The 84,334-nt window shown below is 70.8% G+C and carries 84 protein-coding genes (1 of these 84 running past the window's edge); 65 read left to right on the forward strand and 19 right to left on the reverse strand.

The annotated features are described in order from the left end of the window. The 4 genes from secD to AC07FN_RS14525 form a co-directional block, all read left to right on the forward strand. On the forward strand, nucleotides 1-85 hold the 3' end of the coding sequence (gene secD, locus AC07FN_RS14510; protein WP_478396057.1) for a protein translocase subunit SecD. The gene continues 1,475 nt to the left of window position 1, outside the view; 85 of the gene's 1,560 nt are visible here — the last part of the coding sequence; the start codon falls outside the window, past its left edge; the stop codon is at nucleotides 83-85. Then, on the forward strand, nucleotides 82-1,245 hold the full coding sequence (secF, locus tag AC07FN_RS14515) for a protein translocase subunit SecF (RefSeq protein ID WP_478396058.1): 1,164 nt from the start codon (nucleotides 82-84) through the stop codon (nucleotides 1,243-1,245). Before secD ends, secF begins: the two co-directional genes overlap by 4 nt. A 5-nt stretch (nucleotides 1,246-1,250) precedes the next feature. Continuing rightward, nucleotides 1,251-1,808 (forward strand): adenine phosphoribosyltransferase, encoded by a 558-nt coding sequence (locus AC07FN_RS14520; RefSeq protein WP_478396059.1) that lies wholly within the window; start codon nucleotides 1,251-1,253, stop codon nucleotides 1,806-1,808. Nucleotides 1,809-2,030: 222 nt separating this feature from the next. Next, the gene (locus tag AC07FN_RS14525; RefSeq protein WP_452617456.1) at nucleotides 2,031-4,346 is read left to right on the forward strand and encodes a RelA/SpoT family protein; all 2,316 of its coding nucleotides are present in this window, start codon (nucleotides 2,031-2,033) and stop codon (nucleotides 4,344-4,346) included. A gap of 136 nt (nucleotides 4,347-4,482) precedes the next feature. Here AC07FN_RS14525 and AC07FN_RS14530 read toward each other — a convergent pair whose 3' ends face one another. Further along, complete coding sequence (locus AC07FN_RS14530; protein ID WP_478396060.1) at nucleotides 4,483-5,319, reverse strand: peptidylprolyl isomerase; 837 nt, start codon at nucleotides 5,317-5,319, stop codon at nucleotides 4,483-4,485. 184 nt (nucleotides 5,320-5,503) lie between these two features. Here AC07FN_RS14530 and AC07FN_RS14535 point away from each other — a divergent pair, with 184 nt between their 5' ends. The 4 genes from AC07FN_RS14535 (at nucleotide 5,504) to AC07FN_RS14550 (ending at nucleotide 8,501) form a co-directional block, all read left to right on the forward strand. Beyond that, nucleotides 5,504-6,187 carry an MBL fold metallo-hydrolase gene (locus AC07FN_RS14535; protein ID WP_358578562.1) on the forward strand — a complete coding sequence of 228 codons (684 nt, stop codon included), beginning with the start codon at nucleotides 5,504-5,506 and terminating at the stop codon, nucleotides 6,185-6,187. Nucleotides 6,188-6,207: 20 nt separating this feature from the next. Continuing rightward, entirely contained in the window at nucleotides 6,208-7,476 is a 1,269-nt protein-coding gene (gene hisS / locus AC07FN_RS14540) for a histidine--tRNA ligase (RefSeq protein ID WP_478396061.1), read from the forward strand. Then, on the forward strand, nucleotides 7,473-8,108 hold the full coding sequence (locus AC07FN_RS14545; RefSeq protein WP_478396062.1) for a hypothetical protein: 636 nt from the start codon (nucleotides 7,473-7,475) through the stop codon (nucleotides 8,106-8,108). The genes hisS and AC07FN_RS14545 overlap by 4 nt, the downstream gene beginning before the upstream one ends. Nucleotides 8,109-8,327: 219 nt before the next feature. After that, nucleotides 8,328-8,501 carry a hypothetical protein gene (locus AC07FN_RS14550; protein ID WP_478396063.1) on the forward strand — a complete coding sequence of 58 codons (174 nt, stop codon included), beginning with the start codon at nucleotides 8,328-8,330 and terminating at the stop codon, nucleotides 8,499-8,501. Between the two features lie 33 nt (nucleotides 8,502-8,534). Here AC07FN_RS14550 and AC07FN_RS14555 read toward each other — a convergent pair whose 3' ends face one another. Next, entirely contained in the window at nucleotides 8,535-9,761 is a 1,227-nt protein-coding gene (locus tag AC07FN_RS14555; RefSeq protein ID WP_478396064.1) for a YibE/F family protein, read from the reverse strand. A gap of 371 nt (nucleotides 9,762-10,132) precedes the next feature. Between AC07FN_RS14555 and AC07FN_RS14560 the strand changes: the two genes are divergently transcribed. Next, complete coding sequence (locus AC07FN_RS14560; RefSeq protein WP_478396065.1) at nucleotides 10,133-11,209, forward strand: Rv2578c family radical SAM protein; 1,077 nt, start codon at nucleotides 10,133-10,135, stop codon at nucleotides 11,207-11,209. A 225-nt stretch (nucleotides 11,210-11,434) separates the two neighbouring features. Here AC07FN_RS14560 and AC07FN_RS14565 read toward each other — a convergent pair whose 3' ends face one another. Beyond that, nucleotides 11,435-12,478, reverse strand: a complete 1,044-nt coding sequence (locus AC07FN_RS14565) for a hypothetical protein (RefSeq protein WP_132483583.1) — start codon at nucleotides 12,476-12,478, stop codon at nucleotides 11,435-11,437. Between the two features lie 519 nt (nucleotides 12,479-12,997). On the opposite strand from AC07FN_RS14565, the gene aspS reads away from it, so the two are divergent. From aspS to AC07FN_RS14640, 15 genes are all read left to right on the forward strand, one after another. After that, nucleotides 12,998-14,818 (forward strand): aspartate--tRNA ligase, encoded by a 1,821-nt coding sequence (gene aspS, locus AC07FN_RS14570; RefSeq protein ID WP_478396066.1) that lies wholly within the window; start codon nucleotides 12,998-13,000, stop codon nucleotides 14,816-14,818. 21 nt (nucleotides 14,819-14,839) lie between these two features. Further along, nucleotides 14,840-15,781, forward strand: a complete 942-nt coding sequence (locus AC07FN_RS14575) for a DUF389 domain-containing protein (RefSeq protein WP_478396067.1) — start codon at nucleotides 14,840-14,842, stop codon at nucleotides 15,779-15,781. 207 nt (nucleotides 15,782-15,988) lie between these two features. After that, the gene (locus tag AC07FN_RS14580; protein ID WP_478396068.1) at nucleotides 15,989-17,200 is read left to right on the forward strand and encodes a hypothetical protein; all 1,212 of its coding nucleotides are present in this window, start codon (nucleotides 15,989-15,991) and stop codon (nucleotides 17,198-17,200) included. Between the two features lie 90 nt (nucleotides 17,201-17,290). Then, nucleotides 17,291-18,013, forward strand: coding sequence for a GNAT family N-acetyltransferase (locus AC07FN_RS14585; RefSeq protein ID WP_478396069.1), 723 nt, complete (start codon nucleotides 17,291-17,293; stop codon nucleotides 18,011-18,013). A 339-nt stretch (nucleotides 18,014-18,352) separates the two neighbouring features. After that, entirely contained in the window at nucleotides 18,353-18,727 is a 375-nt protein-coding gene (locus AC07FN_RS14590; protein ID WP_478396070.1) for a hypothetical protein, read from the forward strand. 91 nt (nucleotides 18,728-18,818) lie between these two features. Then, the gene (locus AC07FN_RS14595; protein WP_478396071.1) at nucleotides 18,819-19,370 is read left to right on the forward strand and encodes a carbonic anhydrase; all 552 of its coding nucleotides are present in this window, start codon (nucleotides 18,819-18,821) and stop codon (nucleotides 19,368-19,370) included. A 273-nt stretch (nucleotides 19,371-19,643) separates the two neighbouring features. Beyond that, nucleotides 19,644-21,158, forward strand: coding sequence for a SulP family inorganic anion transporter (locus AC07FN_RS14600; RefSeq protein ID WP_478396072.1), 1,515 nt, complete (start codon nucleotides 19,644-19,646; stop codon nucleotides 21,156-21,158). Nucleotides 21,159-21,423: 265 nt separating this feature from the next. Then, a complete protein-coding gene (locus tag AC07FN_RS14605) occupies nucleotides 21,424-22,779 on the forward strand; it encodes a replication-associated recombination protein A (RefSeq protein WP_452617469.1) in 1,356 nt (451 codons plus the stop codon). 172 nt (nucleotides 22,780-22,951) lie between these two features. Further along, a complete protein-coding gene (locus AC07FN_RS14610) occupies nucleotides 22,952-23,917 on the forward strand; it encodes a 2-hydroxyacid dehydrogenase (RefSeq protein ID WP_478396073.1) in 966 nt (321 codons plus the stop codon). A gap of 229 nt (nucleotides 23,918-24,146) precedes the next feature. After that, nucleotides 24,147-24,554 (forward strand): DUF948 domain-containing protein, encoded by a 408-nt coding sequence (locus AC07FN_RS14615; RefSeq protein ID WP_010311092.1) that lies wholly within the window; start codon nucleotides 24,147-24,149, stop codon nucleotides 24,552-24,554. Beyond that, nucleotides 24,551-24,865: a hypothetical protein gene (locus AC07FN_RS14620; RefSeq protein WP_132493841.1), complete on the forward strand. Its 315-nt coding sequence runs from the start codon at nucleotides 24,551-24,553 to the stop codon at nucleotides 24,863-24,865. Before AC07FN_RS14615 ends, AC07FN_RS14620 begins: the two co-directional genes overlap by 4 nt. 75 nt (nucleotides 24,866-24,940) lie before the next feature. After that, nucleotides 24,941-27,613, forward strand: coding sequence for an alanine--tRNA ligase (alaS, locus tag AC07FN_RS14625; protein WP_478396074.1), 2,673 nt, complete (start codon nucleotides 24,941-24,943; stop codon nucleotides 27,611-27,613). After that, the gene (gene ruvX, locus AC07FN_RS14630; RefSeq protein ID WP_132493843.1) at nucleotides 27,610-28,080 is read left to right on the forward strand and encodes a Holliday junction resolvase RuvX; all 471 of its coding nucleotides are present in this window, start codon (nucleotides 27,610-27,612) and stop codon (nucleotides 28,078-28,080) included. The genes alaS and ruvX overlap by 4 nt, the downstream gene beginning before the upstream one ends. Next, a complete protein-coding gene (mltG, locus tag AC07FN_RS14635) occupies nucleotides 28,077-29,279 on the forward strand; it encodes an endolytic transglycosylase MltG (protein ID WP_452617473.1) in 1,203 nt (400 codons plus the stop codon). Before ruvX ends, mltG begins: the two co-directional genes overlap by 4 nt. Beyond that, a complete protein-coding gene (locus tag AC07FN_RS14640) occupies nucleotides 29,266-30,120 on the forward strand; it encodes a shikimate dehydrogenase (RefSeq protein ID WP_452617474.1) in 855 nt (284 codons plus the stop codon). The genes mltG and AC07FN_RS14640 overlap by 14 nt, the downstream gene beginning before the upstream one ends. A gap of 350 nt (nucleotides 30,121-30,470) precedes the next feature. On the opposite strand, the gene AC07FN_RS14645 is transcribed toward AC07FN_RS14640, so the two are convergent. From AC07FN_RS14645 to AC07FN_RS14655, 3 genes are read right to left on the reverse strand one after another with little or no spacing between them, the layout of a single operon-like run. Then, nucleotides 30,471-30,740, reverse strand: coding sequence for an HPr family phosphocarrier protein (locus AC07FN_RS14645; protein WP_358578598.1), 270 nt, complete (start codon nucleotides 30,738-30,740; stop codon nucleotides 30,471-30,473). Between the two features lie 42 nt (nucleotides 30,741-30,782). Beyond that, nucleotides 30,783-32,045 (reverse strand): PTS transporter subunit EIIC, encoded by a 1,263-nt coding sequence (locus AC07FN_RS14650; protein WP_478396075.1) that lies wholly within the window; start codon nucleotides 32,043-32,045, stop codon nucleotides 30,783-30,785. Next, complete coding sequence (locus AC07FN_RS14655; protein WP_478396076.1) at nucleotides 32,042-32,914, reverse strand: GntR family transcriptional regulator; 873 nt, start codon at nucleotides 32,912-32,914, stop codon at nucleotides 32,042-32,044. Before AC07FN_RS14655 ends, AC07FN_RS14650 begins: the two co-directional genes overlap by 4 nt. Before the next feature lie 271 nt (nucleotides 32,915-33,185). Between AC07FN_RS14655 and AC07FN_RS14660 the strand changes: the two genes are divergently transcribed. The 8 genes from AC07FN_RS14660 (at nucleotide 33,186) to AC07FN_RS14695 (ending at nucleotide 39,942) form a co-directional block, all read left to right on the forward strand. Then, entirely contained in the window at nucleotides 33,186-33,422 is a 237-nt protein-coding gene (locus tag AC07FN_RS14660) for a PTS sugar transporter subunit IIB (protein ID WP_478396077.1), read from the forward strand. Continuing rightward, nucleotides 33,419-33,874: a PTS sugar transporter subunit IIA gene (locus AC07FN_RS14665; protein WP_478396078.1), complete on the forward strand. Its 456-nt coding sequence runs from the start codon at nucleotides 33,419-33,421 to the stop codon at nucleotides 33,872-33,874. Before AC07FN_RS14660 ends, AC07FN_RS14665 begins: the two co-directional genes overlap by 4 nt. Before the next feature lie 159 nt (nucleotides 33,875-34,033). After that, complete coding sequence (locus tag AC07FN_RS14670; protein WP_478396079.1) at nucleotides 34,034-34,645, forward strand: prepilin peptidase; 612 nt, start codon at nucleotides 34,034-34,036, stop codon at nucleotides 34,643-34,645. A gap of 167 nt (nucleotides 34,646-34,812) precedes the next feature. Next, nucleotides 34,813-36,018, forward strand: a complete 1,206-nt coding sequence (aroC, locus tag AC07FN_RS14675) for a chorismate synthase (RefSeq protein ID WP_452617479.1) — start codon at nucleotides 34,813-34,815, stop codon at nucleotides 36,016-36,018. Continuing rightward, complete coding sequence (locus AC07FN_RS14680; RefSeq protein ID WP_478396080.1) at nucleotides 36,018-36,542, forward strand: shikimate kinase; 525 nt, start codon at nucleotides 36,018-36,020, stop codon at nucleotides 36,540-36,542. The genes aroC and AC07FN_RS14680 overlap by 1 nt, the downstream gene beginning before the upstream one ends. Before the next feature lie 244 nt (nucleotides 36,543-36,786). Next, entirely contained in the window at nucleotides 36,787-37,896 is a 1,110-nt protein-coding gene (gene aroB / locus AC07FN_RS14685) for a 3-dehydroquinate synthase (protein ID WP_478396136.1), read from the forward strand. Continuing rightward, complete coding sequence (gene aroQ / locus AC07FN_RS14690) at nucleotides 37,893-38,327, forward strand: type II 3-dehydroquinate dehydratase (RefSeq protein ID WP_452617482.1); 435 nt, start codon at nucleotides 37,893-37,895, stop codon at nucleotides 38,325-38,327. The genes aroB and aroQ overlap by 4 nt, the downstream gene beginning before the upstream one ends. A 337-nt stretch (nucleotides 38,328-38,664) precedes the next feature. Further along, nucleotides 38,665-39,942: a glycoside hydrolase family protein gene (locus AC07FN_RS14695; protein ID WP_478396137.1), complete on the forward strand. Its 1,278-nt coding sequence runs from the start codon at nucleotides 38,665-38,667 to the stop codon at nucleotides 39,940-39,942. Here AC07FN_RS14695 and AC07FN_RS14700 read toward each other — a convergent pair whose 3' ends face one another. The 3 genes from AC07FN_RS14700 to AC07FN_RS14710 form a co-directional block, all read right to left on the reverse strand. Then, nucleotides 39,943-40,740, reverse strand: coding sequence for a putative hydro-lyase (locus tag AC07FN_RS14700; RefSeq protein ID WP_478396081.1), 798 nt, complete (start codon nucleotides 40,738-40,740; stop codon nucleotides 39,943-39,945). A gap of 11 nt (nucleotides 40,741-40,751) precedes the next feature. Beyond that, the gene (locus AC07FN_RS14705; protein WP_478396082.1) at nucleotides 40,752-42,104 is read right to left on the reverse strand and encodes an MFS transporter; all 1,353 of its coding nucleotides are present in this window, start codon (nucleotides 42,102-42,104) and stop codon (nucleotides 40,752-40,754) included. 186 nt (nucleotides 42,105-42,290) lie between these two features. After that, nucleotides 42,291-42,932, reverse strand: a complete 642-nt coding sequence (locus AC07FN_RS14710; RefSeq protein WP_452617485.1) for a GntR family transcriptional regulator — start codon at nucleotides 42,930-42,932, stop codon at nucleotides 42,291-42,293. A gap of 162 nt (nucleotides 42,933-43,094) precedes the next feature. Between AC07FN_RS14710 and AC07FN_RS14715 the strand changes: the two genes are divergently transcribed. Together AC07FN_RS14715 and AC07FN_RS14720 are read left to right on the forward strand one after the other, a co-directional pair. Then, entirely contained in the window at nucleotides 43,095-45,188 is a 2,094-nt protein-coding gene (locus tag AC07FN_RS14715) for a hydantoinase/oxoprolinase family protein (protein WP_478396083.1), read from the forward strand. Beyond that, the gene (locus AC07FN_RS14720) at nucleotides 45,185-46,906 is read left to right on the forward strand and encodes a hydantoinase B/oxoprolinase family protein (RefSeq protein WP_478396084.1); all 1,722 of its coding nucleotides are present in this window, start codon (nucleotides 45,185-45,187) and stop codon (nucleotides 46,904-46,906) included. The genes AC07FN_RS14715 and AC07FN_RS14720 overlap by 4 nt, the downstream gene beginning before the upstream one ends. Before the next feature lie 47 nt (nucleotides 46,907-46,953). On the opposite strand, the gene AC07FN_RS14725 is transcribed toward AC07FN_RS14720, so the two are convergent. The 4 genes from AC07FN_RS14725 to AC07FN_RS14740 form a co-directional block, all read right to left on the reverse strand. Next, nucleotides 46,954-47,604, reverse strand: a complete 651-nt coding sequence (locus tag AC07FN_RS14725) for a DUF4232 domain-containing protein (protein WP_478396085.1) — start codon at nucleotides 47,602-47,604, stop codon at nucleotides 46,954-46,956. A gap of 81 nt (nucleotides 47,605-47,685) precedes the next feature. Continuing rightward, the gene (locus AC07FN_RS14730; RefSeq protein ID WP_478396086.1) at nucleotides 47,686-48,246 is read right to left on the reverse strand and encodes a TetR/AcrR family transcriptional regulator; all 561 of its coding nucleotides are present in this window, start codon (nucleotides 48,244-48,246) and stop codon (nucleotides 47,686-47,688) included. 257 nt (nucleotides 48,247-48,503) lie between these two features. Next, nucleotides 48,504-49,844 carry an amidase gene (locus AC07FN_RS14735; RefSeq protein ID WP_478396087.1) on the reverse strand — a complete coding sequence of 447 codons (1,341 nt, stop codon included), beginning with the start codon at nucleotides 49,842-49,844 and terminating at the stop codon, nucleotides 48,504-48,506. Continuing rightward, nucleotides 49,831-50,031, reverse strand: coding sequence for a hypothetical protein (locus AC07FN_RS14740; protein ID WP_478396088.1), 201 nt, complete (start codon nucleotides 50,029-50,031; stop codon nucleotides 49,831-49,833). Before AC07FN_RS14740 ends, AC07FN_RS14735 begins: the two co-directional genes overlap by 14 nt. Nucleotides 50,032-50,157: 126 nt before the next feature. Between AC07FN_RS14740 and AC07FN_RS14745 the strand changes: the two genes are divergently transcribed. After that, on the forward strand, nucleotides 50,158-51,048 hold the full coding sequence (locus tag AC07FN_RS14745; protein WP_478396089.1) for an MBL fold metallo-hydrolase: 891 nt from the start codon (nucleotides 50,158-50,160) through the stop codon (nucleotides 51,046-51,048). 230 nt (nucleotides 51,049-51,278) lie between these two features. Here the strand turns inward: AC07FN_RS14745 and AC07FN_RS14750 are convergent, their stop codons facing one another. Beyond that, nucleotides 51,279-52,247 (reverse strand): GlxA family transcriptional regulator, encoded by a 969-nt coding sequence (locus tag AC07FN_RS14750; RefSeq protein WP_478396090.1) that lies wholly within the window; start codon nucleotides 52,245-52,247, stop codon nucleotides 51,279-51,281. Nucleotides 52,248-52,318: 71 nt separating this feature from the next. Here AC07FN_RS14750 and AC07FN_RS14755 point away from each other — a divergent pair, with 71 nt between their 5' ends. After that, complete coding sequence (locus AC07FN_RS14755) at nucleotides 52,319-53,614, forward strand: MFS transporter (protein ID WP_478396091.1); 1,296 nt, start codon at nucleotides 52,319-52,321, stop codon at nucleotides 53,612-53,614. On the opposite strand, the gene AC07FN_RS14760 is transcribed toward AC07FN_RS14755, so the two are convergent. Beyond that, nucleotides 53,589-54,761, reverse strand: coding sequence for a glycoside hydrolase family 64 protein (locus tag AC07FN_RS14760; RefSeq protein ID WP_478396092.1), 1,173 nt, complete (start codon nucleotides 54,759-54,761; stop codon nucleotides 53,589-53,591). The two genes, AC07FN_RS14755 and AC07FN_RS14760, sit on opposite strands and share 26 nt — an antisense overlap. A 269-nt stretch (nucleotides 54,762-55,030) precedes the next feature. Next, nucleotides 55,031-55,906, reverse strand: coding sequence for a class A beta-lactamase (gene bla / locus AC07FN_RS14765; RefSeq protein ID WP_478396093.1), 876 nt, complete (start codon nucleotides 55,904-55,906; stop codon nucleotides 55,031-55,033). Nucleotides 55,907-56,254: 348 nt separating this feature from the next. On the opposite strand from bla, the gene AC07FN_RS14770 reads away from it, so the two are divergent. Then, a complete protein-coding gene (locus AC07FN_RS14770) occupies nucleotides 56,255-56,917 on the forward strand; it encodes a spermidine synthase (RefSeq protein ID WP_478396094.1) in 663 nt (220 codons plus the stop codon). Between the two features lie 29 nt (nucleotides 56,918-56,946). Here the strand turns inward: AC07FN_RS14770 and AC07FN_RS14775 are convergent, their stop codons facing one another. Continuing rightward, nucleotides 56,947-57,468, reverse strand: a complete 522-nt coding sequence (locus AC07FN_RS14775; RefSeq protein ID WP_478396095.1) for a methylated-DNA--[protein]-cysteine S-methyltransferase — start codon at nucleotides 57,466-57,468, stop codon at nucleotides 56,947-56,949. 115 nt (nucleotides 57,469-57,583) lie between these two features. Between AC07FN_RS14775 and AC07FN_RS14780 the strand changes: the two genes are divergently transcribed. The 3 genes from AC07FN_RS14780 (at nucleotide 57,584) to nusB (ending at nucleotide 59,837) form a co-directional block, all read left to right on the forward strand. Then, a complete protein-coding gene (locus AC07FN_RS14780; protein WP_478396096.1) occupies nucleotides 57,584-58,693 on the forward strand; it encodes a M24 family metallopeptidase in 1,110 nt (369 codons plus the stop codon). A gap of 82 nt (nucleotides 58,694-58,775) precedes the next feature. Beyond that, nucleotides 58,776-59,342, forward strand: coding sequence for an elongation factor P (gene efp / locus AC07FN_RS14785; RefSeq protein ID WP_093275318.1), 567 nt, complete (start codon nucleotides 58,776-58,778; stop codon nucleotides 59,340-59,342). 51 nt (nucleotides 59,343-59,393) lie between these two features. Continuing rightward, nucleotides 59,394-59,837, forward strand: a complete 444-nt coding sequence (nusB, locus tag AC07FN_RS14790) for a transcription antitermination factor NusB (protein ID WP_478396097.1) — start codon at nucleotides 59,394-59,396, stop codon at nucleotides 59,835-59,837. A gap of 275 nt (nucleotides 59,838-60,112) precedes the next feature. On the opposite strand, the gene bldD is transcribed toward nusB, so the two are convergent. After that, complete coding sequence (gene bldD, locus AC07FN_RS14795; protein WP_010311046.1) at nucleotides 60,113-60,601, reverse strand: transcriptional regulator BldD; 489 nt, start codon at nucleotides 60,599-60,601, stop codon at nucleotides 60,113-60,115. 288 nt (nucleotides 60,602-60,889) lie between these two features. On the opposite strand from bldD, the gene pyrR reads away from it, so the two are divergent. The 20 genes from pyrR to AC07FN_RS14895 all read left to right on the forward strand — a co-directional run bounded on the left by pyrR (nucleotide 60,890) and on the right by AC07FN_RS14895 (nucleotide 79,829). Then, nucleotides 60,890-61,495, forward strand: coding sequence for a bifunctional pyr operon transcriptional regulator/uracil phosphoribosyltransferase PyrR (pyrR, locus tag AC07FN_RS14800; protein ID WP_478396098.1), 606 nt, complete (start codon nucleotides 60,890-60,892; stop codon nucleotides 61,493-61,495). After that, a complete protein-coding gene (locus tag AC07FN_RS14805) occupies nucleotides 61,495-62,427 on the forward strand; it encodes an aspartate carbamoyltransferase catalytic subunit (protein WP_478396138.1) in 933 nt (310 codons plus the stop codon). Before pyrR ends, AC07FN_RS14805 begins: the two co-directional genes overlap by 1 nt. A 301-nt stretch (nucleotides 62,428-62,728) precedes the next feature. Further along, complete coding sequence (locus AC07FN_RS14810) at nucleotides 62,729-64,027, forward strand: dihydroorotase (RefSeq protein ID WP_478396099.1); 1,299 nt, start codon at nucleotides 62,729-62,731, stop codon at nucleotides 64,025-64,027. After that, entirely contained in the window at nucleotides 64,027-64,569 is a 543-nt protein-coding gene (locus AC07FN_RS14815) for a PH-like domain-containing protein (protein WP_452619123.1), read from the forward strand. Before AC07FN_RS14810 ends, AC07FN_RS14815 begins: the two co-directional genes overlap by 1 nt. Next, the gene (carA, locus tag AC07FN_RS14820; RefSeq protein WP_478396100.1) at nucleotides 64,566-65,687 is read left to right on the forward strand and encodes a glutamine-hydrolyzing carbamoyl-phosphate synthase small subunit; all 1,122 of its coding nucleotides are present in this window, start codon (nucleotides 64,566-64,568) and stop codon (nucleotides 65,685-65,687) included. The genes AC07FN_RS14815 and carA overlap by 4 nt, the downstream gene beginning before the upstream one ends. Next, a complete protein-coding gene (carB, locus tag AC07FN_RS14825; protein WP_478396101.1) occupies nucleotides 65,687-69,007 on the forward strand; it encodes a carbamoyl-phosphate synthase large subunit in 3,321 nt (1,106 codons plus the stop codon). The genes carA and carB overlap by 1 nt, the downstream gene beginning before the upstream one ends. Then, nucleotides 69,004-69,852 (forward strand): orotidine-5'-phosphate decarboxylase, encoded by an 849-nt coding sequence (gene pyrF, locus AC07FN_RS14830; RefSeq protein ID WP_478396102.1) that lies wholly within the window; start codon nucleotides 69,004-69,006, stop codon nucleotides 69,850-69,852. Before carB ends, pyrF begins: the two co-directional genes overlap by 4 nt. A 197-nt stretch (nucleotides 69,853-70,049) precedes the next feature. Next, complete coding sequence (locus AC07FN_RS14835; protein ID WP_478396103.1) at nucleotides 70,050-70,529, forward strand: hypothetical protein; 480 nt, start codon at nucleotides 70,050-70,052, stop codon at nucleotides 70,527-70,529. A gap of 95 nt (nucleotides 70,530-70,624) precedes the next feature. Beyond that, nucleotides 70,625-71,137, forward strand: a complete 513-nt coding sequence (locus AC07FN_RS14840) for a YbaB/EbfC family nucleoid-associated protein (protein WP_478396104.1) — start codon at nucleotides 70,625-70,627, stop codon at nucleotides 71,135-71,137. Nucleotides 71,138-71,148: 11 nt separating this feature from the next. Next, complete coding sequence (locus tag AC07FN_RS14845; RefSeq protein WP_478396105.1) at nucleotides 71,149-71,472, forward strand: hypothetical protein; 324 nt, start codon at nucleotides 71,149-71,151, stop codon at nucleotides 71,470-71,472. After that, complete coding sequence (locus AC07FN_RS14850; RefSeq protein ID WP_478396106.1) at nucleotides 71,469-72,740, forward strand: WXG100 family type VII secretion target; 1,272 nt, start codon at nucleotides 71,469-71,471, stop codon at nucleotides 72,738-72,740. Before AC07FN_RS14845 ends, AC07FN_RS14850 begins: the two co-directional genes overlap by 4 nt. 65 nt (nucleotides 72,741-72,805) lie before the next feature. Continuing rightward, a complete protein-coding gene (locus AC07FN_RS14855; protein WP_478396107.1) occupies nucleotides 72,806-73,462 on the forward strand; it encodes a hypothetical protein in 657 nt (218 codons plus the stop codon). A gap of 9 nt (nucleotides 73,463-73,471) precedes the next feature. Next, complete coding sequence (locus tag AC07FN_RS14860; protein WP_478396108.1) at nucleotides 73,472-74,161, forward strand: hypothetical protein; 690 nt, start codon at nucleotides 73,472-73,474, stop codon at nucleotides 74,159-74,161. 357 nt (nucleotides 74,162-74,518) lie between these two features. Then, on the forward strand, nucleotides 74,519-74,842 hold the full coding sequence (locus tag AC07FN_RS14865; protein WP_235884119.1) for a hypothetical protein: 324 nt from the start codon (nucleotides 74,519-74,521) through the stop codon (nucleotides 74,840-74,842). Further along, entirely contained in the window at nucleotides 74,839-76,005 is a 1,167-nt protein-coding gene (locus AC07FN_RS14870) for a WXG100 family type VII secretion target (RefSeq protein ID WP_478396109.1), read from the forward strand. The genes AC07FN_RS14865 and AC07FN_RS14870 overlap by 4 nt, the downstream gene beginning before the upstream one ends. After that, nucleotides 76,002-76,730, forward strand: coding sequence for a hypothetical protein (locus tag AC07FN_RS14875; RefSeq protein ID WP_478396110.1), 729 nt, complete (start codon nucleotides 76,002-76,004; stop codon nucleotides 76,728-76,730). Before AC07FN_RS14870 ends, AC07FN_RS14875 begins: the two co-directional genes overlap by 4 nt. A gap of 12 nt (nucleotides 76,731-76,742) precedes the next feature. Then, on the forward strand, nucleotides 76,743-77,444 hold the full coding sequence (locus AC07FN_RS14880; protein ID WP_478396111.1) for a hypothetical protein: 702 nt from the start codon (nucleotides 76,743-76,745) through the stop codon (nucleotides 77,442-77,444). 165 nt (nucleotides 77,445-77,609) lie between these two features. Further along, nucleotides 77,610-78,725 (forward strand): serine/threonine-protein kinase, encoded by a 1,116-nt coding sequence (locus AC07FN_RS14885; RefSeq protein WP_478396112.1) that lies wholly within the window; start codon nucleotides 77,610-77,612, stop codon nucleotides 78,723-78,725. Continuing rightward, nucleotides 78,722-79,180 (forward strand): hypothetical protein, encoded by a 459-nt coding sequence (locus tag AC07FN_RS14890; RefSeq protein ID WP_478396113.1) that lies wholly within the window; start codon nucleotides 78,722-78,724, stop codon nucleotides 79,178-79,180. The genes AC07FN_RS14885 and AC07FN_RS14890 overlap by 4 nt, the downstream gene beginning before the upstream one ends. 118 nt (nucleotides 79,181-79,298) lie before the next feature. Next, entirely contained in the window at nucleotides 79,299-79,829 is a 531-nt protein-coding gene (locus AC07FN_RS14895) for a DUF3558 domain-containing protein (protein ID WP_478396114.1), read from the forward strand. A gap of 40 nt (nucleotides 79,830-79,869) precedes the next feature. Here AC07FN_RS14895 and AC07FN_RS14900 read toward each other — a convergent pair whose 3' ends face one another. Continuing rightward, nucleotides 79,870-80,022 (reverse strand): hypothetical protein, encoded by a 153-nt coding sequence (locus tag AC07FN_RS14900; protein ID WP_478396115.1) that lies wholly within the window; start codon nucleotides 80,020-80,022, stop codon nucleotides 79,870-79,872. Nucleotides 80,023-80,330: 308 nt separating this feature from the next. Here AC07FN_RS14900 and mihF point away from each other — a divergent pair, with 308 nt between their 5' ends. The 5 genes from mihF to metK all read left to right on the forward strand — a co-directional run bounded on the left by mihF (nucleotide 80,331) and on the right by metK (nucleotide 84,169). Continuing rightward, nucleotides 80,331-80,648: an integration host factor, actinobacterial type gene (gene mihF, locus AC07FN_RS14905; protein ID WP_029535742.1), complete on the forward strand. Its 318-nt coding sequence runs from the start codon at nucleotides 80,331-80,333 to the stop codon at nucleotides 80,646-80,648. Then, entirely contained in the window at nucleotides 80,645-81,247 is a 603-nt protein-coding gene (gene gmk, locus AC07FN_RS14910) for a guanylate kinase (protein ID WP_478396116.1), read from the forward strand. Before mihF ends, gmk begins: the two co-directional genes overlap by 4 nt. Nucleotides 81,248-81,350: 103 nt before the next feature. Then, the gene (rpoZ, locus tag AC07FN_RS14915) at nucleotides 81,351-81,644 is read left to right on the forward strand and encodes a DNA-directed RNA polymerase subunit omega (RefSeq protein WP_010310991.1); all 294 of its coding nucleotides are present in this window, start codon (nucleotides 81,351-81,353) and stop codon (nucleotides 81,642-81,644) included. Then, nucleotides 81,641-82,891 carry a bifunctional phosphopantothenoylcysteine decarboxylase/phosphopantothenate--cysteine ligase CoaBC gene (gene coaBC / locus AC07FN_RS14920; RefSeq protein WP_478396117.1) on the forward strand — a complete coding sequence of 417 codons (1,251 nt, stop codon included), beginning with the start codon at nucleotides 81,641-81,643 and terminating at the stop codon, nucleotides 82,889-82,891. Before rpoZ ends, coaBC begins: the two co-directional genes overlap by 4 nt. A gap of 96 nt (nucleotides 82,892-82,987) precedes the next feature. Further along, on the forward strand, nucleotides 82,988-84,169 hold the full coding sequence (metK, locus tag AC07FN_RS14925) for a methionine adenosyltransferase (RefSeq protein ID WP_478396139.1): 1,182 nt from the start codon (nucleotides 82,988-82,990) through the stop codon (nucleotides 84,167-84,169). The last annotated feature ends 165 nt before the right edge of the window (nucleotides 84,170-84,334 follow it).

Genomic DNA, 84,334 nt, shown 5'->3' on the forward strand with positions numbered 1-84,334 from the left:
CTCCGGCCTGGGGGCGGTGCAACGACTCGGTGACCAGAACCGGGCCGCCCGCAAGGCCGCCGCGACCACCGCCAAGGAGGCGTGAAGGTGACGACTCCAGGAACCGAAGGCGCACGGCGCGAAAGCGTCTTTCAGCGCCTCTACACCGGTACCGGGGCCTTCGACATCATCGGCAAGCGCGCCCGGTGGTACATCTCGCTGGGCCTGCTCGTGCTCGTGTGCCTCGGCGCCATCGGGTTCAAGGGCTTCAACCTCGGCATCGACTTCGAGGGCGGCACCAAGCTCCAGCTGCCCGCCGTCGGCGCCCAGGGCCCGATCCAGACCGACCAGGTGCAGAACGCGTTCCAGGACGCGTTGGGTCACCCGGCCGAGACGGTGCAGATCGTCGGGGCCGGGGCCAACACGAGCATCCAGATCCGCTCCTCTGCGCTGACCCCGGACCAGGTGGCGGCCGTCAAGCAGTCGCTGTTCACCCAGGTGCAGCCGCTGGACGCGCAGGGCAACCCGAGCCAGCAGGTGATCAGCGACAGCGCGGTCAGCGGCACCTGGGGCGGCGAGATCACCCAGCAGGCGCTGATCGCACTGGGCGTGTTCCTGGTGCTGGTCACGATCTTCCTGGCGTTCTACTTCGAGAAGTGGATGGCGGTGGCGGCGCTGATCGCGCTGTTCCACGACGTCCTGGTGACCGCGGGCATCTACTCGCTGGTCGGCTTCGAGGTCACGCCGAGCACCGTCATCGGCCTGCTGACCATCCTCGGGTTCTCGCTGTACGACACGGTGGTGGTCTTCGACAAGGTCAAGGAGAACACCCGCGGCCTGCTCGGGCTGACCCGTCGCACCTACGGCGAGGCGGCGAACCTGGCGGTCAACCAGACCCTGATGCGCTCGATCAACACCTCGGTGATCGCGCTGCTGCCGGTGATCGGGCTGCTCGTGGTGGGCGCCGGGCTGCTCGGCGTCGGCGTGCTGCAGGACCTGGCGCTGGTGCAGATGGTCGGCATGATCGCCGGCGTCGTGTCGTCGATCTTCCTGGCCACGCCGCTGCTGGTGGACTTCAAGATGCGCGACCCGAAGTACCGCGAGCACGCGGCGAAGGTGCGGCAGCGCCGTGAGCGCGCCGCCGCCAAGGCAGCGGGCGAGGACGTCCCGGCCGAGCCGAAGCACGCGGTCGCGGCGGGCACGGGCCCGCGTGGTGGGCGTCCCGGCACCAAGGCCGGCCGCCCGTCCGGGAAACGGCGGCGTTGACCGCGATGGACGAGACGGCCATTTCCGTGCAGGTGACCGATGCGACCGATCATGCGCTCCGGCAGGCGGTCGAGCTGATCCGCGAGGTGCCGGACTTCCCCGAGCCGGGAGTCCTGTTCCGCGACATCAGCCCGCTGCTCGCCGACGGCTCCGGGCTCAACGCCGTGGTGTCGGCGCTGGGCCGGGACATCGAGTTCGACGTGGTGGCCGGCGTGGAGGCGCGTGGCTTCCTGGTCGGCGCGGCGGTCGCGCAGGAGTTCGGCACGGGCGTGATCGGGCTCCGCAAGCCCGGCAAGCTGCCGGTGGTGGCGGACCGGGTCGACTACACGCTGGAGTACGGCCACGCCACGCTCGAACTCCCGGCGGACACGCTTCGTGCCGGTCAGCGGGTGCTGATCGTGGACGACGTCTTGGCCACCGGCGGGACCCTGGGCGCGGCTTGCCGCCTGGTCCGGCAGGCCGGTGCGGAGGTCGCGGCGGCGGCCGTCGTGCTCGAACTCACAGCCCTCGAAGGCCGCGACAAGATCATGGGCGAATCCGTCCGGGCCCTGCTGCAGGCCTGATCCGACGAGGTGAGCGCCGCCCGCGACCCGGTCACCGGGACGCGGGCGGCGCTCTCGTCGCTGATCGGTGCGGCTGAAGTTCTCTCGTCCTTCACCTGCGCCAGGTGACCGCTGGGCGTATCACACCCATACCTGGGAAGGTCCGTCGCTCGGATGGCGTTATTCTCAGTGTCCGGGTCCCCCGGACCTGGGACGAGAGCAATACGAGCCCGGGAGCGTGCGGTGAGCCAACACGTCGAATCTCCTGCATCGGCAGCCGACCCGGCTGCCGAGCCGCGGGCGGCCTCTGCGACGCGTCGCGTCCGCGCCCGGCTGGCCAGGAGGATCACGGCGCAGCGGGCCGCCGCGGTCAAGCAGGTGCTGGAGCCGCTGGCGACGGTGCACCGGGAGCTGCACCCCCAGGCCGACCTCGCGCTGCTGCAGCGCGCCTACGACGTCGCCGAGGAGAAGCACCGCAGTCAGCGGCGCAAGTCCGGCGACCCGTACATCACGCATCCGCTGGCGGTCGCGACGATCCTCGCCGAGCTCGGCATGGACACCACCACCCTGGTCGCCGGCCTGCTGCACGACACCGTCGAGGACACCGACTACTCGTTGGAGAAGCTCGGCGCCGAGTTCGGCGACGAGGTGGCGCACCTGGTCGACGGGGTCACCAAGCTGGACAAGGTCAAGCTGGGCGCCGCCGCCGAGGCCGAGACCATCCGCAAGATGATCATCGCGATGGCCCGCGACCCGCGGGTGCTGGTGATCAAGCTCGCCGACCGGCTGCACAACATGCGCACCATGCGCTTCCTGCCGCCGGAGAAGCAGGCCCGCAAGGCGCGGGAGACCCTTGAGGTCCTGGCGCCGCTGGCGCACCGGCTGGGCATGGCCACCATCAAGTGGGAGCTGGAGGACCTGGCGTTCGCCATCCTGCAGCCCAAGAAGTACGACGAGATCGTGCGCCTGGTGGCCAACCGCGCGCCGTCCCGCGACACCTACCTGCGCACCGTCATCGACGAGCTGTCGCACCAGCTCGACACCGCCCGGCTGGCCGCGAAGGTGCAGGGCCGCCCCAAGCACTACTACTCCATCCACCAGAAGATGATCGTGCGGGGCCGCGACTTCGACGACATCCACGACCTGGTGGGCGTGCGGATCCTGGTCGACGAGGTCCGCGACTGCTACGCGGCGATGGGCGTGGTGCACGCGCTGTGGCAGCCGATGCCCGGCCGCTTCAAGGACTACATCGCGCAGCCCCGGTTCGGGGTCTACCAGTCGCTGCACACCACGGTGATCGGCCCGGAGGGCAAGCCGCTGGAGGTGCAGATCCGCACCCACGAGATGCACCGCACGGCCGAGTACGGCATCGCGGCGCACTGGCGGTACAAGGAGACCAAGGGGCGCAACGGCGCCGCGCAGTCGGCCGTCGAGGTCGACGAGATGGCGTGGATGCGGCAGCTGCTCGACTGGCAGCGGGAGGCCGCGGACCCCGGCGAGTTCCTGGAGTCGCTGCGCTACGACCTGGCGACCAGGGAGATCTTCGTCTTCACGCCGAAGGGCGACGTGATCACGCTGCCGTCGGGCTCGACCCCGGTGGACTTCGCCTACGCGGTGCACACCGAGGTGGGCCACCGCTGCATCGGCGCCCGCGTCAACGGCCGGCTGGTGGCGCTGGAGCGCAAGCTGGAGAACGGCGAGGTCGTCGAGATCTTCACCTCCAAGGCGGAGGGATCCGGCCCGAGCCGCGACTGGCTGTCGTTTGTGGCCTCGCCGCGGGCCAAGGCGAAGATCAAGCAGTGGTTCGCCAAGGAGCGCCGCGAGGAGGCGATCGAGTCCGGCAAGGAGCTGATCGCCAAGGAGATCCGGCGGCTGGGCCTGCCGTTGCAGCGTTTCGTGTCGGCGGAAACGCTCGGCGCGGTGGCCCGCGAACTGCACTACGTGGACGTCACCGGCCTGTACGCGGCGGTGGGGGAGAAGCAGCTCTCGGCGCAGCACCTGGTGCAGCGCCTCGTGGCGTTCATCGGCGGCCCGGAGCAGGCGGCCGACGAGATCGCGGAGCGGTCGACGCCGTCGACGTTGCGCGGCAAGCGCCGCAGCAGCGGCGACTCCGGCGTCGTGGTCAAGGACGCCGGGGACGTGTGGGCGAAGCTGGCGCGCTGCTGCACGCCGGTCCCGGGCGACGAGATCCTCGGCTTCGTGACCCGCGGCGGGTGGGTCAGCGTGCACCGCACGGACTGCACCAACGCCGACGACCTGCGCCGCACGCCCGAACGGCTGGTCGAGGTGCACTGGGCGCCGTCGGCGTCGTCGGTGTTCCTGGTCGCGATCCAGGTGGAGGCCCTGGACCGGCACCGGCTGCTCTCCGACGTGACGAAGGTGCTGGCGGACGAGCGGGTGAACATCCTGTCGGCGTCGGTGACCACGTCGAAGGACCGGGTGGCGGTGAGCCGCTTCTCCTTCGAGATGGGCGACCCGAAGCACCTGGGCCACGTCCTCAAGGCGGTCCGCAACATCGAGGGCGTCTACGACGTCTACCGCGTGACCTCCGCGGCCTGACGGCGTTTCCGCTGCTCAGGGCCCGTGAGTACGTTTGGTCGCAAAGCGCTCGCGGACGCTGGCCCGGCCGGACGGCCGCCATTTGCGCAGCAAAAAGGAGCGCCACCCGAAGGCGGCGCCCCTTCTCGCGTTCGCGTCAGGCCTGGACGTCGACCGACTCGAACTTGACCTCCTGCTTCGGGTGGCCGCCGCCCGGCGACGGCTCGAACGCGCCGTCGTGGCCCGCGCGGGCGATGCCGTCGATGACCTTCAGGCCATCCTCCGAGATCGTGCCGAACACGGTGTAGTCCGGCGACAGCGGAGCCTCGCCGAAGACCATGAAGAACTGGCTCCCGTTGGTGTTCGGGCCCGCGTTGGCCATCGCGAGGTAGCCGCGCCCGTACTGCAACTCCGGGAACGTCTCGTCGTCGAAGCTGTAGCCCGGGCCGCCGGAACCCTTGCCGGTCGGGTCACCGCACTGCAGCATCTGCAGGCCCTCGGTGCCGATCCGGTGGCACGCGGTCCCGTTGTAGTAGCCCTGCTTGGACAGGCTGATGAAGCTGTTCACGGTGCACGGCGCCAGCGCGCGGTCGAGCGTCAGCGGGATCGCGCCCTGGCTGGTGTTGATGGTGGCCTGCACGGTGCCCTTGGAGGACACCTCGCCGTTGGCCGGCGGCTGCACGGGCTTGCTCGGCCCCTTGCTGTCCGGCCGGTACTGGCAGGACACCGGATCCGCCAGCGGCGTCGGCCGGGCCGGCGGCGGCGCGAGCTCGGCGGGGATCTGGACCTCCGGCTGCGCCTGCGGCGGCTGCTGCTGGGCGGTGTCGTCGCCGGTGCGGGTGAAGTAGAAGACGCCCACCACGACCGCGATGACCACGACGATCGTCGCGCCGATGGTGATCATCCGGCGTCGCTTGGCCTGCTCCGCCCGGCGCTGCAGTTGGCGTTCGAGCTTCCGCTTGGCCGCCTGGCGACGTTGCTCGTTGCTGGGCACCTGCTCCCTCCCCGGATTCGGTGAACCTGATGTTGTTCCGGGGAGTTTATGGGGTCGGTCGCGGACCGTTCCTGAGAGCCTGCGCATCGTGCCTGCCGCGCGCGAAGGCGCACGTGGGCGGGACGATAACCTTGGGGGACCGACCCGCCCCATCGGGTGTCGCCGCAACGAAAGGTCGCGCTTCGTGCTTGTCCTCGGGTTCCCGGTAGGACCGCTGCAGGCGAACTGCTACGTGCTCGCGCGCGGGGAAGGCGAGCCCTGCGTCGTCGTGGATCCCGGCCAGGACGCCGTGGCGCCGCTGGACGAACAGCTGCGCAAGCACCGCCTCGCGCCTGCCGCCGTGCTGCTCACCCACGGGCACTTCGACCACGTCTTCTCCGCCGGCGAGGTCTGCGCCGCGCACGACGTGCCCGCCTACGTCCACCCGGCCGACCGGTTCATGCTCGCCGACCCGGGCGCCGCGCTCGGCCCGGCTGGGCGGCAGCTCTTCGGCGACGGCCCGGTGATGGACGCGCCCGCCGACGTCCGAGACCTCGCCGACGGTGACGTGCTGGAGCTCGCCGGGCTGCGCTTCGACGTCACGCACACCCCGGGCCATACCGGCGGATCGGTGCTGTTCGGCGTCGGGACCGACGAGGGTGGGCGGCTGCTGCTGTCCGGCGACACCCTCTTCGCCGGCGCCATCGGGCGCACCGATCTGCCCGGCGGCGACCACGGCCGGATGCTCGAGTCGCTGAGCACCAAGGTGCTGCCGCTGGACGACGAGATCGTCGTGCTGCCGGGCCACGGACCGACCACCACCATCGGGCGCGAGCGCGCGGGCAACCCGTTCCTGCAGGGCCTGCCGGCTTCCGACGCCATTTCCTGACGAGGACTGAACCACCACTCATGAGCACGTTCACCGCACCCAAGGGCATCCCCGAGTACTACCCGCCGGAGTCGGCGGGCTTCCTGGCGGTCCGCGACACCCTGTCCGACGCCGCGCGCCGCGCCGGCTACGGCTACATCGAGCTGCCGGTGTTCGAGGACACCACCCTGTTCGCCCGCGGCGTCGGGGAGTCCACCGACGTCGTCAGCAAGGAGATGTACACCTTCGCCGACCGCGGCGGCCGGTCCGTGACGTTGCGCCCGGAGGGCACGGCGGGCGTGATGCGCTCGGTCATCGAGCACGGCTTGGACCGCGGCCAGCTGCCGGTGAAGCTCTACTACAGCGGCGCGTTCTTCCGCTACGAGCGGCCGCAGGCCGGGCGGTACCGGCAACTGCAGCAGGTCGGCGTGGAGGCGATCGGGGTCGACGACCCGGCGCTGGACGCCGAGGTCATCGCGATCGCCGACGAGGGCTACCGGCGGCTGGGGCTCAGCGGGCACCGCATCGAGATCACCTCGCTGGGCGACAACACCTGCCGCCCCGCCTACCGGGCGAAGCTGCAGGAGTTCCTGCGCGGGCTGCCGCTGGACGAGGAGACCCGGCGCCGCGCCGAGCTCAACCCGCTGCGGGTTCTCGACGACAAGCGGCCGGAGGTGCGGGAACTCGTCGCCGACGCCCCCTTGATGGTCGACCACCTCTCGGCGGAGTCGGAGGAGCACTACGAGCAGGTCAAGGCGCACCTGCTCGACCTCGGCGTGGCGTTCGTGGAGAACCCCCGCCTGGTGCGCGGCCTCGACTACTACACCAAGACCACCTTCGAGTTCGTCCACGATGGACTCGGCGCGCAGTCCGGCATCGGCGGCGGCGGCCGCTACGACGGCCTGATGGCCGAACTCGGCGGCCAGGAGTACTCCGGCGTCGGCTTCGGGCTCGGCGTCGACCGGACCCTGCTGGCCTGCCAGGCAGAGGGGCTGCAGGTCGGCGACCAGGCGCGCTGCGACGTGTACTGCGTGCCGATGGGCGAGACCGCCAAGCGCCGCTTGGTGGCGGCCGCGGGCGGGCTGCGAGCGGCCGGGGTCCGCGTCGACGTGGCCTACGGAGGCAAGGGCCTCAAGGGCGCGATGAAGGCCGCCGACCGCTCGGGCGCCCGGTTCGCGCTGGTCCTCGGGGAGCGGGACCTCGAAGCCGGCACCGCGCAGCTGAAGGAGCTGGCCAGCGGCGAACAGCGCGCGGTGTCGCTGGAATCGCTGGAGGCCGAGGTCCGGGACGCGGTCGCGGAGCCGAGATGACCGAAGCAGAGGCGGTTCCGCTGGATCTGCTGGACCGCAAGACGGTCCGGGCGCGGGCTCGCAACGTCGCGATCGCCGCGCTGATCGTCGCCGCCGCGATGGGCGGCATCGTGAGCCTGTTCGCGGGGCCCACGGGCTTCGCGATCACCGCGGCGATCGTGGGAATCTCCTTGCTGCTGCTGGCTTTCGCGGAGTCCCGCAAGACCATCGAGCTGCGCAGCGGCGAGCTGGTGGCCCGCGCGATGGGCACCCGCGTGGTCGACGTGAAGAACGCGGATCGGTTCGACCTGTTCGTCACCGACCTGCGCGGCGCCCGGACGGTCAACCTGCTGGTCGGCGGCCCGCCCAAGGGCAAGGCGATCAGCGTGTCGCTGGCGCTCTACGCGGGCACCGGCGGCCGGGAGCTCGGGATCTACGCGCTGCGCAGGCTGGCGGACACGCTGGCCGGCTCGGCCGACACCCGGGCCCTGGTGCTGTCGCAGCTGATCGTGGCCCAGCTGCGAGCGGAGGCGCGTGGCGACGCGGCCCCGGACCGCCCGCTGTACCGGCTGGCATCGGTCGCGCCGGTGGGCAGGATGGCGCAGCGGCTGCATCCCGACGCGGTCGCGAGGTTCGTCGCCGCACTGGGCTAGGAGCGCGGCTCACCGACTGCTCAGGTCCGCAATTTCACTGAGGTTTTCCAACCTCGCTTTGCGTGGCGGTGCGGGTGGCGGGCTCTCAGAGGCTCCCTGGTCTGTGGGTGCCCCTCCTGATGTATGTCCAATACACGGCGGAGGGGCCGTCCTCGCCGAGGGAACCCCGGAGGGGTGGGCATCGTGAACCCGCGGCGGTGCCAGTGTCGTAGGTGGGCTATGCGCCTGCGGCGCCCCATCGACGTGCAGCTTTGCGGCCCGCGGCTGCGGGCCGACCAGGATGAAAAACGCTCACTCGAAACGCGGACCACCGGAGTGCCGGGGCCCGACACACCGGAGCCTGTGGACAACTTCCGCAATTTCAATGGAAATCGGACCTTCGATTTCCATTGAAATTGCGGACCACCGAGGCTGAGGGCGGACGGTTCAGCGGCCGGGTCTGAGGTGCGGTGGCCGTCGGCGCACCGTCGGGGTTTCCGCGCTGGTGGCGGCCGCTCGCCCCACGCGGTCCGCGACCGAGCTCCCGCTGCGGCCCGAGCTCTTCGCGGGCTCCCGGACCGCCACCGCGGCGGCGATCGCCGTGGTGATCGGCACCGCGGCGACCAGACCGATGCTGCCGACCAGCGTGCGCACGACCTCCTGCGCCACCGCCTGCGAACTCACCACCTCGCCGAAGGTCCGGCCGGAGAGCGTGTACGCCAGCAGCAGCGGCAGGGCCGCGCCCGCATAGGCCAGGACCAGCGTGTTCACCGCCGACGACACGTGGTCGCGGCCAATCCGCTGGCCCGCCTTGTAGAGCTGCCGCCAGGACAACGAGGGGTTGGCCTTGCGCAGCTCCCACACCGCGCTGGTCTGGGTGACGGTCACGTCGTCGAGCACGCCGAGCGCGCCGATCACGATCCCGGCCAGCAGCAGGCCGCGCGCATCGATCGGCGTGCCGAGCACTCCCATCAGGCTCGACGTGTCCTCGTCCAGCCCGGTCAGGCTGGTGGCCGCCGAGAAGACCACGCTGAGCAGGCCGATCAGGGCGAGGCTCAGCAGGGTGCCGAGCACCGCGGTCGAGGTCCGCGCGGAGAAGCCGTGCGTCAGGTAGAGCACCACGAACATGATCAGCCCGGCCCCGACGACCGCCACCAGCAGCGGGTCCTCGCCGGCGAGGATGGCGGGCAGCACGAAGCCGATCAGCACGACGAAGCTCAGTCCGAGCGCGACCAGCGCGGCGACGCCCTGCCAGCGGCCGAGCACGATCACCGCGGCGGCGAACACGAGGGCCAGGACCAGCAGCGGCGTGCCGCGCTGGAAGTCGACGACCTGGTAGGACGTCGGGTCGTCGGGGTTGGCCCCGGCGTAGCTGAGCACCACGTGGTCGCCGACGGCGAATCGCGGCGTGCCGGGGTCCGTCGGCACCGTCTGCTCGATCGTCCGGTCGGCGCGCGGCCCGTCCTGCATCTGGACCCCGAGCACCACGCAGCCGCTCTCGTCGGGCGAGCCCTGGGTGCACGAGCCCGCGGCGGCGGAGACGATGACGGCGTTGACCGGGTACTGGCCGAAGCCGAGGTCGGCGCCGGTGCGCTGCTGGTGGTCGAACGGGTAGAGCAGCAGGAAACCGACGACGGCGGCCAGCGCGAACGGCGCCAGCGCGATCGCGAGCACCCGCTTGACCTGTCTGGACGCCGGTTCGGCGGGGCCGTGGCCGTGCCCATGGCCGTGACCGTGCCCGGTCGCGGGGCCGTCGTCCCGTCGAGGGTCTGGGTCTGCGCGGCGAGCGCCCGGCGGCCGGTCCGCGGCCGGTCGGGCGGGCGGTTGGGCCTGGTCGGCGGCGCGACGGTGGCGAGCACGATGGCCGCCTCCGGGCTCGGGAGGCTCTCCGGTGGGGCGGCGGTCGGTCACCGGGCAATTATGCGGACCGCCTGCCGCGGCCCGAAGTGGGGCGTTTGGCCGGGCTCGCGCACCCGCGCCACTCGATCGGCGGACATGCGGAAACGGCGCTCGACATGGTGTCGAAAATATGTTCGAATTGAATCATGCGATGGGAACAGCAACGGGTCAAGCCGCCGGTCGGGGGTGCGCCGGAGCTCCCGCTCGCGCTGCCGGAGCCGCCGCCGCGGTCCGGCGGGCGCGCGGGGCTGCGGTTGCCGGATCCGGTGCCGATCGAGGCGGGCACCGAGGAGGCGTACGCGATCGAGATCCACGCGAAATCGATCATCAACCGGGTGCCGGGGGAGTCCCAGGTGCCGTTCCGGTGGACCGTGAACCCGTACCGGGGATGCGGTCACGCGTGCCGGTACTGCTTCGCGAGGCGCACTCACACGTACTTGGACCTGGACGCGGGGCACGACTTCGACAGCAAGATCGTCGTGAAGGTCAACGCCGGGACCTTGCTGCGCAAGGAGTTGGCCGGCCCTCGCTGGGCGGGCGAGCCGATCGCGATGGGCACCAACACCGACCCGTACCAGCGCGCCGAGGGGCGCTACCGGCTGATGCGGGAGATCATCGCCGAGCTGCGCGACCGGGCCAACCCGTTCTCGATCCTCACCAAGGGGACGCTGATCCTGCGGGACGTGGACCTGATCGTGCAGGCCGCAGAGGTGGCTCCGGTGTCGGTGGCGGTCTCGGTGGGCTCGGTCGACGAGCGGCTCTGGCGGGCCGTCGAGCCGGGCGCCCCGTCGCCGCAGCGGCGGCTGGACGTGGTGCGCCGGTTCGCCGACGCGGGGATCGGCTGCTCGGTGCTGATGGCGCCGATCCTGCCGGGGCTCAGCGACGCGCCGGAGCAGATCGACGCGACGGTGCGGGCCCTGGCCGAGGCGGGTGCCGCGAACGTGACGCCGTTGCTGCTGCACCTGCGGCCGGGGGCGCGCGAGTGGTTCCGGGCCTGGCTGCAGCGCGAGCATCCGAAGTTGGTGCCGAGCTACGCGCGGCTCTACCGGGAGGGTTCGTACCTGCCGCAGTGCTACCAGCGCGACGTCCTCGCTCTGGTGGCCGATGCGAAGCGCCGCCACGGCATCGGCTCGTCGCGGCAGCCGGCGTTCCGCGACGTCGGGGCCGGTGCCGCCCGGTCCGCCGCCGAGGAGGAGGGGGTGCGCCAGCTCAGCCTGTTGTGAGCCCGGTCGGCGACGATCGGGAGTGGTTCCGGGAAATGCACATCATTTTCGATTGGGATAGGACAATGTTAAGGAAAACGATTTCTGGCAAGTCCGGAAACTTCGCCGTTCCTTTCGGGGTTGTAAAAGCGCCGATGATGTCGATAATTCGGTCGCGCCTCGGTACGCCGCCGATTCATGGTTACCTACCGTGCTTGAAGGCGATCGGCGTGTCCCTGGATCGGGTCAACGTGTCGTGGTGCGCGAAGAGGTGCTGGAGCCCAGCTGCTCCTCGGGCTGCCATCGAACGCCGAAGACGCCCATGCCGAAGTCCAGCGCCACCGCGTGCGTGCGGCCGAACCGGTCGACGGTCAGCGGCTTCGGGGGCTCCACCTCCTGCGTGGTGGAGTCGCCGACGTAGCTCTCGCACCGGGTCGGCGGGTGCGCCGGATCGAACTGCAGCTCCACCACGTACTGGCGCACGGGCAGCCGGAACAGCCGGCAGAAGCTGTGCTCGGCCTCGTTCGGGCCGGTCGGCGGGTCGATGATCTCGTACTCCAGCAGCAGCGTCTCGCCGCGCGCTAAGGCCCGGTCGAACAGCAGCTCCGCCACCACCAGGTCGCGGGCGTGGTCGGTGAGGACCTGACCTAACCGGCAGGACCGGATCGGCCGGATGATCGGGGGCGTTTCGCCGGAGGAGGCGCCGTCGAACATGATCACCCAGCGGTCGACGCCGTTGGTCTCGGCCCGGACCAGCTTGCGGGTGCGGATCTTGCGCAGCTCGCCGCGCTGGTCGACGTGCACGACGTCGTGGTGGCTCAGCCGGGCGAGCTTGCTGTCGTGGCTGGTGTCGATCTTGGTGAGGAGCTCGGCGGCGGACTCGTTCTCCGACCAGAGCGCGCTCAGCGGCGGCGCCTCGGCGGGGGCCTGCCGGGTGCGGCCGCGCGGGCGCGGCGGGCCGAGCAGTGCCGACAGCGAGCTCTCCGGCACGCCCAGCACCTGCTCCAGCTGCTGCAGGGCGAGCAGCGAGTCGGGGCGCTCGGGGCGTCGGCGGCCGGACTGCCAGTAACTCAGCGCGGTGATGCTGACGGGGGTGCCGCGGGCGCGCAGCCGGTGCTGGATGCGTTCCAGGCTCAGCCGGCTGGCCCGGATCGCGGTGCGCAGCGCGGCCTCGAACGGACCGGTTCGGAGCAGTTCGGAGAGTTCGGCCGACAAAGCGTTCGCTCCTTGCTGCGTGCCGCGGACGGCCGGGTGGGTGGCCGGGCGAGCCTCGGTTTTCGGGCCGGTCATCGTTACTCCTCGTGTCCGCCGAATTCCGAACTTACGCTAATCAGTGGGGTCTACGTTGCGCAACGACCGAGTTCCGGTAGGCGTCTACGACTAAAGGAGGAACTCGGGTGTGCTTAAGGCGGGAATCAACTCCTTCATCGCTTCGTAGACGCCTGGCAATGCCGCTGCGTGATCGTCGGTCGTGCCTCGAATCAGTTGAATTGTGGACCAGCTGCGGCAAAATTGGTATCGACCATTTGGTGTCGCTCCGGCGAACGGGCGAACCAAGGGGCGTGAGCAGGCGGCCGGGTGGGGGAGGCCGCGGCCGGGAGGTGCGGTCACGCTCCGCGGCGGTGGCCGGACGCGCGGCACCTGCGCGATGCGCTCCCAGGTTCGTTGGCTAGCCTTAATGTCTTGCGTCCCAGCTGCTGAACACCCTGATCGACAGACGTCCTGCCGATCGGGAGCGGCGGGGATCGCCGACAGCTACACCGTCCATACCGTCAAGCGCTGAACAGCGGAAGAAGGAGCTCAGTACCCGTGATGCGCACGCACGAGGCCGGATCGCTTCGCTCCGGTCATGCCGGGCAGACCGTCACCCTCGCCGGGTGGGTGGCGCGCCGTCGCGATCACGGCGGGGTCATCTTCATCGATCTGCGCGACGCCTCGGGCGTCGCACAGGTCGTCTTCCGCGAAGGCGAGATGGCCGAGCGCGCCCACCGGCTGCGCGCCGAGTTCTGCGTCCGGGTCACCGGCGAGGTGATCCGCCGCCCGGCGGGCAACGAGAACGCGGAGATCGCGACCGGCGAGATCGAGGTGACCGCCACCGAGCTGGAGGTCCTGTCCGAGGCCGCGGCGCTGCCGTTCCCGCTGGACGAGCACCTGGAGGTCGGCGAGGAGGTCCGGCTCAAGCACCGCTACCTGGACCTGCGGCGCGCCGAGCCCGCCCGGATCATGCGGATGCGCAGCGACGTCAACCGGATCGCCCGGGACGTGCTGCACGGTCGCGACTTCGTCGAGGTCGAGACGCCGACGATGACCCGCTCCACGCCGGAGGGCGCCCGGGACTTCCTCGTCCCGGCCCGCCTGCAGCCCGGCAACTGGTACGCGCTGCCGCAGTCACCGCAGCTGTTCAAGCAGCTGCTGATGGTCGGCGGCCTGGAGCGGTACTTCCAGATCGCGCGCTGCTACCGCGACGAGGACTTCCGCGCCGACCGGCAGCCGGAGTTCACGCAGCTCGACATCGAGATGAGCTTCGTCGAGCAGGACGACGTGATCGAGCTCGGCGAAGCGCTCCTGACCGCGCTGTGGGGCAAGCTGGCCGACCACGAGATCCCGCGCCCGATCCCGCGGATGACCTACGCCGATGCGATGGCCAAGTACGGCACGGACAAGCCGGACCTGCGCTTCGGTCTCGAACTCACCGAGATGACCGAGTACTTCAAGGACACCACGTTCCGGGTGTTCCAGGCGCCCTACGTCGGCGCGGTCGTGATGCCCGGCGGCGCCGACCAGCCGCGGCGGCAGCTCGACGCCTGGCAGGAGTGGGCCAAGCAGCGCGGGCACAAGGGCCTTGCGTACGTGCTCATCGGGGCCGACGGCACGCTGTCCGGCCCGGTTGCGAAGAACCTGTCCGACGCCGAGCGCGAAGGGCTCGCCAAGGCGGTCGGTGCCTCCCCGGGCGACTGCGTGTTCTTCGCGGCCGGTCCGCGCTCGGCGGCCCGCGGCCTGCTGGGCGCGGCGCGGCTGGAGATCGGTGAGCGCTGCGGCCTGATCGACCACGACGCCTGGTCGTTCGTCTGGGTCGTCGACGCCCCGATGTTCGAGCCGGTGGACGAGACCGACGACGTCGCGGTCGGCACCGGTCGGTGGACGGCGGTGCACCACCCGTTCACCTCGCCGAACGCCGACTGGATCGACACCTTCGACCAGGACCCGGAGCACGCGCTGGCCTGGGCGTACGACATCGTCTGCAACGGCAACGAGATCGGTGGCGGCTCGATCCGTATCCACCGCTCCGAGATCCAGGAGCGGGTGTTCGAGCTGCTCGGCATCTCGCAGGACCAGGCGCAGGACAAGTTCGGCTTCCTGCTCGACGCGTTCAAGTTCGGCCCGCCGCCGCACGGCGGCATCGCCTTCGGCTGGGACAGGATCTGCATGCTGCTCGCCGGTGCCGACTCGCTGCGCGATGTCATCGCCTTCCCGAAGAGCGGGGGCGGGTTCGACCCGCTGACCGGTGCGCCGTCGCCGATCACCATCGAGCAGCGCAAGGAGGCCGGGATCGACGCCAAGGCTGCGGCGCAGGTCGGCGACCAGAGCATCTCGGTGTTCCCGCCCGGCGTGGTGGAGAAGCAGGGCTGACCGGAGCGCGGCGGGCACGACGTGCTGCACCTTCGGGTCATCTGTCCGGCCGAGCACACCGATCGGGTGCTCGCCGATGCCCGGTCGCACCCGGGTACGGCGCACTTGGTCGTCGTGCGCGGCGGCGCGCTCGATCCGGCAGGTGATCTCGTCGAGTTCGACGTGGCCCGCGAGGCCGCCGACGACGTGCTCGCCGCGATCGGCGCTTCCGAGTTGGCGGCGGTCGGCGCGGTGACCATCTCCGAGGCGGGCACCATGCTGTCGCAGCGCGCCGAGCGGGCCGAGGAGGCGGCTCCCGGCGATGGCGACGACGCGGTGGTCTGGGACGAGCTGATCGCCCGCACCGGCGAGGAATGCCGGCTGAACGCCACGTTCCTGGCGTTCCTCTCCATCGCGTGCGTGCTGGCGGCGGTCGGCGTGGTCACCGACTCGCCGGTGACGATCGTCGGCGCGATGGTGGTCGGCCCCGAGTTCGGGCCGCTGGCCGCCATCGCCGTCGGGTTGGTGTCCCGCCGCTGGCTGCTGGTGCGCCGCGCGTCGGTGGCGCTCGCGGGGGGCTTCCCGGTGGCGATGGTGGTGACCGCGGCGGCCGCGTTGCTCGGCGAGTGGACGGGCCTGATCGACCGGCTCAGCCTGCCCGCCGTCAGCCAGGTGGCGTTCGTGTACCAGGTCGGCTGGTCGTCGCTCATCGTGTCGTTGCTGGCCGGTGCGGCCGGGATGCTGTCGCTGACCTCGGCCAAGTCGGCGGTGCTGGTCGGCGTGTTCATTTCGGTCACGACGGTGCCCGCCGCCGGCTATGCGGTGGTGGCGGCGACGCTCGGCGACTGGGCTCAATGCTTCGGCTCGGTCGCGCAGCTCGTGGTCAACCTGGTGGGCATCGTTGTGTCAGCGGCCGCGGTGCTCGTGTTGCGGCGCAGGCGGGCCGGCCTGGCCGACCGGGTGCCGACGCGGGAAATGCGGTGAGGAAGCCCAATCTTCGCCGCCGTGCAACGCCGCCGCAGCTTTGTTCCGTCAGCGTCTAGGAGGCGACTGACGTTCGGCGGATCGTCGAGGGTGGGAGCGTGTTGAGCCCAGGTGAACACGCTGCGATTACGGGTGTTGACCGGTTGCGTGTCACTTGACCGGTAATGCCCTATCAGGTTCATGTTGTGGGGGTAGTGTCTGGAGACGATGAGCGTGGAGATCACCACCGGTCCCCCGGAGGTTCGCATCCCGGTCAGCGCCGAGGCGACCGATACCGTAGGGACCGCGGAAGCCGTGCTGAGCAAGCGGACTGGAGCAACTGTCCGGCTTGCCGATGCGGAGGATCTCGGTGGCAGCGACCGCTCCGTCGTGATGCGGGTCCGGATCGCCGAATCGCCGTTCGAGCTGCCCCGCACCGTCGTGGTCAAGCACTACGGCGAGTGCCCGGAAGAAGCCCGGTCTGACCCGTTCGCGCACGAGGCGGCGAGCTGCCAGCTCACCACCGCGCTGCCGCCCGAGGCCCGGATCGGCCCCGAACTCATCGCGCACGACGCCACCGAACGCCTGCTGGTGCTGGAGGACCTGGGCCGCGGCTCCACCCTGGCCGACGTGCTGTTCGCCGACGATCCGCGGATGGCGGAGCGGGCGCTGCTGGCGTGGGCGCGGGCGCTGGGCCGTCTGCACAGCACCACGGCGGGGTGCGAGGCGGACTTCGACGCGCTGATGCGCCGGCTGGGCGCGAGGTCGTGGACCGATCCGGTCGCCGACGACATCACGCGATCGGTGGGCGAGCTGCCGGAGCTGCTGTCGCAGACCCTCGGCGTGGACACCCCGCCGCGCATGGTCGAGCGGCTGACCGGCGCCTCCGAACTGCTGGAGTCGAGCCGGTACCGGTCGTTCAGCCCGTCGGACATCTGCCCGGACAACAGCCTCGTGACGGGCAGCGGCGTGCGGTTCATGGACTTCGAGTGGGGCTGCGTGCGGGATGTCGCGATGGACGCCGCCTACCTGCAGTACCCGTTCCCGTCGTCGTGGTGCTCGTACGCGCTGCCGGACAACCTGGCGGAGAGCATGTTGTCGACGTGGCGTTCGGAGATCGTCGAGGTCTGGCCGGAGCTGGACGACGACGAGGTGCTGATGCCCCGGCTGTTCAACGCCCAGCTGCTGTGGGTGTGGGTGTCGACCTGGTGGTTCCTGCCGCGGACCGGCGAGACCGACCGGCCGATCGACCTGCACATGCCCTCGCCGCGCCGCAGCACGGCGCTGGTGGACCGGTGGCGGCACCTGCGTTCGGACGCGGAGAAGGCCGACATGGCCGACGTCGCGGAGTTCGCGGACCGGGTGGTCGACGCGCTGGTGGACCGCTTCGGTGCCGGCGCGCTGCACCTGCAGCCGTACCCGGCGTTCCGCACCGCGTAGACACACCGGCCGAAAGCCGTTGAGGGCCCGCCCGTCCCGTGGTTGGATGCATATACGAGTTTTTGCATGGTATGCATCGGGAGGCGTGGCGTGAGTTCCGTCGAGTCGGAGATCGAGCGGGCCGCCGTCGCCACCTGGCCCGCTTCGACGGTCGAGCACGCCGATGGCTGGGTGCTGAGGCACTGCGGGCTGCTGAACCGCAAGCGCTCGAACTCGGCGCTGCCGCCGGAGGTCGTGCCGGATCCCGAGACCGCGGTCGAACGCGTGGAGAAGTTCTACGCGGCGCGGGAGGCGGCGCCGATCGTGCAGGTCAGTCCGCTGGACCGGCACGCCGAGCTAAACGCGTTCCTGGCCGGCCGGGGCTATCGCGTGGTCGGCCGCACGTCGGCCATGTTCGCCGACTGCGATCGGGTGCTCGGCGCGCCGAAGGACTTCGAGGTGCGGCTGGAACCCGGCCCGCAGCCGTCCTGGCTCGTCGCCGCCGAGGTGGCGGGCCGCAAGCCGGAACCGAGCCTGGATCGCATCTCGCAGCCGGTGCGGTTCGCCATCGCGCTTCGCGACGGCGTCCCGATCGGTGTCGGGACGTTCGCCGTCTCGTCGGGCTGGTGCGGGATCTACGGCATGGCCACGAGTCCCGACTGGCGGCGTCGCGGCGTCGCCGGCGCGGTGCTGCGCGCGGGCGCGCGGTGGGCATCCGGTGCGGGGGCGACGCGGCTGTTCCTCCAGGTCGAGGACGACAATCCCGGAGCGCGGTCGTGCTACGAAGCGCTGGGCTTCATCCCCTCGCACGGCTACCACTACCGGGTCCGCTAAGCTTTCCTGTTTCCGGCGCGTTGCGTGGGCGAATATATTTCAGGTTTCAAGCTAACTCGATGCGGTAATTCTGATCACATCTCGAGCACTTTGCGTAGTGAACATCGTTTACGCAACGCAGTGACGGGCCTCCTGTCCACCCGGCATACGGGTGAATTACCAGGTCGAACCGAGTTGCATTAGAACATCTTCATTTGTTTCCCGGTCGACTCCACCGGATCTGCGACTTGCGCGTGCACCGCTGTTGTCGGATACCTTGAGTTCAGCGTTTCGCTACTTCTCCCCGCTACCGTCGATGCCGCCGGAAGGGGATCGGCTGCTCTATTACAGGAGGCATTCGTGCGCGGCAAGGCGTGGCAGATCACGAGGGCGGGCTTGTTCCTGCTCTTCGCGGTCCTGCTCGCCGTGCTGGGCCCGCTGAGTGCCGAAGCCGGCCCGCAACTGCGCACCGGACCTGCGGAAACGAAGTCCGAGACCAGCGAGCACCGGGACAGCGAGAAGCTGCGCGAACGGATGCCGGGAATCGCGCTGCACCGCCGCAGCTTCGAACGGCGGGAAGACCGCCGCCCGCTGTTGCCGCGCAGCTTGCAGGGCATCCCGCGCCTCGAAAATCAGGCAGAGGCCGAGCAGCTCCCAAATGCTGGGAGCAAGCCGCACCCTGCATATGCCAAGCTCAAACATTCTCCCGCCACGCTCCAGGTCATCCGCCACTGATCGGCGGCTCGCGACGTATTCCGAGCCGACGACCAGAGAGGCGACAATGAGCTTCGAACATTTCGTGCGACACGCTCGGCGACACCCGAGCATGCTTTCCGCTGACCGCCGCCAGCAGCTCGCCGCAGGTCAGAAACCGGCCGCGCTGTTCATCGGGTGCTCCGATTCGCGGGTGGTCCCATCGCAGATCACCGGTGCCGAACCGGGCAATCTGTTCGAACTGCGGACCGCGGGCAATGTGGTCCCGAAATACGCGCCGGATTCGGCGTCCAGCGAAATGGCCACCATCGAGTACGCCGTGCTGCAGCTGCGCGTGCCGGAGATCATCGTCTGCGGGCACTCGCACTGCGGTGCCGTGACGGCGTTGACCCTGGCCGGGCGCGGCCTGGAAGAGCTGCCGGCGCTGCGGGGCTGGCTCGGCACCGACGGCCTGAGCGGCGTCGAGCCGGACGATCCGAGCGTGCGCGCCGAGAGCAAGCGGCACATCCACGCGCAGCTGCAGACGCTGCGCGAATACCCGTTCATTCAGGACCGGATCGCCGCCGGCGAGCTGCGACTGCACGGCTGGTTCTACGAGATCGACACCGGTCTCGTCTTCGCCTGCCCGCAGGCGTCGGAAGCCACCGACTTCCTACCGCTCTAACGACAGTTTCCAAACTCGGCCTGCTCGGCGGTGCGGGTGGCGGAATCAGGTGCCTTCTCGCTGCGGGATCCCCGACCTCATATGCCGGTCGGGGCTGTCCTCGCGAGAAGCCTCCTGAGAACCCGCAGCGGTGCGAGCTGAGTCCCACACCGCAAGCGGCTGCCGCCGCTTACAAGAGCTGGCCCCAACACCGCCCACCGGGTCGACGCCCGCACCGCCAGGTGCGCGGCGCGATACCCGTTTCCCGCATTTCGACCTGCCCTGGAGGGCATCGTGATATTTCGACTCGAAACGCCTCGCCCGGCGCGCCGGAGGCTCGGCGCGCCGCGCTGGCCGAAGGCCACCTTCGGCGCCGACCTGGGGGCCTCGCTGGTGGTATTCCTGGTGGCGGTGCCGCTGTGCGTCGGCGTGGCCGTCGCCTCCGGCGTTCCCGCCGAACTGGGCATCGTCACCGGCATCATCGGTGGGCTCGTGGTCGGTCTGCTGCCCGGCAGCACGATGCAGGTGAGCGGCCCCGCCGCGGGCCTGACGGTGCTGGTGGCCTCGGCAGTGGACCAGCACGGGCTGGCCGCGCTCGGCGTGATCGTGCTCGGCGCCGGTGTCGTGCAGATCGTGCTCGGGCTGAGCAGGCTCGGCACCTGGTTCCGCGCCATCTCGCCGTCGGTGGTGCAGGGGATGCTCGCCGGCATCGGGCTGGTGCTCATCCTCGGCCAGATCTACCCGGTGGGCGGGCTCGCGCAGCCCGAGTCCACCTGGGCGAAGTTCGCCGAGATCCCGGACCTGCTGATAGCGGCGACGACCACCGCGGAGGGCATCAGCGGCCTCGTGCTCGCCGTGCTGGCCCTGGGGATCATGAGCGGCTGGAAGAAGATGCCTGCGCGGCTGCGGCTCGTGCCCGGCGCGCTGATCGCCGTCGTGGCCACCAGCGCGTTGGCGGTGATCTTCGCGATGCCGGTGCACAAGGTCGAGGTCGGCTCGCTGCTCGCGGCCCTGAACATGCCGACCACCGAGGCATGGGGCGAGCTCATGACGCCCGCCGTGCTCGGCTCGATCCTGACGTTCGCGCTGATCGCCTCGGCGGAAAGCCTGTTCAGCGCCGCCGCCGTGGACCGCATGCACGACGCCCCGAAGACCCAGTACAACAAGGAACTCGTCGCGCAGGGCGCGGGCAACGCGCTCTGCGGTCTGCTCGGGGCGCTGCCGATGACCGCGGTCATCGTGCGCAGCGCCACGAACGTGCAGGCCGGCGCCAAGACCAAGCTCTCCCGCGTGCTGCACGGGTTCTGGCTGCTGCTGTTCGTAGTGCTGCTGCCGGGCGTGCTGGCCTTCATCCCGACGGCGGTGCTTGCGGCGCTGCTGATCCAGGCCGGCTGGAAGCTGCTGGAGCTGCGGCAGGTCGTAGCGCTGGTTCGGGAGCACCGCTCCGAGGCGTTCGTGCTGGTGCTGACCGCGGGCATGATCGTGGCCACGGACCTGCTGATCGGCACGCTGGCCGGACTCGCGGTCGCCATCGTCAAGACCGCGATCGAGGTGTCCCGGCTGTCGGTGCGCGCCGAGCACGGCGACGAGCACGTGCGGGTCGAACTGGGGGGCAACGCGACGTTCCTGCGGCTGCCGCGGCTGCTGGACCACCTCGAACAGCTGCCGACGGGCAAGCACGTGCACCTGGACCTGACGATGGTCCGGCACCTCGACCGCGCTTGCCACCAGGCCGTCGAGCACTGGGCGGCGCAGCGCCGCCGCGGCGACTGCACCGTCGAGGTCGCGCTCCCCGCCCGCGTGGGCTGAGCGCAGCGGGCTGTTTTGGATGTGGCGGGTAGCGCGGGTTGTTGTTCTTTAAGCGGCGTAGCCGCTTAGTCCACCTTCGCAGCTTGCGCCGCCGCGGGTTCTCAGGCGTCTTCTCGTGTGCCGGGGATCCCACGGCGAGAAGGCGCGACAGCAATTCCCGCAAGGGGGGCCGCCACCCGCACCGCCACGCAAAACGAGTTCTCCAACAAGAAGGCCGCGCCTCCTGGCCGGTGGAGTGGTCGGTGGTGCCCGGTAGCGTCGGGGTGTGAGCGAGGGCTTGTTCGACGAAGGGCTGTTCGGCGCCGACACCGAGATGCGCGCGGGCGAGAAGTTGGCCGAGAACGCGCCGTTGGCGGTGCGGATGAGACCTCGTTCGCTGGACGAGGTCGTGGGCCAGCAGCACCTGCTGGGGGCCGGGGCCCCGCTGCGTCGCCTGGTGGAAGGCGCGGCGCCGGCATCGGTGCTGCTCTACGGGCCGCCGGGCACCGGCAAGACCACGCTCGCCAACCTCGTCTCGCTGGCCACCGGCCGCCGGTTCGCGGCGCTTTCCGCGCTGTCCTCCGGCGTCAAGGAGGTGCGTGCGGTCATCGAGGAGGCGCGTCGCCGGCTCGGCCGCTCGGGCGAGGCGACGGTGCTCTTCATCGACGAGGTGCACCGGTTTTCCAAGACCCAGCAGGACGCGCTGCTGGGCGCGGTCGAGGACCGCACCGTGCTGCTGGTGGCGGCCACCACGGAGAATCCCCACTTCTCCGTGGTGGCGCCGCTGCTGTCGCGGTCGCTGGTGCTGCAGCTGCGCAGCCTGGAGGAAGACGACATCCGGACGCTGCTTCGCCGAGCGGTCGGCGAGGAGCGCGGCCTGGGTGGGGCCTTGCGCCTGGAAGAGGACGCCGAGGCGCACTTGGTCGCGCTCGCCGGTGGCGACGCGAGGCGGGCGCTGACCGCGCTAGAAGCGGCGGCGGAGTCGGCGAGCTCGACCGGCGCGGACGCCATCGACCTGGCGACGGTCGAGGCCACCGTGAACCGCGCCGCGGTGCTCTACGACCGGGGCGGCGACCAGCACTACGACGTGGCGAGCGCGTTCATCAAGTCCATCCGCGGGTCCGATGTGGACGCCGCGCTGCACTACCTGGCCCGGATGGTGGAGGCGGGGGAGGACCCGCGGTTCATCGCCCGCCGGCTCGTCGTGCACGCCAGCGAGGACATCGGCATGGCCGACCCGACCGCGCTGCAGGCCGCCGTCGCGGCGGCGCACGCGGTGCAGTTCATCGGGATGCCTGAGGGGCGGATCGCGTTGGCGCAGGCCACGATCCACCTCGCCACCGCGCCGAAGTCGAACGCGGTGATCATGGCCATCGACGAGGCGCTGGGCGACGTCCGCGCGGGCAAGGCCGGCCCGGTGCCGCCGCACCTGCGCGACGGGCATTACGCCGGGGCGGAGAAGCTCGGCAACGCCAAGGGCTACCAGTACCCGCACAGCAAGCCGGAAGGCGTGCTCGCCCAGCAGTACCCGCCCCGCGAGCTGGTGGGCCGCGACTACTACCAGCCGACCGGCCGCGGCGCGGAGCGCACGCTCAGCGACCGGGTCCCGAAGCTCCGCAGCATCATCCGCGGCGAGGACTGAGCCCGCGGCTTCGACCGGACCTCGGCCCGCTGGACACCCGGCCCACGCCGTGGAGTCCGCGGTTTCAATTGACACTGCGAGGGGGACCGTGGAGATGGTGGCGGTCGACCGGTGAGCCCGGGGCGGGGCGGCAGGTAGATTCCGGCGGGGTTCTCGTCGCGAGGAGGTCGTTGTGGACAAGCGGATCGTGGTCAGCCGGGTTGTTCCGGAGTCCGCACTGGACGTGCTGCGCGAGGTCGGCGACGTGCACGTCTGCCCGCAGGACCGGCCGCTGACCGCGCCCGAGCTGCGCGAGGCGGTGCGCGGCGCGCACGCGATCGTCACGATGCTGCACGACCGGGTCGACGCCGAGCTGGTCGAGGCCGCCGGCCCGCAGCTGGAAGTGGTCGCCAACGTGGCGGTCGGCTACGACAACGTCGACGTCCCGGCCGTGACCGGGCGCGGCGTCACCGTCACCAACACGCCCGGTGTGCTCGTTGACGCGACCGCCGACCTGACCATCGGGCTGCTGCTGATGGCGACCCGCCGGCTCGGCGAGGGCGAACGGCTGCTTCGGTCGCGCCGGCCGTGGACCTTCCACCTCGGCTTCATGCTCGGCTCCGGGTTGCAGGGCAAGACGCTCGGCATCGTCGGGCTCGGCGACATCGGGCAGGCCGTGGCCCGGCGGGCCCGCGCTTTCGGGATGGACATCGCCTACACCGGCCGGCGTCGTGTCGCCGCGGACGTGGAGGCCGAACTCGACGCCCGCTTCCTGACCAAGGACGAGCTGCTGCGCACCGCCGACGTGTTGTCCCTGCACTGCCCGCTGACCGAGCAGACCCGGCACCTCATCGACGAGGCGGCGCTCGCGGCCATGAAGCCGACCGCGTTCCTGATCAACACCAGTCGCGGCCCGGTGGTCGACGAGGGCGCGCTGGCGAAGGCGCTCCACGAGCAGCGGATCGGCGGCGCGGCCCTCGACGTCTTCGAGCGCGAACCCGAGGTGGAGCCCGCGCTGCTCGACCTCGACAACGTCGTGGTGGTGCCGCACCTGGGATCGGCGACCACCGAGACGCGAACCGCGATGGCCGAGCTCGCCGCCCGCAACGCCGCCGCGGTCCTCACCGGCCGGGAACCGCTCAACCCGGTCCGCTCGTAACACGATCGGTTCGAGATGCGCGCCCTTCGCCAAATTGTTTGGCGAAGGGCGCCGCTCGTTTCGCCGATCGGAGCCCCGGTCCGGTGGGCGCGGCGCCCGGCGGTGCCCGCACGCGGGCCGGGCCGACCGGGTGCGGGAGTGAGGATCGGGGCCGGTAACCTGACGCACGATCAACGGACCGGGCCGAGAGCTCGGTCCCACCGAATGACGTGGACATACGGGAGGGCACGTGACGCCCACGCAGATCGCCGCGCTGATCGCCGCCGGAGCGTTCGTGCTGCTGGTCGTGCTGCTGGCGATCCCGCTGATCAAGCTCGGCCGCACGCTGGACGAGGCGACCATCGCGATCCGCAAGGCGCACGAGAACTCCGATCCGCTGTTCACCGGGGCGAACTCGACCATCACGCACGTCAACACCCAGCTGGAGCGCGTCGACGGGATCACCGCCAACGCCAAGACGATCAGCGGCAACGTCTCGGCGTTGTCTTCGCTGTTCACGGCTACACTGGGTGGCCCGTTGGTGAAGACGGCGGCGTTCTCCTACGGGGTCAGCAAGGCGCTGCGGGCCCGCCGGAAGCGGCGGCAGGAGCCCGCTGGCCGGCACTTCCGCCGCAAGGGCAAAGGGGGGCGCAAGTGAGGCGCCTGTTCTGGTTCGGCGCCGGCGTCGCGGCCGGGGTCGCGGTGGCGCGCAAGCTCAACGAGACCGCCCGCAAGGCGACTCCGAGCGGCATGGCCGAGCAGCTGGGCGGCGCGGTCCGAGAGCTGGCCGGAGCCGTCGGCTCGTTCGGCGCCGAGGTGCGCGCGGGAATGCAGGAGCGGGAGCAGGAGCTGCACGACGTCGTCGAGCGCGGCAGCGTCGTCGACACGGTGCAGTTCCGCCGGATCGACGCCCCGATCGCGGACGAGGGCGCGGCCGGCGGTCGGCGAGCTCGCCGGGCGGGCCGCTGACGCCGGCGCCGAAGCGCCGCCAGCCGTCCGCCGGTACCCCAGCCGTCTCCGTCACCCGAGTTCCGAGGACCCACCGTGCAGACCCACGAGATCAACAACCGGTTCACCGAGCACTTCCGCGGCCGCGGCCACACCGTGGTGCCCAGCGCGTCGCTGCTCCTGGACGACCCGACGCTGCTGTTCGTCAACGCCGGGATGGTGCAGTTCAAGCCCTACTTCCTGGGTGAGGCGCCGGCCCCGTACCCGCGGGCCACCAGCATCCAGAAGTGCGTGCGCACCGGCGACATCGACGAGGTCGGCAAGACGACCCGGCACAACACGTTCTTCCAGATGGCGGGCAACTTCTCCTTCGGCGATTACTTCAAAGAAGGCGCCATGGGGTACGCCTGGGAGCTGCTCACCAAGTCCCAGGCCGACGGCGGCTACGGCTTCGACCCGGAGCGGCTGTGGGTGACCGTCTACGAGAAGGACGACGAGGCGGCCCAGCTGTGGCAGGAGGTCGCCGGCGTGCCCGCCGAGCGGATCCAGACCCGCGACGGCAAGGACAACTACTGGGACATGGGCGTGCCCGGTCCCGGCGGCCCGTGCTCGGAGATCTACTACGACCGCGGCCCGAAGTACGGCCGCGAGGGCGGCCCGGTCGCCGACGAGGACCGCTACATCGAGATCTGGAACCTGGTGTTCATGCAGGACATCAGGGGTGAGCAGTCGCCGAAGCTGGGGCACCCGCCGATCGGCACGCTGCCGACCAAGAACATCGACACCGGCATGGGCGTCGAGCGGGTGGCGTGCCTGCTGCAGGGCGTGGAGAACGTCTACGAGACCGACCTGGTCCGCCCGGTGATCGCCAAGGCCGAGGAGCTCTCCGGCCGCCGCTACGGCGCGAACCACGAGGACGACGTGCGGTTCCGCGTCATCGCCGACCACGCCCGCTCCGGCGTGATGCTGGTCGGCGACGGCGTCACCCCCGGCAACGAGGCCCGCGGCTACGTGCTGCGGCGGTTGCTGCGCCGGATCATCCGCTCCACCCGCCTGCTGGGCGTGCAGGAGCCGGTGCTCGGCGAGTTCAGCAAGGTCGTGCGCGACGCGATGGCGCCGAGCTACCCGGAGCTGGTCACCGAGTTCGACCGCATCGACTCGGTGATGCGCAACGAGGAAGACGCCTTCCTGACCACCCTGACGGCGGGCTCGAAGATCTTCGACGTCGCGGTGGCCGAGACCAAGAAGGCCGGCGGCAAGCAGCTGGCCGGCGAGCAGGCCTTCCAGCTGCACGACACCTACGGCTTCCCGATCGACCTGACGCTGGAGATGGCCTCCGAGCAGGGCCTGACCGTCGACGAGCAGGGCTTCCGGAACCTGATGGCCGAGCAGCGCCGCCGGGCCAAGGAGGACGCCAAGGCGCGCAAGACCGGCCACGGCGACCTGTCGACCTACCGGACGCTGCTGGACCAGCACGGCACCACCGAGTTCATCGGCTACACCGATCTGCAGTCGCACAGCCGGGTGCTGGGCCTGCTGGTCGACGGGCAGCCGGCGAAATCCGCCGCCGCGGGCACCGAGGTCGAGCTGGTCCTGGACCGCACCCCGTTCTACGCCGAGGGCGGTGGCCAGATCGCCGACACCGGCCGGCTGGTCGGTCCGGGTGTGGCAGTCGAGGTGCACGACGTGCAGCGCGCGGTCCCGGGCCTGTTCGTGCACCGCGCCAAGGTCGTCGAGGGCGAGCTCGGCGTGGACACCGCGCTGGAGGCCGCCGTCGACGTCGCGCGGCGCCACGCGATCGAGCGGTCGCACTCCGCCACCCACCTCGTGCACGCGGCGGTGCGCAGCGCCTACGGCAAGCGCGCCGCGCAGGCCGGTTCGCTGAACTCGCCCGGCCGGATGCGCTTCGACTTCACCGCCCCGTCCGCGGTGTCGACCGCCGTCCTCAGCGGGGTCGAGGAAGAGGTCAACGACTACCTGCAGAGCGACGTCGAGGTGCAGGCCTACACCACGACGATGGACCGGGCCATGGAGCTCGGCGCCGTCGCGCTGTTCGGCGAGAAGTACGGCGACCAGGTCCGCGTGGTCGACATGGGCGACTACTCCCGCGAGCTGTGCGGCGGTACCCACGTGCCGAGCATCGCCCGCCTCGGCGTGGTCAAGCTGGTCGCCGACTCCTCCGTGGGTTCCGGCGTGCACCGCGTCGAAGCGCTGGTCGGCATGGACGCGATGCGCCACATCAGCAAGGAGCACCTGCTGGTCAGCCAGCTCGCCGAGCAGTTCAAGGTGCCGGCCGACGAGCTGCCGGAGCGCATCCAGGGCGTGGTGTCCCGGCTGCGCAGCGCGGAGAAGGAGCTGCACCAGCTGCGCATCGCGCAGGTCCTGCAGTCCGCGGGCGAGCTCGCCGACAAGGGCACCGACGTGCACGGCGTGACGCTGGTGGCCGAGCAGGTGCCGGACGGCGTGGACGGCAACGCGCTGCGCGCGCTGGCCGGTGAGATCCGCGGCCGGCTCGGCTCCCGCCCGTCCGTGGTGGCGCTGTTCTCCGCCGAAGAGGGCAAGGTCAGCTTCGTGGTCGGCGCCAACGACGCCGCGCGGGACAAGGGCATCGCGGCGGGCAAGCTGGTGCCCGGCTTCGCGGCCGAGGTCGGCGGGCGCGGCGGCGGCAAGCCGGACATGGCGCAGGGCGGCGGCACGAACCCCGCCGGCATCACCGCGGCGATCGCGGCGCTGCGCACGGCCCTGGACCAGGTGGTGGCTGGCGGGTGACCGAACACCGGCAGGCGGACCCCGGACCGGGACGTCGGCTCGGCGTCGACGTGGGTGCGGTCCGGGTCGGTGTCGCGCTCAGCGACCCCGCCCCGATGCTGGCGACCCCGCTGGTCACCCTGCGGCGGGATGCCGACGGCGACACCGATCTCGCGCAGCTGGCCGAGCTCGTCGCCGAGCACGAGGTGGTGGAAGTCGTGGTCGGCCTGCCCAAGACGCTGGCAGGCCGGCACGGAACCGCGGCGGAGACGGCGCAGTCCTACGGGGCGGCGCTCGCGGAGCGGATCGCGCCGGTGCCGGTGCGGTTCGCCGACGAGCGGCTGACCACCGTGACGGCCAGCCGGATGCTGTCGCAACGCGGAGTGCGGGGGAAGAAGCAGCGAGCCGTGGTCGACCAGGCGGCCGCGGTGGAGATCCTGCAGGCGTTCCTGGACAGTCGGGGGAAGACACGAGAGGACCTTTCGTGACCGACGATCTCGGATTGTTCGCGGACGAGCCCGACGAGCGGCAACGACGCGCCCCCGACCCGGAGCGGTTCCGCCGGCGCAAGCGGCGCCGCCTGGTGACCGCGTTGGCCAGCCTGTTCGTGCTGGTGCTGGTCGGTTGCGGCGTGCTGTACGCCACCAGCCAGCTGATGCAGATCGGTTCCTACGAGGACTACGCGGGCGAAGGCGCCGGTGACGTCGTCATCGAGATCAAGTCCGGGGAGACCGTCAGCGCCATCGGCCGCAACCTCGCGGAGAAGGACGTGGTGGCCAGCACCAAGGCGTTCACCAAGGCCGCGGAGCCCAACCGGCAGATCAACAGCATCCAGCCGGGCTACTACCTGATGCGCAACAAGATGTCCGGCGAGGCCGCCGTGGCGCACATCCTGTCGCCGGCGGCGAAGGTCGGCCGGGTCGACATCCGCGCCGGCATGCGGCTGGAGGACCAGCTGGCGCCCGACAACGGCCACACGCCGGGCGTCCTGACCAAGCTCGCCGAAGCCACCTGCGCCGGGGCCAACCCCAACTGCATCACCTCCGAGGAGATGCACCGGGTCGCCGCGACCGCCGACCTGGCCTCGCTCGGCGTGCCGCAGTGGGCGATCGCCGACGCCTCCAAGGCCGAGCCGAAGCGCCGGCTGGAAGGCCTGATCATGCCCGGCCTCTACGACGTGAAGCCCGGCGAGACCGCGGAGAACGTGCTGCGCGACGTGGTCACCCGGTCCGCGGCGGCGCTCGAGGTCGCCGGACTGCCGAAGGCCGCCGAGGGCAGCCGCTACAGCCCGTACGAGCTGCTCAAGATCGCGTCGCTGGTGCAGAGCGAAGGCATCACCAAGGACTTCGGGCAGATCTCGCGGGTGATCCACAACCGGCTCGCGCCGCCCACGATGCACCTCGGGCTGGACTCCACGATCAACTACCCGCTGGACAAGCCGTCGCTGCTGACCAGGCCGGAGGACCGGGAACTGCCGGGCGCGTACAACACCTACAAGAACTACGGCCTGCCGCCGACGCCGATCTCGGCGGTCAGCAAGGAAGCCGTCCAGGCGGCGGAAACGCCCGCCGACGGCACCTGGAAGTACTTCGTCAAGTGCTACCCGGACGGCACCTCCTGCTTCGCCAACACGCCGCAGGAGCACCAGGCCTACATCGACGAGGCGCGGGCCCGTGGCGCGTTCTGAGCCGCGGCGGGCAGCGGTGCTCGGTTCACCGATCGAGCACTCGCTGTCCCCGGTGCTGCACGGCGCCGCCTACGCCGCGCTCGGCCTGGACGGCTGGACCTACGAGCGGGTGGAGGCCGACGCCGACCGGCTCGTCGAGTTCGTCGCCGGGCTCGGCCCCGAGTGGGCCGGGCTGTCGGTGACCATGCCCGGCAAGCGAGCGGCGCTGGGCGTCGCGAGCGAGGTCAGCGAGCGGGCGGCGGCGGTCGGAGCGGCGAACACCTTGGTGCACCGGCCCGACGGCAGCTGGGCCGCGGACTGCACCGACGTCGACGGAGTCGTCGGGGCGCTGCGCAGCGCGGGCGGATTCACCACCGGCCACAGCGGGCTGGTCCTGGGAGCCGGCGGCACTGCCGCCGCGGCCCTGGCCGCGCTCGCGGAGCTCGGGCTCAGCGATGCGACGCTCGCGGTGCGCGAGCCCGCGCGAGCGCGCGACGCGGCCGAGACCGCGGAGCGGGTCGGGCTGCGGGTGCGCGTGGAGCGGCTGGACCGCGTCGCGCTCGCGGACGCCGCGGCAGCGGCGGACGTCGTGGTGTCGACGCTCCCGGCAGGGGCGTTGGACGCGCAAGCGGCGGAGCTGGCGAAGGCCGCGTGCGTGCTGGACGTCGTCTACCACCCGTGGCCGACGCCGCTGGCCGCCGCGGTCACCGCGGCCGGCGGGCGGATCGCCACCGGGCTGGACATGCTGCTGCACCAGGCCTTCGGGCAGGTCGAGCAGTTCACCGGGCGCCAAGCGCCCCGCGAGGCCATGCGCGATGCCCTCGCCGCCGCCACCGGCGGCGAACTCCCGCTCCCGCTCTGACCGCAATTTCCATCGAAATCGAAGGTTCGATTCCAATGAGGTTTTTCCAATCTCGTTTTGCGTGGCGGTGCGGGTAGCGGAACCTCGGAGGCTCCCTGGTCTGTGGGTGCCCCTCCTGATGTATGCCCAATACACGGCGGAGGGGCCGTCCTCGCCAGGAAACCTCTGAGAACCCGCGGCGGTGCAGGTGTCGTAGGTGGGCTATGCGCCTGCGGCGCATGCGACACCTCATCGACGTGTGGCTTTGCGACCCGCGGCTGCGGGCCGACCAGGACGAAAAACGCTCAATGGAAATTGCGGCGACGAACGGCCCCTCCCCGGGGTGGGAGGGGCCGTTCGCGTTCTTCGGGTCAGTTGTTGTCGAGGTCCGAGGCGACCAGCTGGGCGAGGTGGTCCAGCGCCGCTTCCGCGCCGTCGCCCTCGGCCGCGAGCACGACCTCGTCGCCGTGGCCCGCGCCCAGCGTCATCAGGCCCAGGATGCTGCCCGCCTCCACCGGCTCCGTGTCGTCCTTGCGGATCGTGATCTTCACGGGCTGCGCTGCGGCGGCCTTGGCCACTAGTGCCGCTGGCCGCGCGTGCAGCCCCACCTTGCTTGCCACGGTGACCCGTCGCTCGAACATGGCTCTCCGTTCGTCGGGGGAATGGGAAGCGCTGGCCGGGGATCAGCTCTTGTCGGGGCCCGACTTGGCTTCCTCACCAGCATTATCCGTGCTCGCCTCGGTGGTTTCCGTGTCGTCCTCCTCACGGCCCGGGGTGCGCAGGTTCCACTTCGTGATCACGAACCGGAACACGAAGTAGTAGATGACCGCGTAGCCCAGGCCGATCGGGATCAGCCACAGCGAGTTCTGCGAGATGCCGAAGTTGAGCAGGTAGTCGATGGCGCCTGCGGAGAACCCGAACCCGGAGTGGATGTCCAGGGCGTTGACCAGCGCCATCGAGGTGCCGGTGAGCACCGCGTGGACCAGCAGCAGCGGCCAGGCCACGAAGATGAACGCGAACTCCAGCGGCTCGGTGATGCCGGTGAGGAACGAGGTCAGCGCGACCGAGATCATGATGCCGCCGACGACCTTGCGCTGCGACGGCTTCGCCGTCTGCCAGATGGCCAGCGCCGCGGCGGGCAGGGCGAACATGAAGATCGGGAAGAAGCCGGTCATGAAGGTGCCCGCGGTCGGGTCACCGGCGAAGAAGCGGGCGATGTCGCCCTTCTCACCGTGGTAGTCGCCGAAGAGGAACCAGACCACGTTGTTCGGGATGTGGTGCAGGCCGAACGGCAGCAGCAGCCGGTTGATCACGCCGTAGATGCCGCCGCCGATCACCGCGTTCTGGGTGACCGCGTCGCTGAAGGAGGTCAGCGCGGTGTCGAAGATCGGGAACAGCAGGCCCATGATCACGCCGGCGATCACCATGGCGAACGCCGTGATGATGGGCACGAACCGCCGCCCGCCGAAGAAGCCCAGGTAGGCGGGCAGCTTGATGCGGTGGTAGCGCTGCCACAGCCAGGCCGCGGTCAACCCGGCGACGATGCCACCGAGCACGCCGTACGGGCCCTTGTTGAAGGCCTTGTCCGCCTCGGTGCCGGTGATCTCCCAGAGCACGCCCGAGAGCACCAGGTAGCCGACCGCGCCCGCCAGCGCCGTGGAGCCGTCGGCCTTCTTCGCGAAGCCGATCGCCACACCGATCGCGAACAGCAGCGGCAGGTAGTTGAACAGCGAGTTGCCCGCCGCGCCGATCACGCCGGCCACGGGCTGCATCCAGGGCAGCAGCGCCCCGAGGCCCTCCTTGCCGAGCAGGTCGTCCTGGCCGAGGCGGTTCAGCAGTGCGGCGGCGGGCAGGACCGCGATCGGCAGCATCAGGCTACGGCCGAGCCGTTGCAGCAGGGCGAATCCCTTTCTGTCGCCCTTCGCCGCGGTGGCGTTGGCACTCATCGGTTACCTCCTGTGTCGTGGACACCGGGTCGTCTGGCGGGATGTTCGCGTCCGGTCGGCCCGGTCGGCCGCCTGGACGGGCGGTGGTGGCCGGAGCCGCTCGGGATGCGGTCCAGCTGCATCGTCACCTGGTACAGGTCGCCGCGGTACCAGGAAGTCATGTCCTCGATCGGGCGGCCCTGGGCCGTGGAGATTCGGCGGAACACCAGGACCGGGCTGCCGGTGCGGACGCCGAGCAGCCGCGCGGTCTCGGCGTCGGCGCCCTCGGCGAGCACGGTCTGCGTGCCGCTTTCCAGCTGCACCTCGTAGTTGCGGGCCAGCAGGGTGTAGAGCGAGTCGGACAGGTCGTGGTCGAGCAGGCCGGGCAGCAGCCCGGCGTGGTACCAGCCGCGTTCCACCGCCATCGGCGCACCGTCGGCCTTGCGCAGCCGGTACAGCCAGTACGCGGGCTGGTCGGGCCGGAGGCCGAGCGCTTCGGCGGTGGTCGGCGGCGGGATCGCCTCGGTCGCGTCGAGCAGCACCGTCTCCGGCTGCATGCCGCGGCGGCGCATGTCCTCGGTGAACGAGGCGAGGTGCAGTTGGGAATCCACCCGGGGCCGGGTGGTGAAGGTGCCCTTGCCGCGGACCCGCACCAGCAGACCCTCGGCGACGAGCTGCCCGACCGCCTCGCGGACGGTGAGCCGGGAGACGCCGTAGCGCACCGCGAGGTCGCGTTCCGACGGCACCGGCGAACCGGGCAGCAGTTCTTCGCTCGCCAGCTCGCGCAGGATTTCCCGCAGCTGGGCGTGCTTCGGCGTCGGGCCGTCGCGCAGCACGTCAGTCACGCCCTCGGGGCGGGGACTGCCGTCCGCGGTTCGCCGTGCGGCCACGCTGCCTCCAACGGTCTTGCTGGACATCGACGTCCGGTGCCCGGGGCACCCGGCGCCGGTCGATCGCGAACGGATCGGATCCGGTGCTGTTCAGTGGTCCTGCCGAGTTGGTACTGTCCGGTCTAAACCAGTCGGTTGCGAACAATGCGCTTTCATGCGATCGGGTGTCAAGACGGCTCGCGATTCGTTGCCGCATCGACACCGAGTGGCGCAAGATCGTCGCGACGCGGTGCGCAACGCCCGCGTCGTCGGAGGACGAAGGGAGCACGGGGTGGCTCAGGACAAGGCCGCGGCAATCCTCGCCGCACTTGGCGGCGGGGACAACGTGGTGGAGATCGAGCCGTGCATCACGCGGCTCCGCTGCGAGGTCGAAGACGGTTCGAAGATCGACGAGACGGCCCTGAAGGCCGCCGGGGCGCACGGCGTGATGGTGCAGGGCTCCGTCGTGCAGGTCGTCGTCGGCCCGGAGGCGGACACGCTGGCCGAGGACATCGAGGACCTGCGGTGAGCACGGAGGTCGGCAGCCCGGTGGCGGGCCTGGCCACCGCGCTCAGCGAGGTGCCCGACCCGGTCTTCTCGCAGGCCATGGTGGGCCCCGGGGTGGCGGTGCAGCCGTCCGGCGGGCGGGCCGACGCGGTCGCGCCGGTGGCCGGCACGATCGCGACGCTGCACCCGCACGCCTTCGTGGTCGCCTCGCCCGGCGGCGCCGCGGTGCTGGTGCACCTGGGCATCGACACGGTGAAGCTGAAGGGCGAGGGCTTCGAGCTGCACGTCGCCAAGGGCGACGTCGTCGAGGCCGGCCAGCGCATCGTCACCTGGGACCCGTCCGAGGTGGAGTCGCACGGCTACTCGTCGATCTGCCCGGTCATCGCGCTGGACATCGCGCCGGAGGCCCTGGTGGACGTCCGCGAGGACGGCCAGGTCGTCACGGGCGACACCCTGTTCGCGGTGGACGTCTGAGCCTCGCGCGGGGCGCGTCAGGTTTTTGAAGTGAACGGCCTGTTCGCCTCGCTAGGTGGGGCGAACAGGCCGTTCGCTCGTTCGCAGCGGGTTCCCGACACGCGCGGTTTCGCGGATCGGGTGCGCGGGGTTCCGGAGCGGCGCGTCGATGCTGGTGCGATGGTCGTGTTGATCGGGATCGCCGGTGGCGCAGCGGGTTTCGGCGCGGGCCGGCTCGGGCGGCTCTTGTTGTGCTCGGCGCGCAGGGGTGTCCGGCCGCCCCGGATGTGGTGCGAGGTGGCGGTGGGTCTGCTGTGGACGGTGGTGGCCGTGCGCGCGGCGACCGGGATGCCGTTGTGGTGGGTGGCGGTACCGCTGTTGCTCGCCTGGCTCGCGGTGCTGCTGACGGCGTGCGATGTGCTCGCCTCGCGGCTGCCCGATGTGCTGACCCTGCCCGCGTATCCGGTCGCCGCGGTGCTGCTGGCCGTCGCGGCGGTGCCCCGGCCGGATGTGCTGCTCGGCGCCGCCGCCGGTGCGGTGGTGTTCGCCGGGACGTATTTGCTGGTGCGCGTGGTGTCGCCGGGGGCGATGGGGCCGGGTGACGTGAAGCTGGCGGGCAGCCTCGGCGCCGTGGTGGGCGCGGTCTCGTTGCCGGCGGTGCTGTTCGTGATGGCGGCTGCGGCGGCGTTGACGCTGGTGGCGGCGCTCTGGGCGAGGATCGGCGGCGTCCCACACGGCCCCGCGATGCTCGCGCCGGCCTGGCTCGTCACCACCTTCGCCCCGTGGCCGTGAGCCGATCGCCGGCGGCCGGCATCCGCACGCCGTTGCCGCTGATCATCGCGGCCGCGGTCGTTGCGCTTCCGCCGTGCGCGACGAGTTCGGAGCCGTCTCCAAGGTGAAAGCGCAGTGCAGGACCCCCGGGCGGGTTCAGCCGGGACTGAACGTGGCAGGATCTATGTGTGCTGCGTTGGATGACCGCTGGAGAATCGCATGGCCCCGCCCTGGTTGCGGTGCTGGAAGGCATGGTGGCCGGAGTCGAGGTGACCTCCGCCGACATCGCGACCCAGTTGGAGCGGCGCAAACTCGGTTTTGGCCGCAGCCCCCGGATGAACTTCGAGGCCGATGAGCTGGAGCTGATCGGCGGCATCCGGCACGGGCGGACCCAGGGCGGCCCGGTCGCGATCCGCATCGGCAACACCGAGTGGCCCAAGTGGGAGCAGGTGATGGCCGCCGACCCGGTCGACGAGGACGTGCTGTCGTCGCTGGCCCGCAACGCGCCGCTGACCCGTCCCCGGCCCGGGCACGCCGACATCGCCGGGATGCAGAAGTACGGCTTCGAAGAGGCCCGGCCGGTGCTGGAGCGCGCGAGCGCCCGCGAGACCGCCGCCCGCGTCGCCGTCGGCACCGTCGCCCGGCAGTTCCTGCGGCAGCTGCTCGGCGTGGAGATCGTCAGCCACGTCATCAGCCTCGGCGGCGTCGACGCCACGCACGACGTGCTGCCCGGCCCGGACGACCTGGACGCGATCGACCACAACCCGGTGCGCGCCTTCGGTGACGACGCCACCGAGAAGATGATGGCCGAGGTCGACGCGGCGAAGAAGGACGGCGACACCCTCGGCGGCGTCGTCGAGGTCATCGCCTACGGGCTGCCCCCGGGCATCGGTTCCCACGTGCACTGGGACCGCAAGCTCGACGCACGGCTGGCCGGCGCGCTGATGAGCATCCAGGCGATAAAGGGCGTCGAGATCGGCGAGGGCTTCGCCAACGCGCACCGGCGCGGCAGCGCGGCGCACGACGAGATCTACCCGGACCAGGGCGCCAAGTGGGTCCGGCGGGACAGCAACCGGGCCGGCGGCCTGGAGGGTGGCATCACCAACGGCGAGCCGCTGATCGTCCGCGCCGCCAAGAAGCCGATCTCCAGCCTGCCGCGGGCACTGGCCACTGTGGACATGGTGACCGGCGAGCCGGCGCAGGCGATGCACCAGCGCTCGGACATCACGGCGGTGCCGCGCGCCGCGGTCGTCGCCGAGACCATGGTCGCGCTGGTCCTCGCGGAGGCCGTGCTGGAGAAGTTCGGCGGCGACTCGCTGCCGGAGACCCGCCGCAACGTCGAGGGCTACCTGGCCTCGCTGCGCGAGCGCGCCGAGAAGCGGCAGGTGCGGTGATGGCGCCGCGCGCCGTCGTGATCGGCCCGCCGGGCGCGGGCAAGACGACGATCGGCAGGCTGCTGGCGCAGCGCCTGGACGTGCCGTTCCGGGACACCGACGACGACATCGTGCGGACCGCGGGCCGGCCCATCTCCGACATCTTCGCCAACGACGGCGAGCCCGTTTTCCGGGCCATGGAAGAGGAAGCGGTCGCCGCGGCGCTGCGCGAGCACGACGGCGTGCTGGCGCTCGGCGGTGGCTCGGTGCTCTCCGAGCTCACCCGCGAGCGGCTGGCCGGGCACCCGGTCGTCTTCCTGTCCGTGGGCCTGGCCGAGGGCGCCAAGCGCGTCGGGCTGTCCACCGCGCGACCGCTGCTGGCCGGGGTGAACCCGCGCGCCACCTTCAAGGCGCTGCTGGACGCGCGGCTGCCCATCTACCGCTCGGTGGCGTCCGTCGAGATCGCCACCGACCACGTGACGACCGGCGAGGTCGTGGAGCAGGTCGTCGCCGCGCTCGCCGCGAGCAGCACACGATCGAGTTGATCATGGTGCTGCCGCGGATTAGAGGTGAAATGCCTTTGACTGCACGTGTCGTCATGCAAGCGGCGCAGCCGCTTTCAGCCACTCTCGCAGCTTGCGCCGCTGCGGGTTCTCAGGTGTCTCGTCGGTGGTCATACATGAGCCGGGGATCCCGGACCGAGGGGGCGGCGGTAACTCCCGCAGGGGGGCCGCTACCGGCACCGCTACGCAAAACGAGCCATACATTCTCCGTGGAGAAGGGACGATGATGACCGAGCCGGTGCGGATCAGGGTGGCCAGCCAGCAGCCCTACGACGTCGTGGTCGGCCGGGGACTGCTCGGCGAGCTCGTCGACTTCCTGCGCGACGCATCGGTGGTGGCGCTGGTGCACCAGCCCACCATCACCAACACCGTGGAAGCCGTGCGCGACGAGCTGGCCGCGGCCGGCGTGGACGCGCACCGGGTGGAGATCCCGGACGCCGAGGACGGCAAGAGCCTGCAGGTGGCCGGGTTCTGCTGGGAGGTCCTCGGCAAGGTCGGCATGGACCGCAACGGCGTCGTGGTGTCCTTCGGCGGCGGTGCGGTGACCGACCTCGCCGGGTTCGTCGCCGGGACCTGGATGCGCGGCGTGCGCGTGGTGCACGTGCCGACGACGCTGCTGGGCATGGTGGACGCCGCGGTCGGCGGCAAGGCCGGCATCAACACCGACGCGGGCAAGAACCTCGTCGGGCTGTTCCACGAGCCGAGCCTGGTGCTGGCCGACCTGGCGACGCTGGAGGGGCTGCCGCACAACGAGCTCGTCGCCGGCATGGCCGAGATCGTCAAGGCGGGCTTCATCGCCGATCCGGAGATCCTGCGCCTCATCGAGGCCGACCCGGCGGCGGCGACCGACCCGGCCGGTGACGTGCTGGGCGAGCTGGTGCGCCGGTCGATCCAGGTCAAGGCCGACGTGGTCGCCGCGGACCTGAGGGAGTCGCACCTGCGCGAGGTGCTCAACTACGGCCACACCCTGGCCCACGCCATCGAGCGCCGGGAGCGCTACCGCTGGCGGCACGGCGCGGCGGTCAGCGTCGGGCTGGTGTTCGCCGCGGAGCTGGCCCGGCTCGCCGGGCGGCTGGACGACGAGACCGCCGACCGGCACAAGCGGGTCCTCGACCTGCTCGGCCTGCCCACCAGCTACGACCCGGACGCGCTCGGCCAGCTGCTGGAGGCGATGCGGGTGGACAAGAAGACCCGGTCCGGGGTGCTGCGGTTCGTCGTCCTGGACGGCCTCGCCAAGCCCGGCCGCCTGGAGGGCCCGGACCCGTCGCTGATCGCCGCCGCGTACTCGGCGGTCACCGGCGGCGAGGCCAAGTCGGGCTCGGAGGTGCTGCTGTGAAGGTGCTCGTCCTCAACGGGCCGAACCTCGGTCGGCTGGGCAAGCGGGAGCCGTCGGTCTACGGCAGCACGACCTACGCCGACCTGGTCGGGATGTGCGAGCGCGCGGGCGCGGAGCTGGGCGTCGAGGTGGAGGTCCGGCAGACCGACCACGAGGGCGAGATGGTCCAGTGGCTGCACGAGGCCGCCGACGAGCAGTGGCCGGTGGTGCTCAACGCGGGCGCGTGGACGCACTACTCGATCGCGGTGCGCGACGCGGCGGCGCAGCTCGCCGCCGACCTGATCGAGCTGCACATCTCCAACGTGCACAAGCGCGAGGAGTTCCGGCACGTCAGCTACCTGTCGGCGGTGTCCACCGCCGTCATCGCCGGGCTCGGCGTCGAGGGCTATCCGCTGGCCATCCGCTGGCTGGCCGACAAGGCGCGCGGCTAGTTCACCTGGTCCGGTCGTGAGTGCTTTGGGCTGCCATGGCGATCCAGAACACTCACGAACCGGACGTGCCTCGGTCCGTTCGGGACCTAAGTCGGGTGCAGGTGCCCTTCACCTCGGTGTTGGCGCGGGTCTGGGGGGAGCATCGGTGAGGGATCGGATCGGGCTGCGCTGGTTGGCCGCGCTGGCCGCTGTCGCGTTGCTGTCGGGTTGCACGCAGGTCGAGGGCGCGCCCGGCCCGACGCCGCAGGCGGAGAAGCAGGTCGAGCCGCCGAAGGACCCGGTCGAGCTGGATGTCGGCGGCGAGCGCGGCAGCGCCGGGGTGGTGGCGGCGGGCGGGATGCCCGCGCCGTACAACTACGGACCGACCGTGCTCGTGGAGGGCGGGACGTACCGCACCTGGTGGTGCAGCCAGCTGCCCGGGGTCGGCCCGCCCGGTGACGACATCCTGACGGCCGAGTCGGGCAGCCCCGACGGCCCGTTCTTCGCCGTCGGCGGCGCGCCCGCGGTGCCGGTCTTCACCGGCCAGCCCGGCGCGTTCGACGGCATGCACACCTGCGATCCGTCGGTGCTGCGGGTCGACGGCCGCTACTACCTGTACTACACCGGCGCGGCGGGGGATCACGCGCACGGCAACGCCATAGGGGTGGCCAGCAGCGAGGACGGCCTGGCCTGGCGGCGGGAGGCCGGCGGCAGGCCGATCGTCCTGGCTTCCCGCGAGGTGAACCGGGAGAACGTCTACGGCGGGGGCCAGCCGTCCGCGCTGTACCTGGACGGCTGGTTCTACCTGATGTTCACCGACACCACGGCGTCCGGCGCGGGCTGGAACGGCGCGGGCCAGTTCGTGCTCCGCGCGCGCAATCCCGAGTTCACCGAACAGTTGCAGGCGTTGACGGAGCGGGGTTTCCAGCCGGCGGGCGCGCAGCGTTCGCGTTCGGTGGTGGACGCCTTCAGCGCGGACTGGATGTGGGTTCCGGCGCTGGACGCGTTCGCGATCGCCCACCAGACCTCGGCGGGCACCACGATCACCTTCTGGGACCGGGATTTCACCCGCCACCCCTATGAGCCGGTGGTCGTGCCCGGCCCCTGGCGGGAGGGCCCGGGCCTGGTACGCAGCCCCGAAGGGCACGCTCCGGTGTCCACAGCGGACCCGTGTGGCACGGTGCCGGTGGACGTTCTCCGCGCCACTGCGGAATTTCCGTCGCCGACCGATATCCGCCACTTCGGCATCGATGTCGCCGGAGTCGACGGGTGCCGGACGACCGCGCAGGCCGCGGCGGTCCTCGACGGGTTCGCGGCGCCGTCCCCGGCTCGCACCGTGGACGTGGTGCGGGACGGCCGGCGGGTCCGCGTCGAGCGCCGCTCCGTCGCCGAGCAGCTGGTCACGAGGGTTCTCGACGAGCGGGTGCCCGCGCTGGACGAGCTCCCGGTGGCAGGCACCATCCGTTCCGCGGCGCCCGCCCTGCGGTCCCCGCAGGGCGCGGTCGGTCTGCTCGACGACAAGGGTCGACTGTGGACGGTGACCGCGGAGGTGGCGGCCGCGAACGGTTCGCCGGTCACCGACGTCTCCCAGCAGGAGTGGGACGCGCACACCCCGGCCGGCGATCTCCGCCGCTGATCAGCGCCCGGCGACCAGGTCCGCGACCCGCAGGTCGGTCAGGAACATGTAGCCGGGCGCGTGCGTGATCGCCAGCTCCGGGCGCGCCTCGGCGAGCACCGCCTGCGGGGTGACGCCGCACGCCCAGAACACCGGGACCTCGTCGGCTTCGAGCGGCATCGGGTCGCCCCAGTCCGGTGTGGACGGATCGGCGATGCCGATCTCCGCCGGGTCGCCGACGTGCAGCGGCGCGCCGTGCGCGAACGGCAGCTCGGCAGTCACGGCGACGGCGCGCTCCACCTCGGATCGCCTGATCGCCCGCATGGACACCACCACCGGCCCGTGGAACCGGCCGACCGGCCGGCAGCGCAGCGACGTGCGGAACATCGGCACGTTCCCGCCGGTTTCCAGGTGGCGCAGCCGGACCCCGGCGGCGAGCAGTCGTTCCTCCGCGCTGAAGCTGCAGCCGAGCAGGAAGCCGACGAAGTCGTCGCGCCAGAGCTCGCGCACGGAGTCCACTTCGGACTCGACGGTGCCGTGCCGGTGCACCCGGTACTTCGGCAGGTCCGTGCGGAGATCGGCGTGCGGCGCCACCCGCAGCCGGTCCGCGACCCCGGGCTCGGTGGCCTCCAGCAGCGGCAGTGGTTGCGGGTTCTGCCGGCAGAACTCCGCGAACTCGTCTGCGAGCTCGCCGGGGAGGACTGCCAGGTTCGCCTGCACGTAGCCGGCGCACAGGCCGGTCGTGACGGCGCTCCAGGCTCCGGCCCGGATGCTCTCCCGCGCCGCCGCCGGCTTCGATTCCGCTGTGATGGAAGGCATTTCGGCACCCTTCAGTCGAGGTCGGCGTCGCGGGTTTCCGGCCCGCGCAGCGCGCCGACCGCCGTCAGCACCCCACCCAGGACGATCAGCACGATCGGCGTGTACTCGTACGGCATGAGGCGCGCCAGGCCGAGCATGTAGAAGGCGTAGAACCCGGGAATGATCACGGCGAGGCTGTAGCCGATCCCGTACCCGGAGGCGCGGACGCCGGTGGCGAAGCGCTCGATGATGTAGGTCGAGACGATTCCCCACGGCGACACGGTGAGCACCAGCGCGGCCGTCGCGTAGACCATCACCATCAGTGTGCTCCCGTCGCCCGCGGCCGCGCCGGTGGCTTCGCGGACCATCGCGACGAACGCGACCGGTGCCAGCAGCACCGTCCAGATCCCGGAGAGCACGAGCATGCGGCGGCGGCCGAAGCGCTGGCCCAGCTGCGCCATCACCAGGTAGCCGGCGGCGACGAAGACGTTCGCGACGAGCAGGCCGGTGTTCACCTCGGTGCTCGGCAGGCCGATGACCGCGGACAGCAGTGCCGGGGTCGCCGACAGCGTGGCCTGGACGGTGAACCACATGCCCGTCATCAGCAACAGCACCTGCAGCAGCTTGCGCCGGTGCTCGCCGGTGAGCAGCTCCCGCAGCGGTGACTTCGGCTTCTCAGCCCGCTGGACCCGCTTGAACGCGGCGGATTCCTCGACCTTGCGGTAGTAGAGCAGGAACCAGGCGGACAGCGCCGCGCCGACGAAGAACGGGATGCGCCAACCCCATTGCACGTAAGGGGAATCCGGGCTGCCGGCCGGGGCGAACTGGAAGGTGATCGCGACGACGATCGAGATCGCGATGTAGCCCAGCGGGTAGGAGGCCGCGATCATGCCGCCGACGAGGCCGCGCAGGCGCTTCGGGCTCGCCTCCATCGCCAGCGGGTTCGCGCTGGAGTACTCGCCGCCCATGAACACGCCGCCGATGAACCGCAGCAGCAGCACCAGGATGATCGACAGCCGGCCGATCGTGGCGTAGCCGGGCAGCAGGCCCATCAGCAGGGTGCAGGCGCCGGCGCCGGCGACCGCGATCAGGGTGGCCCGGCGGCGGCCGGTGATGTCCGCGATCCGGCCGAAGATGATGGCCCCGACGGGCCGGCCGATCAGGGTGAGCGCGAGCGTCACGTAGGACAGCGTGGCCGCGACGGACGCCGGGGTGTGCTGGGCCTGGAAGTAGGCGATGGCGGGGGTCAGCGCCACCACCGGCAGGTAGATGTCGAAGTAGTCGACGAAGAATCCGAAGCAGGCGCCCTTCACGGCTCGCTTCGCCGGTGGGCTCAGCCGCTGCTGGTCGGAGTCGTTCGCGCGGTCGGAGAGGTCAGTGGGCATGGGGGAGCGCTCCTTGGCTCGGGCGAGCGAGGCGTGGCGCTTGCGCCGGTGTCTCGGACCGATCTGGATTGGTCCGGTGTGGACAGTCGACGCTCCGGTGCGCTCGCGGGGCGGCCGCGAGTGGCCCGACCTTAAGAGTTCGTCAGACGATAATCAAGGCGCGCCGCGTCATCGGCTCGCCGTTCGTCAGTCGACGAAGTGGTTCTGCAGCGCTTCTTCGGCGTCGATGAGGTAGGCGTCCAGCAGGGTCGCCGCGCCCTCCACGTCGCCGGAGCGCAGCGCGTCGGCGATCTCCTCGTTGCGCTTGAGGAACGCCGAGTGGAACACCTGGGTGTCCTTCATGTGCGCGTAGGCCAGCCGGAACTCGGCGAGGATCTCGCCGACCACCGCGTCCAGTCGCGCGCTGCCGGCCAGCGCGACGAGCGCCTCGTGGAACCTGATGCTGGCCGCCGCGACGTCGTCCCAGCGGCCCTTCTCGGCGGCCTCGCGGCCGTCGGAGATCGCGGCGGCCAGCCGGCGCAGCCCGGCCGGTTCGAGGCTGCGGATGTGCCGCAGGGCAGCGCATTCGATGACCCGGCGCACCTCGTAGAGGTCGGTGACGTCCTGCCGGGAGAGCTGCCGGACGAAGACGCCGCGGCTGAGCTCGTGGACCAGCAGCCGCTCCCGGATCAGCAGCCGGAACGCCTCGCGCAGCGTGCTGCGGGAGACGCCGTGCGCCTGCTTGACGCGCTCTTCGGACAGCCGCATGCCGGGCACGAGCTCGCCGGCGGCGATCTCGGCGCGCAGCGCGTCGGCCACCCGGCTCGCGGCGCCGCTCGTGTCGGTCACGTGGGTCCCCTTCGTCCGGCCGCGGCGGGCGCGCGCGGTTCGTGCAGTTTACCCGGCGGGCTCCGCAGTTCCCGGACGGATCGTCTGACGATCCGTTGCCAGATCGTCTGACGATCCGTACTGTCCCGGGTTGCGCGCTCCCCGTCGAACCGGAGGGTTCCCATGGCAGATTCACGTGCGCTGCGGGTCGGGGTGGACATCGGCGGCACCTTCACCGACCTGGCGGTCCTCGACGACAGCGGGATCGTCGCCGTCGGCAAGGCGCTGACCACCCACCACGAACCCGCCGCGGCGGTCGAAGCGGTGCTGCGGCAGGCAATAGCGGATCACGGGCTCGACCCGGCGGACATCGCGACCGTCGTGCACGGCACGACCCTGGTGACCAACGCGCTGATCGAGCGCCGCGGCGCCCGCACCGCGCTGCTCACCACCGAAGGCTTCCGCGACGTGGTCGAGATGGGCCGCGAACACCGGTACGAGCTCTACGACCTCGGGCTCGAACTGCCGCGCCCGCTCTTGCCCCGGCACCTGCGTTTCGGCGTGCGGGAACGGGTTCGCGCCGACGGCGCGGTGGTGACGCCGCTGGACGCGGGCGCCGTCAAGCAGCTCGGCGTCGAGCTCGCCGCCGCCGGGGTCGAGGCCGTCGCCGTCTGCTTCCTGCACAGCCACACCAACGGCGAGCACGAGCGGCAGGCCAGGGAGATCCTCGAAGCCGCCGCGACGGAGCTGCGGGTGGCGCTGTCCAGCGAGGTGAACCCGGAGATCCGGGAGTACGAGCGGAGTTCCACCACCCTCGCGAACGTCTACGTGCAGCAACTCGTCGAGGACTACCTCGCGGACCTGCGCGCCCGGCTCGGCGGGCTCGGGGTGCGCACCGATCCGCTGATCATGCTGTCCAACGGCGGCGTCGCGGCGATCGAGGTGGCGCGGCGGTTCCCCATCCGGATGCTGGAGTCGGGGCCGGCGGGCGGTGCGCTGGGCGCCGTCGCGTTCGGCCGGACCGCGCGGCGGCCGGACCAGCTGGCCTTCGACATGGGCGGCACCACCGCGAAGCTCTGCATGATCGAGCGGGACCGCCCGCTGATCACCCACACCTTCGAGGTGGACCGGGTGTACCGGCTGCGCGCCGGTTCCGGGCTGCCGGTGCGGGCGCCGGTGATCGACATGATCGAGATCGGCACCGGCGGCGGCTCGATCGCCCGCGTCGACCCGCTCGGCCTGATCACCGTCGGCCCCGACTCGGCGGGCTCGGAACCCGGGCCGGTGAGCTACGGGCGCGGCGGCACGCGGTGCACCGTCACCGATGCGGACGTCGTGCTCGGCTACCTCGACCCGGCCCGGTTCCTGGGCGGCGACATGCCGCTGGACGCGGCGGCCGCCGCGGCGGCGATCCGGGAGCAGGTCGCGGACCGGCTGGGCGTGTCCGTCCCGGAGGCTGCGTGGGGCATCCACACCACGGCGAACGAGAACATGGCCAACGCCGCCCGGGTGCACGCCATCGAGCGCGGCCAGGATCCGGGCCGGCTGCCGCTGTTCGTCTCGGGCGGCAACGGGCCGCTGCACGGCCCGGGCGTGGCGCGGGCGCTCGGGTCGCCGTCGATGGTCGCGCCGCCGGCCGCCGGGGTGCTCAGCGCGCTGGGCTTCCTGTCCGCGCCGATGTCGATCGACATCGTCCGCTCCCGGCACGCGCTGCTCGGTGAGATCGGGCTCGACGAGGCGCGGGCGCTGTTCGCGGAGATGGAACGCGAGGGCGCCGAGGTGCTGACCGCATCCGGTGTCGCTGCCGCCGACGTCGTCCACGAGCGGACGCTGGAGATGCGGTTCGTGGGGCAGGGCAGCGAGATCGAGGTGCCGGTCCCGCCGGTCGGCGACGGCTGGCGCGACGAGGTGCTGGAGAGCTTCCGGCGGCAGTACGCGCAGCGGTTCGGCACGGTGGCTCCCACCGGAGTCGAGCCGGAACTGCTCACCTGGCGGGTCACCGCGCGCGGCCCGGAACCGCCCGCCCGGCTCGGCTTCGAGTCCACTTCGGACGGCCACGACGCGCTGATCGGGCACCGCGACGCCTACTTCGCGCCGGAGGGCTACGCGCCGACGCCGGTCTACGACCGGTACCGGCTGCGCGCCGGCGCGGTGCTGACCGGGCCCGCGCTGGTGGAGGAGCGGGAAGCGACGCTGCTCGTCCCGCCCGGTGCGCGCTGCACCGTCGAGGCCGGCAGCAGCATCTTCGTCGAGTTCGCCGTGGGAGGTTCCCGATGAGCCGCGTCGATCCGGTGCTGGTCGGCCTGGTCGCCAACCGGCTGCACTCGCTGCTCGACGAGCAGCAGGCCGCCCTGGTGCACACCGCGTTCAGCCCGGTGGTGCGCGAATCCCTGGACCTGGCCTGCGCCGTGTTCAACTCGGCGGGGGAGATGGTGGGGCAGTCCAGCGGCGGCACTCCCGGGCACATCAACGCGATGGCCACCGGGATGCGGCACATCGTCGCCGAACACCCGCCCGAGGTCCTGGCCGACGGCGACGTGCTGATCACCAACGACCCGTGGATGACCTCGGGGCAGATCAACGACATCACCATCGCCACCCCGGTGTTCCGGGGCGGGGCGCTGATCGCGTGGTTCGCGAGTTGCTGCCACTCGCCGGACATCGGCGGCCGGATCCTGTCCGCGGCGGCCACCGAGGTCTTCGAGGAGGGGCTGCGGCTGCCGATCCTGAAGCTGCGGACCACGGAAGGTCCTAATAGGACGCTGGAGCGGTTGATCCGGGCGAACGTGCGGACGCCGAACGAGACGATGGGCGACATCTACGCGCAGGTGTCGGCCAACCAGGTCGGCATCCGCAGCCTCGACCGGATGCTGGACGAGTTCGGCCTCGACGGCATCGACGAGGTCGCCGCCGAGATCATGCTGCGCTCCGAGCAGGCGCTGCGCGCGGCGCTGCGGGAGATCCCGGACGGCACGTACTCGGCGAGCATGGACTCGGACGGCTTCGACGGCGACGCGATCCACCTGGCGGTCGCGGTGACCGTCGACGGCGACGCCGTCCGGGTCGACTACGCGGGATCGTCGCCGCAGTCCCCGCACGGCGTCAACGTGGTGCTCAACTACACCCGGGCGTACACGTCGTTCGCGATCAAGGCGGCGCTGGCGCCGGAGGTGCCGCACAACGCCGGGTCGTTCCGGCCGGTCGAGGTGACCGCGCCGCGCGGTTCGGTGCTCAACTGCGTCGAACCCGCGCCCGTCGCCTCCCGCCACCTCGTCGGGCACTTCCTGCCCAGCCTGCTCTTCGAGGCGCTCCGCCCGGCCGTGACCGGCGGTCTGCCTGCGGTGAGCGCGGACGCCCTGTGGATGACGGTGTGGCGCGGCGCCGGCATCGACGAGCCGCAGCCGTTCACGCTGACGGTCTTCGGCGCGGGCGGGACCGGCGCGCGGCCGGACAAGGACGGGCTGAACACCACCGGCTTCCCGACCGGGGTGCGCGCCGCGCCGACGGAGGTGCTGGAAACCCTGACGCCGCTGGTGCAGTGGCGCCGGGAGCTGCGGGCGGATTCCGGTGGTGCGGGGCGGTTCCGCGGCGGGCTGGGGCAGTCGGTGGAGGTGTCGCGGCACGGGCCGCACGGCTGGACCGTGAACGCGAACATCGACCGCGTCGACTTCCCGGCCGTCGGCGCCGAGTCCGGATCTGCCGGCGAGGCAGGGGAATTCGTCGACGCGAGCACCGGCCGGGAGCTGCCGCGCAAGCAGCTCGTCCGGCTCGGCGCCGACTCCCGGGTGCGGCTGCGCTTCCCGGGCGGGGGCGGCTACGGCCATCCGGAGGCCCGGCCGGTCGACCGCGTTCTCGACGACGTCGTCAACGGCTACGTGGGCATCGACGCCGCGCGCGAGCTCTACGGCGTGGAGATCGAGTACACCGGCGACCCGGACGCGCTGGTGCGGCCGCCCGATTCCTACCGCGTCCGGAGCGCGACGCCGCGCCGCTGACGGTGGGGCGCCTTCGGGATTGCTCGACGGCGCCCACCGCCCGCGGCTCACCGTTCGCCGCGGCCGGTCTTCATGGTCTGCACGGAGAGCTGGTGCACCTTGTCATTGGTGCAGCCGGTTTCGGCGTAGCCGAACTCGATGTACATCGACGCGGTTTCCTGCGGCGGGTAGATCCGCAGGCCGCGAACCGGCTCCGGCCGGCAGTTCTCGGGTTCGTAGTTCTCGACCGCCACGTATCCGATCACGGCGGAGGCCTGCTCGCCGGGCTGGAGGGTGATCGCCGACCCCTTCTCGTCGACCCGGGAGGCGGCAGCGCCGACCTGGTGCCCGTCGTTGCCGCCGACGTAGGACACGCCCGGGAAGCCCTGGATCACGCACTCGTCGCCGCTGGTGTTGGTGAAGATCAGCGGGCGGTAGGTGGTGCCGGCCGCCGCGCCACCCCTGCCGAACGACAGCTGGAGATCCGTTGCCTTGCAGAGCCCGTTGTCCGGCTTCTGCTCCGGCTTGGCGGTCGTCGAGCCGGCAGCCGTGGTCTCCGGGGCCGAGCCGGAACCGGTCGACTCGGCGGGGGCCGAGTTCGCGGGCGGGTCCTGGATGATCGATCCCGGTCCGTCCGCGTTTGATCCGCCGGGGCTGCAGGCCGCCAGCCCGACCGTCAGCGCAGCCGCCGCGACCGCGAGAATCCTCGCTCGAATCATCGATTCCGCCTCTCCGTGCACCAATGTCGGCCGTTGGACGCGCGGTCACCGGTGAGGTTGCCGGAGTTGTTCGATCTGTGATCAGCGGTCGCCGAGGAGCCCGGTCACCAGCCCGTGGGCGTAGGCGGTGTCGAGACCGCTGGGGCGGAACAGGATGCGGTACATCATGGGGGCGACGACGTGGTCGACGACCGCCTCCGTGCCGGGTGTGCTCTCGCCGCGTTCGGCCGCGCGGGCGAGGATGACGTCGATCTGCTCGGCCGCGTAGGCCGAGCACTGACCGGCGTTGCTGCCGTCCGGGTCGCCGAGCAGCGCGTCGCGGATGTAGGCGCGGCCCGGAGGAGAGGCCATCTCCTCCAGGAACTGCTCGGCCCAGCCCGTCAGGTCGGCGGCCAGGGCGCCCCGGTCCTCCGGCGGAGTCTCGGGGCGCAGCCGCTCGACCGCCACGTCCGACAGCAACTCCTGCAGATCGCCCCAGCGGCGGTAGATCGTCGACGGCGTGACCCCGGCGCGGGATGCCACCAGCGGAACCGTCAGCGCGTCCCGGCCCACCTCGGTCTCGAGTTCGCGCACGGCGTTGTGCACCGCCTCCTGGACCCGGGCGCTGCGCCCGCCCGGACGCACCATCGGCTTCCTACCCATGGCTCAACCTTAAAAGACGATTTCAGATTGGATTTGCGTGGCGGTGCGGGTGGCGGCCCCCCTGCGGGAGTTACAGACGCCGTCTGGACTGCGGGATCCCCGATTTATGTATGACCAATACGCGGCATCGGGGACTGGCCTCGCCCAGTAGCCCAGAAGGGCGGGCACGCCTGAGAACCCGCGGCGGTGCGAGCTGAGTCCCACACCGCATGCGGCTGACGCCGCATCCTGAGCAAAGTCATTGCTTCTAGCGGCGTCTAGGCCACCGGCGCGAGCTCGCGGGCGGGCTCGGTCTGCTCGTACGCGTGCCCGACCCGGAGCAGCAGATCCTCCGCGAAGGGCTTCCCGAGCAGCTGCATGCCGATCGGCATGCCCGCCTGGTCGCGGCCGACCGGCACGGACAGCGAGGGCACCCCGGTGACGTTGGCGGGAGCGGACAGGCGCACGTAGGCGTCGGAGGCGGTCTCGCTCGTGCCGTCGGGCCAGGTGATCGATTCCGCACCGGCCCGCACGGCGGTCACCGGCACCGTCGGCGCGGCGATCACGTCGACCTCCGCCAGCATGCGCGCCCATTCCCGGCGCATCAGCGTCTGCGCGCGCTGGGCGCGCAGGTAGTCCGCGGCGGACATCAGGGCGCCGGCTTCGAGGAGGACGCGGACATCGGGCCCGTAGGCGTCGGGCGCCGTTCGCAGGGTCTGCTCGTGGTACGCGGTGGCCTCGGGGACCATCAGGCCCCAGTGCGTCGCCTTGATGTAGCGCGTCATCGGGATCTCCACCTCGACCGGCCGGGCGCCGAGGCTCGCGAGGCGGTCGACGGCCTGCCGGACCGCGGCCTCGACCTCCGGGGCGACCCGGTCGAAGTAGTAGTTGCGCGGCACGCCGACGCGCAGGCCCGCCAGGTCGGTTCCGGCGGGCGGCCGGTGGTCCTGGTCGCGCCCGGCGAGGACGGCCAGGACCAGGGCCGCGTCCTCGACGGTGCGGGTGATGGGGCCGACGTGGTCCAGGGACCAGGACAGCGACGTGACGCCCTGCCGCGGAACGAGGCCGTACGTCGGCTTGAGGCCGACCACCCCGTTCAGCGCGGCCGGCACCCGGATCGAGCCGCCGGTGTCGGTGCCCAGGGCGAACGTCGCCGCTCCCGCCGCGACCGCGACGGCGGACCCGCCGCTGGAGCCCCCGGCGATCCGCTCCTGGTCCCAGGCGTTGTTCGTCTGCGGCGTGATCAGCCCGTAGGCGAACTCGTGGGTGTGGGTCTTGCCGAGCAGGGCGGCGCCGGCCGCTGCCAGGCGCGCGGCGACGGTGCTGTCGGCGTCCGCGCGGTGACCGGCCCGCGCCCGGGAACTCGCCGTGGTCGCCGTGCCGGCGACGTCGATGAGATCCTTGAGCCCCATGGGAATTCCGCGCAGCGGGCCCTGGGACAGGTCGGCCGCGCGCGCCTCCTGGCGCGCTCGTTCCGCCAGCACCGAGACGTAGGCCTGCAGGCGCGGTTCGACCTGCTCGATGCGGCCGAGCACCGAGTCCACCAGTTCGACGGGCGACAGCCGCCCGGCCCGCATCTCCGCGGCGGCGGCCGCGACGGTCAGCTCATACGGCTGCATCGGGCCGCTCCTCGTCTGCGCGGTGGGCGGGCGCGGTGTCCCCGAAGTCCAGCTCCCGGAGCAGCGAGACGACGGAGTGGATGCATTCGGCCGTGGCCGCGACCTCGGCGTGGCGGTCGGCCGCCAGCGGGAGCCCGGAGCGGTCGGCCCATCGGGCCGCCTCCGGCGGCGTGAGTCCGGCGGACATGAGTGCGCCCTCCTGTCGAATAAAAGCTAACGGTTTGCTTTAGTTGACTGTAGGGCCTATCGTGGCTTAAAGCAAACGGATAGCTTTTAGTTGGCGCGATCGGGCAGACGGAGGAAACGAAGGAACATGAGCGAATCCGCCGCGACGTGGACCGTGGGCGACACGACCGTCCACCGCATCGACGAGGTCCTCCTGCCGCCCGCGACCGGGCCCTGGCTGCTGCCCGACGCCACCCCGGACGTGGTCGCGCGGCAGGACTGGCTGCGCCCGGACTTCGCGGACCACGAGGGCGTCCTACGCCTCGACAGCCACAGCTTCGCGCTGGTCGTGGGCGGGCTGCGCGTCCTCGTCGACACCGGCATCGGCAACGGCAAGACCCGGGCGAACCCGGCGTGGCACGACCTGCGGACCGACTTCCCGGAGCGTCTCGCGGGAGCCGGATTCGCCCCGGACTCCGTCGATCTGGTCGTCCTCACCCACCTGCACGCCGATCACGTCGGCTGGAACACGCGCGACGAGCAGGGCGAATGGGTACCCACCTTCCCCCGCGCCCGCTACGTCGTCTCCCGCGCCGAGCGGGAGTTCTGGGCCGGGTACGACATGGACGAGCCGCGGCGGCAGATGTTCCGCGACTCCGTGCACCCGGTGGAGGACGCGGGATTGCTCGACCTGGTCGACGTCCCTGCGGAGGGCGCCGAAATCGCGCCCGGCCTGCGCCTGCTGCCGACTCCCGGTCATACGCCCGGCCACGTCGCCGTCCGGCTGAGCAGCGGCGGAGAGACGGCGCTGATCACCGGCGACTGCGTCCACCACCCCGTCCAGCTCGCCGAGCCGGACATCGGCAGCTGCGTCGACATCGACCCCGAACAGGCCGGAGCCACGCGCCGATCGGTGCTCGCATCGCTCGCCGACACCGGAACCCTGTTGCTGGGCACCCATTTCCCGCCGCCGACCGCAGGCCGGGTGATCGCCGACGGCGACGCCTACCGCCTCGTGCCGAACCCCGGCGGCCGCTAGTCGCCGGCCCACGACCGACCAGGGCCCCGGTCACCGAGCGCACGCACCTCCCCGGTCGACCGCAATTTCAATGGAAATCGGACCTTCGATTTCCATTGAAATTGCGGTCCACCTTCGGTGCCGGGGTGCAGGCGTTACCGGGCGTGGCTGCGGGCCTCACCCGTCGGTGGCGCAACTTCTCGCGAAGTCGCCCCGACCCGCCGCTGCGCGAGGTCGGGCGCTGCGCGAGGTCAGGCGCTGCGGCGGAAGGTGCGGCGGTAGACCGCGGGGCTGGTGCCGAGGCGCAGCCGCAGGTGCTTGCGCAGTGATGCCGCGGTGTTCAGGCCGGACTGCTCGGCCACCGCCTCGATCGGCAGGTCCGTGGCCTCCAGCAGGTGGCGGGCGTGCTCGATGCGCTGCTGCAGCAGCCAGTCCAGCGGGCTGGTGCCCGTCTCCTCCCGGAACCGGCGGGTGAAGGTCCGCACGCTCATCCCGGCGTGCGCCGCCGCGTCGTCCAGGGTGAGCGGCTCGGCGAGCCGCTCCAGCAGCCACGCCCGCGTCGGCGCGGTGCCGGAGCCGCTTATCTCCGGCAGCGGCCGCTCGATGAACTGGGACTGGCCGCCGTCCCGCCACGGCGGCACGACGCAGGACCGGGCCGCCCGGTTGGCCACCTCGCTGCCGTGGTCGCGGCGGAGCACGTGCAGGCACAGGTCGATCCCGGCGGCCACGCCGGCCGAGGTCAGCACGTCGCCGTCGTCCACGAAGAGCACGTCCGGGTGCAGCTCCACCTGCGGGTACAGCCGCCGGAAGCGCGCCACGTGCGCCCAGTGCGTGGTGGCCGGGCGGCCGTCGAGCAGGCCCGCCGCCGCGAGCACGAACGCACCGGTGCAGATCGACATGATCCGCGTGGTGCGGGGCAATCCGGCCAGGTAGCCGGCGAGTTCGGGGGACAGGCTGCCGTCCGTGCACGGCCCCTCGGCGTAGGTGCCCGGGATGATCAGCGTGTCCGGCGAGGCCAGGAAGTCCGGGCTGGCCCCGGGCAGGATCGAGAAGCCCTTGGTGGTGCTGATCGGGCCGCCGTCGAGGCTGCAGACCTGGATGTCGTAGAGCGGCTCGCCGCTCTCGTCGCGGGCTCCGGAGAAGATCTGCGGGGCGATCGCCAGGTCGAAGCCGACGACGTCGGAGAGGCCCAGGACGGCGATTCGGTGCGGAGAGGCCATGGCCGGATCTTCTCACATATTGTCTTCCCGGCCACTGGTTCCGGCCCGCCGTTTCGGCGAGGCTCTTCGATGTGATCAGTACTGGGACCGCGCGACGCGTCCACCCCGCCTGGTGGGTGGCGGCCGTCGCCTTCATCGCCCTGCTCGGATCTGCCGCCTTCCGGTCGATGCCCGGCGTGTTCATGAATCCGCTGCACGACGAGTTCGGCTGGCCGCACAGCGTCATCTCGGCCGCCGTGTCGCTGAACCTCCTCCTCTACGGCCTGACCGCGCCGTTCGCCGCGGCCCTGATGGCGCGCTTCGGCATCCGCCGGGTCACCGTCGCCGCGCTGCTGCTCATCGCGGCCGGCAGCGGGCTGACGGTGTTCATGACCGCCAGCTGGCAGCTGATCGTGTGCTGGGGCCTCCTCGTGGGCCTGGGCACCGGGTCGATGGCACTGGCCTTCGTGTCCACAGTGGTCGACCGGTGGTTCGTGCAGCGGCGCGGCCTCGTCAGCGGCGTGCTGACCGCGGGCAGCGCGACCGGTCAGCTGATCTTCCTGCCCTTGGCGGCCGTGCTCGTCGAGAGCGACGGCTGGCGCTTCACCTCGCTGGTCATCGCGGGCACCGCGCTGCTGGTCGGCCTGCTGGTGTGGCTGGTGATGCGCGATCACCCCCGCGACGTCGGCGTCACCGCCTACGGCGCGACGGGCGACGAGGCGGAGCCGGAGCGCGACCGCGGCAACCCGGCCGCGGTCGCGCTGCGCGCCCTTCGCGACGCGGCCCGCAAGCCCGCTTTCTGGCTGCTGGCGGGCGGATTCGCGATCTGCGGGGCGAGCACCAACGGGCTGGTGAACACGCACTTCGTGCCCGCCGCGCACGACCACGGCATGCCGACCACGACCGCCGCCGGGCTGCTCGCGGTGATCGGCGTGTTTGACGTGCTCGGCACGGTGTTCTCCGGCTGGCTGACCGACAAGGTCAACCCGCGGCTGCTGCTCGCCGCCTACTACACGCTGCGCGGCCTGTCGCTGTTCGTGCTGCCGCAGCTGCTCGGCCCCTCGGTGGAGGCGAGCATGGTGCTGTTCGTGGTGTTCTACGGGCTGGACTGGGTGGCCACCGTGCCGCCGACCATGGCGCTGTGCCGGGAGCACTTCGGGCCTCGCGCCTCGGTGGTGTTCGGCTGGGTGTTCGCCTCGCACCAGATCGGCGCGGCGGCCATCGCCAGCATCGCGGGCGTGGTGCGCGACCAGTTCGGCGACTACGCCGCCGCCTGGTACGGCGCGGGCCTGCTCTGCCTGCTGGCGACGGCGTTCTCGGTGTCGATCCGGGTCGCCGGGCCGCGGTCGAAGCCGGAGCCGGTCACCACGGGGTCAGCGTCACGGTGATCGACTTCGGCGCCCCGTCCTGGATGTAGGAGGCGAAACCGGCCACGTCGTCGAAGGCGAACCCGTAGGCCTTGCCGTCCTCGGTGTTGGCGTGCATCACCTTGGCGAAGTGGTTGGTGACCTGGTGCTGGTAGAACGCGCCGGGATCGGTGCCGGGCTGGTCGGCCGCGTCCAGCAGGATGGAGCGGTTGAAGCCGGCGCCCAGGATGGCCGCCACCGGACCGGTGATGCCGTCGTTCGGGGCGGCCAGCGCGCCGTCGCAGAACAGGACGTCCCTCGTGGACGGTCGGCCGATCGGCTGCACGCCGCCGTCGAAGTTGAAGGTGTCGCCGGAGATCTGGCCCGTGAAGATGCGGCCGTCGCCGGTGTTCACCTTCAGCTGGCTGCCCTGGTACTTGGCCCAGACCTCGTCGATGTAGGAGTCGTAGTAGCTGCCGGAGAACGCGCCGAGGTCGAGCCCGTGGCCCGGCGCGATCACCCGCAGGTCCTGCTGCCGCAGCCCGGCGAAGTCCGCGTTCTCGGTGACACCGCTGAGGATCTTCTCGCGGCCCCCTGCGGGCACCGTGCCCGTCGTCTGGTCCTGCGCGCCCTGCAGCCGGATCGACAGCGGCACGCTGAACATGTCGACCATCGTCGTGTTGCAGTACATCCCGTCGGGCTTGAGGGTGAATTCGACGGTGTCGTGCAGGATCGAGTGGTTCGGGTCGGTGTCGACCCAGCCCGCCGGGTACTGCAGCGCGGGCTTGCCGTCGCCGCCCGAGACGACCTTGAACTTCAGCTTCTCGCCGAGCGCGAAGTAGATCCGGCCGGACATGCTCGGCAGGTTCAGCGTCGTGTCGCCGCTGCCCTGCAGCGGGATGGCGTAGTCGGCGAAGCCGTCGGAACCGTTGTCGGACGGCGAAACCGGCACCAGCTGCCCGTCCGGCGCGACCCGGCACTGCTCGCCGGAGTCGAGGTTCACGCCGACGACGTAGACCCAGATGGATGCGTTGTCGAACTGGCCGCTGCGGTTGACGATCGTCAGCGGTAGCGGGACGTCGGGAGCGCGGCGGCCGGCGAAGGCCGGGGCGGCGGCGAGGCCGCCGATGGCGGGGACGGCTAGGGCTGCGGCGGAGACGCCGCCGAGGAAGGAACGTCTGCTGAGCACGGCGCTTCCCTTCGGGGTGGGGAATAAGTTTCGGGTCACAACAATTGTCGGAGCGGCCGCATCGGCCGCCAATACCCCGAAGCGCCGCCGCCGACTACCCGAACCGGCTCAGCACGCGAGCCATTACCAGGACAATCGGCAACAGCCCTGGTGAATACCGCGAAAAATTCCCGGTGCCGGGTGCCCGCGGATCGGCTGCAGTTCGGTGCCGCCGGCCTGGGGCGCCCCAGGCTGGCAGCGATCGCGGTCAGGCAAGAGTTGCGGAACCGTCAGGTGAGCGCGGCGATCACCTGTGCGGTGGCCTCGGCGATGAGGGCCGGTTTGTATTCGGCGTCTTTGGCGGCCTTGCCGGACATGATCGAGATGACGAGCGGCGCGGAGTCCGGGGGCCACACGATGCCGATGTCGTTGAGCGTGCCGTAGTCGCCGGTGCCGGTCTTGTCGGCCACGGCCCACCCCTGCGGTGTGCCGGCCCGGATGCGTTGGGCGCCGGCGCCGGTGGCGTTGCGCGCCAGCAGGTCGTGGAGGAAGGCGCGTTTGTCGGCGGGCAGGACGTCCCCGAGCACGATCCGCTGGTAGTCGGTGCCGATCGCGCGGGGCGAAGTCGTGTCGCGCGGGTCTCCCGGGACGGCGTCCGCGATCGTCGGCTCCATCCGGTCCATCCGGGTGACCGTGTCGCCGAGGCCGCGGGCGAACGCCGTGAGTTCGGCGGGCCCGCCGATGTCGCGGAGCAGGAGGTTGCCCGCCGTGCCGTCGCTGTAGCGGACCGCGGCGTCGCACAGCTGGCCGATCGTCATCCCCGTGGCCACGTGCTGCCTGGTGATGGCGGAGCTCTTCATGAGATCGCCCTCGGTGTACGTGACGACCGCGTCCAGGTGCGACATCGGGTTGCGCTGCAAGACCGCTGCCGCCGCAAGTCCCTTGAACGTGGAGCAGAACGCGAAGCGTTCGTCCGCTCGGTGGGCGATGGTCGCACCGGTGCCGGTGGCGAGGGCGTACACCCCCAGGCGAGCGTCGAACTTCCGCTCCAGCTCGGCCAAGCCGGCATGATGATCATCCGCGGCGGGCGAGGGCGTCGCCGTGGCGGGAGGAGGAGCGGGCGTCTCGCCGTTCGTGCAGGCGGCCAACGGCAGAATCGCCGCCATCCCCAGGAAAGCGCGGCGAGTTGTCGGCTGCGATGTCTCGCTGCGACGGCGATCCGAATGCTGTTGTCCGCTCGGGATCACCTGACATCCGATGCGGATTCCTGGGTGTTGCAAAGAAGTTCTCCGTTCGATTCCGAGGCCGGGGTCTCGGCCCGCCGCCAATCAAGCAGCACCCCGCCGGACAGCGCCAATCCGCGCCACGCCGCCACGCGATAGCCGTTCGAATGACCCCAGATGCCACCGGGTTCCGCCGCGAACGGGGAGCGGGAAAAACGCTCACCACCTTCCGGAACCCGGGACCGGAGAAGCCGCGACGGCCCGCGTGCCCGGCGCGGTACGGTACGGACGATGTCAAGTCTTGTCGCACGTTCTCGCACCGAGCGCGGGGAACTCGTGCTGCTCCGCCGGGGCGGCGCGCTGGAGCTCCGGGTCAACGGCGTTTTCGTGATGGACACGGTGCACACCGAGACCGAACGGCTGCTCGCCGGCGCTACCCTGCGGGCCGCCGCCCGGACCGACCGGGTGCTGGTCGGCGGCCTGGGGCTGGGGTTCACGCTGCGGGAAGTGCTGGCCGATCCGCGGGTCCGCGAAGCGCACGTCGTCGAGATCGAGCCGGACCTGATCGACTGGCACCGCCGCGGGCTCGTCCCCGAAACCGCCGACGCGATCCGGGACGACCGGGTGGTGTTCCGCGTCGGCGACGTCGCCGAGGTGCTCGACGCGCAACCACCAGGCAGCGTCGACGTCCTGCTGCTCGATGTGGACAACGGCCCGGACTTCCTCGTCTACGACGGCAATTCCGCTCTCTACCGGGCCGATTTCCTGGTCCGCTGCAGGGAGAAGCTCACCCCGGAAGGCACCGTGGCGATCTGGTCGGCCGACACCTCCCCGGACCTCAGCGCCGCCATGCGCGAGGTCTTCGGGAACTGCGAGGAGATCCCGATCCCGGTGACGCTGGGGCAGCGGGAGACGACCTACCACCTGTTCCTGGGCCGCCGGGCTCGTGGGTGAAGGTTCCGGTCCTCGCCGGAAACGATCGCTCACGAGAGCAGGTCGAGCTCCAGCAGGCTGGGCTCCAGGACCCCCTCCAGCACCAGCAGCCGCCGCTTGGCCTCCAGGCCCGGGCCGAACCCGCCGAGGCCGCCGCCGCTGGCCAGCACCCGGTGGCACGGCACCAGCAGCGGCACCGGGTTGCTGCCCATGATCGTGCCGACCGCCCGCGATGCCTCCGGCCGTCCGGAAAGCTCCGCCAGCCCCTTGTAGCTCACCGTCTCGCCGAAGGGCACCAGCTCGTGCAGCGTGCGCAACACGTGCAGCCGCAGGCCCTCCAGCGGCGCCCACGCGATCGGCACGTCGAATTCCCGGCGCCCGCGCGAGAAGTACTCGCAGAGCTGCCGCGCGGTCTCGGCCGCGACACAGGTGCCCCGGCTCGGCTCGGCGCCGTCGAACTCGCCGAGCACCCGGTCCGGCGCGGCGAAGGCGACCCGGCACACCTCGCCGGCGGCCGCGACGACCGTCAGCTCCCCGACAGGACTGTCCAACGCGCTCCACGTCAGCGACATGCCGGGAGGGTAGCGCCCTGCACCGACGAGCCGGGCCGCGCAAGCTCGTGGCGGCTTCCCGCCGACGTTGGCGTGACCAGGCCCGTTCCCCACGGCGCGAGCTAGGCTCCGAAACATGCCCGAAACGCACGCCCACCGACGCCACGCCCTCCGCGAACAGCTGCGCGAGCGGGACCTGGACGCGATGTTGGTGACCGATCTGCTCAACATCCGCTACCTGACCGGCTTCACCGGATCCAACGCGGCGTTGGTGGTGCACGCCGCCGACGAGCCGGGGACCGAGTCGCGGACGGTGTTCTGCACCGACGGCCGGTACCTGATCCAGGCCGGGTCGCAGGTGCCGGACCTGGAGCGGGTCGTCGAGCGGTCGAGCGATCTGGCGCTGGCCGAGCGGATCGGGGCCGACGCCGCCGGGCACCGCCGCGTCGGCTTCGAAAGCCAGCACGTCACCGTCGACGGCCGCGACGTGCTGGCCGCCGCGGCGGGCGAGGCGGAACTCGTGCGCGCGCCCGGCCTCGTCGAACAGCTCCGGCTGATCAAGGATGAGACCGAGATCGACGCGCTGCGAATGGCGTGCGCGGCCGCCGACCGGGCGCTGGCCGACCTCATCGCGCACGGCGGGCTGCGCCCCGGCCGCACCGAGCTGGAGGTCGCCCGCGAGCTGGAGACCCGGATGCTCGACCACGGCGCGGCCGGCCCGTCGTTCGACACGATCATCGCCGCCGGGGCGAACTCCGCGGTGCCGCACCACCGGCCCACTGACGCGGTGCTGGCGGTCGGCGACTTCGTGAAGATGGACTTCGGCGCCCTCGTCGACGGCTACCACTCGGACATGACCCGGACCGTGGTGCTCGGCAAGGCGGCGGACTGGCAGCGCGAGATCTACGAGCTGGTGCGCGCCTCGCAGGCCGCCGGCCGGGCCGCCCTCGCCGTCGACGCCGATGTGAAGGCGGTGGACACCGCGGCCCGCAAGGTGATCGAGGACGCGGGCTACGGCGAGCAGTTCCTGCACGGCCTCGGACACGGCGTCGGCCTGGAGATCCACGAGGCACCGGCGTTGTCGCAGCGGGGGGACGGTAGAATCGGCGCCGGGATGGCGGTCACCGTCGAGCCTGGTGTCTACCTGGCAGGGCAGGGCGGGGTCCGCATCGAGGACACGCTGGTCGTGCGTCCCAGCACGCCGGAGCTCCTCACCTTGACGACGAAGGAGCTCGTCGAAGTCTGACGCGCCGAGGTGCGCCGGTACGCCGGAATCCGGTTCGCGTCGGCAACACGCCCAAGCCATCACCACAGGAGAGACCCCCACCGTGGCATCCACGAACGACTTGAAGAACGGACTGGTGCTCAACATCGACGGCCAGTTGTGGACCGTCGTGAACTTCCAGCACGTCAAGCCCGGCAAGGGCGGCGCCTTCGTTCGCACCACCCTCAAGAACGTCCTCTCCGGCAAGGTCGTGGACAAGACCTTCAACGCCGGCGTCAAGGTGGACACCGCGAACGTCGACCGCCGCGAGATGACCTACCTCTACAACGACGGCACCGACTACGTGTTCATGGACCCCGACACCTACGACCAGGTCAACATCTCGGCCGACGTCGTCGGGGACGCCGCGAACTACATGCTGGAGAACAGCGCCGTCGTCGTGGCCCGCCACGACGAGGCCCCGCTGTACGTCGAGCTGCCCGCCTCGGTCGAGCTCGTCGTCTCGCACACCGACCCGGGCCTGCAGGGCGACCGCTCCACCGGCGGCACCAAGCCCGCCACCCTGGAGACCGGTGCGGAGATCCAGGTCCCGCTGTTCCTCAACACCGGTGACAAGGTGAAGGTCGACCCGCGCGACGGCCGGTACCTCAGCCGCGTCAGCAGCAAATGATCGCCTGCCCATCGGCCGCGGCATTCGGTCCGGCCGGAAAGAGGGTGTGAGGTGGGTTCTCGGAGCAAGGCACGCAAGCGTGCCGTGGACTTCCTCTACGAGGCCGATCAGCGCGGCGTCGACGCGGTGACCCTGCTGGCCGATCGCGTCGGCTCGCCGGAGGTCCCGCCGATCGGCGACTACACGATCGCCCTGGTCGAGGGCGTGACGGCGAACCGGGAGCGGATCGACGAGGTGCTCACGCAGCACGCCGAGGGCTGGTCGCTGGGGCGGATGCCCGCGGTCGACCGCTCGGTGCTGCGGCTGGGCCTGTACGAGCTGCTGTGGAGCGACGACGTGCCGCCGGCGGTGGCCATCGACGAGGCCGTGGAGCTGGTCAAGGCGCTGTCCACGGACGACTCGCCGCGCTTCGTCAACGGCGTGCTGGGCCGCATCGCGGGCATCGGCGACCGGCTCCGCAAGTCGGTCCGCCCGGAGCAGACCGCGGCGGAGTAGCCCGAACGAGTTACAAGCGAGGGGCGTCCCAGGCCAGGCGACTTGGCCGGGGACGCCCCTCGTCTCGTCATGCCCCCGAACGGGTGACGAGAGGTCCGCAATTTCAATGGAAATCAGAGCTTCGATTTCCATTGAAATTGCGGACCTCCGCGGGGCGGGGGTGGGGTGGGGCCGGTTGACCGGGGAAAACGAAGGGGCACCCGTTGCGGCCATTGGTCGCGGTGGGTGCCCCGTCACGTGCCCGGCCCACTCGAACGGGTGGGCCGGGTGTGGTGTCACTCCTCCCGGGCTGGGCGGGCCTCCGGGGGAAGCACGCCCCAGTCGATGAGCTGCTCGGTGAGCTCGCCTGGCGTCATGTCGTAGATGATGGCCAGGGATCGCAGGTCCTCGGTGCGGATGGACAGCACCTTGCCGTTGTAGTCACCGCGCTGGCTCTGGATGGTGGCCGCGTAGCGGGCCAGCGGGCCCACCTTCTCTGCAGGTAGCTGCTGCAGCCGCTCCAGGTTGATCACAACTTTGGTGGCAGGTTCGGCGCCGGAGGGCACCCGACCTTCGGGAAGCAGTTCCGCGACCGGAACACCGTAGAAGTCGGCCAGTTCGGCCAGCTTCTGCACGGTCACCGCACGGTCGCCTCGCTCATAGGACCCGACGACCACGGCCTTCCACCGCCCGCCAGACTTCTGCTCGACGCCGTGCAGCGACAGACCCTGCTGCTGGCGGATAGCGCGGAGCTTGCTGCCCAGCGCCTTGGCGTAGTCGCCCATGTGGCGTTTCTCCGTTCGTTCGCCCCGTTAGCCGATAACGGCGACCGGGGAGCAAAGCTCAGATCGATACGGAGAGTAATGTTCGCTCGCCAGCGTCACCAGGTCAAGTTGGTCTTTGCTGGCAATGCGGCGAACACCACCACACCACCCGGACGATTGACCTCGCAGCGCTGATAGCGTACAAGGCAGCCCGGCGGTCGGCAGTGGTTTCCGGCCCGGAGACTGCGGGGCAGCTCACACACCATCCTTTAAGGACCCGTCCCGTGAGGCGGGGAAGGAGGTCGCACCGTGGCGTCACGCCAACCGGCGGACGCGACGGATCCGGTCGGGCAGCGGGAGCTGCTTTCGGCCGGTGACGTTGCGCGCACGATAGCCCGGATCGCCCACCAGATCATCGAGAAGACCGCGCTGGACACCGGAAGCAGCGACGTGGTGCTGCTGGGCATCCCGACGAGGGGAACCTCACTGGCCCAGCGGCTGGCCGCGAAGATCAGCGAGTTCAGCGGCGTGACGGTGCCCACCGGCATCCTCGACATCACGCTCTACCGCGACGACCTGCGGCATCGCCCGAACCGTCCGCTGGAGCCCACCAGCCTGCCCGTGCAGGGCATCGACAACGCGCTGGTCGTGCTCGTCGACGACGTGCTGTTCTCCGGCCGGACCGTGCGGGCCGCCCTCGACGCCCTGCGCGACCAGGGCCGGCCGCGGGCGGTGCAGCTGGCGGTGCTGGTCGACCGCGGGCACCGCGAGCTGCCGATCCGCGCCGACTACGTCGGCAAGAACGTCCCCACCTCGCGCTCCGAGGGCGTCGCGGTCCAGCTCGCCGAGACCGACGGCACCGACCGAGTCGTGCTGCGCCGCCCGGGCACCACGCAGGACGAGGAGGTCCGGTGATGCGCCACCTGCTGTCCACCGAAGGTCTGGACGCCGCCACCGCGACGAGCGTGCTCGACACCGCCGACACCCTGAAGCAGACGCTGCTGGGGCGCGAGGTCAAGAAGCTGCCGACGCTGCGCGGCCGGACCGTGGTGACCCTGTTCTACGAGAACTCCACGCGCACCCGGGTGTCCTTCGAGGTCGCCGGGAAGTGGATGAGCGCCGACGTGATCAACGTCTCGGCCAGCAGTTCTTCGGTGAACAAGGGCGAGTCGCTGCGCGACACCGCGCTGACGCTGGCCGCCGCCGGGGCCGACTGCGTGATCGTCCGGCACCCCGCCTCGGGCGCGGCGCAACGGCTGGCCGGCTGGCTGGACGAGGTCGGCACCCAGGTCGTCAACGCCGGCGACGGCATGCACGAGCACCCCACCCAGGCGCTGCTGGATGCCGCGACGCTGCGGGAGCGGCTGGGCGAGCTGGCCGGGCGCCGCATCGCCATCGTCGGCGACCTGCTGCACAGCCGGGTGGCGCGCTCGAACGTGCACCTGCTGCGCACCCTCGGCGCCGAGGTGGTGCTGGTCGCGCCGCCGACGCTGGTGCCCGCCGGGGCGCAGCAGTGGGGCGCGGAGGTGCGCCACGAGCTGGACCCGGAGCTGCCGAAGCTGGACGCGGTGATGATGCTGCGGGTCCAGGCCGAGCGGATGCACGGCGGTTTCTTCCCGTCGGCGCGCGAGTACTCGATCGCCTACGGCCTCAACGAGGCGCGGCTGGGCAGGCTGCCCGAGCACGCGGTGATCTTGCACCCCGGCCCGATGCTGCGCGGCATGGAGATCGCGCCGGCCGTGGCCGATTCGCCGCGCGCCGCCATCACCCAGCAGGTCAGCAATGGCGTGCACGTGCGGATGGCGGTGCTCTACCACCTGCTCGCCGGAGAGGAGCTCGCGGCATGAGTAGCCCTGTGTCAGCCCCGGTCCTGCTCGACCGCGCCTCAGGGGACCGTGACGCGAGCTGGCCGCAGGAAACCGCGAAACGCGGGATTGGTCCTGGGCGTAACCACCACTGTGAATCGCGGAGAGGCGGAACGGGCATGGGTTGTGCTGTGTCGGCTCGAGTTCTGCTCGACCGCGCCTCAGGGGACCGTGACGCGAGCTGGCCGCAGGAAACCGCGAAACGCGGGATTGGTCCTGGGCGTAACCACCACTGTGAATCGCGGAGAGGCGGAACTGTGAAGCGCGGAGAGGCGGACCAGTCATGAGCCGGGTGCTGCTGAAGGACGTCCGCCCGTACGGCGAGGGCGAGCCGGTGGACGTGCTGATCGACGGCGAGGTGATCGCGGAGATCGGCCCGGCTCTCGAGGCCGATGCGGACGAGATCGTGCACGCCGGCGGGGCCGTGGCGCTGCCGGGCTTCGTGGACCTGCACACGCACCTGCGGGAGCCGGGCCGGGAGGACGCCGAAACCGTCGAGACCGGTTCGATGGCCGCCGCGCTCGGCGGCTACACCGCGGTCTTCGCGATGGCCAACACCGATCCGGTCGCCGACAACGCGGTGATCGTCGAGCACGTGTGGCGGCGCGGCCGCGAGGTCGGCCTGGTCGACGTGCACCCGGTGGGCGCGGTGACGGTGGGGCTCAAGGGCGAGAAGCTCGCCGAGCTGGGCACCATGCGCCGCAGCGTCGCCGAGGTCCGGGTGTTCTCCGACGACGGCCACTGCGTGCACGACCCGCTGATCATGCGCCGCGCGCTGGAGTACACGAAGTCCTTCGGCGGCGTCGTCGCGCAGCACGCCGAGGAGCCGCGGCTGACCGCGGGCGCGCAGGCGCACGAGGGTGCGAACGCCGCCCGGCTGGGCCTGGCCGGCTGGCCCGCGCCGGCGGAGGAAGCGATCGTGGCGCGCGACTGCCTGCTCGCCGGGCACACCGGCGGCACGCTGCACGTCTGCCACGTCTCCACCGAAGGCACCGCCGAGATCCTGCGCTGGTGGAAGTCCCGGAAGTCGAACGGGCGGGTGTCGGCCGAGGTCACGCCGCACCACCTGCTGCTGACCGACGACCGGCTGGCGACCTACGACCCGATCAACAAGGTCAACCCGCCGCTGCGCACCGACGCCGACGTGCTGGCGCTGCGCCAGGCGCTGGCCGACGGCACCGTGGACTGCGTGGCCACCGACCACGCCCCGCACGCCGCGCAGGACAAGGACTGCGAGTGGTCCGCGGCGAAGCCCGGCATGCTCGGCCTGCAGACCGCGCTCGGCATCGTCGTGCAGACGATGGTGCGCTCCGGGCTGCTGGACTGGCGCGGCGTGGCGCGGGTGATGAGCGAGCGGCCCGCCGAGATCGGCGGGCTGACCGACCAGGGCCGCCCGGTCGCCGCGGGCGAGCCGGCGAACCTGGTGCTGGTCGACCCCGACGCCGAGTGGACGGTGCGCGCCGCGGAGCTGGCCAGCCTCGGCGAGAACTCGCCGTTCGAGGGCATGCGGCTGCCCGGCCGCGTGGTCGCGACGCTGCTGCGCGGCCGGCTCACCGCGCACGAGGGCAAGGTGACGCGCTGATGGAACGCTTCCTGTGGGTGCTGGGGATGGCCGCGCTGGTCGCCCTGGTGTTCTTCGGCATGCGGCGGGGCTGGACCGGCCGGGCGCGCCGCCAGGCCGCCGAGCTGCCGGACTTCCCGGCGCCGCCGGCCGAACCGGGCGAGGAGCTGCTGCCCGCCGCGACCGGCATGTACGTCGGCACCACGAAGGCGACCGACTGGCAGGACCGCATCGCGGTCGGCGACATCGGGCACCGCGCCAACGGCACCGCGCACCTGCACGCCGCGGGCCTGCTGCTGCGACGAACCGGGGCCAGCGACGTGTGGATCCCGGCGGAGTCCATCGTGGACAGCCGCCTGGACCACAAGCTGGCCAACAAGGTGGTGCCCGGTGCCGGCCTGGTCGTGGTGACCTGGCGGCTGGGCGAGCAGCTGCTGGACACCGGGTTCCGCGGCGACGACAAGACAACGCAGACCGAGTGGGTCGAGGCGGTCCGGGCACTGGCGCCCGCTGACGAGCCGACGCAACACGAGACCGCGAGTTCGCGGCAGGAGGACAAATGAGCGACCACATCCCGGCCGCACTGGTGCTCGAGGATGGCCGGATCTTCCGCGGGGAGGCCTACGGCAAGGTGGGCCGCACCCTGGGTGAGGTCGTGTTCACCACCGGCATGACCGGCTACCAGGAGACCCTGACCGATCCCTCGTACCACCGCCAGATCGTGGTGCAGACCGCGCCGCAGATCGGCAACACCGGCTGGAACGACGAGGACGACGAGTCGAAGCAGATCTGGGTCGCCGGCTACGCCGTCCGCGATCCCGCCCGCATCCCGTCGAACTGGCGCTCCCGCCGGTCGCTGGTCGAGGAGCTGGAGCGGCAGGACATCGTCGGCATCGCGGGCATCGACACCCGCACCCTGACCCGTCACGTCCGCGAGCTGGGCGCGATGCGCGGCGGCATCTTCTCCGGGCCGGAACTCGGCTCCGACGACGAGATGGTCGCCGCGGTCAAGGCGAGCGCCGAGATGGTCGGCGCCTCGCTGGCGGGCGACGTGACCACCGCCGAGCCCTACGTCGTGCCCGCCATCGGCGAGAAGCGCTTCACCGTGGCCGCGCTCGACCTGGGCATCAAGTCCAACACGCCGCGGATGATGGCCGAGCGCGGCATCGAGGTCCACGTGCTGCCGCTGGTGTCCACCTTGGACGAGGTGCTGTCGGTCAAGCCGGACGGCCTGTTCCTGTCCAACGGCCCCGGCGACCCGGCCACCACCGACCAGCAGGTCGAGCTGACCCGCCAGGCCCTGGACCGCAAGCTGCCGCTGTTCGGCATCTGCTTCGGCAACCAGATCCTCGGCCGCGCGCTCGGCCGCGGCACCTACAAGCTGCGCTACGGGCACCGGGGCATCAACATCCCGGTGATCGACGTCGAGACCGGCCAGGTCGCGATCACCGCGCAGAACCACGGCTTCGCCGTCGAGGGCGAGCCGGGCGAGCGGTTCGACACCGACTTCGGCCGCGCGATGGTCAGCCACCACTGCGCGAACGACGGTGCGGTCGAGGGGCTCCGGCTGCTCGACGGCCCGGCGTTCAGCGTCCAGTACCACCCCGAAGCGGCGGCGGGCCCGCACGACGCCGCGCCGCTGTTCGACAAGTTCGTCGACCTGATGAGTGAGGCGCGCTGATGCCCAAGCGAACTGATATCAAGCACGTACTCGTCATCGGTTCCGGGCCGATCGTGATCGGCCAGGCGTGCGAGTTCGACTACTCCGGTACGCAGGCGTGCCGGGTGCTGCGCGAAGAGGGCATCCGCGTCTCGCTGGTGAACTCGAACCCGGCGACGATCATGACGGACCCGGAGTTCGCCGATGCGACCTACATCGAGCCGATCACCCCGGAGTTCGTGGAGAAGGTGATCGAGGCCGAGCGGCCGGACGCGATCCTGGCCACCCTCGGCGGGCAGACCGCGCTGAACACGGCGGTCGCGCTGCACGAGCGCGGGACGCTGGAGAAGTACGGCGTGGAGCTGATCGGCGCCGACTTCGAGGCGATCCAGCGCGGCGAGGACCGGCAGCGGTTCAAGGACATCGTGCGCGCCGTCGGCGGCGAGGTGCCGGAGTCGGCGGTGTGCAAGTCGATGGAGGACGTGCGGGCGTTCGTCGCCGAGCGCGGCCTGCCGGTGGTGATCCGGCCCAGCTTCACCATGGGCGGCCTGGGCTCGGGCATGGCGCACACCGAGGAAGACCTGGAGCGGATGGCCTCCTTCGGGCTGGCCGAGTCGCCGGTGCACGAGGTGCTGATCGAGGAGAGCGTCCTCGGTTGGAAGGAGTACGAGCTCGAGCTGATGCGCGACCACGCCGACAACGTGGTGGTCATCTGCTCGATCGAGAACATCGACGCGATGGGCGTGCACACCGGTGACTCGGTGACCGTGGCGCCGTCGATGACGCTGACCGACCGCGAGTACCAGCACATGCGCAACGTGGGCATCGCGGTGCTGCGCGAGGTCGGGGTGGACACCGGCGGCTGCAACATCCAGTTCGCCATCCACCCGGGCACCGGCCGGATGGTCGTCATCGAGATGAACCCGCGGGTGTCGCGGTCCTCGGCGCTGGCGTCGAAGGCGACCGGCTTCCCGATCGCCAAGATCGCCGCGAAGCTGGCCGTGGGCTACACGCTGGACGAGATCCAGAACGACATCACCGGCGAGACCCCGGCGAGCTTCGAGCCGACGCTGGACTACGTGGTCGTGAAGGTGCCGCGGTTCGCCTTCGAGAAGTTCCCGGGCGCCGACCAGGAGCTGACCACGACGATGAAGAGCGTCGGCGAGGCGATGGCCGTGGGCCGCAGCTTCTCCGAGGCGCTGGGCAAGGCGCTGCGCTCGATGGAGACGAAGGCGGCCGGTTTCTGGACCAAGGCCGACCCCGAGGGCGTCACCGCAGAGTCCACCCTGGACGAACTTCGCACGCCGCACGACGGGCGTCTGTACACAGTGGAGCGCGCGCTGCGGCTGGGCGCTTCGGTGGAGCAGGTGCACGAGGCCTCGGGCATCGACCCGTGGTTCGTCGACCAGATCGCGGCATGGGTCGAACTGCGCGGCGAGCTGGTCGAGGCGCCGGTGCTGGACGCGGCGTTGCTGCGGCGCGCCAAGCGGGCCGGCCTGTCGGACCGGCAGATCGCCGCGCTGCGGCCGGAACTGGCTGGTGAGGACGGCGTTCGCACGCTGCGGCACCGGTTGGGCGTGCGGCCGGTGTACAAGACGGTCGACACCTGCGCGGCGGAGTTCGCGGCCCGGACGCCGTACCACTACTCGGCCTACGAGTCCGACCCGGCGGCCGAGTCGGAGGTCACCGAGCAGCGCGAGCGGCCGAAGGTGATCATCCTCGGCTCGGGTCCGAACCGCATCGGCCAGGGCATCGAGTTCGACTACTCCTGCGTGCACGCCGCGATGGCGCTGCGGGAGGCCGGGTACGAGACCGTCATGGTCAACTGCAACCCGGAGACGGTCTCCACCGACTACGACACCTCGGACCGGCTGTACTTCGAGCCGCTGACCTTCGAGGACGTCCTGGAGGTCGTGCACTCCGAGCAGCAGTCCGGCACGGTGGCGGGCGTGATCGTGCAGCTCGGCGGCCAGACCCCGCTGGGCCTGGCGAAGCGGCTGGCCGACGCCGGGGTGCCGGTCGTGGGCACGCCGCCGGAGGCGATCCACCTGGCCGAGGACCGCGGCGCGTTCGGCGACGTGCTGGCCGGGGCGGGCCTGCCCGCGCCGAAGTACGGCACCGCGACGTCGTTCGAGGGCGCCAAGCGGATCGCCGACGAGATCGGCTACCCGGTGCTGGTGCGGCCGTCCTACGTGCTCGGCGGCCGGGGCATGGAGATCGTCTACGACGAGGCTTCGCTGGAGAACTACATCGCCCGCGCCACCGAGGTCACCCCGGAACACCCGGTGCTGGTGGACAACTTCCTCGACGACGCGATCGAGATCGACGTGGACGCGCTCTGCGACGGCACCGACGTCTACCTCGCCGGCGTGATGGAGCACATCGAGGAGGCCGGCATCCACTCCGGCGACTCGGCGTGCGCGCTGCCGCCGATCACGTTGGGGCGCCAGGACATCGAGCAGGTGCGGAAGTCCACTGAGGCCATTGCGCAGGGCATCGGCGTGCACGGCCTGCTGAACGTGCAGTACGCGCTCAAGGACGACGTGCTGTACGTGCTGGAGGCCAACCCGCGCGCCTCGCGGACGGTGCCGTTCGTGTCGAAGGCGACCGCCGCGCCGCTGGCCAAGGCGGCGGCCCGGATCATGCTCGGCGCCAAGATCGCGGACCTGCGCGCGGAGGGCATCCTGCCCGCGGAGGGCGACGGCGCGGACCTGCCGGTCGACGCGCCGGTCGCGGTGAAGGAAGCCGTGCTGCCGTTCCACCGGTTCCGCACCCGCGAGGGCGTCGGCGTGGATTCGCTGCTCGGGCCGGAGATGAAGTCCACCGGCGAGGTGATGGGCATCGACGTCTCCTTCGGGCAGGCCTTCGCCAAGTCGCAGGCCGGCGCGTACGGCTCGCTGCCCACCTCGGGCCGGGTGTTCGTGTCGGTGGCGAACAAGGACAAGCGCTCCCTGGTGTTCCCGGTCAAGCGGCTGGCGGACCTCGGGTTCGAGATCCTGGCCACCAGCGGCACCGCGGAGGTGTTGCGCCGCAACGGGATCCCGTCCACGGTGGTGCGCAAGCACATCGAGAAGAACGGCGATGGCCGCGACATCGTCGAGCTGGTCAAGGCCGGTGAGGTCGACATGGTGATCAACACCCCGTACGGCAACCCGGGCCCGCGCGTGGACGGCTACGAGATCCGCACCGCGGCGGTCTCCCGCGACATCCCGTGCATCACGACGGTGCAGGGCGCGGCGGCGGCGGTGCAGGGCATCGAGGCCGCCATCCAGGGCAACATCGGCGTCCGGCCCCTGCAGGCACTGCAGGCGGCCCTGCGGCAAGGCGGTGAGCAGCGATGACCGATCCGCTGCGGGCGAGCTTCGGGCAGCGGCTGACGGATTCGGTGCGGGCGCGCGGCGCGCTGTGCGTCGGCATCGATCCGCACCCGTCGCTGCTGCACGCCTGGGACCTCGACGAGAACCCGCAGTCGCTGGAGCGGTTCGCGATGACCGCGGTGGAGGCGCTGGCCGGTGAGGTCGCGGTGCTCAAGCCGCAGTCGGCGTTCTTCGAGGTGTACGGCTCGGCCGGGATCGCGGTGCTGGAGAAGACGATCCGGGAGGCACAGCAGGCCGGTGCGCTGGTGCTGCTGGACATCAAGCGGGGCGACATCGGTTCCACGATGACGGCGTACGCGATGGCCTACCTGGACGAGCACGCGCCGCTGGCGGCCGATGCGATCACGGTGTCGCCGTACCTCGGCTACGGCTCGCTGGCCTCGGCCATCGGCATCGCGGAGCAGACGGGGCGCGGGGTGTTCGTGCTGGCGCGGACCTCCAACCCGGAAGGCGCGGGCCTGCAGCAGTCGATCCACGGCAGCGGCGATTCGGTCGCCCAGTACATCGTGGACTCGGCGGCGGAGACCAACGCGGGGACGGAGCCGATGGGGCACGTGGGGGTGGTGGCGGGAGCCACGATCCGCCCGGAGGAGCTGGACTTCTCCCGCCTCAACGGCCCGATCCTGGCCCCGGGCCTGGGCGCCCAGGGCGCGACGGTGCAGAGCCTGCGGGCGGTGTTCGGGAAGGCGTTGCCGAACGTCCTCCCGGCGACGGCCCGCGACGTCCTGCGCCACGGCCCGACGGTCGACGGCCTCCGCTCGACGGCCCGCAGGATTCGCGACGAGGTGACCGAACTCCTCCAGGGCTGATTCGTTCCAGGTGAAGGGCGCCGCCGACCGGCCATGCCGGCGGGCGGCGCCCTTCGCGATCACGCGGCTCCGGACGTCGCCCGGCGGAGGGGAATCCGGCGGTTCGAGCCTCGGCCGCTCGGGAAACCGGTGTCTGGTACGAAGTTCGCGTGCATCCCGCAACGAATGGCGCTGTTGCGCAGAAGAAACCGCCTCGCGTGCTGCGGTGGATCGTCGTCCTGGTGCTGGTCTGGCTGGTCACCGGCGGCTACTTCCTGGTCTCCACCAGCGCCGCGATCTGGTCCGGCACCGTCGGCCAGGGCGAGGCCACGGCCGATCCGGTCGCGCGCGTGGAGCTCGATCGGGGGCAGCCGTTCGGGCTCGCCGCCCACCGGGACGAGTACGTGAAGTGCCAGGTGGTCCCGGAGGCCGGCGAGGCGCGCGAATTCGTCCCCGACCGCCCGGCGAACAGCCTCCGCAGCGCGCGGCTGCCGGGGCCGGAACCGGCGTGGTTCTCCGGTGCCGCCGAGGTCCGCTGCACGGGGCCGACGTCGGTGGTCCTGCCGGAGCGCTACGACAAGACCGGGCAGCACGTCCTGATGGGGCTGATGGCCGCGTCCAGCCTGATGATCGTGGTGGTCGTCGTGCAAATTGCGCGGCGTGTCCGTTTCGGCAACAGGCTGCACGCCCGCGGCTGATTTGCTCGCGGGAACGGATTTTCGAACGACACGAGGGGCTGTGGCCGGTCGGATAGTCTCGGCCCCAACGGATCGGAAGTTAAAGGGGGCAGACGGTGAACAGCGCGTCTGAGCGCATCCAGGAAATGATGCGCAAGTTCGAAGAGCAGGCGCAGAAGGCGTCGGAGCTGCAGTCCAAGATGCAGGACATGCAGGGCACGGCGAGCAGCCAGGACCGGTCGGTGACGGTGACCGTGGCGCCGTCGGGAGCGGTGCTGGACCTGCGCCTGGCGCCGAACGCGGTGCGCCAGTCCGCCAACGAACTGCAGCAGCAGATCATGGCCACCATCCGCCAGGCGACGGCGATCGCGGCGGAGCAGATGAACGACGTGGTGGCGCCGATCCTCGGCGACCAGTTCGACAAGTTCCAGGAGGCGTTCAACGTCGAAGGCGTGGCGATCAAGCCGACCGCCGTGGACGAGACGCCCGAGCAGGAAAGCCCCACGCCGCCGCCCGCCCCGACCCGCCCGCCGTCGGCGGGTCCGGCAACGCCACCGCAGCCGCAGCGGCCGCAGCGGAGCGCGGACTACGACGATGACGACTTCTCCTCGGGCTCCTTCCTGCACTAAGAGGGATTGTCTTGACTGACTTGAAGATGACGCCGGGAACCCTGACCGGCCACGGCCAGGGCTGCGAAAGCCTGGCCGACAAGTTCGGCCAATTGGCCGGACTGCTCCAGCAGGCCGAGGTCGACGACCAGTGCTTCGGCCCCATCGGCGACGCCGTCGGCCTGAGCGGCATCTACTTCGACAGCCTGCACGAATGCCAGGACCTCGCGTCCAAGGCGCAGCAATTCCTCGTCAAGACGAAGCAGTCGTTGGACGACACGGTCAAGGACTACGCCGAGACGGAGCAGCAGATCTCCGAGATGCTGAAGAAGGCTGGGGAGGGATTGGTCGGATGAGCGCGCCGGGGCCGGGCGACTTCCAGACCCTGAACAAGGGCGAGGGCGACCAGAAGAACTGGTTCGACCAAGCAGCCGGCCGCGGCTCGTCCCTGTGGGGTGCCAGCCAGGACGTTGCAGATGCCTCGGAGCCGCCCGAGTGGGGCGCGGCGATGGTCTCGATGCGGATGGAACAGCTGGAGCTGCTGACCAGTCCTGGCCAGGCACTGATGAGCAACGGCCTGGGGTTCCTGGTATCCATCGTGCTCAGCCCGCTGATCGAGCTGATCGAATGGGCGGTCGGCGATCCCGAGCAGATGAAGGCCACGGGCGAGGGCTGGGAGAACGTCGCGAAGTGGCTCGACCAGGTCGCCGAGCAGGAGCCGCAACGGGCGCAGGCGACGGCCGAAAGCTGGGTCGGCAAGGACGGCGACGCCTTCCGCAACCAGATGACGGAGTTCGGCGACGGAGTGAAGGCCCTGGCTGCGGACATCCGCGATCTCAAGGGCACCTTGGACATGATCGCGGACATCTTCGACATGGTCGTCGAGTTCTTCATCCAGACGGTCACCGAGCTGATCATCGGCCTGATCGTCCAGTGGCTGGCGGCCCTGGCTGCGTCGTGGATCACGGCCGGTGCCTCGGTCGGCGCGGCGAGCGCCGGGACCGCGGTCCAGGTCGGGGCCACCGGAGTTCGCATCACGATGCGTGTCATGCAGGTGCAGCGCAAGCTTTTCCAGATGTTCCAGAAGATCGAGAAGCTTCTGCAAAAGCTCCGTGAGGCGGGCAAGCTCCGCAAGGTCATCGACAAGATGAACGACATGCGCGACGGCAACATGATCCAGAAGGCGATCGCGCGGAAGATCGATTCAAACCCGGTGGCCAAGTTCCTCACCAAGGCGGACGGGAGTGACCTCACGACCAAGGGGGGCAAGTTCCTTCAGGACGTGGAGAAGCAGCACGCCGGTACGCTGCGGAACTTCGACGACCGCATCGCGAACGCGTCGGGTGATGCCAAGGCGGCGATCCAGGCGGAACGCGATCAGTTCGTGAAGGACCTCAAGGGCGTTCAGGGGCTGGCCAGCACGGCGACCTCGCATGTGCTGACCGGTGTCTTGGGTGGCAAGGCCACCTTCGGTCAAGCAGCGATGGCTGCCGGTACCGACGTGGTGACGGGCGCGGCGATCGAACAGGGTGCGAACGCGGTGTACGACACCGGCAAGGGCTGGTTCCGAGGGGATTTGTCGGACGAGCAACGTGACCAGGCTCAGGAGCGTGGGTTCTCGTGATAGACGTGTTGTCCGCCCGAGCGTTCTGGTGTTCTCCCGACGAACGGATCCTGTGGTGCCACCCCATGAAGTCGGTGGGAGCGAAGGCGAAGTACGTCTTCTACCAGGTTGCCGGACTCGATGAACGGGGCGACAAGCGGTGGACCGCGGGCAAGGTGCTCGGGGGCGTCGCGAGCGGTGTCGCAGGGCTCGCGCTCGAGGCTATCTCCCCTTCGGATGGAGATAGCGGCAACAACACGCCGAACGTTCCGACGGCGATCGTATCGGGTCAGAACCGGGACTGCTTCGCTGCTTCGCACTTGGGCCAGTGGCAGGCCAGTGGTGTGAACGACAAGGGCGGGCGCGAGTTCGTGTGGATTTTGACGTCCCATCGGCTCGGGCTGCTCGAATTCTCCGAGAAGAAGCCGGATGCAGGCGCCGAGGGCGGCTTGTTGGGTGGCCTGAAGAAGAAGAGCAGCGGTGATCCCGGCGATGGCGACGCGGCTGTGGATCAGCAGCACCGCACAGTGGAGCTGCCGGGGCTGACGGTGCACGCCGAGTTCCCCAGGAACATCATCTCGAACATCGACGCCGCCGAGTACAAGGCGAGGGGGCAGGAGCGGAAGTTCTTGCGCGTGGCCCTCACCGACGGGTCCACCATCGACCTTTCTTCGCCCGGAAGCAGCTCGTACAACGCGGGCAAGGTCGATCGCTTGCTGGCCATGACCTTCGGCCGGGAGTAGGTGTTGGGTATGAAATCGGAAAAGCAGCTCGTCAAGCTCGTGGAAGACGGGTGGCTGCAGCAGGGGGAGAAGCTGCAGCGGTACGGTGGCGGCAACCGAGAACAGCTGCACTTCGGTGCCACCATCGCCGGCCGCCACCAAGCCCCGTACCGCCCATCGCGCTCGCACGACTTCGACGTCGACTTCGGCGAAGTGCTCTACCCGACGGACTTGGTCCAGCAAGGGCGCTTCCACGGTGACGAGTGGGTACACGACCCGACCATCCGCGGCTGGATCCAGGCCGACTCGCCCGGGCGCGCGGCGGTCGAATGCGCCGACCTGTTGGTCGCGGCCGGACCGGAAGCCTGGTTCGTCGGTACCGATCGCCGCATCGCTGTCGTAGCCGATGCCGCCATCGTGGGCAAGCCGGGGCAGGAATCTGCCCTAGAGGCAGGGAATTCCGATGAGAGTGCCAAGGGTTTCGGGCGGTTGTTCGGCAAGGCTCGCTCCGCGATGAACGCAGTGGCAGAGCTTTCCGAGTCCTTGATCGGCGGAACGGAACTGGTGACACTCTGGGAGTGCCCGAGGGACCGCCTCGCGGAGATGACGGGAAGCCTCAAAGGGCGATCCACGGATGGGTCCGGTTTTTCGGTGAACCGGTTCGCGGACGGCTCCATCATCGAGGTGAGCGCCAAGGTCCACGTTAAGGGCTTCATTTAGCCACGGCCGAGCAGCCTTGCGGTGACACGTCTTTTGCGATGGCGGCCACCCATCCCAAGTGCGGAATCGGAAATTTGGTTTGTTTTCCGGCATTGTATCGGCTCGGTGTTGAAATTGTGCCCTAGTCGGAGGTGGACGACAGTGGCACGTTGCTGTCCGTTTTGTTCTGCTGATACTCGATCCCGTATCGAACAAATCGAACATTGAGGAAGAAGCGCCCATATCTTCTGAGTTGCGAAATTGATTACCATTGATTGGGAACCGTCTGCAGGTGCCGCAACGTCCAAGTGATCACCGCGGCGGAATTCCGATGACGACTCCTCTGCGGGCTCGTTTCTTCGCTGAGGGGGTGCTGTCTTGACTGATTTGAAGATGACGCCGGGCACGTTGACCGGCCACGGCCAGGGGTGCGAGAGCCTGGCCGACAAGTTCGGCCAGCTCGCCGACCTGCTCCACCAGGCCAAGGTCGACGACGAGTGCTTCGGTCCCATCGGCGACGCCGTGGGCCTGAGCAGCAAGTACTTCGAAAGCCTGGACTCCTGCAAGGACCTGGCGTCCAAGGCGCAGGAATTCCTGCAGCACATGAAGGAATCGCTGGACGAGACGGTCAAGGACTACGCGGAGACCGAGCAGCAGATCTCGGAGATGCTGAAGAAGGCCGGAGAGGGGCTGGGCGGATGAGCGCGCCGCAGGGACCGGGAGACCTCCAGAGCCTCAACAAGGGCGACGGGGACTCGAAGAACTGGTTCGAGCAGGCTGCGGGCCGCGGCTCGTCCTGGGTGTCAGCCGGCCAGGACCTCGCCGACGCGTCTTCGCCGCCGGAGTGGGGCGTGGCCACCGTGTCCGCGCGGGCGGAGGTGCTGCAGAGCCTGGCGAGCCCCGGCCAAGCGCTGATGGACAACGGCCTGGGCTTCCTCGTGTCGATCGTGCTCAGCCCGTTGATCGAGCTGGCCGAGTTCGCCATCGGTGACCCCGAGCAGATGCGCGCCACCGGCGAGGGCTGGGAGAACGTCGCGAAGTGGCTCGACCAGGTCGCCGAGCAGGAGCCGCAGCGGGCGCAGGGCACGGCGGAGACCTGGGTCGGCAAGGACGGCGACGCCTTCCGCAAGCAGATGACGGAATTCGGCGAAGGCACGAAGGCCCTGGCCGCGGACGTCCGCGACCTCAAGGGCACGCTGGACATGATCGCGGACATCTTCGACATGTTCGTCGAGTTCTTCATCTCCGTCGTCACCGAGCTGATCATCGGCCTGATCGTCCAGTGGCTGGCCGCTTTGGCTGCATCCTGGATCACCGCCGGTGCCTCGGTCGGCGCGGCCAGCGCCGGAACGGCTGCGCAGGTCGCCGGCCAGGGCGCTCGGGTCGGTGGCCGGATCGCTCAGATCCAGGGCAAGCTCTACAAGCTCTTCCAGAAGCTGGAAGAGCTGCTGCAGAAGGTGCGAGAGGTCGGCAAGCTCCGCAAGGTCATCGACAAGATGAACGAGATGCGCAACGGTGGGAAGGTTTCCCAGTTCGTGGCGCGGAAGCTCGACTCGAACCCCTTGTTCAACACCCTCACGAGGGCTGACGGGAGCACGTTCGCCACCACCACGGGCAACCGGTTCATGCAGGGTGTGACCGGCTCCGAGGCGCTGGCGGGCAACCTTTCCCAGCGGTTCCTGACCAGTACGCTCGGCGGGTCGACGCGGTTGACCGGAGCGATCTTCAAGGAAGGTGCCGCGACGGCAACGGACGCGGCGATCGAGCAGGGTGCCGAGTACGCCTACGGCAAGGGTGAGGATCAGGTCACCGGGCAGATGAACGAACAAGAGCGGAAATCGGCGCAGGAGAAGGGCTTCTCGTGATCGAAGTTCTGGCGGCTCGCCAGCAGTGGTGCCGGCCGGGGGAGCCCATCCTGTGGTGCCTCCGGTCGCAGCACAGCTACCTCTTCGACGTCGAGGGGCTCGACGAGAAGGGGAAGCCGAAGAAGGGGTGGGGCGCGCGCGCCGCCCTCGGCATCGGCGACGCCGCCGGAGGCGTCCTGGGCGGGGTCTTCGATGCGGTCACCGGTGGGGACACCGACTCCGACCTGAAGACCTGGCCCGCGGGCGTCGTGTTCGGTCCGGCCCCGGACTGCATGGCGGTCGCGGAGCTGTCCCGCATTCCCGCCGAGGCCGTGCACGGCTTCTGGGTGTTGACCTCGAACCGGTTGTCCTGGCTGACCTTCCAGGAAGTCGTTGAGGAGGCCGCGGAAGCCGAGGAGTCGAAAGGCGTCCTCGGCGGCGCGCTCAAGTTCGGGAAGGGCGCGATGAAGTTCGCCCGCGACGTCCGGGACATCGTCGCGTCGAAGCCCGAGTACGAGCCCGGGGTCGCCGTCCCGGTGCCGGCGGCCAGCGCGCACTTGGAGATCCAGCGGCCTGCGATCGCCGACGTCAGCGCGTACCAGCGCAAACTCGGCCGCGGTTACACCTCGAACAAGGCCTGGTACCTGCGCGTGCAGTTCACGGACGGCTCGGGGATCGAGATCAGCCCGTCGCGCGATGAGAAGCCCGCGCAGCGGCTGGCGGCGATGTCCCACGGAAGAATCTGACGAGGGCCAGCGATGAGGGATCGGTCCAAAGTGCTACGCCTGCTCACCGACGGCTGGTGCGCGCCCGGCGAGCAGCTCATCTTCCTCGTGGGAGGCGAGCACAAGCCGGGTTGGTTCGGCGCCACGCTCGGCAACACCCGGCAGGTTCCGTACCTTCCGCAGCAGGACGACGGCTTGCAGCCGCCGTGGCCGCTGGTGAACGCCCGTCTGTCGGCGGGGGAGTTCATGGCGGACGAGTGGGTGCACGACCCGGCCGTGTGGGGCTGGTTCCACACCGACAACCCGGGGCGAGCGGCCGCGCAGTGCGGGGACGCGCTGAGTCGCGGGAAGCACTTCTCCTGGTTGGCGTGCAGCAACCGCCGGCTTGCGGTGATCGTGGAGGCGGATGCCCGCGCCGATGCGCTGAAGGCCGCTGAACAGCAGAAAGCACCGGAGGGCGAGGAGTCTTCCGGGCTGCTGGGTGGCTTGTTCGGCAAGGGCAGGGCGAAGGTCGAGGATGATCAGCCGCGAGCCCCGCAGCACCCGGCCGGCCCGATCGAAACCTGGTGGGAGATCCCGATCCCGCACGTCGGCCGGTTCACCTCGGCCGAGCGCGGTCGGGGCGGCGAGCCTGTGGAGTTCTTCGGAATCCAGTTCGCGGACAACTCGGTCCTCGAGTTCCGCCTGATCAACGCCCCGGATCTGGTCGAGACCGTGTACCTGAACCTTCGTTGAGGCGTGCCGTGCGCATCGTCGGCTACCTGATTTCGCTGGGCTTCGCCTTCACCGCGGTGGTCTTCCTGTTCGCCTGACCCCGATCGGCCTGGGCACTGCGGCCCGAACAGGCGCGGACCGTCGGTCCGTTAGGGTTTTCCCGGTGACCGGCTGTTCGGAGGGTTGATGGGCGAGGCACCTCTGCTGGGCGGGCGTTACCGGCTGGGCGCCCGCTTGGGTACCGGCGGGATGGCCGACGTGCACCGGGCCATGGACACCCGGCTGCAGCGCGTCGTCGCCGCCAAGGTCTTCCGCTCCGGTGCCGATGCCACCGGGCGGGAGCGGTTCGCCGAGGAGGCGCGGATCCTCGCCGGGTTGAGCCATCCCGGCCTGGTCACCGTGCACGACTTCAGCGCCAGCGAGGACGAGCTCTACCTGATCATGGAGCTCGTCGAGGGCCGGACGCTGGCCGACGCGATCGCCGCGGGCCCGTTGCCGCCGGAGCACGTCGCCGACCTCGGTGGGCAGCTGGCCGACGTGCTGGCGCACGTGCACGACAACGGGATCGTGCACCGCGACGTGAAGCCGTCGAACGTGCTGATCGCAGGCGACGGCACGGCTTTCCTGGCCGACTTCGGCATTTCCCGGCTGGCCGCCGCGGTCGCGCGGATGACCAGTTCCGGGATCATCGTCGGCACCGCCACCTACATGGCGCCGGAGCAGGTCAGCGGCGGCGAGGTCAGCTACCCGGCCGACGTCTACGCGCTCGGCCTGGTGCTGCTGGAATGCATCACCGGCCGGGTCGAATATCCCGGTGCGGGCGCGGAAAGCGCCGTGGCGAGGCTGGTGCGCGCGCCGGAGGTACCGGTCGGGATTCCCGCGCACCTGCACCGGGCGCTGATCGCGATGACCGCCGCCGCACCGGAGCGGCGGCCGACCGCCGCGCAGAGCGCGGACCTGCTCAGCGGCCGGTCGACCGAGGTGATCCCGCGGATTCCGGCCGCCCCGCAACGGCCGCCCGAGCCGCCGAACCGGCCGACGACCCAGCACCTCCCGGTCGCCGAGCCGCCGAACCGGCCGGTCACCCAGCACCTCCCGGTCGCCGAGCTGCAGAAGCGGCGGAACCGCCGGCCGCTGCTGCTGGCCGGCGGCGGACTGCTGGTGCTGCTGGTGGTGCTGATCGGGTTCCTCTCGCTGCCGGCAGCGCCCGTCGCACCGACGCTGCCGCCGGAATCGGGGCCGGCGGGGGTCGCTCGCCTGCCCGATGATCTCGCCAACCTGGAAAGGCTGGTCCGGGAATGAAACGCGCCCTCCTCGCCGCGCTCGCGCTGCTGCTCGCCGGCTGCGGTAGCGCGCCGGAGCCGGTCGATCCGCAGGTTCGCCGGCAGCTCATCGCGCAGGTGGAAGCGGTGAAGACCGCGGCACTGGCCAACGACCGAGCCGCCGCCGAGGCGGCCCTCGGCGAGCTGAACCGCGAGATCGCCACCGCGCAGGCGCAGGGCAAGCTCAACCCGGACAACGCCCGCGTCATCCTCGCCGCGGCGGACCGCGTCGCCGCGGACGTGCGCACCATCCCGCCGCCCGCGCCGCCGCTCCCGGTGATCGTGACGGTCACCCCGCAGCCGCCGCCTCCCGACGCCGGGCAGGAGGACGCCGGCCAGCCGGGCCAGCACTGGGAAGAGCGCCAGAAGCGCTGGGAAGAACGGCAGAAGAACTGGGAAAAGCGGCTGGAGAACAACGGCAACAACGACGACTGACGAGGAAATTCCCGGTTCCCGGCAGGCGGCGAACCGGATGGCGCAGCAATGGTTGTGCCAATTTCGGCTCCTGTGGCAGTGTTCCGCTCGCAGTGCAATCTCGGACTGGAGGCGGACCGTGCGCAAGGGAATCGCGGCCGGCGCGATCGCGACCGGATTTCTGCTGGCGGGCTGCAGCTCCGGCGCGACTCCCGCCGAGCAGCCGCCGAACGGCTCCACCCGCACCGCGGCGGCGAAGTCGCTCGAAGCCGGCGACCTGTGCTCGCTGCTCACCTCGGACCAGGCGAGAACCCTTGGCCTGGACCAAGAACCGAAGCCGGGGGAGAACGCGGGCAAGCCGGGCTGCCAGTACGGGTCGGGCACCCCCGGCGGCCCGGGCTGGGGCGTCTTCGTGGCGGCGGACCGGGAGCGCACGTTCCAGCAGTTCACCGAGGCCCAGCCGCGCGCCCAGAAGCTCGACATCGGCGGCTACCCGGCGGCGAAGGTCAACGACGCCACGGGCTGCACGTTCGTGGTCGACGTGGCGGACGCGGGATCGCTTCTGGTCAGCGCCCTCGTGCGATCGGGAGCGCCGATCGAGGTCGGCACCAGCTGCGACGCGGCGAAGCGAACGACCGAAGCCGCCCTGCAGACCCTTCCCGCCGCGTAGTGTCCGCGGATCCGGGCGGTGTGCGATTGGTCACGTGCCGTCATCCCAGGTCCGGGGCCCTGCCGCCGTCGTCGCCGGGCCTGATCGGCGTCCGGCTGCGGCCCTGGGTGCCGCCGCCGTCGCGGCGGCGGTCGGCCGTCCGGAACTTTTGCGGAACTTCCGCGTAGCGGAAGCGGCGGGAGTTCTTGATCACCTCGCGAATGAGGGGTACTTCACCCCGGTGTGACCTGCGAGGACGCCATCGGCGTGGCTCAACTGTGCGGAAATCGGACACATTCGAAGAGTTTTGGCCGAGATTAGTGCACTTCAGCGGCTTTGTTGGTAGTACTTGCAACGGCCCCGTGCTCGTGCGCGCCTCGTACGAGCGGAACCAGGCGGGTCTGGGCGGCGAAGCGGATGAATCCTGCTCACAAAAACGGGGACCCAAGTGGAACCCGGTGGAGCGGACTCGGTACCGTCGCCCGCACCGATCAAGAGAAACCCCACATCACGGAGGACATGGTGGCCCTTCCCCAGCTGACCGAGGAGCAGCGGGCAGCAGCTCTGGAAAAGGCGGCTGCCGCCCGTCGCGCCCGAGCTGAGCTCAAGGAGCGCCTCAAGCGAGGTGGAACCACGCTGGCGGAGGTCCTGGAGACCGCCGACAACGACGAGGTCTTGGGCAAGATGAAGGTCTCCGCCCTGCTCGAAGCCCTTCCCGGCGTTGGCAAGGTCCGCGCTTCGCAGATCATGGAGCGGCTGGAGATCGCCAACAGCCGTCGACTGCGCGGGCTGGGTGAGCGGCAGCGCAAGGCGCTGCTCTCCGAGTTCAGCGGCGAGTGATCGACGCACAAACCGGCGCTGAGCCGAGGACCGTCCGTCAGGGCGAGCCTCGGCTCACCGTCGTTTCCGGGCCCTCCGGCGTAGGCAAGTCCAGCGTGCTCAGCGAGGTGCGCAGGCAGGCCCCGGAGATCTACTTCAGCGTGTCCGCGACCACCCGCGCGCCCCGCGCCGGGGAGGTCGACGGCGACCACTACCACTTCGTCTCGACCGCGGAGTTCGAGCGGATGATCGCCGCCGGCGAGATGCTCGAACACGCCCGCTACGCGGGAAACCTCTACGGCACCCCGCGCAAGCCGGTCGAGGAGGCCCTGGCGGCCGGCCGGGCGGCCGTGCTGGAGATCGAGCTCCAGGGCGCCCGCCAGGTGCGGGCGGCCATGCCGGAGGCGCAGCTGGTCATGCTGCTGCCGCCGTCCTGGGAGGTGCTGGTGGACCGGCTCACCGGTCGCGGCACCGAGCCGGCGGAGGTCGTGGAGCGGCGCTTGGCGACCGCGCGCGAGGAGCTGGCGGCCGAATCGGAGTTCGACGCGTCGGTCGTCAACGCCGATGTGCAGGCCGCTACCAGCGAATTGCTACGATTGATTCTTGGCCGCGAGCAGTGACCTCGCGCGTTCCGCGCCGACCCGGCGTCGACCGGGTTCCCGGCCGGGCCGCCAGCCGTGTCACCGCCCCAGCAGACATCCACGAGGAGCAGGAGCCACTCACGTGAGCACCCCCAGCGCGCTGGCTGCGCTCAACAGCAGCCCGTCGACCAACACCGTCGAGGGCATCACCTACCCGCCGATCGACGACCTGCTCGAGCAGGTCAGCTCCAAGTACGCCCTGGTGATCTACTCCGCGAAGCGGGCGCGGCAGATCAACGACTACTACGCGCAGCTCGGCGAGGGCCTGCTGGAGTACGTCGGGCCGCTGGTCGAGCCGGGTCCGCGGGAGAAGCCGCTGTCGATCGCGCTCCGCGAGATCCACGCGGGCGTGCTCGAGCACACCGAAGGCGAGTGACGACCGAACACACCGAGGGCCGCCCGCGGGTGGTCCTCGGCGTCAGCGGTGGCATCGCCGCCTACAAGGCGTGCGAGGTCCTGCGGCGGCTGACCGAGTCCGGCCACCGCGTCCGGGTCATCCCGACCGAGGCCGCGCTGCGCTTCGTCGGCGCCGCGACCTTCGAGGCGCTGTCCGGGCAGCCGGTGGAGACCGGCGTGTTCGCCGACGTCGAAGAGGTCCCGCACGTGCGGCTCGGCCAGGAGGCCGACCTCGTCGTCGTCGCGCCCGCCACCGCTGACCTGCTGGCTCGTGCGGCGCACGGGCAGGCGAACGACCTGCTCACCTCGACGCTGCTGACCGCGCGGTGCCCGGTGCTGATGGTCCCGGCGATGCACACCGAGATGTGGGAGCACCCGGCGACGCAGGACAACGTGGCGCTGCTGCGCAGCCGCGGCGTGGTGGTCGCCGAGCCCGACAGCGGCCGGCTGACCGGCGCGGACACCGGCAAGGGCCGGTTGCCCGATCCCGCCGAGATCGTCGACCTGGCCCGGCTGCTGCTGGCCGAGCCGCGTGCGCTGCCGCGCGACCTCGAAGGCCGCCGCGTGGTGATCTCCGCCGGTGGCACGCGCGAGCCGCTGGATCCCGTCCGCTACCTCGGCAACCGCTCGTCCGGCCGGCAGGGCTACGCGCTGGCGCGCGTCGCCGCGCACCGCGGCGCGGACGTCACGCTGGTCGCCGCGCATACCGCCGACCTGCCCGATCCGGCCGGGGTCCGGGTGATCCGGGTGGGTACCGCGGAGGAGCTGCGGTCGGTGATGCTGGCCGAGTCCGACGGCGCGGACGCCGTCGTGATGGCCGCCGCGGTCGCGGACTTCCGGCCGGTGTCGCACGTCGGGCACAAGATCAAGAAGACCGATCAGGACCCGGAGCCGCTGGCGCTGACCCGCAACCCGGACATCCTCGCGGAGCTCGTCGAGGCGCGGAACGCGGACAAGCTGGCGGCGTCGCTGATCGTCGGGTTCGCCGCCGAGACGGGCGATCCGACCACCAGTGCGCTGGAGCACGGCCGAGCCAAGCTCGCCCGCAAGGGCTGCGACCTGCTGGTGGTCAACACCGTCGGCGACGGGCAGGCCTTCGAGGTCGAGGACAACTCGGGCTGGCTGCTGGGCGGCGACGGCACCGAGCAGCCGATCCCGTTCGGCGCGAAGTCCCGGCTGGCGGCCACATTGTGGGACGCTGTGAACCGGCAGCTGTCCCGGCAGTAGGCTGACCTCGCACGTCAGGCCACTGCGGTGAGTCTTTTCCAAGGAATTTCAGGGAGAGTTGTGAGTCAGCAGTCGGACCTGCGCACCGGTCGCAGGTTGTTCACCAGTGAGTCCGTGACCGAAGGCCACCCGGACAAGATCTGCGACGCGATCAGCGACTCGATCCTGGACGCGTTGCTCACCCAGGACCCGCGGTCGCGCGTCGCGGTCGAGACGCTGGTGACCACCGGTCAGGTGCACGTCGCGGGCGAGGTGACCACCGACGCCTACGCGGACATCCCGACCATCGTGCGGGAGAAGATCCTGGAGATCGGCTACGACTCCTCCGCGAAGGGCTTCGACGGCAACTCCTGCGGCGTGAACGTCGCCATCGGCTCGCAGTCGCCGGACATCGCGCAGGGCGTCGACGTCGCGCACGAGTCCCGCGTCGAGGGCGTGATCGACGAGATCGCCAAGCAGGGTGCCGGCGACCAGGGCCTGATGTTCGGCTACGCCTGCGACGACACTCCGGAGTTCATGCCGCTGCCGATCGCGCTGGCGCACCGGCTGTCGCGGCGCCTGACCCGGGTCCGCAAGGACGGGGTGCTGCCGTACCTGCGGCCGGACGGCAAGACGCAGGTGACCATCGAGTACGCCGGTGACCAGCCGGTTCGCCTGGACACCGTGGTGCTGTCCACACAGCACGCCGCCGACATCGACCTGGACTCGATGCTGGCCGTCGACATCAAGGAGAAGGTGGTCGGCCCGGAGATCGGGGCCCTCGGCATCGACACCTCCGACACGCGCCTGCTGGTGAACCCCACCGGCCGGTTCGTGGTGGGTGGCCCGATGGGCGACGCGGGCCTGACCGGCCGGAAGATCATCGTCGACACCTACGGTGGCATGGCCCGCCACGGCGGCGGCGCCTTCTCGGGCAAGGACCCGTCGAAGGTGGACCGCTCCGCGGCGTACGCGACGCGGTGGGTGGCCAAGAACGCGGTGGCGGCCGGGCTGGCCAGCCGCATCGAGGTGCAGGTCGCCTACGCGATCGGCAAGGCCGCGCCGGTGGGCCTGTTCGTCGAGACCTTCGGCACCGAGAACGTCGACCCGGCGCGCATCCAGTCGGCGATCAACGAGGTCTTCGACCTCCGCCCGGCGGCGATCATCCGCGACCTCGACCTGCTGCGGCCGATCTACGCCCAGACCGCGGCCTACGGCCACTTCGGGCGCACCGACATCGACCTGCCCTGGGAGCGCACGGACCGCGCCGAGGCCCTCAAGGCCCTCGCCAACGCCTGACCCCCCGCGTCGGACCACAGTTTGCGTCGGGCCGCAGTTTCAATTGAAACTGCGGCCCGGCGGCGTGTTGGGTCCCGACACACCGTCTGCCGTGGAAAAACTCCGCAATTTCAATGGAAAGCAGAGCGCTGGTTTCCACCTGAAATTGTGTTCCTGCTGTGGGAA

The sequence above is a fragment of the Saccharopolyspora sp. NPDC045941 genome, from assembly GCF_056431445.1.

What these genes read in the sequence shown, in the direction of transcription:
- AC07FN_RS14520 (WP_478396059.1), top strand. Translation starts at nt 1,251, where the DNA reads ATGGACGAGACGGCCATTTCCGTGCAGGTGACCGATGCGACCGATCAT.
- hisS (WP_478396061.1), top strand. Translation starts at nt 6,208, where the DNA reads ATGAGCACGTTCACCGCACCCAAGGGCATCCCCGAGTACTACCCGCCG.
- AC07FN_RS14545 (WP_478396062.1), top strand. Translation starts at nt 7,473, where the DNA reads ATGACCGAAGCAGAGGCGGTTCCGCTGGATCTGCTGGACCGCAAGACG.
- AC07FN_RS14550 (WP_478396063.1), top strand. Translation starts at nt 8,328, where the DNA reads ATGCGCCTGCGGCGCCCCATCGACGTGCAGCTTTGCGGCCCGCGGCTG.
- AC07FN_RS14560 (WP_478396065.1), top strand. Translation starts at nt 10,133, where the DNA reads ATGCGATGGGAACAGCAACGGGTCAAGCCGCCGGTCGGGGGTGCGCCG.
- AC07FN_RS14565 (WP_132483583.1), bottom strand. Translation starts at nt 12,478, where the DNA reads ATGACCGGCCCGAAAACCGAGGCTCGCCCGGCCACCCACCCGGCCGTC.
- AC07FN_RS14580 (WP_478396068.1), top strand. Translation starts at nt 15,989, where the DNA reads ATGAGCGTGGAGATCACCACCGGTCCCCCGGAGGTTCGCATCCCGGTC.
- AC07FN_RS14595 (WP_478396071.1), top strand. Translation starts at nt 18,819, where the DNA reads ATGCTTTCCGCTGACCGCCGCCAGCAGCTCGCCGCAGGTCAGAAACCG.
- AC07FN_RS14645 (WP_358578598.1), bottom strand. Translation starts at nt 30,740, where the DNA reads ATGTTCGAGCGACGGGTCACCGTGGCAAGCAAGGTGGGGCTGCACGCG.
- AC07FN_RS14650 (WP_478396075.1), bottom strand. Translation starts at nt 32,045, where the DNA reads ATGAGTGCCAACGCCACCGCGGCGAAGGGCGACAGAAAGGGATTCGCC.
- AC07FN_RS14670 (WP_478396079.1), top strand. Translation starts at nt 34,034, where the DNA reads ATGGTCGTGTTGATCGGGATCGCCGGTGGCGCAGCGGGTTTCGGCGCG.
- AC07FN_RS14680 (WP_478396080.1), top strand. Translation starts at nt 36,018, where the DNA reads ATGGCGCCGCGCGCCGTCGTGATCGGCCCGCCGGGCGCGGGCAAGACG.
- aroB (WP_478396136.1), top strand. Translation starts at nt 36,787, where the DNA reads ATGACCGAGCCGGTGCGGATCAGGGTGGCCAGCCAGCAGCCCTACGAC.
- AC07FN_RS14695 (WP_478396137.1), top strand. Translation starts at nt 38,665, where the DNA reads ATGCCCGCGCCGTACAACTACGGACCGACCGTGCTCGTGGAGGGCGGG.
- AC07FN_RS14700 (WP_478396081.1), bottom strand. Translation starts at nt 40,740, where the DNA reads ATGCCTTCCATCACAGCGGAATCGAAGCCGGCGGCGGCGCGGGAGAGC.
- AC07FN_RS14705 (WP_478396082.1), bottom strand. Translation starts at nt 42,104, where the DNA reads ATGCCCACTGACCTCTCCGACCGCGCGAACGACTCCGACCAGCAGCGG.
- AC07FN_RS14715 (WP_478396083.1), top strand. Translation starts at nt 43,095, where the DNA reads ATGGCAGATTCACGTGCGCTGCGGGTCGGGGTGGACATCGGCGGCACC.
- AC07FN_RS14720 (WP_478396084.1), top strand. Translation starts at nt 45,185, where the DNA reads ATGAGCCGCGTCGATCCGGTGCTGGTCGGCCTGGTCGCCAACCGGCTG.
- AC07FN_RS14725 (WP_478396085.1), bottom strand. Translation starts at nt 47,604, where the DNA reads ATGATTCGAGCGAGGATTCTCGCGGTCGCGGCGGCTGCGCTGACGGTC.
- AC07FN_RS14730 (WP_478396086.1), bottom strand. Translation starts at nt 48,246, where the DNA reads ATGGGTAGGAAGCCGATGGTGCGTCCGGGCGGGCGCAGCGCCCGGGTC.
- AC07FN_RS14735 (WP_478396087.1), bottom strand. Translation starts at nt 49,844, where the DNA reads ATGCAGCCGTATGAGCTGACCGTCGCGGCCGCCGCCGCGGAGATGCGG.
- AC07FN_RS14740 (WP_478396088.1), bottom strand. Translation starts at nt 50,031, where the DNA reads ATGTCCGCCGGACTCACGCCGCCGGAGGCGGCCCGATGGGCCGACCGC.
- AC07FN_RS14745 (WP_478396089.1), top strand. Translation starts at nt 50,158, where the DNA reads ATGAGCGAATCCGCCGCGACGTGGACCGTGGGCGACACGACCGTCCAC.
- AC07FN_RS14750 (WP_478396090.1), bottom strand. Translation starts at nt 52,247, where the DNA reads ATGGCCTCTCCGCACCGAATCGCCGTCCTGGGCCTCTCCGACGTCGTC.
- bla (WP_478396093.1), bottom strand. Translation starts at nt 55,906, where the DNA reads ATGGCGGCGATTCTGCCGTTGGCCGCCTGCACGAACGGCGAGACGCCC.
- AC07FN_RS14770 (WP_478396094.1), top strand. Translation starts at nt 56,255, where the DNA reads ATGTCAAGTCTTGTCGCACGTTCTCGCACCGAGCGCGGGGAACTCGTG.
- AC07FN_RS14775 (WP_478396095.1), bottom strand. Translation starts at nt 57,468, where the DNA reads ATGTCGCTGACGTGGAGCGCGTTGGACAGTCCTGTCGGGGAGCTGACG.
- AC07FN_RS14780 (WP_478396096.1), top strand. Translation starts at nt 57,584, where the DNA reads ATGCCCGAAACGCACGCCCACCGACGCCACGCCCTCCGCGAACAGCTG.
- bldD (WP_010311046.1), bottom strand. Translation starts at nt 60,601, where the DNA reads ATGGGCGACTACGCCAAGGCGCTGGGCAGCAAGCTCCGCGCTATCCGC.
- AC07FN_RS14805 (WP_478396138.1), top strand. Translation starts at nt 61,495, where the DNA reads ATGCGCCACCTGCTGTCCACCGAAGGTCTGGACGCCGCCACCGCGACG.
- AC07FN_RS14810 (WP_478396099.1), top strand. Translation starts at nt 62,729, where the DNA reads ATGAGCCGGGTGCTGCTGAAGGACGTCCGCCCGTACGGCGAGGGCGAG.
- AC07FN_RS14815 (WP_452619123.1), top strand. Translation starts at nt 64,027, where the DNA reads ATGGAACGCTTCCTGTGGGTGCTGGGGATGGCCGCGCTGGTCGCCCTG.
- carA (WP_478396100.1), top strand. Translation starts at nt 64,566, where the DNA reads ATGAGCGACCACATCCCGGCCGCACTGGTGCTCGAGGATGGCCGGATC.
- carB (WP_478396101.1), top strand. Translation starts at nt 65,687, where the DNA reads ATGCCCAAGCGAACTGATATCAAGCACGTACTCGTCATCGGTTCCGGG.
- pyrF (WP_478396102.1), top strand. Translation starts at nt 69,004, where the DNA reads ATGACCGATCCGCTGCGGGCGAGCTTCGGGCAGCGGCTGACGGATTCG.
- AC07FN_RS14850 (WP_478396106.1), top strand. Translation starts at nt 71,469, where the DNA reads ATGAGCGCGCCGGGGCCGGGCGACTTCCAGACCCTGAACAAGGGCGAG.
- AC07FN_RS14855 (WP_478396107.1), top strand. Translation starts at nt 72,806, where the DNA reads ATGAAGTCGGTGGGAGCGAAGGCGAAGTACGTCTTCTACCAGGTTGCC.
- AC07FN_RS14860 (WP_478396108.1), top strand. Translation starts at nt 73,472, where the DNA reads ATGAAATCGGAAAAGCAGCTCGTCAAGCTCGTGGAAGACGGGTGGCTG.
- AC07FN_RS14870 (WP_478396109.1), top strand. Translation starts at nt 74,839, where the DNA reads ATGAGCGCGCCGCAGGGACCGGGAGACCTCCAGAGCCTCAACAAGGGC.
- AC07FN_RS14880 (WP_478396111.1), top strand. Translation starts at nt 76,743, where the DNA reads ATGAGGGATCGGTCCAAAGTGCTACGCCTGCTCACCGACGGCTGGTGC.
- AC07FN_RS14885 (WP_478396112.1), top strand. Translation starts at nt 77,610, where the DNA reads ATGGGCGAGGCACCTCTGCTGGGCGGGCGTTACCGGCTGGGCGCCCGC.
- AC07FN_RS14890 (WP_478396113.1), top strand. Translation starts at nt 78,722, where the DNA reads ATGAAACGCGCCCTCCTCGCCGCGCTCGCGCTGCTGCTCGCCGGCTGC.